Source organism: Corynebacterium urealyticum DSM 7109, from assembly GCF_000069945.1.
Taxonomy (GTDB): Bacteria; Actinomycetota; Actinomycetes; order Mycobacteriales; family Mycobacteriaceae; genus Corynebacterium; species Corynebacterium urealyticum.
The window spans coordinates 115,344-230,686 of the sequence record NC_010545.1; the positions used below are offsets into that span (position 1 = coordinate 115,344).

At 64.4% G+C, this 115,343-nt stretch carries 87 protein-coding genes, 3 rRNA genes and 1 pseudogene (2 of these 91 cut by a window edge); 47 read left to right on the forward strand and 44 right to left on the reverse strand.

What is annotated here, in order from left to right:
* Window positions 1–973, reverse strand: the 5' portion of a protein-coding gene (locus CU_RS00510) for a M13 family metallopeptidase (RefSeq protein WP_012359366.1). 1,064 nt of this gene lie to the left of the window's left edge; only the first 973 of its 2,037 coding nucleotides appear in the window; it begins with the start codon at window positions 971–973; the stop codon falls past the left edge of the window.
* Between the two features lie 140 nt (window positions 974–1,113).
* Here CU_RS00510 and CU_RS00515 point away from each other — a divergent pair, with 140 nt between their 5' ends.
* From CU_RS00515 to CU_RS00525, 3 genes are all read left to right on the forward strand, one after another.
* Window positions 1,114–1,842: a hypothetical protein gene (locus tag CU_RS00515; protein WP_231837694.1), complete on the forward strand. Its 729-nt coding sequence runs from the start codon at window positions 1,114–1,116 to the stop codon at window positions 1,840–1,842.
* Window positions 1,842–2,837: a PrsW family intramembrane metalloprotease gene (locus tag CU_RS00520; protein WP_407919464.1), complete on the forward strand. Its 996-nt coding sequence runs from the start codon at window positions 1,842–1,844 to the stop codon at window positions 2,835–2,837. Before CU_RS00515 ends, CU_RS00520 begins: the two co-directional genes overlap by 1 nt.
* A gap of 149 nt (window positions 2,838–2,986) precedes the next feature.
* Complete coding sequence (locus tag CU_RS00525) at window positions 2,987–4,309, forward strand: glycoside hydrolase family 25 protein (RefSeq protein ID WP_012359369.1); 1,323 nt, start codon at window positions 2,987–2,989, stop codon at window positions 4,307–4,309.
* 165 nt (window positions 4,310–4,474) lie between these two features.
* Here the strand turns inward: CU_RS00525 and CU_RS00530 are convergent, their stop codons facing one another.
* From CU_RS00530 to CU_RS00540, 3 genes are read right to left on the reverse strand one after another with little or no spacing between them, the layout of a single operon-like run.
* On the reverse strand, window positions 4,475–8,110 hold the full coding sequence (locus CU_RS00530; protein ID WP_012359370.1) for an arabinosyltransferase domain-containing protein: 3,636 nt from the start codon (window positions 8,108–8,110) through the stop codon (window positions 4,475–4,477).
* 54 nt (window positions 8,111–8,164) lie between these two features.
* Window positions 8,165–10,165 (reverse strand): galactan 5-O-arabinofuranosyltransferase, encoded by a 2,001-nt coding sequence (locus CU_RS00535; RefSeq protein WP_231837697.1) that lies wholly within the window; start codon window positions 10,163–10,165, stop codon window positions 8,165–8,167.
* Window positions 10,166–10,201: 36 nt separating this feature from the next.
* Window positions 10,202–11,743 carry an NYN domain-containing protein gene (locus CU_RS00540; RefSeq protein ID WP_012359372.1) on the reverse strand — a complete coding sequence of 514 codons (1,542 nt, stop codon included), beginning with the start codon at window positions 11,741–11,743 and terminating at the stop codon, window positions 10,202–10,204.
* Between the two features lie 247 nt (window positions 11,744–11,990).
* On the opposite strand from CU_RS00540, the gene CU_RS00545 reads away from it, so the two are divergent.
* From CU_RS00545 to CU_RS00575, 7 genes are all read left to right on the forward strand, one after another.
* Window positions 11,991–12,365 (forward strand): GntR family transcriptional regulator, encoded by a 375-nt coding sequence (locus tag CU_RS00545; protein WP_012359373.1) that lies wholly within the window; start codon window positions 11,991–11,993, stop codon window positions 12,363–12,365.
* 167 nt (window positions 12,366–12,532) lie between these two features.
* A complete protein-coding gene (locus CU_RS00550) occupies window positions 12,533–13,504 on the forward strand; it encodes an ABC transporter ATP-binding protein (protein WP_012359374.1) in 972 nt (323 codons plus the stop codon).
* Complete coding sequence (locus tag CU_RS00555; protein ID WP_012359375.1) at window positions 13,497–14,882, forward strand: hypothetical protein; 1,386 nt, start codon at window positions 13,497–13,499, stop codon at window positions 14,880–14,882. Before CU_RS00550 ends, CU_RS00555 begins: the two co-directional genes overlap by 8 nt.
* A 907-nt stretch (window positions 14,883–15,789) precedes the next feature.
* Window positions 15,790–17,310, forward strand: a 16S ribosomal RNA gene (locus CU_RS00560).
* 354 nt (window positions 17,311–17,664) lie between these two features.
* A 23S ribosomal RNA gene (locus CU_RS00565) occupies window positions 17,665–20,743 on the forward strand.
* Between the two features lie 151 nt (window positions 20,744–20,894).
* A 5S ribosomal RNA gene (rrf, locus tag CU_RS00570) occupies window positions 20,895–21,011 on the forward strand.
* The 16S, 23S and 5S rRNA genes sit together here, the layout of an rRNA operon.
* Window positions 21,012–21,200: 189 nt before the next feature.
* The gene (locus CU_RS00575; RefSeq protein ID WP_012359376.1) at window positions 21,201–22,736 is read left to right on the forward strand and encodes an MFS transporter; all 1,536 of its coding nucleotides are present in this window, start codon (window positions 21,201–21,203) and stop codon (window positions 22,734–22,736) included.
* An 84-nt stretch (window positions 22,737–22,820) separates the two neighbouring features.
* On the opposite strand, the gene CU_RS00580 is transcribed toward CU_RS00575, so the two are convergent.
* Window positions 22,821–23,942, reverse strand: coding sequence for a pseudouridine synthase (locus CU_RS00580; RefSeq protein WP_231837698.1), 1,122 nt, complete (start codon window positions 23,940–23,942; stop codon window positions 22,821–22,823).
* A 21-nt stretch (window positions 23,943–23,963) separates the two neighbouring features.
* Between CU_RS00580 and CU_RS10855 the strand changes: the two genes are divergently transcribed.
* The 3 genes from CU_RS10855 to CU_RS00590 all read left to right on the forward strand — a co-directional run bounded on the left by CU_RS10855 (window position 23,964) and on the right by CU_RS00590 (window position 25,940).
* Window positions 23,964–24,122: a hypothetical protein gene (locus tag CU_RS10855; RefSeq protein WP_231837699.1), complete on the forward strand. Its 159-nt coding sequence runs from the start codon at window positions 23,964–23,966 to the stop codon at window positions 24,120–24,122.
* A gap of 143 nt (window positions 24,123–24,265) precedes the next feature.
* Window positions 24,266–25,171, forward strand: coding sequence for a universal stress protein (locus tag CU_RS00585; RefSeq protein WP_012359378.1), 906 nt, complete (start codon window positions 24,266–24,268; stop codon window positions 25,169–25,171).
* Between the two features lie 91 nt (window positions 25,172–25,262).
* Window positions 25,263–25,940 (forward strand): TetR/AcrR family transcriptional regulator, encoded by a 678-nt coding sequence (locus CU_RS00590; RefSeq protein WP_012359379.1) that lies wholly within the window; start codon window positions 25,263–25,265, stop codon window positions 25,938–25,940.
* 82 nt (window positions 25,941–26,022) lie between these two features.
* On the opposite strand, the gene yidC is transcribed toward CU_RS00590, so the two are convergent.
* Window positions 26,023–26,970 (reverse strand): membrane protein insertase YidC, encoded by a 948-nt coding sequence (gene yidC / locus CU_RS00595; protein WP_012359381.1) that lies wholly within the window; start codon window positions 26,968–26,970, stop codon window positions 26,023–26,025.
* Between yidC and CU_RS00600 the strand changes: the two genes are divergently transcribed.
* Both CU_RS00600 and CU_RS10755 read left to right on the forward strand, forming a co-directional pair.
* Entirely contained in the window at window positions 26,969–27,790 is an 822-nt protein-coding gene (locus tag CU_RS00600) for a class E sortase (protein WP_012359380.1), read from the forward strand. The two genes, yidC and CU_RS00600, sit on opposite strands and share 2 nt — an antisense overlap.
* A gap of 3 nt (window positions 27,791–27,793) precedes the next feature.
* The gene (locus CU_RS10755) at window positions 27,794–27,949 is read left to right on the forward strand and encodes a hypothetical protein (RefSeq protein WP_012359382.1); all 156 of its coding nucleotides are present in this window, start codon (window positions 27,794–27,796) and stop codon (window positions 27,947–27,949) included.
* 79 nt (window positions 27,950–28,028) lie between these two features.
* Here CU_RS10755 and CU_RS00610 read toward each other — a convergent pair whose 3' ends face one another.
* The 3 genes from CU_RS00610 to CU_RS00620 all read right to left on the reverse strand — a co-directional run bounded on the left by CU_RS00610 (window position 28,029) and on the right by CU_RS00620 (window position 29,800).
* Window positions 28,029–28,661, reverse strand: coding sequence for a DUF2020 domain-containing protein (locus tag CU_RS00610; RefSeq protein WP_012359383.1), 633 nt, complete (start codon window positions 28,659–28,661; stop codon window positions 28,029–28,031).
* A gap of 44 nt (window positions 28,662–28,705) precedes the next feature.
* Window positions 28,706–29,044, reverse strand: a complete 339-nt coding sequence (locus CU_RS00615; RefSeq protein WP_012359384.1) for a histone-like nucleoid-structuring protein Lsr2 — start codon at window positions 29,042–29,044, stop codon at window positions 28,706–28,708.
* 132 nt (window positions 29,045–29,176) lie between these two features.
* Window positions 29,177–29,800, reverse strand: a complete 624-nt coding sequence (locus tag CU_RS00620; RefSeq protein ID WP_012359385.1) for a DUF6474 family protein — start codon at window positions 29,798–29,800, stop codon at window positions 29,177–29,179.
* Window positions 29,801–30,002: 202 nt separating this feature from the next.
* On the opposite strand from CU_RS00620, the gene CU_RS00625 reads away from it, so the two are divergent.
* On the forward strand, window positions 30,003–31,634 hold the full coding sequence (locus CU_RS00625; protein ID WP_012359386.1) for a TM0106 family RecB-like putative nuclease: 1,632 nt from the start codon (window positions 30,003–30,005) through the stop codon (window positions 31,632–31,634).
* A gap of 40 nt (window positions 31,635–31,674) precedes the next feature.
* On the forward strand, window positions 31,675–32,370 hold the full coding sequence (msrA, locus tag CU_RS00630; protein WP_012359387.1) for a peptide-methionine (S)-S-oxide reductase MsrA: 696 nt from the start codon (window positions 31,675–31,677) through the stop codon (window positions 32,368–32,370).
* Window positions 32,371–32,510: 140 nt separating this feature from the next.
* Here msrA and CU_RS00635 read toward each other — a convergent pair whose 3' ends face one another.
* Window positions 32,511–33,113 (reverse strand): superoxide dismutase, encoded by a 603-nt coding sequence (locus tag CU_RS00635; protein ID WP_012359388.1) that lies wholly within the window; start codon window positions 33,111–33,113, stop codon window positions 32,511–32,513.
* 175 nt (window positions 33,114–33,288) lie between these two features.
* On the reverse strand, window positions 33,289–34,242 hold the full coding sequence (locus CU_RS00640; protein WP_012359389.1) for a patatin-like phospholipase family protein: 954 nt from the start codon (window positions 34,240–34,242) through the stop codon (window positions 33,289–33,291).
* Between the two features lie 110 nt (window positions 34,243–34,352).
* On the opposite strand from CU_RS00640, the gene CU_RS00645 reads away from it, so the two are divergent.
* Both CU_RS00645 and CU_RS00650 read left to right on the forward strand, forming a co-directional pair.
* On the forward strand, window positions 34,353–35,126 hold the full coding sequence (locus CU_RS00645; RefSeq protein ID WP_231837700.1) for a glycerophosphodiester phosphodiesterase: 774 nt from the start codon (window positions 34,353–34,355) through the stop codon (window positions 35,124–35,126).
* Between the two features lie 50 nt (window positions 35,127–35,176).
* Window positions 35,177–36,094, forward strand: a complete 918-nt coding sequence (locus tag CU_RS00650) for a DUF5926 family protein (protein ID WP_041628437.1) — start codon at window positions 35,177–35,179, stop codon at window positions 36,092–36,094.
* Window positions 36,095–36,198: 104 nt separating this feature from the next.
* On the opposite strand, the gene CU_RS10250 is transcribed toward CU_RS00650, so the two are convergent.
* The 5 genes and pseudogenes from CU_RS10250 to nrdI all read right to left on the reverse strand — a co-directional run bounded on the left by CU_RS10250 (window position 36,199) and on the right by nrdI (window position 40,148).
* Window positions 36,199–37,725 carry an LCP family protein gene (locus CU_RS10250; protein ID WP_012359392.1) on the reverse strand — a complete coding sequence of 509 codons (1,527 nt, stop codon included), beginning with the start codon at window positions 37,723–37,725 and terminating at the stop codon, window positions 36,199–36,201.
* A gap of 60 nt (window positions 37,726–37,785) precedes the next feature.
* Window positions 37,786–37,896: pseudogene (locus CU_RS11105) on the reverse strand (CPBP family intramembrane glutamate endopeptidase); the annotation flags it as partial.
* Window positions 37,897–37,914: 18 nt separating this feature from the next.
* On the reverse strand, window positions 37,915–38,490 hold the full coding sequence (locus CU_RS00660; protein WP_012359393.1) for an NADPH-dependent FMN reductase: 576 nt from the start codon (window positions 38,488–38,490) through the stop codon (window positions 37,915–37,917).
* A 132-nt stretch (window positions 38,491–38,622) separates the two neighbouring features.
* Window positions 38,623–39,627, reverse strand: a complete 1,005-nt coding sequence (nrdF, locus tag CU_RS00665; protein ID WP_012359394.1) for a class 1b ribonucleoside-diphosphate reductase subunit beta — start codon at window positions 39,625–39,627, stop codon at window positions 38,623–38,625.
* 65 nt (window positions 39,628–39,692) lie between these two features.
* Window positions 39,693–40,148, reverse strand: a complete 456-nt coding sequence (gene nrdI / locus CU_RS00670) for a class Ib ribonucleoside-diphosphate reductase assembly flavoprotein NrdI (RefSeq protein ID WP_317209580.1) — start codon at window positions 40,146–40,148, stop codon at window positions 39,693–39,695.
* 205 nt (window positions 40,149–40,353) lie between these two features.
* On the opposite strand from nrdI, the gene CU_RS00675 reads away from it, so the two are divergent.
* A complete protein-coding gene (locus tag CU_RS00675; protein WP_012359396.1) occupies window positions 40,354–40,626 on the forward strand; it encodes a hypothetical protein in 273 nt (90 codons plus the stop codon).
* Window positions 40,627–40,642: 16 nt separating this feature from the next.
* Here CU_RS00675 and CU_RS00680 read toward each other — a convergent pair whose 3' ends face one another.
* From CU_RS00680 to CU_RS00690, 3 genes are read right to left on the reverse strand one after another with little or no spacing between them, the layout of a single operon-like run.
* Window positions 40,643–41,425 carry a metal-dependent transcriptional regulator gene (locus tag CU_RS00680; protein ID WP_012359397.1) on the reverse strand — a complete coding sequence of 261 codons (783 nt, stop codon included), beginning with the start codon at window positions 41,423–41,425 and terminating at the stop codon, window positions 40,643–40,645.
* Window positions 41,426–41,455: 30 nt separating this feature from the next.
* Entirely contained in the window at window positions 41,456–42,238 is a 783-nt protein-coding gene (locus CU_RS00685) for a CPBP family intramembrane glutamic endopeptidase (RefSeq protein ID WP_012359398.1), read from the reverse strand.
* Window positions 42,235–43,617, reverse strand: coding sequence for an amidase family protein (locus tag CU_RS00690; protein ID WP_012359400.1), 1,383 nt, complete (start codon window positions 43,615–43,617; stop codon window positions 42,235–42,237). Before CU_RS00690 ends, CU_RS00685 begins: the two co-directional genes overlap by 4 nt.
* Window positions 43,618–43,679: 62 nt before the next feature.
* Here CU_RS00690 and pheA point away from each other — a divergent pair, with 62 nt between their 5' ends.
* Window positions 43,680–44,729, forward strand: a complete 1,050-nt coding sequence (gene pheA, locus CU_RS00695) for a prephenate dehydratase (RefSeq protein ID WP_231837701.1) — start codon at window positions 43,680–43,682, stop codon at window positions 44,727–44,729.
* A gap of 17 nt (window positions 44,730–44,746) precedes the next feature.
* A complete protein-coding gene (locus tag CU_RS00700; protein ID WP_012359401.1) occupies window positions 44,747–45,565 on the forward strand; it encodes a histidine phosphatase family protein in 819 nt (272 codons plus the stop codon).
* 28 nt (window positions 45,566–45,593) lie between these two features.
* Here the strand turns inward: CU_RS00700 and CU_RS00705 are convergent, their stop codons facing one another.
* Window positions 45,594–45,944, reverse strand: a complete 351-nt coding sequence (locus CU_RS00705) for a metallopeptidase family protein (protein ID WP_012359402.1) — start codon at window positions 45,942–45,944, stop codon at window positions 45,594–45,596.
* Between the two features lie 30 nt (window positions 45,945–45,974).
* Window positions 45,975–47,015 (reverse strand): septum formation family protein, encoded by a 1,041-nt coding sequence (locus CU_RS00710; protein WP_041628438.1) that lies wholly within the window; start codon window positions 47,013–47,015, stop codon window positions 45,975–45,977.
* A gap of 70 nt (window positions 47,016–47,085) precedes the next feature.
* Between CU_RS00710 and serS the strand changes: the two genes are divergently transcribed.
* The 6 genes from serS (at window position 47,086) to glf (ending at window position 54,719) form a co-directional block, all read left to right on the forward strand.
* Window positions 47,086–48,354 carry a serine--tRNA ligase gene (gene serS, locus CU_RS00715; RefSeq protein WP_041628439.1) on the forward strand — a complete coding sequence of 423 codons (1,269 nt, stop codon included), beginning with the start codon at window positions 47,086–47,088 and terminating at the stop codon, window positions 48,352–48,354.
* 136 nt (window positions 48,355–48,490) lie between these two features.
* Entirely contained in the window at window positions 48,491–49,399 is a 909-nt protein-coding gene (locus CU_RS00720) for a lysophospholipid acyltransferase family protein (protein ID WP_012359405.1), read from the forward strand.
* Window positions 49,399–50,310 carry an HAD family hydrolase gene (locus tag CU_RS00725; RefSeq protein WP_012359406.1) on the forward strand — a complete coding sequence of 304 codons (912 nt, stop codon included), beginning with the start codon at window positions 49,399–49,401 and terminating at the stop codon, window positions 50,308–50,310. The genes CU_RS00720 and CU_RS00725 overlap by 1 nt, the downstream gene beginning before the upstream one ends.
* Window positions 50,311–50,466: 156 nt before the next feature.
* Complete coding sequence (locus CU_RS00730) at window positions 50,467–52,005, forward strand: FAD-binding oxidoreductase (protein ID WP_407919453.1); 1,539 nt, start codon at window positions 50,467–50,469, stop codon at window positions 52,003–52,005.
* 124 nt (window positions 52,006–52,129) lie between these two features.
* Window positions 52,130–53,464: an SAM-dependent methyltransferase gene (locus CU_RS00735; RefSeq protein ID WP_012359408.1), complete on the forward strand. Its 1,335-nt coding sequence runs from the start codon at window positions 52,130–52,132 to the stop codon at window positions 53,462–53,464.
* Between the two features lie 49 nt (window positions 53,465–53,513).
* Window positions 53,514–54,719: a UDP-galactopyranose mutase gene (gene glf, locus CU_RS00740; RefSeq protein WP_012359409.1), complete on the forward strand. Its 1,206-nt coding sequence runs from the start codon at window positions 53,514–53,516 to the stop codon at window positions 54,717–54,719.
* A gap of 111 nt (window positions 54,720–54,830) precedes the next feature.
* Here the strand turns inward: glf and CU_RS00745 are convergent, their stop codons facing one another.
* The 8 genes from CU_RS00745 to CU_RS00775 all read right to left on the reverse strand — a co-directional run bounded on the left by CU_RS00745 (window position 54,831) and on the right by CU_RS00775 (window position 64,454).
* Window positions 54,831–55,841 carry an abortive infection family protein gene (locus CU_RS00745; protein ID WP_012359410.1) on the reverse strand — a complete coding sequence of 337 codons (1,011 nt, stop codon included), beginning with the start codon at window positions 55,839–55,841 and terminating at the stop codon, window positions 54,831–54,833.
* The gene (locus CU_RS00750) at window positions 55,841–59,017 is read right to left on the reverse strand and encodes a type I restriction endonuclease subunit R (RefSeq protein ID WP_012359411.1); all 3,177 of its coding nucleotides are present in this window, start codon (window positions 59,015–59,017) and stop codon (window positions 55,841–55,843) included. The genes CU_RS00745 and CU_RS00750 overlap by 1 nt, the downstream gene beginning before the upstream one ends.
* A 2-nt stretch (window positions 59,018–59,019) precedes the next feature.
* A complete protein-coding gene (locus CU_RS10580; protein WP_158307919.1) occupies window positions 59,020–59,175 on the reverse strand; it encodes a hypothetical protein in 156 nt (51 codons plus the stop codon).
* Window positions 59,176–59,305: 130 nt separating this feature from the next.
* Complete coding sequence (locus tag CU_RS10135) at window positions 59,306–60,268, reverse strand: restriction endonuclease subunit S (RefSeq protein ID WP_012359412.1); 963 nt, start codon at window positions 60,266–60,268, stop codon at window positions 59,306–59,308.
* Window positions 60,268–61,854 carry a class I SAM-dependent DNA methyltransferase gene (locus tag CU_RS00760; RefSeq protein ID WP_012359413.1) on the reverse strand — a complete coding sequence of 529 codons (1,587 nt, stop codon included), beginning with the start codon at window positions 61,852–61,854 and terminating at the stop codon, window positions 60,268–60,270. Before CU_RS00760 ends, CU_RS10135 begins: the two co-directional genes overlap by 1 nt.
* A gap of 198 nt (window positions 61,855–62,052) precedes the next feature.
* On the reverse strand, window positions 62,053–62,613 hold the full coding sequence (locus tag CU_RS00765) for a TetR/AcrR family transcriptional regulator (protein WP_012359414.1): 561 nt from the start codon (window positions 62,611–62,613) through the stop codon (window positions 62,053–62,055).
* A gap of 21 nt (window positions 62,614–62,634) precedes the next feature.
* Complete coding sequence (locus CU_RS00770) at window positions 62,635–63,309, reverse strand: ABC transporter ATP-binding protein (RefSeq protein ID WP_012359415.1); 675 nt, start codon at window positions 63,307–63,309, stop codon at window positions 62,635–62,637.
* Window positions 63,306–64,454, reverse strand: a complete 1,149-nt coding sequence (locus tag CU_RS00775; protein WP_012359416.1) for an ABC transporter permease — start codon at window positions 64,452–64,454, stop codon at window positions 63,306–63,308. Before CU_RS00775 ends, CU_RS00770 begins: the two co-directional genes overlap by 4 nt.
* A 357-nt stretch (window positions 64,455–64,811) precedes the next feature.
* Between CU_RS00775 and CU_RS00780 the strand changes: the two genes are divergently transcribed.
* From CU_RS00780 to CU_RS00835, 12 genes are all read left to right on the forward strand, one after another.
* Window positions 64,812–65,678, forward strand: a complete 867-nt coding sequence (locus tag CU_RS00780) for a GDSL-type esterase/lipase family protein (protein ID WP_012359417.1) — start codon at window positions 64,812–64,814, stop codon at window positions 65,676–65,678.
* A 219-nt stretch (window positions 65,679–65,897) separates the two neighbouring features.
* On the forward strand, window positions 65,898–67,982 hold the full coding sequence (locus CU_RS00785; protein ID WP_012359418.1) for a glycosyltransferase: 2,085 nt from the start codon (window positions 65,898–65,900) through the stop codon (window positions 67,980–67,982).
* Window positions 67,982–68,575, forward strand: a complete 594-nt coding sequence (locus CU_RS00790) for a phosphatase PAP2 family protein (RefSeq protein ID WP_012359419.1) — start codon at window positions 67,982–67,984, stop codon at window positions 68,573–68,575. The genes CU_RS00785 and CU_RS00790 overlap by 1 nt, the downstream gene beginning before the upstream one ends.
* A gap of 45 nt (window positions 68,576–68,620) precedes the next feature.
* Complete coding sequence (locus CU_RS00795; protein ID WP_012359420.1) at window positions 68,621–69,673, forward strand: decaprenyl-phosphate phosphoribosyltransferase; 1,053 nt, start codon at window positions 68,621–68,623, stop codon at window positions 69,671–69,673.
* 129 nt (window positions 69,674–69,802) lie between these two features.
* On the forward strand, window positions 69,803–70,798 hold the full coding sequence (locus CU_RS00800; RefSeq protein WP_231837702.1) for an alpha/beta hydrolase: 996 nt from the start codon (window positions 69,803–69,805) through the stop codon (window positions 70,796–70,798).
* A gap of 328 nt (window positions 70,799–71,126) precedes the next feature.
* Window positions 71,127–73,067: an alpha/beta hydrolase-fold protein gene (locus tag CU_RS00805; protein ID WP_012359422.1), complete on the forward strand. Its 1,941-nt coding sequence runs from the start codon at window positions 71,127–71,129 to the stop codon at window positions 73,065–73,067.
* Window positions 73,068–73,276: 209 nt separating this feature from the next.
* On the forward strand, window positions 73,277–73,858 hold the full coding sequence (locus tag CU_RS00810) for a hypothetical protein (RefSeq protein ID WP_012359423.1): 582 nt from the start codon (window positions 73,277–73,279) through the stop codon (window positions 73,856–73,858).
* Window positions 73,859–73,883: 25 nt separating this feature from the next.
* The gene (locus CU_RS00815) at window positions 73,884–74,834 is read left to right on the forward strand and encodes a cutinase family protein (protein WP_012359424.1); all 951 of its coding nucleotides are present in this window, start codon (window positions 73,884–73,886) and stop codon (window positions 74,832–74,834) included.
* A gap of 102 nt (window positions 74,835–74,936) precedes the next feature.
* Window positions 74,937–76,814 carry a FadD32-like long-chain-fatty-acid--AMP ligase gene (locus tag CU_RS00820; protein WP_012359425.1) on the forward strand — a complete coding sequence of 626 codons (1,878 nt, stop codon included), beginning with the start codon at window positions 74,937–74,939 and terminating at the stop codon, window positions 76,812–76,814.
* 78 nt (window positions 76,815–76,892) lie between these two features.
* Window positions 76,893–81,884, forward strand: a complete 4,992-nt coding sequence (gene pks13, locus CU_RS00825) for a polyketide synthase Pks13 (RefSeq protein ID WP_012359426.1) — start codon at window positions 76,893–76,895, stop codon at window positions 81,882–81,884.
* A gap of 7 nt (window positions 81,885–81,891) precedes the next feature.
* Entirely contained in the window at window positions 81,892–83,493 is a 1,602-nt protein-coding gene (locus CU_RS00830) for an acyl-CoA carboxylase subunit beta (protein WP_012359427.1), read from the forward strand.
* Window positions 83,494–83,618: 125 nt separating this feature from the next.
* Complete coding sequence (locus CU_RS00835; protein ID WP_012359428.1) at window positions 83,619–85,346, forward strand: acyl-CoA synthetase; 1,728 nt, start codon at window positions 83,619–83,621, stop codon at window positions 85,344–85,346.
* Between the two features lie 72 nt (window positions 85,347–85,418).
* Here CU_RS00835 and CU_RS00840 read toward each other — a convergent pair whose 3' ends face one another.
* The 8 genes from CU_RS00840 to trmB all read right to left on the reverse strand — a co-directional run bounded on the left by CU_RS00840 (window position 85,419) and on the right by trmB (window position 94,663).
* Complete coding sequence (locus CU_RS00840) at window positions 85,419–86,696, reverse strand: MFS transporter (RefSeq protein ID WP_012359429.1); 1,278 nt, start codon at window positions 86,694–86,696, stop codon at window positions 85,419–85,421.
* A gap of 16 nt (window positions 86,697–86,712) precedes the next feature.
* Window positions 86,713–88,137 carry a DUF6114 domain-containing protein gene (locus CU_RS00845; RefSeq protein WP_012359430.1) on the reverse strand — a complete coding sequence of 475 codons (1,425 nt, stop codon included), beginning with the start codon at window positions 88,135–88,137 and terminating at the stop codon, window positions 86,713–86,715.
* Window positions 88,121–88,690, reverse strand: coding sequence for a DUF6230 family protein (locus CU_RS00850; protein ID WP_012359431.1), 570 nt, complete (start codon window positions 88,688–88,690; stop codon window positions 88,121–88,123). The genes CU_RS00845 and CU_RS00850 overlap by 17 nt, the downstream gene beginning before the upstream one ends.
* Window positions 88,691–88,777: 87 nt before the next feature.
* Window positions 88,778–89,194, reverse strand: a complete 417-nt coding sequence (locus tag CU_RS00855) for a DUF3054 domain-containing protein (RefSeq protein WP_012359432.1) — start codon at window positions 89,192–89,194, stop codon at window positions 88,778–88,780.
* 9 nt (window positions 89,195–89,203) lie between these two features.
* A complete protein-coding gene (locus tag CU_RS00860) occupies window positions 89,204–90,277 on the reverse strand; it encodes a lysylphosphatidylglycerol synthase transmembrane domain-containing protein (RefSeq protein WP_012359433.1) in 1,074 nt (357 codons plus the stop codon).
* Window positions 90,277–92,937, reverse strand: coding sequence for an MMPL family transporter (locus tag CU_RS00865; RefSeq protein ID WP_012359434.1), 2,661 nt, complete (start codon window positions 92,935–92,937; stop codon window positions 90,277–90,279). The genes CU_RS00860 and CU_RS00865 overlap by 1 nt, the downstream gene beginning before the upstream one ends.
* Window positions 92,930–93,676: an NYN domain-containing protein gene (locus CU_RS00870; RefSeq protein ID WP_407919454.1), complete on the reverse strand. Its 747-nt coding sequence runs from the start codon at window positions 93,674–93,676 to the stop codon at window positions 92,930–92,932. Before CU_RS00870 ends, CU_RS00865 begins: the two co-directional genes overlap by 8 nt.
* Before the next feature lie 138 nt (window positions 93,677–93,814).
* Window positions 93,815–94,663, reverse strand: coding sequence for a tRNA (guanosine(46)-N7)-methyltransferase TrmB (gene trmB, locus CU_RS00875; RefSeq protein WP_012359436.1), 849 nt, complete (start codon window positions 94,661–94,663; stop codon window positions 93,815–93,817).
* 115 nt (window positions 94,664–94,778) lie between these two features.
* Between trmB and CU_RS00880 the strand changes: the two genes are divergently transcribed.
* From CU_RS00880 to CU_RS00890, 3 genes are all read left to right on the forward strand, one after another.
* Window positions 94,779–95,633, forward strand: a complete 855-nt coding sequence (locus CU_RS00880) for a hypothetical protein (protein WP_012359437.1) — start codon at window positions 94,779–94,781, stop codon at window positions 95,631–95,633.
* A 3-nt stretch (window positions 95,634–95,636) separates the two neighbouring features.
* Window positions 95,637–96,017 carry a DUF6802 family protein gene (locus CU_RS00885; protein WP_012359438.1) on the forward strand — a complete coding sequence of 127 codons (381 nt, stop codon included), beginning with the start codon at window positions 95,637–95,639 and terminating at the stop codon, window positions 96,015–96,017.
* 226 nt (window positions 96,018–96,243) lie between these two features.
* Window positions 96,244–98,067 (forward strand): phosphoenolpyruvate carboxykinase (GTP), encoded by a 1,824-nt coding sequence (locus CU_RS00890; protein ID WP_012359439.1) that lies wholly within the window; start codon window positions 96,244–96,246, stop codon window positions 98,065–98,067.
* Window positions 98,068–98,321: 254 nt separating this feature from the next.
* On the opposite strand, the gene ahpF is transcribed toward CU_RS00890, so the two are convergent.
* Together ahpF and ahpC are read right to left on the reverse strand one after the other, a co-directional pair.
* Window positions 98,322–99,890 carry an alkyl hydroperoxide reductase subunit F gene (gene ahpF / locus CU_RS00895; RefSeq protein ID WP_012359440.1) on the reverse strand — a complete coding sequence of 523 codons (1,569 nt, stop codon included), beginning with the start codon at window positions 99,888–99,890 and terminating at the stop codon, window positions 98,322–98,324.
* 189 nt (window positions 99,891–100,079) lie between these two features.
* Window positions 100,080–100,643, reverse strand: coding sequence for an alkyl hydroperoxide reductase subunit C (gene ahpC / locus CU_RS00900; protein ID WP_012359441.1), 564 nt, complete (start codon window positions 100,641–100,643; stop codon window positions 100,080–100,082).
* Window positions 100,644–101,691: 1,048 nt separating this feature from the next.
* On the opposite strand from ahpC, the gene CU_RS00905 reads away from it, so the two are divergent.
* Together CU_RS00905 and CU_RS00910 are read left to right on the forward strand one after the other, a co-directional pair.
* Window positions 101,692–103,173 carry a YeeE/YedE thiosulfate transporter family protein gene (locus CU_RS00905; RefSeq protein WP_012359442.1) on the forward strand — a complete coding sequence of 494 codons (1,482 nt, stop codon included), beginning with the start codon at window positions 101,692–101,694 and terminating at the stop codon, window positions 103,171–103,173.
* Between the two features lie 97 nt (window positions 103,174–103,270).
* Window positions 103,271–105,298, forward strand: coding sequence for a vWA domain-containing protein (locus CU_RS00910; RefSeq protein ID WP_012359443.1), 2,028 nt, complete (start codon window positions 103,271–103,273; stop codon window positions 105,296–105,298).
* A gap of 169 nt (window positions 105,299–105,467) precedes the next feature.
* Here CU_RS00910 and CU_RS00915 read toward each other — a convergent pair whose 3' ends face one another.
* The 3 genes from CU_RS00915 to CU_RS00925 form a co-directional block, all read right to left on the reverse strand.
* Window positions 105,468–107,738: a 3-hydroxyacyl-CoA dehydrogenase NAD-binding domain-containing protein gene (locus tag CU_RS00915; protein ID WP_012359444.1), complete on the reverse strand. Its 2,271-nt coding sequence runs from the start codon at window positions 107,736–107,738 to the stop codon at window positions 105,468–105,470.
* 88 nt (window positions 107,739–107,826) lie between these two features.
* On the reverse strand, window positions 107,827–109,056 hold the full coding sequence (locus CU_RS00920) for an acetyl-CoA C-acetyltransferase (protein ID WP_012359445.1): 1,230 nt from the start codon (window positions 109,054–109,056) through the stop codon (window positions 107,827–107,829).
* A gap of 129 nt (window positions 109,057–109,185) precedes the next feature.
* A complete protein-coding gene (locus tag CU_RS00925; protein WP_012359446.1) occupies window positions 109,186–110,091 on the reverse strand; it encodes a class I SAM-dependent methyltransferase in 906 nt (301 codons plus the stop codon).
* Between CU_RS00925 and CU_RS00930 the strand changes: the two genes are divergently transcribed.
* Window positions 110,091–111,278, forward strand: coding sequence for a glycosyltransferase family 4 protein (locus CU_RS00930; protein ID WP_012359447.1), 1,188 nt, complete (start codon window positions 110,091–110,093; stop codon window positions 111,276–111,278). The two genes, CU_RS00925 and CU_RS00930, sit on opposite strands and share 1 nt — an antisense overlap.
* Here CU_RS00930 and CU_RS00935 read toward each other — a convergent pair.
* Both CU_RS00935 and CU_RS00940 read right to left on the reverse strand, forming a co-directional pair.
* Window positions 111,275–113,068: a hypothetical protein gene (locus CU_RS00935; RefSeq protein ID WP_231837703.1), complete on the reverse strand. Its 1,794-nt coding sequence runs from the start codon at window positions 113,066–113,068 to the stop codon at window positions 111,275–111,277. The two genes, CU_RS00930 and CU_RS00935, sit on opposite strands and share 4 nt — an antisense overlap.
* Window positions 113,069–113,149: 81 nt before the next feature.
* Window positions 113,150–114,355, reverse strand: a complete 1,206-nt coding sequence (locus tag CU_RS00940; protein ID WP_012359449.1) for a PorA family protein — start codon at window positions 114,353–114,355, stop codon at window positions 113,150–113,152.
* Window positions 114,356–114,608: 253 nt separating this feature from the next.
* On the opposite strand from CU_RS00940, the gene CU_RS00945 reads away from it, so the two are divergent.
* On the forward strand, window positions 114,609–115,343 hold the 5' portion of the coding sequence (locus CU_RS00945) for an acyltransferase family protein (protein WP_012359450.1). It continues 558 nt past the right edge of the window; the window shows 735 of its 1,293 coding nt (coding positions 1–735); its start codon is at window positions 114,609–114,611; its stop codon lies beyond the right edge, outside the window.

Genomic DNA, 115,343 nt, shown 5'->3' on the forward strand with positions numbered 1-115,343 from the left:
TCGAACCGCTCAGGGTGCGGCCGTAGAACTCGAAACGCCGGTCGGTGAACTTCGCAGGCAGGTAAGGCGCACGGGAGTTCAGCACGCGCCAGGTCGCCCAGAGCTTCCAATCGTCCAGTGGCACGCTCCCGGCAAGCTTCGCGACGTGCTCAATGAAGCTCGGCTGGCTCACGATCACACGCTCGGCAGCCGCGCTACCAGCGGCAATGCCGGTGGCCTCGAACCACTCCGCGAAGGGGAAGCCTGTCGGCAGATCCGCCACCGCCATCGGGTTGTGGGTCTTATCCGCATCGCGGCTGGTCACGTTATCCCAGTGACCCTCGGCAAGCGTGGTTTCGAAGCGCAGGATTGCCTCGGCGGCCTCCGCGGCACCCTCACCCGCGTGGCTCCCCGGCAGAGCCCGCCCCTCAGCGAGGTACAGCTCCAGCATGTCCGTCACATACTCGCGGTAAGCAGCCAGCGTCTCCTGGTGCTGTTCCTGCCGGTAGTAGGCCTCGTCCGGCAGGCCCAGCCCGGATTGCACCAGGTAGGCGCGCTCGGCATCGCCCTCGGCGTCCTTGGCGACAAAGTAGCCCGCCACGCCACCGACGCCAGCGCGGTCCAGCTCACCCAGCTCGATGGCCAGCTCGCGAATGTCCGCGGCGGCGTTGATTCCGGCCAGGTCGGCGTCCAGCGGTGCGAGCCCGGCCGCCTCGATGCCCTCCTCGTCCATAAAGGAGGAGTACAGCGCCCCGATCTGGGAATCGGCGGGCTGTGTCTCGACGATGGCGCGGACGTCCTTCTCAGACTGGTCACGCAGCTGGTGGAAGGTGCCGTCGACGGCCCGGTCTGCGGGAATCTCGTGGCTGGCCAGCCACTGCCCGTTGACGTGGCGGTACAGGTCCTGAGCAGGCGAAATAGTCTCGCCCGCGGCGGCCTCGGTGATGTTATCCGGCAGTTCCGGCTGGCTGGATGTTGTCTTCTTTTCGCTCATGTTCCCCCACTGTAGTGCGCGCTGCAGACACGGCGTCGTCTTCTCTTTTTAGGACGTCACCCCGGTCGACGACCGTGCCGCCCGCCGGACCAGTGTTGGTGGACATGGGGTGTGTCTGGGGCGGGGGCTACGATGAAAAAATGGATCGGAGACAGTTGACGGCCCCGAGCGTGCCGTTCGGAAAGGCGCGACGAAACCGCTACGTCGCCGCGGTGGGAGCAGCGGCCGTGGTGGGGCTCGCGGGGCCGGTGGCGGTCAACGCCGCGCTCACGGCCGAGGCGCCGGCGCATTACGCGAACCCGGCGGAGGCCTTCGATGAAAACCTGATGAGTTTCGCCGACTGGCCCCTGGACTTCGGGGTGCTGCGCGATTGCGCGGCACCGATCACGGAGGACGCGATGGTCGCGCCGGAGTTTATTTGCCCCTCCGCCCAAGTCGAGGTTGTGAGCATGCTCTCGGTAAAGGACCAGGCGCTGGCGGTGGACCGGGCGATCCGGGCGATTAACTTCGCGGATCTGCAAGGCATGCGACCCGTCCGGTACACGGAGACCGCACTCGAGATCGCCCCGGAGCTGAAGGAGCGCACCGGGGTGACTGACGTCTGGGTGACCGACTACTACGAGGTAGCCGCCGCCAACGACGAGGGCGAGGACGTCGACCCGTTTTCCGATGCCGACCTCAGCCGAACGGTCGGGTTCTTCCGCGAGGATGAGGGCGGGGACGGCGAGGGCACGCTCGTCAGCCTGCAGGTCACGGCCCGGGGAGTGGATAGCACGAAGGCGATGGTCAACGAGCTGCTGAAGACCGCCGAGCTGCGACCTGAGGCTGCCACCGAGGCGTCCCCACAGCAGCGGGAGGGAGGCCGATGATGCTGCCGGAACAGCAACCCCGGGGGCGCAATAGCCCTGCCGAATCGACCCCACACAGGAGCTCCTTGCCATTGCCGGCCTCACAGGGACGCACCGAATCTACGGGTGAGCTGGGTCTAGCCTTCGGCATCGCGCCGGGCAGCGCCACGGGGCCGCGTATTCGGCGTGGCGGGGTTTATATCTGCTTCATTCTGCTGGCGGTGCTCTGCTCGGTCCTGGCTATCTTCGCGCTGTTGCTTGCGACGCCGTCGCCCCCAGGGTTGCCGCTGCTGGTCGTCCTCGGCATCTCCATTGCTCTGGTTGCCGTGGCCTGGTGGGGGCTTAGCCGCCTGCGCTGCTACCAGGGCACGCCTCGGCGCTTGGTGGCCATGGCCCTGTGGTGGGGTGCCAGTGTCAGCAGCGTGCTCGCGGTATTCACCGCCGCGGATGCGGCGAGCGAGATTCCGGAGAAGCTTGGCCTGCCCATCTTCTCGACGGCTTTCGGCGGGGCCTGGCCGGAGGAGATCACGAAGGCGCTGGGCATTTGGATGCTGCTATGGATTGCCCGAGATTGGTGGAACCGGCCGCACCATGGCCTGCTGGCCGGGGTGTTCGTGGGCCTCGGCATGGAGGTCTACGAGAACTCGCTCTACGCACTATTCCTTGGCGTGCTGCATCCTGCCTCGGATGTGACGGGGGCTGCTTCTGTGTACGGCATGCGGCTGCTTTTCGGCATCGGTCTGCACGCGGTATTCAGCGGGCTTGTTGGATACGGCATCGGACGGGCGCTGTGGGGGCCACGGGAACGGAGCCGAGCATGGCGTTGTGGGCAGGTTTTCGGGTGGGGTTTTGCCGGTTTTGCGTTGCATTTCTTGTGGAATATCAGCTGGCCGGACCCGGTGGCGCCGTTCGTATTGGCGGCCGTATGGGTCACCGGGGTTGCCGCCTTAGTCACGTGCTTCTACCGAGAAGAGAAGGGATTACGGCAGGTCGAGGGCACTTCCGACGACCCCTAGCTAGCGTCGAGCCCCTGGCCGGGGCGGCGACGGAATGCGCGAAAACATAGCCCAGCAATGGGGTGAATGTTAATTACAGTGGTGTAAGGTGCTTGGGATTACGTGCGATACGGATGTGAAAAGAGTGAAAGTTGGGTACTCTATTCCACATGCGTTCACTGCCTTGGCGCCGCACGCGCCGTACCTCGACCCCTGCACGCCTCACGGCAACTGCTCTTTTGGGCACGTCTGCCACCGTCGCCGCGCTGATGGCGAGCCACGTGATCCCGGTGCCTTCCTGGGCCATCCCGGGCATCGACGTCGCCTCCCACCAGCACCCGGGCGGCGCGGCCATCGATTGGAACACCGTCGCTGCCAGCGGCCAGAAGTTCGCCTTCGTGAAGGCCACTGAGGGCACCAGCTACACCAACCCCTACTACGCCTCGGACTCGGTGAAGGCCCAGCAGGCCGGCATCATTCCGGGCAGCTACCACTACGCTCGCCCAGGTTGGAATGATCCGCGCGCCGAGGCCCGGTTCTACGCCTCCGTGATCGCGACCGGCCCGCAGCCTTCCCTGCCCCCGGTTCTCGACCTCGAGGAAGATCAGGGCCTTAGCCCCCAGCAGCTGCAGCACTGGGTGCGTGAATGGATCGACGAGATCAAGATCCAGACCGGTCGCCAGCCGATCATCTACACCTACTACTCCTTCTGGAAGCAGAAGATGGCGAATACGACGGAGTTCTCCGAGTACCCGCTGTGGCTGGCCTACTACTCCAGCAGCCTGCCGAATGATATCCCGGGCGGCTGGGACAAGGTCACCTTCTGGCAGTACAGCGGCAACGGTTCCGTCGACGGCGTGATCACCGACGTCGACTTGAACGAGTACTACGGCGACGACTCCCAGCTCCAGGCACTGGCCGGAGACATGGGAGCTAACACTCCGGCCGGCGAGACCTCCAACCAGCTGGCACCGTCCCAGCCGATCGTCGAGAAGGAAGCTCAGATCGTCAACGAGATCGAGCACCAGACCGGCGTCAACATGCCGATCACCTCGGACTTCGTGGTTCAGCTGCTCGGCGTCGTCGGCGGCCGTGTGTCCCCGGAGACTTTCATCAACAGCGCACTGCCGCAGCTCACCGCTCCGGTCGCTGCAGCGATCTCCCAGCAGCTCGGCGTGCCGCAGGACCAGGTTGCGGAGAAGATCCAGCAGGGCCAGGAGCTCTTGCCTGCGCTCACCGCGCTGGCTGGCGCCCTGGGCGAGGCTCGCCAGAACGGTGGCGTGCCCACCGAGGCGATCCAACAGCTGCTCAACATGGCCGGCCAGTCGGGTGCCCTGGGCAGCGCCGGCAGCAGCTCCAGTGTTGACCTGGGCCAGCTGCTCCGCGTGATCCAGACGGTGGCAGGCACCCGGGACTGGGCAGGCCAGCTGCAGAACGGTCAGCTCAACGTCGACCCGAACGCGCTCCAGGGGCTCCTGCGCGCCCTGAGCTAAACACTGGACATACCCGCTCGCGCACGATAAAGCCCGCGGCTCCTCTCGAGGTACGAGGAGCCGCGGGCTTTGGCGTTGCCGCAGGCGGTTAGTGCTTGAGGCAGCTAGTACAGCCCACCCACGTGCGCTGCCAGCCTGCCGTTCTACCGGCAGGCCAGCCGCTAACTATTCATCGTTGTACTTCATCGGGCCGTTGTACCAGAAGCCCGAGCGGGTCTTCTCTTCGACGTCCACCTCAACCGGACGCGGCTTCTCGCCCGTGGCATCCGGGAAGGTACGCAGGCGGTCCAGCACGCCCCAGTCCCGCAGCCAGTCGTCCTTAAGGTAGGTCGGCAGCTCCGTGGCCTGTGTGCTCATCTGCACCAGCCCCACGGAACCGCCACCGGCGTAGTCCATCACCGGGGTGAGGATGCGGCGCGCGGAGTGATCCGGCGAGATGCGGAACTCCGGCACCTCAGCCACGCCAACGGTGTGGTCGAATGGCCGCTGGCACGGGAACTGGAAGGCCGTGGCCCAGTCCAGCAGTGCCGGAGCCTCGGAACCCACGTAGTCATTCAGCGGCTCCAGCTGCGGGGCGCGTGGCGGGGTCAGCGCCAGCCACTCGGATGGGGTGAGGTTGGTATCCACCGCGACGATGCGGATCTGATCCGCCTCCTCCGGGATCCAGTCCATCGGAATGCGCAGGTTACGCCACTGCGGGGCGGTGCCGATGTCCAGTGGCAGGTCCTCGCCCAGCGGCTCGAAGTCCTCCTGGCCCTTGCCAGTCGACTTGCCGTACTCAACCTTGACCAGCTGCCCGTACTGGAAGACATTGTCGGAATCGAAGTGACCAATGGTGCCCGCAGCGCTCAGCGTGATCAGGGGGTAGTCCTCACGGTTCTCCGGCAGGGAGTACCACTTGGTCGTCGTCGAGGCAGAGAACTGCGATCCCTCCTGGAAGGAGCCGACCACCGGCACGCGCTGGGGATCCAGCTCGAAAGGCAGGCGCGCATGCGAACCGTTCACGCCCGGCTTCGACAGCAGGCCACCGGCGGTGCCGGAATCCTGACCACCGTCCGCGGCCTCGGCGCCACCGCTGCGGTCACCGGAGGCCGCGGCGTCGTCGTTCCGGTCGTTGGACGCCGCGCCGGCGGTACCGTCCGTGCCCTCGTTGGTGGCCTGGGTGGCTTCTTCGTTCAGGCCCGTGCCGGTGCTCCGCTGATCGCCATCCAGCTTCATCGCGGTTTCCACGGAGTTCTGGCTCACGGCATCCTCGCCACGGCCATCCGGGTCGATGTGCGCCGGGATGCGGTTCGGTAGGAAGCCCGTGGAGTCCTCGGTGGTCAGGGAGTCGCCGATCGGGGAACCGTCGGCAACCTTCAGCAGCGAATCATTCGTATTCGTCTCCACAAGGACGTCCTCGGCCAGCTGGCAGGTGTGCCCGGCCAACGAGACGGCGTTGCCCTTGCCGATCGAATATGCCGGCCACTGCGAGATGAAGCCCTTGCCCATTGACGCGATCGAGAAGACCAGCGCCAGCATGGTCAGCGCGCCGATCGGTGCCGCGGTCACCATCGTGACGCGGTACTTACGCTTCCGTTTCTTCGTGTCCGTTGCCGCACGGTCAGCGTCGTCATTGTCGACGTCAGCAACCTCGCCTGCGGACTGGGCGCGCGCCTTCTGGGCGTCCGTGCGGTAGCCCAGCAGCACACCCCACAGCAGTGTGAGCAGGGCGATGGCCAGCATCACCGTGGAGGCCTCAATGCCGCCGACCTGGATCGTCTTATCCCACCACGGCACGCCGAAGCTGGAGACGTACCACCAGCCATTCGTGCCGGAGAGCGCCAGCGCGAAGAGCATGAACGTGGTGCCCAGGAAGAGCACGCGGTTGCGTGCGGAGCTCGCCGAGAAGTGCGAAGCGGCGACCGCCGCCAGCCCGATGAGTGCAGCGCCGATGCCCGCGTAGACGCCGAAGTGGTGCGTCCACTTTGTCGGCGTGAAGACCATGAAGAAGGCCGTGCCGAGGATGACCAGAATCAGGCGCACAGTCGGGCTCTTCGCCGCGCCCGGAACACGCCCATTGCGCAGGATAGACGCCACAACCACGCCGAGGCTGAAGATCATCATCAGCACGATGAAACGGCGCGCGAAGGAGCCGTCGGTGGACTGCTCCAGCAGGGAGGTATAGCGCACGTACTCCTGGTACCAGGACAGCGACGGGCCCCGGTCGGAGCGCACGGCGATGGCCTCACGCACGGTGCTGAACGTCTGGTCGCCGAACACGCCGACGAGGATCGCGGTACCCGCGGCGAGGAACGGTGCGATCTGCGCGAGCATCCCGCGGATCACCTTCCCGCGGCTCGCGCCCTTCTCCGCACCCAACCAGGGCAGACGACGCACCGCGATGCGGATCAGGGCGCTCAGGGAAACCAGCACCGCCGCCACGGCCATCAGGCCGGTCGGGCCAGCACCCAATGCCAGGGTGGCCAGCAACGTACCGAGCGCCGCCGGCAGCAGCCGGTGGGTAGCGATGGCACGCTCGAAGGAGACCCAGGTCAGCAGCGAGAAGACTGCGATGATCGGCTCCGGGCGGGTGCCGTTATTGAAGGCGATGAAGAACATCAGGAAGGCCACCGCGGTGGTCCAGTGCGCCACGGCGCGCTGATTGATCTTCACTCCCAGTCGCGGCAGCACCTCGCGGGAGAGCACCAGCCAGGTCACCGCGGAGGCCAGCAGAGCGGGAAGTCGCATCCACAGGGAGGTGGAGGAGACGTTGACCATCAGTGACAGCAGGTCGTAGAACGGCCAGCCGAAGGGGGACTCCGGTACGCCGAACCAGCGGTAGTAGTTGGCCATGTAGCCGGACTCGTGGCTGGCCCGGGCCATCGTCAGCAGGTAACCATCGTCGGCGGTATTCGCGCCGATGAAATACCAGATCAGCAGCACGGCGCCCACGAAGCCGTCCACCCAGCGCGGCTTCCACCAATCCTTCTGCATCAGGCGACCGGAGCCGGTGCGGCCGTCCAGCTTGTCGATCTGGTGCAGCGCCCACAGCGAGACGACCATCAAGGCCAGGCCGAGCCACATGACGATGTTCTTCAGCAGCGTCGGGGCGCTCGAGAAGCGCGAATCCACCTTGACGTCGGCCTTAAGTCCCGCGTCGGCAGCGGCCTTCGCGTTCTCTGGGGTGTTCTCGAACTCGGTGTAGATGCCGGTCAGCATGGGGCGAGTGTCCCGGTCGATATCGCCGGAGTACACCGCAGGGTCCAGCTCTTCGCCGTCGGTGGTGGTGCCGTCCACCCAGACCCGGGTGGCCTCGGCATCCGAGGTGATGCGCAGCAGTGCATCATCGGAGAGCTCCTTGAGGTCCTTCTCCTTGAGGGAGAGGGGCACCACGTTGCGGATGATGACGTCCAGTCCGGAGTCGGTGTTGCGGACGAAGAGCCCGCGCAGCGTCTCCTCCTTCGAGCCCTCCGGCACGGTGGATAGGACGTTGCTCTGGCCGTCGTTGAGCTTGTCGACCTCGGAAAGCGGGATGGAAAGGTCCAGGCTCTCCGGGGAGTAGCTGATCAGTGGTGCGGTGACGCTGCTCAGGTCCCCATTCTGCGGCCAGGAAAAGGAAGACTGCTGCTGGTTCACCGGCAAAAATGGGGTGGCGATGAAAAGCAAGAAGCCCAGCAAGCCGGACACGATCGCGAGGGTCGTGATCCGACTGCTGGCGCCACTCTTCGGGGCCGAGCTCGCCTGTGGCGGCGGCGCGGAGTTTACCGCGTTTCGGGGCCCTCGATCTGGCTGTTTATTATTCTGCTGCACCGTAGACACGGCTAATAACTGTACGTTACCGCCGGTCAAATGTGGACTAGTACGCGCGTGGCCTTAGTTACGCACCGCGACAGCGAAAGGCCCGATCTGCGTGACATCCCAGTGCTTCTGGAACGCGCTCGCCGGGAAGTGGACGGTGCGGAACCGGACGTTCGGCTGGTTCGGGTAGATGTCATCCGCGATGAGGTAGGAGAACTCCGCTTCCTCCATTGGGGTGGCGTCGCTTCCCGCCGGGCCGCCCTCCTCGGCCGGTACCTCGCCGCGGAGGACGAGGGCGTCCGGTGCGGTCCAGCCTTCTTCCTCCGCTGCCCGATCCATCGCGGCGATCAACTCATCGGGGTCGGTGATCTGGGTCCAGGACTCGATCTCCTCGTTGCGCCGCTCGAACTCCCCCAGCGGGTTGGCGTAGTGGGCGGTCATCGCCTGGTACGCGTGATAGGGGTAGAAGCTCATGAAGTGCTGCTCATCGGTGAGGATGGTCGATCCGGAGCGCTTGCCCAGTTTTTCGACGAGGTGCTCGTCAACCTGCGCGTAGTAGACGGTGGCGTCCGCAGGCATGCGATCGCCACGCCTGGCGTTGCCGTCGGCGTCCGTGTAGGCGGTATCGATCTTCTTCTCGTGGTTCATCGGAATATCGATCGCGTAGTAGAGAGTTCCGAATGCCAGGATTGCCGCAAACACACGCGTCACACCCCTCGACTTCGCGGGGTCCACGGTCGCCGGGTAGAACTTCGGCATTCCCACGCCCCGCAGATCGATGATCGCCAGGGCACCGGCTACGGCGAAGAGAAGCGCGATCGGCAGAGCCACGCGGAATCCCAGCAGGGTCGTGCCGAGCACCGGCATGGCCATGGAGGCAACCGCCCAACCGTAGGCGGTGAGGATGCCGACCAGAAGGGCGCGGGCGTCGTCCTGACGGTGGCGGGCGACCAGCCAGACCAGGCCGATCAGAGCGAGAACACCGAGGGCGGAAACATTGAAGAAGGGCATCATCAGCTCGGTGCCATCTTTGGGGAGGTAGTGCTGCGCCTTGCCGGTCGGGCCGTGAGGCTGGGTCAGCAGCGCATGCAGGTAGGGTAGCCAGCCGAGCAGGGCGATGAGGATCGAACCGATGCCCATGGCCAGCAGCTTCAGCAGTGGACGGATCCCCTTCTCTCGGATCGCAGCGGCGATGGCCATGACCACCACCGAGAGCGCAGACAGAGCGGTGAATAGCGTGTAGAGATTCGCCGAAAGCCCCAGGTAGACCATGACGCCAAACAGTGCCCAGCGGGAGCCCAGCAGCGCGTGGCGGGTCATCACCATCGCGGCCGGCATTCCCACCGCGACGATGGCGGCATAGGGTTCCTCCGGCGCCACGTGGAGGGTTGCCACCGCCGTGACCAGCGCGACCGTCGCGCCCGAGGCCAGTGAGCCGGTGAGGTGGCGCCACAGGGGAACGAGCATGGAAAAAGCCGCAGCCAGGGTCATCAAAGCCCACGGCTGGTACGCGGCCCAGCCCGCCAACCCGGTCATGCGGGCGAAGAGGCCGCCGGTGAAGAACCACAGGCCAGGGTAGAAGCTCGGCATGTCCGGGTAGGCCATGTCCACCCAGCCCGGGGTGTCCGTCAGGCGGGACAGGAACTGGGTTCGGAAAGCCTGGTCGACGCTCACGCCATCCAGGTACAGGCTGGTAGCGGCCAGTGGAATACCGATGCTGGTAATCACCAGGCCGGCCGGAGCCAGGTAGAGCAGCACGCCGAGAACGCGGCGTTGCCAGTTCGACCAGCTGGGTCGAGGGTGGAGCACGTAGTACACCGACACCGCGGCGAAGAGGATCACGAGTACGGAGCCGACGCTGCTCAGTGCCTTGAGCACGTAGCTGGTGTTATACGCCGGAAGGCTCGGCCTGGACATGATGAACCAGGCCACGACCGTCGCCACTGCCGCGACCGCGCCGGTGACCAGCATGTGCACGATTGTGCGCAGCGGGCTCAGGGCATCGGGCTGCGTTTCCGCAGTGCTGAATCCAGTGACGGATGCTTGGTTGTGCTCGACGGTCGTTCCGGTGTGCATGCGTATATCAAAACACATGCACACCGAAGGGCGGATTTAACCGCGCGGGCCGCGGAGCATGATGCCGCGGATACCGCTGTGGAAACCATCGCGCAGGCCGACGCGCTGGGCCTCTGTCAGGGTGTACTCGTGGAGGGTATCGCAGGCGAACTGCAGGAGGGGGCGGTCGATCTCCGGGGGAAGGCCGCCGCCGGAGAGCAGGTGGGCATTGTCCTTCTGGGCCTCGCTCGCGGCGTTATCGAACCACCAGACGGCGTACTGCTGGCCGATGTCGTAGGGGTTCTGCTCGCCCGCGGATGCCCAGACTTCGTTGGGGAGCGGGACGTAGCGGGAGCGCAGCTTGCGGTGGCGGGCCATCATGGACGGGTTCGGCTTCGGCTTCGGCGCTGCTTCCGGGGTGTCCTCGGTGGGCGTGGCTGGTTCCTGTGCCTGGGACTGTGCTGCCCCGCTCTGCTCAGCCGCGTTGTCCGGCGTCTTGTTGTCCGGCGCCGCGTCGTTCGGTGCCGCAGCACCCTGAGCTGCGACGGTGTTGGGGGTCGGTTGTGCCGTCGTTTCGGCGGCCGACTCGGACGTCGCTGGTTCGGCGGAGGCAGTAGGTGCCGGACCCGGCTTGGGTCCGGGCTTCGGCGCCGACTTTGGTGCAGCAGGGTGCGCCGCGGGGCTTGGGGCGGCCGACGGGGACTCTGCCTGCTCATCCGTCGTGGTGGTTGCCGCAGCAGCGTTGGTCTGTACAGTGCCTGCCGGTGCGTCCTCGGATCCTGCGGCCGTGGCCGAAGCCTGTTCGGGTGCTGCCGCGGAGGTCGGCTCCGTGGCGGTTTCGGCCGGCGCGTTGTCCCCGGCCGCGTTGTTGTTGCCCGCTTCTGCCGTGGGCTTGGCGGCCTGCTTGTTGTGCTCCATATCCGGAATGACGCTCGGTCCGGACTCTTCGGGCTCTTCCGCATCGCCGAGGGGCTTGAACTCCGGGCTGGGGCTGTCCTCGCCCTGCGTTTCCCCAGGGATTGGGGTGGTGCTGGCGTTGGCGGGCAGCGGCCCCTCCAGAATCTGCAGTCGCATCGTGTCCCGGAAATCCTCGCGAGGGTCGAGGATCGTGGTCGTATCGCAGGCAAAGCGCAGCTGGGAGGACATGGAGTCCCAGCCGAAGCCATAGAGGTGCACGCGAATGCCCGCATCCACGGCCTCTTCCACGCCGGGCAGCATGTCCGCGTCGCCGGAGACGAGGACGATATCCGAGACGTTGCCACGGACGGCGGCGAGCACCATATCCGCGACCAGGCGGGTGTCCACCGCCTTCTGCGTGCGGCGGTCTCCCCATTCAATGAGTTGGCCACTGCGTAGCTGCACCCCAGGTTCGCTGCGCAGGGAACGCTGGTAGCGGTGTGGTCCGGACTCCGGGATGCCGTCGTACCAAAATTGTCGGTGAATGGGCTGTTTGAGCTGGTCCTGGGCGATACGGCCCAAGGTACAGACGACCTCCGGAAGGTCGATTTCTAATTGCGCGCGGGCGCCGGTTTCCCAGGAGTTATAGAAGCTAGCTAGGAGATAAGAGGTATCGACGAAGATCTGTGTTCGTTCGAGCATGATGGGTCGGTTGTCCGTTTCTTTAGTTTCACAATTTTCAGTGCATTATCCATTGCGCACTGTACTTCTTGAGAGCCTGTGCGCGTGGCGCTTTCCCCTCTAGTGTGCATCAAAGAGTTGTTGTATGGTTGGTTACACAAGTAACTAACCGACTAGGTAGGGCGCGGTGCTGAACCGCAACCTGGTCGCACAGTGAACGCCAACCAAGCCCCATCGAGGGGATCGAACACGAATACAGGGAGGTGCCATGGAGGAAGCCACCACGCCGCTGTTTCAGCAAGTGGCTGAGCTCGTAGCGGATGCCATTGTGGACGGCTCCCTGCCAGAGGGGGAGCGGGCACCGTCGACGAACGAGCTCGCGGCCTTCCACGCAATCAACCCGGCCACCGCCCGCAAGGGCTTGAGCCTGCTGGTGGATGCCGGGGTGCTTCAGAAACAGCGAGGTATCGGCATGTTCGTTACTGAGGGCGCGCGGGAGAAGGTCATCGCGCAGCGCAAGGAGGCCTTCGCCGGCCGTTACCTGGTGCCGCTGGTCGACGAGGCCGCGAAGCTGGACATGACCGCCAGCGAGCTCCGCGAGCTGCTGGGCAGCGTCGCTGAAAGCCGGGGGCTCTATGACTGACCCCAACAACGCACCGAGGCCCGCACCCCGCGGGTTACTCCAGCCGCCCATGCAGAGCACCGGAGAGCAGGCAAAACACTGCCCTTCGAGCGGCAACCAGCCCAGAGCATCACGCTAGACCGCTAAGTCGACGCACCACGCGTCCCGCCACACAGGAAGGCACAACAATGAACCACCTGAAAGAAAGCGTTGGAACGGGCGTCCCGCAGGGGCCTGCGCCCAGCATCGAGCTATCGGGGCTGACGGTCAGCTTCGGCAAGAAAACCCACCCGGCCGTCGACGGCATCAGCCTGCAGATCCCGGGCGGTCAGGTCTACGGACTGATCGGACGGAATGGAGCGGGGAAGACCACCCTGCTACGGGCTATCGCGCAGCAGCTGAACAGCTCCGGCACGGTGACCCTGGACGGTCAGCCCATCCGCGATAACGAGTGGGCGCTGGAGCGCATCATTCTCGCCGGCCCTGACGCCACGTGGCCACAGGACCTCCCGGTGCGTAGCGTGCTGCGGGTCGCGGAACTTCGCTGGCCAACCTGGGATCAGGCCTTCGCGGAGGAGATGATCCAGGCCTTCCGCATCGATACCAGCAAGCGGTTGCGCGCGATGTCCCGCGGACAGCGTTCGGCGGTGAGCATCATCCTTGGCCTGGCAGCGCAGTGCCCGATCACCCTGCTGGACGAGCCCTATCTTGGCCTCGACGTGCAGAGTCGCGAGGCCTTCTACCAATTCCTCATGTCCGACCTGGAGCGCAATCCCCGCACGGTGATCCTCTCCACCCACCACCTCGGGGACGTCGCCCGACTGCTGGATCAGGTGATCATCATCGACGAGGGCAAGCTCCTGGAATCCGGCCCCCTCGAGACCGTCTCCGGCCGCATCCACCTGGTCTCCGGTCCCAGCCAGGCAGTGTCCGCCTTCCTCGAGCAGTGGTCTGCTTCCTTGCCCGTCGCCCCTTCTTCCTTCCTTATTAAGGACGTCACCAGCACCGGTTTGCGCAGGTTGACCCTCAGCTATGATCCCGAATCGCCGGAAGCCGTGGCGGCAGAGTCGGCAGCGCAACGCGCCGGTGTCCAGCTGAAGGCCGCGGACTTGGAGCAGGAGGTGCTCGCGCTCACCGGAGAGGTGGCCGGCGATGAGTAGTAAGACGAGTGATCGGCATGCCCAGCCATTGGACGGTGGGATGAAGGTGGCGGAAAGCAAGGGGGTAGCGGGCGAGGCTTCGGCCCAGGTCCAGCGAGTGAACACCCGAGTGATGGGCCAGGTCTTCCTCTTCGCGTCGTGGCGGAGCGTGCTGTGGAGGGTGCTCCTCGTAGTTCTCATGAGCTTCCTCGCGATCGTTGGCGAGGCGGAACACCGGCCAATGAACTTCTTTTATGCCATCTTCCTGGGCGGTGCTGTGGGAAGCGTGCACTTGGTATTCCAGCCGAAGGGCGAAGAACTGCGGGCGTTCGGGCTGACCACGGCGCAGATCCGCCGACTAGCGGCAGCTATGTGGGGGATGGCGCTGCCGGCCTCGGCGCTTTATCTCCTCATTGTCGTGGTGATTTCTCGGACCGCTAACGGCATGCTGACCTCGGGAAAGCTTCTGCTCTCCTGCCTTGTGGGCTATTTGCTTCTTCTCGCTTACGCCGTCTATCGGGGCTGGAGTTGGCAAGTGGACATCCGCAATGACGCGGTGGGCGAGCAGAACATCCTGGTCCGAGCGGAGAAGGCGAAAACGCGGAAGGTGGCGTCGAGCTCTGAAGGTGGAGCCGTTACCCCGGCAGGCTCGAATGCGGAGGACTTGAGCCGCGAAGAGCGGGCGGCTTTCGAAGCAGACACGGCACTCGACGCGGCGGTGATCCAACCACTGCGCCTGCTGGGGCGCACCCTGGCGAAATGGGAGTGCGGTATCGCCTTGGCTCTTGGCCTCGTGTTGGCATTCTGGCCCTGGGCGGCGGATACGATCGGCGCCTACCTAGGGACCGCACTTGTTGGCGCCCTCATCGGGAGCAGGTGGCTGCTCACTGCGTACGGGCTGCCAAAAAACTATGTTCAATGGTTGGCCTTTGGCGGAAGCCGCCGGACATGGCGGCGAGCAGCCCTGGAGGGGACGGTCAAAACCAGCTGGTCGGTGCCCCTGGCCCTCCTGTTGATCGGCTATCCCTCCTTGCTGAATAGCGGGAGCGCGCTCCGGGAGCAGTTCAGCGGAACAGAGATTCTGGCAGGCGCGCCGATGCTGGGCCTGATCGTGCTCTTCCTCATTCTGGGCACCACGTTGTTAACTGCACTCGCCACGCTGCGGTGGCCCAAGGCTGGTGCGGTAACGCTCGGGGGTTTCCTCGCCTATGGCATGGCAATGGTGACGGTGCTCTGCTTCCAGTTGTTCTTCACTGGGGACGTTGATCCGTTACCGAGAGCGGCCATCGGTGTCCTTATCTCTGCGTTCTATGCGGCGATAGCGGTGTGGGTCTTCTACGCCCGCATCATCAAGCAGGATGCTCGGAACGCCGGCCACATCCAGACTTTGGTTGAATAGCGCCCGCAGCAGGGGTTAAACCCCAGTTCAAAAACAACTCTGACCTGGGGTTTTGTGTTTGTTGTGGGGTGTGTGTAGATTATTGATCTGCAAGCGAGGCCGACAGGCCCGGTGCACACGGGGGAATCAAGATCCTTAAGAAGGGTTTTGCTTCTGTGTTTGCATCTGGTTCTTGGATGGTGTAGCTTAGCAATCCTGCAAGATCGCCGGTTATTACCGGGTGGTTGGATTTCCCTTTCGGTCTTGTTTCTTGTCACCGAGTGTGTGAACGCCAAGTGATCGTGAGTTTTTCTCCGGTTTGCTTCTGGTTCATGTGGGTGATAGGGTTGGAATCCGCCTCAACGTGAAGCTCCACAGTGTTGTGGTTGTGGATTGTTGTGTGCATATGTTGTTTGAGAACTCAATAGCGTGATGAACCAAGCAGATCAACGGTTCTGACACACAGTTTTTGTGTGGTTGGGATTTGTTTGATTTTTTATACATGACTTGGAACATGATGATGCAGTCTGCTCTGACGCGCCACCGTTGTTGGTGGTGGGGAGTGGTTGATACGTGGGTGTTGTTCATGCCACCGACTGTCGCTTGATGCACTGTTTAGTGTGTTTCGGGGGCTTTGCGAAAAAGTCCTTGATGCAGGTGTCTACACAATTGTTTGTTGTGTAGTGATGGTCGTTAAATTGTGGCATAACCAGCTCGACGCACTATTTTTTGTGGTGTGTGGTGATTGGTTGTGAATACGCCTGAAGCTGCGCCAAAACGTTGTGTTTGGTGTGGTTTTCGTGTCTACTTATCAAGGATTGTTGTCATTTGTTTCTGAGTGACGATGTTAATTTCTTGTCAGTAGTTCTTTTATTATTTTTGTTTAGCCAGTTGATGTTGGCTCTTCATTGTTTTGGGCCTCATGGCTTTTATGGAGAGTTTGATCCTGGCTCAGGACGAACGCTGGCGGCGTGCTTAACACATGCAAGTCGAACGGAAAGGCCCCTGCTTGCAGGGGTACTCGAGTGGCGAACGGGTGAGTAACACGTGGGTGATCTGCCCTTCACTTCGGGATAAGCCTGGGAAACTGGGTCTAATACCGGATAGGACCAATCTTTAGTGTGGTTGGTGGAAAGTTTTTTCGGTGGAGGATGAGCCCGCGGCCTATCAGCTTGTTGGTGGGGTAATGGCCTACCAAGGCGACGACGGGTAGCCGGCCTGAGAGGGTGGACGGCCACATTGGGACTGAGACACGGCCCAGACTCCTACGGGAGGCAGCAGTGGGGAATATTGCACAATGGGCGGAAGCCTGATGCAGCGACGCCGCGTGAGGGATGACGGCCTTCGGGTTGTAAACCTCTTTCGCTAGGGAAGAAGCCTTCGGGTGACGGTACCTGGATAAGAAGCACCGGCTAACTACGTGCCAGCAGCCGCGGTAATACGTAGGGTGCGAGCGTTGTCCGGAATTACTGGGCGTAAAGAGCTCGTAGGTGGTTTGTCGCGTCGTCTGTGAAATTCCGGGGCTTAACTCCGGGCGTGCAGGCGATACGGGCAAACTGGAGTGCTGTAGGGGAGACTGGAATTCCTGGTGTAGCGGTGGAATGCGCAGATATCAGGAGGAACACCGATGGCGAAGGCAGGTCTCTGGGCAGTTACTGACACTGAGGAGCGAAAGCATGGGTAGCGAACAGGATTAGATACCCTGGTAGTCCATGCCGTAAACGGTGGGCGCTAGGTGTGGGGATTTTTCACGATTTCCGTGCCGTAGCTAACGCATTAAGCGCCCCGCCTGGGGAGTACGGCCGCAAGGCTAAAACTCAAAGGAATTGACGGGGGCCCGCACAAGCGGCGGAGCATGTGGATTAATTCGATGCAACGCGAAGAACCTTACCTGGGCTTGACATACACCGGATCGCTGCAGAGATGTAGTTTCCCTTCGGGGCTGGTGTACAGGTGGTGCATGGTTGTCGTCAGCTCGTGTCGTGAGATGTTGGGTTAAGTCCCGTAACGAGCGCAACCCTTGTCTTGTGTTGCCAGCACGTTGTGGTGGGGACTCACAAGAGACTGCCGGGGTTAACTCGGAGGAAGGTGGGGATGACGTCAAATCATCATGCCCCTTATGTCCAGGGCTTCACACATGCTACAATGGTCGATACAGTGGGTTGCGATGCCGTGAGGTGGAGCTAATCCCTGAAAGTCGGCCTCAGTTCGGATTGGAGTCTGCAACTCGACTCCATGAAGTCGGAGTCGCTAGTAATCGCAGATCAGCAACGCTGCGGTGAATACGTTCCCGGGCCTTGTACACACCGCCCGTCGCGTCATGAAAGTTGGTAACACCCGAAGCCAGTGGCCTAAACTTGTTAGGGAGCTGTCGAAGGTGGGATCGGCGATTGGGACGAAGTCGTAACAAGGTAGCCGTACCGGAAGGTGCGGCTGGATCACCTCCTTTCTAAGGAGTTTTTGTTTATTTGTTTGTGGGTGAATCGTGGGCATTAGAAACCCTGTAGTGGGGGTTTGCTTGCGTGTCCGCCAGTGACCGTTTGTTGGTTGTTGGTGTGTGTTGTTGTGTTCACGAGTTGTGTGTGTTTGGTTTGTTGCGTTGTTGGGTGTCTGGAATGGCATGTGTTGTTGTTCCTGTTGGGATGCTGTCCTGTGTGACTGACCGTGGTGGTTGGTTGTGTGGGTGGTGTTCGTGTTGTTTGAGAACTGTATAGTGGACGCGAGTATCTAATTTCTTGTGATTTTGTTGTTCACCTGATGCGCACCGTTTGTGGTGTGTGTTTGTGTGTGTCTTAGTGTTTGATTTGTTACTTTTAAGGGCGCACGGTGGATGCCTTGGCACAATGAGCCGATGAAGGACGTGTAAGGCCACGATAGGCCTCGGGGAGTTGCCAATAGAGCGTTGATCCGAGGGTGTCCGAATGGGGAAACCTGGCCACGGTTATGTGTGGTCGCCCATCACTGAATGCATAGGTGGTGTGGTGGTAACGCGGGGAAGTGAAACATCTCAGTACCCGCAGGAGAAGAAAATAATAATGATTCTGCTAGTAGCGGCGAGCGAACGTGGATGATGGCTAAACCATATGCGTGTGATACCTGGCAGGGGTTGCGTGTATGGGGTTGTGGGATTTTGTTGTGGGCTGCTGCCATGGCCCGCGTGCGTGTTGTGTGTTAGCGGAAGTGGTTTGGAATGGCCTGCCGTAGACGGTGAGAGTCCGGTACGTGAAAGCATGCAATGTGTGCGTTGACATTTTTCCCGAGTAGCAGCGGGCTCGTGGAATCTGCTGTGAATCTGCCGGGACCACTCGGTAAGCCTGAATACTTGTTGTGACCGATAGTGTATTGAGTACCGTGAGGGAATGGTGAAAAGTACCCCGTGAGGGGAGTGAAATAGTACCTGAAACCGTGTGCTTACAATCCGTCAGAGCCCTTTTTGTGGGGTGATGGCGTGCCTTTTGCAGAATGAGCCTGCGAGTCAGCGGCATGTCGCGAGGTTAACCCTGGTGGGGTAGCCGTAGCGAAAGCGAATACTAACTAGTGTGATGTTTAGTGGCATGTCCTGGACCCGAAGCGGAGTGATCTACCCATGACCAGTGTGAAGCGATGGTAAGACGTCGTGGAGGCGCGAACCCACTTAGGTTGAAAACTGAGGGGATGAGTTGTGGGTAGGGGTGAAAGGCCAATCAAACTTCGTGATAGCTGGTTCTCCCCGAAATGCATTTAGGTGCAGCGTCGTGTGTTTCTTCATGGAGGTAGAGCTACTGGTTGGTTTAGCGGGACTACTATCTTAGCGACATCAGCCAAACTCCGAATACCGTGAAGTGAGAGCGCGGCAGTGAGACAGCGGGGGATAAGCTTCGTTGTCGAGAGGGAAACAGCCCAGATCGCCGGTTAAGGCCCCTAAGAGTGTACTAAGTGGAAAAGGATGTGGGATCGCATAGACAGCCAGGAGGTTGGCTTAGAAGCAGCCATCCTTGAAAGAGTGCGTAATAGCTCACTGGTCGAGTGGTTTTGCGCCGACAATGTAGTGGGGCTCAAGTACACCGCCGAAGCCGCGGAACTCAACATTGTGTGTTGGGTTGGTAGGGGAGCGTCGTGTGATCCGTTGAAGGTGCGGGGTAACCCAGTGCTGGAGGTTATGCGAGTGAGAATGCAGGCATGAGTAGCGAATGATGAGTGGGAAACTCATCCGCCGGATGACTAAGGGTTCCTGGGTCAAGTTAATCTTCCCAGGGTGAGTCGGGGCCTAAGGCGAGGCCGACAGGCGTAGTCGATGGTTAACGGGTTGATATTCCCGTACCCGTATGTGTGCGACCAATGGTGAAGCAGTGATACTAACCGCCCTGAACGATGCTTCATGCACTTTGTGTGTGTTGTGTTGGGATGCGTGGGACCTGATCTGTTGTAGTCAAGCGATGGGGTGACGCAGGAAGGTAGCCGAGCCACTGATTGGATTGTGGTGTAAGCGTGTGGCCCGCTGTATTGGTAAATCCGTACAGCTTTGTGGGTGAGGCGTGATGCGTACCCGTTTGTGGGGATGTTGGTGATCCTATGCTGTCGAGAAAAGCCTCTAGTGAGTGCATGTATGGCCCGTACCGTAAACCGACACAGGTGGTCAGGTAGAGAATACTAAGGCGATCGGGTGAACTGTGGTTAAGGAATTCGGCAAAATGCCCCCGTAACTTCGGGAGAAGGGGGGCCACTGCTGGTGAACGACGTGTTGAGCTGGTGGTGGTCGCAGAGAGTAGAGGGAAGCGACTGTTTACTAAAAACACAGGTCCGTGCGAAGACGGGTAAGTCGATGTATACGGACTGACGCCTGCCCGGTGCTGGAAGGTTAAGAGGACCCGTTAGCAACATTTTTTGTTGCGAAGCGGAGAATTTAAGCCCCAGTAAACGGCGGTGGTAACTATAACCATCCTAAGGTAGCGAAATTCCTTGTCGGGTAAGTTCCGACCTGCACGAATGGCGTAACGACTTCTCTGCTGTCTCAACCACAGGCCCGGCGAAATTGCAGTACGAGTAAAGATGCTCGTTACGCGCGGCAGGACGAAAAGACCCCGGGACCTTCACTATAGCTTGGTATTGGTGTTCGGTTCGGTTTGTGTAGGATAGGTGGGAGACTGTGAAGCGCTCACGCTAGTGGGTGTGGAGTCGTTGTTGAAATACCACTCTGATCGTATTGAATATCTTAACCTCGGCCCATGATCTGGGTTAGGGACAGTGCCTGGTGGGTAGTTTAACTGGGGCGGTTGCCTCCTAAAGTGTAACGGAGGCGCCCAAAGGTTCCCTCAGCCTGGTTGGTAATCAGGTGTTGAGTGTAAGTGCACAAGGGAGCTTGACTGTGAGACTGACAGGTCGAGCAGGGACGAAAGTCGGGACTAGTGATCCGGCACCTACTTGTGGAAGTGGTGTCGCTCAACGGATAAAAGGTACCCCGGGGATAACAGGCTGATCTTCCCCAAGAGTCCATATCGACGGGATGGTTTGGCACCTCGATGTCGGCTCGTCGCATCCTGGGGCTGGAGTCGGTCCCAAGGGTTGGGCTGTTCGCCCATTAAAGCGGCACGCGAGCTGGGTTTAGAACGTCGTGAGACAGTTCGGTCTCTATCCGCCGCGCGCGTTGAAACTTGAGAAAGGCTGACCCTAGTACGAGAGGACCGGGTTGGACATACCTCTGGTGCGCCAGTTGTCACGCCCGTGGCATGGCTGGTTGGCTACGTATGGGAGGGATAACCGCTGAAAGCATCTAAGCGGGAAGCCTGTTTCGAGATGAGGTTTCTTTTGAGGTTCCCTAGAGATGATGGGGTTGATAGGCCAGATCTGGAAGCACTGTGAGGTGTGGAGGTGACTGGTACTAATTGGCCGAAGTGTAACAAACCACACAACCCGGTTGGTTGTGTGAAGCACACACGTAATAGGTGAATGTTGTCATGAGTGTGGTATTCGCGTCTGTTATGCAGTGTCTGGAATGACACGGCACACCACACGCCTGTTGTGTGGTGTTTGGGTGTGTGTTGTTCTGTTGTGTTTGTCGGTGGTTTTTGCGGTGGGGTCACGCCCGGTCCCTTTCCGAACCCGGAAGCTAAGCCTACCTGCGCTGATGGTACTGCACCTGGGAGGGTGTGGGAGAGTAAGACGCCGCCGGCATTAAACTTTCATAGTGGTGGTGCGACGTGTTGTTGGTTGTTCCCGTTTATTAGCGGGTGATGATCGACAGTACGTCGCACCACCACTTTTTTTATTTCCCTATAGCCCCCAAACCAACGGGGGCTTTTGGTGTCTCAACCCTATATACCCGAACCGGAGTGAATTCGAAGAAGCTGGACGGCGCACAAAATGAACGAAATCGCCAAGGACCCACGGCGCTGGTTCCTCCTCGCCACCGTCGGCATGGGAGTGTTCCTTGTCTGCTTGGATAACACCGTCCTCTACACCGCCCTTCCCACGATCGTGGCGGAATTGGACGCCACCGCTCCGCAGATGCTGTGGATTATCAACGCCTATCCCATTGTCATCTGCGGGCTACTCCTGGGCACAGGCACCCTCGGTGACAAAGTCGGCCACCGGCGCCTATTCATCATCGGCCTCATCATCTTTGGCCTCGCGTCCCTGCTCGGCGGTTATAGCACCAATGTCGCTACCCTTATCACCGCTCGGGGTCTTCTCGCTATCGGCGCGGCCACGATGATGCCCGCCACCCTGGCCCTCATTAGGCATACCTTTGAAGAGCCAGCCGAGATGAACCTCGCGATCGGCATCTGGTCAGCTCTCGCCACCCTTGCTGCCGCATTCGGTCCTGTGGTCGGCGGGCTCCTCCTCGAATACTTCCGGTGGGGCTCCGTCTTCCTCATGAACGTCCCCATCGTTCTCGCCGCGCTGATCGCGCTCCCTTTCGTCTCGAAGCGTGACGAACCCAACCCACATCAGGCCTGGGATTTCCGTTCCGTTCTGCAGGCAATGCTCCTGCTGGTCTCCTTTGTGCTCTTCATCAAGCAGCTCGCGCACCGGCCCGTCGACTGGATGGTCGTCGCCATCGCAATTGTGGTGTCGGTGACCTTCGGCTTTCGCTTCGCCAAGCGTCAGGGAAGGTTGCAGGAGCCGCTCCTGGACTTCGCTATCTTCCGCTCGCCACCATTTCTGTCCGGCGTGTTCGGTGCAGGCCTAGCGATGTTTGCGGTCGCCGGCTTCGACTTCCTCACGACCCAGCGCCTCCAGCTGATTGATGGCTTTAGCCCGCTGCACGCAGGCGTATACGTCACCATCGTTGCCGTTGGCTCCCTGATCAGCTCGCTCATTGCGAGCCGACTGTTCACCGTCCACGGCGCCCGCCCGTTCATCGCAGGGGGCATGGCAGTGGGCGCCTTCGGTGCACTCATCGTTGCCTTTGGCTCCAACGCTCACTCCAACGCTGTGATCCTCACAGGACTGGCGATCCTCGGCATCGGCCTCGGTGCCGCCATGGCCGTGTCATCGATCGCGATGATTGGTGGGGCGCCACCGAACCGAGCAGGTATGGCCTCCTCCATCGAAGAGGTCTCCTACGAGCTCGGTGCGCTGATGTCCGTCGCCATCCTCGGCAGCGCGATTACCCTCGTGTACTCCATTTTTTACGACGCCAACGCTCCCGCGCTCGCAGGCGCCCACGGATCTGCCGGGCACGAGCCGAATGTGAGCCTCCAGGACGCCGTCCAGTTCGCCGCCGGTCTTCCCGACGGATCCGTGAAAGCAACGGTTCTCCAGCATGCCCAGGACTCTTATCTCAGTGCATACACTTTGACATCTGTGCTCGTGCTGCTCGTCTTGGCCGCAGGCGCGCTGTACACCAACCGACTGCTGCGCCGCCGCGAGCCCGGGGAATCGGAGAAGGTCTAGAAGCGGCGCCCACAAAGCGTGGCCTGCGGACGGTAGCCCTCCACAGGCGATTGCAGTCCCAGGACGCGTGGGGACAGCGATCGGCTAGTAGGTCGAGAATTCGCGCAACTCACCCGTTAGTGGATCATGGAAGCGCAACCTCTGGGCCGTGAGCTCCATTGGACGGCCGAAATCCTCCTCACCCGCGAAGGGCGGGCTCGGCAACGCCGCGGTTGGGTCGCGCAGTGCTTCGTCCGAAAGCTCCTCGTAGAGAGGATCATTGAGGATAGGCAGCCCCAGAGTTCGCAGGGCGACGCGCAGCTGGTGGGTCTTGCCCGTCTCCGGCACCAGTTCCCAGACCAGCACCCGCCGCTCCCTTGGGGTGGGACCCCCGGCAATAGCCAGAGCCCGGCGCTCTGAACGCACACCCACCACCTTGGTCAGCGCATTCGGTGGTGCCAGGAACATATCGTGGCTAGGGGAAGCAGCTGCCGCACCGGAATCTGTCGGGGCGGTCGCATCGATTGCCGGAGCCTCCGGCTCGACAAGATAGGTCGCCAAGCGGCCCCGCTCCTTCACCATGTGGTGGCGCAGCAGCCACGGCTGCTCCGGCGTCGGCGCGGGCCACTCCTGCCATCCCCGGAAGCGTGGGATCGGCGGGAAGGGCGCCTCATCGGCGGGCAGAGTCACAGCCTCGTAGGTCTTCTCCGGGACCCGCTCATCGAAGAGCCGCTGGTACGGGCCCCGAACCTCAGGCCGCACCGTAAACATCAACACGCCCCGGGTCAACCGGTCCAGCCGGTGGGCCGGGCTCAGCTCGGGGATTCCGAACTGGCGACGAGCTCGCACCAGTGCGGTCTCCACGATGTGCTGGCCTCGCGGCAAGGTCGCCATGAAAGGCGGTTTATCAACCACCAGCAGGTTGGCGTCCTGAAAGAGAAGGCGCAACTGGCCAGGAACCGGGCGCTCGGGGGCGGGACGGCGGTAGAAGTTGATGTAACGGCCGGGACGGATGACGTCGCTGGGGGAGAGGGGGCGACCAGCATCGTCGACGACCTCCCCGGCGGCAAAGCGTTCCAGCAGGGCGGCCTCGTCGTCCTCAGGGTGGCGGTGGCGCTGGGCGGAGATCAGCTCCCGGAGGAAGTTGAGGGCGGTCGTTGGCTCCGCTGTATGTGGCAAGGCCACCCGGGAGGGATTGAGGCCATCCTTAATTGTGAGAGGAACCATTTGGGTGCTAAAACTTTCTTTATGGATCTCAACGTTATTATGAACTCGCTCGCCAGCTTCTTCGCCACCGATTTCGGCCGTGTGGTCAAGGGCTTCCTGCAGGTGATCTGGGAGCTGATCTCCCCATCCAACGCTCCGGGTGCCCACGACGTCCCACTGCCGGAACCTAAGAAGCCTTAAAACAACAGACCCCTCCAAAAAAGGGGTCTTTTTCGTCTAATCCCTCCGGTTATTGGAAATCAATTCAGTGCGGTAGCGAGCGCGATGAAAAGCCAGGATAATGGGGGTAGGACAGAAGTTCTATTGGGAAGGACACAGTCGTGATGAGCGATCAGCCACAGAATACCAACTCCGGACGCGAGATTATCGTCGCAGTGGACGGCTCCGAGGCCAGCAATACCGCTGTTCTCTGGGCGGCCAACGCAGCGCTGAAGCGTAACCAGCCGCTGAAGCTCGTCTCCGCGTACACCATGCCGCAGTTCATGTACGCCGACGGCATGGTCCCACCGCAGGAGCTGTATGACGACCTCGAGGGCGAGGCCAACGATCGCATCGAGACCGCCCACGAGCTGGTCCGCAACTTCAACGCAGACATCAAGGTCTCCCACGCGGTGAAGGAGGGCTCCCCAGTGGACATCCTCCTGAACTTCTCCCGCGACGCCGAGATGATCGTCATGGGTTCCCGCGGCCTCGGCGGGCTCTCCGGCCTGGTCATGGGTTCCGTCTCCTCCGCTGTCGTCTCCCACGCCGACTGCCCAGTCGTGGTCGTGCGCAAGGATAGCGACGTCAGCGAGGAGTCCAAGTACGGCCCGGTCGTCGTCGGCGTCGACGGTTCCGAGGTGTCCCGCCAGGCCATGGAGCAGGCATTCCGCGAGGCAGCTGCCCGTGGTGCAAGCCTCACCGCCGTGCACGCCTGGAATGATTCCCAGTTCTATGCCTCCTACGCGGGCCTCAACGCCGGCGAGCAGGAGAAGGCCGAGCACATCGCCCTGCTGAAGCAGGAGATCGCCCCGTTCGCGGAGCGCTACCCAGATGTGAAGGTCACCGAAGTTATCGCCCGTGACCGCCCGGTTGGCGCCCTGCAGGACGAGGCTGAGGGCGCGCAGCTGCTGGTCCTGGGCTCCCACGGTCGCGGTGGTTTCCGCGGCATGCTGCTGGGCTCCACCTCCCGCGCGCTGCTGCAGTACGCGCCGTGCCCAATGATGGTCGTGCGTCCACGCAACAAGTAGGATGCTTGACTGAGTTCTTTTCCCCTGGCCTGACTACCCATGGCCGGGGGAGAACTTTATTTGATCGAAAAGAAGAGGAAGTGACCGAGGGATGGGGCCCGCCAAAAAGGCCACGGCAAAGAAAGCTGCGGTGAAAAAGACCACCGCCAAGAAGGCCACGAAGAAGGCCACCTCCAGGCGGCGTAACCGCCCGGGCCCTCGGCAGCGTCTGCTGGCCAGCGCCACGAACCTCTTCACCACCGAAGGCATCCGCGTGATCGGCATCGACCGCATCCTCCGGGATGCGGACGTCGCCAAGGCCAGCCTCTACTCCCTCTTCGGCTCCAAGGACAACCTCGTGGTTGCCTACCTCGAGGCGCTCGACCAGAAGTGGCGCGAGGACTGGGAGGCGCTCGCCAAGGATCGCGAGAAGCCGGAAGAGCGCATCATTGCCTTCTTCGACCTCTGCATCAAGACCGAGCCGGAGAATAACTACCGAGGCTCCCACTTCCAGAACGCAGCCAGCGAATACCCACGTCCCGAGGTGGAATCCGAGGTGCGCATCCGTCAGGCCGCAATGGCTCACCGCACCTGGGTCCGCGAGACCATGGCCGACCTACTCACCGAACGCTTCGGCTACACCTCCCGCTCGCTGGCAGACCAGCTGATGATCTTCCTCGACGGTGGCCTCGTGGGCTCGAAGATGAGCCGTCACGTCGGCCCGCTGGAGACCGCCCGGGACATGGCCAAACAGCTGCTGCTCACCGTCCCGATGAGCTACCACATCTAGTCTGGCTAGGAGCCTGAGCCCGCCCGTGCGGTTGCGTCGACTCTAACTCTCCGCAGCGCGGGGGATTGGGCGCTCGCTGTGGCTAGCGGCGGTGCCGGCCGGTCCGCCGCTTCTGTCTCTTAGCGACTCTCTTCTCTTCTTTCTTCTCCATGCGGCGTTGTCGCTGCAGCTCATTGTGGGCGTGGAACTCCTCCGTATACGGGTGGGTCTTATCGCTCCACACGTGAATGCCCTGCGTGATCGTCAGGGTGCACAGGTTATTCGTCAGCCAATACACGAAGACCATCACCGGCAGCGGTCCGAGCAGCCCAAACAGGATCGGCATGAAGAAGACGATCGGCAGCATCACCTTCAGCAGACCCAGAGCGAAATAGCTGAAACCCTGGTCCGGGTCCATCGTCGCCTTCGTCCGCCGGATCGAGAAGAACAGGTTCGTCGCCGTGAAGGTGCTGGCCAGCAACACCATCGGCAATGCCACCCGAAACACGCTCGCTTGGTCTGTGCCCAGGTTTGCCAGGGACTGCGCCGGCATCTGGACGTAGGTGATCAGGGGAACGCCGAAGATGCGGGCATGCATGAAGGTGTAGACGTCCTGGTCGGAAAGAGGCCCGAAACCCTGCAAATTATCCGGATCCACCACGCCGTTCGGACGCGCCACCCGCAGCAGCATGCGGTACAGGCCGACGAACACGGGGATCTGGATCAGCGCCGGCAGGCAGCCGTCCCGCATCCGGTAGCCACCCTCGAGCTGCATCTGCTTACGCCGCTGGTTGAGCTCTTTTCGCGACTCCGCGTCCGTACGCCCGACATACTCCTGGCTCAGCTGGTACAACTGCGGCCGTAGATTGGAGAGGTTACGGGAGGACCGGATCTGGCGCAGCGTGAGCGGCGCGAGCAGGCTGCGCACCGTCAGCACGAGGAAAATCACCGCGACGATCCAGGCGACGCTGGGGGCAATGCCGAAGACCTTGGTGAAAAGCACGTGCCAGAGCTTGAGCACCAGCGCAACCGGGTATTCGACGATAATCATGAAAAGAACCTTAGCGTGTAACGTAATGCGCATGAGCGACGGTAAGCACCGCCGGAAGCTGGACCCGATCAGCGTCCTTGGCGAAATCTTCGTAACCTTCGGGGTGATCGCCCTGCTCTTCGCATTCTACGAGGTGTACTGGACTGATATCTCCTCGGGACGCGAGCAGGCCATCGTGGCAGGAGACCTCGATAGCCAGTGGGATTCCCGAAACCCGCGACCACTCACGGAGCTCACCGAAGGCGCGGCTTTTGCGCGACTGCACATCCCCGCCTTCGGCAGCGACTTTAACTTCGCGGTGGTCAAGGGCACGAACGATGGTGACCTGACGAAGGGGCCGGGCCACTACCTCGATAGCCAGGGGCCCGGCGAGCGGGGCAACTTCGCGATGGCCGGCCACCGCGTCGGCCGCGGTTCCCCGTTCAACGACCTGGGCCTGCTGAAGGCCTGCGACGCCGTCGTCGTCGAGACCGCCGGATCGTGGAACATCTATCGGGTGCTGCCGATCGACGTCCCCGCCGATCAGCGCAAGGCCGCAGCGGCGAAGTGCTTGCCCGAGAAGGTTGCGGAACAGATGTCCAGCGGGCCGTATGCGGGCGTCCAGGGGCGCCACATCACCCTGCCCAGCGACATCAACGTTATCAACCCGATCCCCGGAGCCCCCGGGGTGGAGGTTGGGCCTGAGGACGCAGCCCTGCTGACGATGACCACCTGCCACCCGCAGTTCTCTGATGCGGAGCGCATGATCGTCCACGCTGTTCTCGAGAAGAAGGAACCCAAGTCCCCCGGCTTCGTGCCGGCAGAGCTCACGGAGGTCTAGACCATGTACGCCGCACTCTGGAGAATGCTGCCTGGCCCGTGGTGGGTGAAGCTAATCATCACGATCGTGGTGCTGGTCGCTATCTTCCTCCTGCTGATGGAGGTAGTTTTCCCGTATATCGGCCCAATGATGCCGTGGACGAGCGTGGCCGTGGACTAAGCCGACCGCTGGCCGAAAAGCGCATGGCCGCCCGCGGGCCCAGCCGGGGCCGGGGTTCGAGGATGGTGGGCGCGCCGGCTTAGAGCTTGAGGTTCTTGATCGTCTCCGTGGCGATCTGCTCCGCCTTGAGGGACTGTTCCTGGGCGGTGAAGACGACGACCGCGGTCTGGTCCTTCCACACAGCGTAGACGGCCCCCTCGCCGTCCTTGCCACCGCTGCGGCCACCGCTCCAGCCCTCGGGCTTCAGCGCTTTCAGGGTGGAGTCCACGGGGGCGGCGTGGTCCACGACGGCGACGGCGTCCTTGTTCGTGGTCATGTGGCGCACCATGACTTGTGCCTGGGGGACGTCCTCGTAGGACCAGAAGACGCACGCCGGCGGATCGAAGCGCCCGTCGAGGCCCGTGGCGGTCCACCGCTGGCCCGTAGTCGTCTGCAGCCACTCCCCGTCGAGATACGGGCAGCGGGTTTCGGAGTCGCCCTGCCCCACTGGTGCGGGCAGCGTATCGACGGGCAGCTCGGTGCCCTTCACGCCCTGGACCGGTTCGCCGGGCAGGAGGCCGTCCTTCGACTGCTGGGCTTCCGTGTTCTGCTCCGGCTTATCGCCACCAATTGCGGAGCAGCCCGCCATCGCAAGGGAGCCGATGAGCAGAACAGCTGCGCTGGCTCGCGCGACGGGGCGGGCTGGAGAAAAGCGAAAGGTAGAAAGCGCCATGGTCGAAATTCTAGTGTGCACAGCGCATTTTCACGAAGTGTGCTTTAGGAGTGGGCTTCGTCGTACTGATCGACAATATTCTGCGGAATGCGGCCGCGATCGGAAACCTGAAGACCGTTAGCCTGTGCCCATTCGCGGATAGCGCGGTTGCGCTCTGGGCTATTGGTGCTCTGTGGCGCGCGGCGGGCGCTGGTGCGCTGAACGCGGCGAGCGACTGCGATATAGGGAGCGAGAGCTTCCTCGAACTTCTCCCGGTTAGCGGTCGAAACGTCCATAGAGTAGGTCACGCCATCGACGGCGAACTCCACGACGTTAACGCCCTCCGCGGCGAGCGGCGCGTTGTCGATATCGTCGAAATATTGGGTGATTTCTTTGCGTGCCATTGTGTGCAGCAACTCCTGAATCGATGATTTAGGGATTTGAGAGAAATGCTACCCAATATTCGATTAGAAAGAAATGGCCATAAAAGAATGGCCGAAGATAGCGGCTAATAAGTAGCCAAGATCACGTGGTTGCTAACCACGCTTGGTAGCGATCTGCGCCTCGACGAGATCGAGCTCCTTAGATACGGATTCCAAAACTCGCTTGCGCTGATCTTCGCCCATCGAGCCAGCATTATCAATAGCCTCGATCAGAACATCCATGCGGTCATTGACGTCCTTAGCGAAGCCGGAAGGCACGCCCTTGTCCACGGACTTCTGGATCTGCTTAATGCGGGCACGCTGTGGGGCGCCGTCCGCCGGGAAGGAGCGCAGCGCAGACGCAGCAGCACCGCGATCCTGCGTGGTGACGGTGCCCTTGCTCTGCAGCTGGGTTAGCGCGCGATAAACCAGCGGAACCACCACCGGGGCGGCGACCCGCGAGGCGCCAATGAAACGCAGCACGTTGCGGGAGTTGAATCGGCCAGCCTTGAGCTGCTCGATGGAGGCCTTTGCCATCTGCTCTTCGTGCTTGCGGCGGTTCTTCAGCTCCTTAGCGTCGAGCTTGCGGACCTGCTTGGCGGTCTTGCGGAGGTACTTCTCCTTAGCCTTCTCCAGCTTCGCAGCCTCCTTGGCATCCACCTTGGCCCGAGTCTTTGCAGCCTTAAACGCAGCCTTGCGTTCGATACGGCGCTTCCGCAGATTCTTGAATAGACCCATGATTCTCCTCATTAATGCGATTAGTCGCGGTACACACACGCCAAGCCTTCGGCAGGCTTGGAAAAAATGGCTAACTCCCCACCACTTTAGCGAACGCGGGGTGGCCCGCGGGGCAATACCGGGGTGGGGCGGCTGCTGCCGGATACTGGGGGCTTTCCACGCTTCGGCCGCCGGGGTGCTCCCCGGCTAAGCTAGGGCACTTGTGAGTTACTTCGTGTCCAATCAGGCGGGGCTCAGCCCCTCCGACGTGGTTGGTTGCCGCCACCGTGCGCTGCTGCGCCGGGCGTTGGGCGGCCAGACCGCCCGCCTGTACTTGGATAGCGATTGGGAGCACCTTGCCGAGCGCGTCGCGAGTCGGATTTCAGCGTGGCGCCGGCGCTCCTTCGTCTTTGCCCAGCTACCCACCGCGCCACGGATCGGCGATAAGCTTCGCCCCACCCGCAGCGAGATCGCCGATGGAGACAACGCGGTCGAGGAAACCCTGGAGGCGCTAGCGCGCGGGGATCGTTTGATCCTCAACCCCGTCCTCGAGCACGACGGGCTCGAAGTGCAAGTGGACCTGCTCGTGCGCATGGACCCCGGGGTGGCGCTCGAGACTGCGGCCTACGCGCCGGTCATCATCACCGGGCACAACGCGACCCGCCCTGCGAAGAACCGCCACCGAGCGGATTGTCGCGTTGTCTCCGTCGACGCACTTGGATTGGGTCGCCCTGCCGCAACGATGCTGCGCCACCGCACCGTGGCTAGCGACGCCCAGCGCCTAGGGATGGCGAATATGATCCTGCTGAGCTGGGGTTTTGCCAGCTCCGACGTTGGCATCATCGGTCGCAGTCCGGGCGCGGAACCCGACGGTTCCCGCTGCTACTTCTTCGACGCCCAGCGCCTATACCCCGGGCTATTGGCTGCCTTTTCCGAGCCTGTCCCGACAGTGCCCTCCCGGGTCAAGGAGTGCCAGACCTGCGAGTTCCATAATCATTGCCGCGCTCAGTTGCTCCAGACGCAGGACATTTCGCTGCTGCTGCCAGGGGACCGAAACCGGCCGTGGCGGGATAAGGGCATCAATACGCTGCCTGCGCTCGCTGCCGCCGACGTGGGGGAGGCCAGCGCTCTGGCTGCGGCCTGGATGCGAGCTGAGGTGGCCATCCGACGGCCGGTGCAGCAGTGGTACCGCGGGCCACTGGTCCTCCCACAGGGCGAGGACGCAGTGGAGATCGACGTGGATATGGAGGCCCACCCGAGCCGTGGAACCTTCCTCTGGGGCACCTTCGACGGCCACCAATACGTGGCCTTCTCCGATTTCAGCCCCACCGGGGATGAGGGCCGCCATGTCGCGGAGTTGTGGGACTGGCTGATGTGGCGCCGGGAACGCGCACACGCCGAGGGCCGGAAATTCCTGATGTGGGTCTATGCCAAGCAGGGTGAACTCTACTGGCTGCGCCACTACGCCCGGCTCTACGGCGGCCAGGAGTACGGTAGCCCTAGCGCCGACGGCGGGCAGCGCCAGGTACGGATGCCGGCCCTGGCGGAGGTCAACGAGTTCATCCAGTCCCCGGAATTCGGCGATGTCTTCGAGTACGTCTCCCGTGGGCTGCTGGGGACCGGTTCGCTGGGGCTGAAGACGATCGCCCCGCTGGCAGGTTTCCATTTCAGCCAGGAAGGCGTGGATGGAAAGGCCGCGGTGGACCTCTTCGAGGTGGCCGTCGCCACCGGCGGGCGTACCGCCGACATTTCCCGGCGGACCCTGGAACGCTATAACGCGGACGATTGCGTGGCCACCCGCACAGTGCGCGGCTGGTTGCGCCGTGGCGCGCCGGGCATCAGCCTGGTGGAATAGGCAGTAACCAAGCCCCAAGAGCACGAAGGAGCACGCTTCAGTGGATCTTTTCGAAAGAATGAAGGCCCTCAACACAGCAGGCGCATACCGGGCACCGCGGGTCACCGCGGAGACGGCACTGGCGGGCGGCCGGCACCCGGTGCTGCCGAATCCGAAGCCACACATGGTGCTCGGCACGCCGCTCACCGGTCCCTGGCGGGAGGGCCAGGCGGAGCTCGTGGTCGGTATGGGCTGCTACTGGGGCGCCGAACGCATCTTCTGGGAAACGCAGGGCGTGGAATCCACTGCTGTCGGCTTCGCCGGCGGATTTACCCCGAACCCGACCTACCGGGAAACCTGCACCGGGCGCACCGGCCATACCGAGGCGGTGCGCATCGTCTACGACCCGCAGCGGGTGAGCACCGCCGAGCTGCTACGGATCATGTTCGAGAACCACGACCCCACCCAGGGCGACCGGCAGGGCAATGACGTCGGCTCGCAGTACCGCGGTGCGGTCTACGCCCTGGACGCCGAGCAGCTTGCCCAGGCGGAGAAGGCCGTCGAGGCGTGGCAGCCCGCTTTCACCGAGCGCGGTTTTGGTCCCATCACCACGGAAGTCGCGCTGCTGGCGGATACCCCGGCGGGCGAGTTCTACCTCGCTGAGGATGAGCACCAGCAGTACCTGGCGAAGAACCCGGACGGCTACTGCAATCACGGGCCGAATGGCGTGAGCTGCCAGACGGGTGTGCTCGGCTAGTCCCTCGGGGAGATAGTCGGGATCGCAGGGGGCTTAGCCTCCACCTGCCCGGTGACAAGAAAAACCGGGTGGGCCACGGTCTCCCGTGAACCCACCCGGTCAAAGCCCGCAGGCTTTAAAGGTAAGTCTGTGATCCAGACTTAGTTCTTCGCTGCAGCGAAACGCTCGGCGACGTCCTCCCAGTTGAAGACGTTCCAGACTGCCTTGACGTAGTCAGCCTTAACGTTCTTGTACTGCAGGTAGAAGGCGTGCTCCCACATGTCCAGCATCAGCAGCGGGGTCAGGTTGATGGAGGTCTGGCCCTGCTGGTCGGTCAGCTGCTGGATGACCAGCTGCTCGCCGATGTGGTCGTAACCCAGGACAGCCCAGCCGGAGCCCTGCAGGCCCAGCGCTGCGGAGGAGAACTGGTCCTTGAACTTCTCGAAGGAGCCGAAGTCGCGGTTGATAGCCTCAGCCAGCTCGCCGGTCGGCTCGCCGCCACCGTTCGGGGAGAGGTTCTTCCAGAAGATGGAGTGGTTGGTGTGGCCACCAAGGTTGAACGCGAGGTTCTTGGACAGCGCGCGGATCTGATCCGGGTTGGTGCCCTCCTCACGGGCCTTCTCCATAGCCTCGAGAGCAGCGTTAGCACCCTGCACGTAGGTGTTGTGGTGCTTGGAGTGGTGCAGCTCCATGATCTCGGCCGAGATGTGCGGCTCCAGTGCGTCGTATGCGTATGGGAGCTCAGGCAGCGTGTACTTAGCCATTGTTCAATCAGTCCTTCCGAATTCTTTGAAAAGGTTCTAATTATTACGAACGGCCGAACCAGTACTTTTATTCCCGCCTGGCCGTTAGTAACCAATTGTGGCGAAAAACCTGGGGCCCCGCAAGGGTGAGACGTCATTAAAGAAACACGCAAACAGCGGTGCCACGGCGAGAACGCTAGGAAAGACCGAGGAATTCCTTGATGGCCGGCATCTCGCGTCGTGCCTGCTCAAGGCCTTCTTGGTAGGCCAGGGAAAGCTTCACTGGATTGCGGTCCTGATTGCTGATATTCATGATTTCAGGAATAAAAAGATACGCCTTACCCTGCTTTTCTAGCTCGAAGAGGTAATCGCGGGTCTCGTTATAACGCACGTGCCGGTCGGCGATGGAGTCCAGCAGTGCCGGGTACTGCCCGTGCGTGCGGCGCAGCAGCCACAGTGCGCGCCCCGCCGCGGACTTCCGGTACATCCGGGTGCGGGTCATGATCACGAGGAAGCGGTCGTAGTCGTCCTGCATCGCGGCATCGATGGGGATGCCGCCGGTGGGACCGAACGCGCCGTCGAACCACGGCTGCCCGTCGACGACGGTGGCCGGCATGAAGACCGGGAGGGAGGAGGACGCGCGGGCTCGGATTAGGAAGTCCTCCGGGCTGTGGATGGACTCCCGGCCCCAGTGCTTCGTCTCGCCCGTCAGCGCGTTGAAGCCGGAGATTCGGTACTGCACTGGTGAGTTATTAAAGATCTCCCAGTCCATGCCCATCGGCTGGCCCGGCATGCCGGCCTCGCCGTAGATATAGCCCGCGTTGAAGAAGCCATCCCCGCGCAGCCAGGCCCGCCAACCGCCGAAATTCGGATCGGAAGGGAAGGTGGTGAAGGTTTTGCGCATCCGGTCGGTGGTGCGGGAGACGTAATTGGCTACGTGAGAGGTCGCCGCGGAATTGCCCGTGACGTGGGCGAAGTTCACATTTGATTCCAGCAAGGCCTCCACGAGCGCGGCGGAAAAGACCACGCGCATGGCTCCGCCTTCGAACACCAGCGAGGTGTCCGTGACATTCGGGGTTGGGGCTGCTTCGTGCACGTATCCAAGATTACCCGGCGGCTTCGTGGGGTTGAGCGCGTGGGTGCGGTGCATGCGGTGGGAAGTCGAGGGTGGGGCGTGGCGTGAGTGTGGGGTGGGATGCGGAACACGCGTGGAGCAAGCGCGGCATAAGGTGCGGTGGAAAATCCGGTAGAAAAGGGGGCGTGCAGCACGAGGTGAAAATCATTGCCCACCGTGGTGCGTCCAAGCACCGCCCGGAACACACGATCGGTGCCTACGAACTCGCGGCCGCCCAGGGCGCGGATGGCTACGAGTGCGATATCCGGCTCACCCGCGACGGCCATGCAGTCTGCATTCATGACCGCACCGTCGACCGCGTGTCTGACGGAATGGGGGCGGTGTCCCGCATGACGTTGGCGGAACTCAAGGCCCTTAATTTTGGGACGTCAACCCGGCCGGCTGGCGTGCTGGAACTGCGAGAGTTGCTGGAATTTCTGCAGGATATTCGGCACAGCGCGGGCGCTGGCCAACCCGAATTATTCATCGAGACCAAGCACCCGCATGTCCGGAGCTTGCAGGTGGAGGTGGAAATGCACCGCCAATTGGCGGCGGCGGGGCTGGCTGGCGGGGAGGGGATCTACCTGATCAGCTTCGATAGCTGGTCTTTGTGGCGCTCCCGGCGGATCAACCCGCAGGTAGAGCGCATCCAGCTGCGCCGGAAGTACCACCCGCCCACACGGCCGCTGCTGCGGGGATCGGGGATCGCAAGGCGCGCGGGGTGGTCCATCGAGCAGGCGATGGCGAGTATTCGGGGCGATCGGCGAGGTGCTCCAGCGGACTACATCTGGACGGTCGACCAGGCGGAGCAGCTGCGGTGGATCGCCCAGCGCGGGGCACGATGGGTGGCGACAAACTACCCCGGGGAGGCTGCGGGCTGGCTGCAAAACTCGGCCGGCGGAGGGGCGGGTCAGGCCTAGTTTTGCGGTGGGGTAGGGGCTTGTCTGTGAGGCAGGTTAGAATCAGCAGCGTGGCTAAGAAAAATAAGAAGAATCAGGATCTGCCCGAAGGCATGAGCCGTCGCCAGGCGAAGCTCGCTGCCCGCGCCGCGGAGCGCGCGAAGCTGCAGAGGGACGCCCGTCCGTACGCGGACTTCGCGATGGAGTCCGACCTCGTTGCGCTGCAGGAGTTCGTGCCTTCCGCCCGCGTGAAGGTTGAGGTCGAGGGTATCGACTTCCCGGTATCTCTCGTGACCGTCTTGCCGGGCGCGGTGGCGGCGATGCGCCGCGCTGCCGAGGACGGTGGCGAGGGCTTCGTCGCGCTGCAGACGCAGCGCCCGGGTGATAACCCGAACCGTGACCTCGCGTACGCGCTGAACTGGATGAAGACCGCCCAGCCGGGTGCGGCCCTCGAGGTTGGCGTGGCTGACGGCAACGAGCCGGAGCTCACCGACCTGCTGGACCCGAAGGCCGACGCAGAGATCGTCGTGGAGCAGGACTTCAACTGGTGGCTCACCGAGGAGCACCAGGACAACCCGCAGGTCGCGGCGACGCTGCAGCGCGCCAACGACTCCGTCCTGCCTTCCGAAAAGGTGCGGGGCGAGTTCAAGGGTGCCGCCTGGTGGATTGATCCGGGCGAGCGCGCCCACATCCGCTGGGTTCGCCCGGAGGATGAGAATGAGCTGCTCAATGCGCTGGCTCGCGTCCACGCTGCTGGCGAGCTGCACCTCGGTGAGGGCTCCAAGTTCGCCGGCGTGTTCCGCACCCACGGTGTGATGGTTCCGGTCTGGGACCTCGATAACTCCTGGGAGCCGCAGACCTGGCAGAAGGGCCTGGAGGCGCTCGATAAGAAGATCGCCGAGGCTTTGGCTAATGACTCGGGCCGCTTCTCCCCGGAGGAGCAGAAGGCGAAGCAGACGATCGTGTCCCGCGAGGTCACGATTCGCTAAGCCCCGGCTGGGGCCAGTAGTCCGCTGGTGGGGGGTACTCGGCCGGCGGGGCGCGCTGGCCCCGCCGCAGTAGCACGCTGAGTGGCGCGGGGACTCAGCGCGCTTTAACGCAAGCTGCTGAACAGCTGTTCGGCGGCGGCCTGATCCCAGAGCAGGACGCTGCCCGCGTAGTTATCCGCGCTGCCCGAGGTCGGTACGACCTCCTGCTTCGCGCCGCGCATCTTCACCCCGAGGCGGGCGAGGTGCCACATGTGATCGCCCTTGTCCACGGTGAGGGATTTGGCGACGCCACCGACCGTGGGGAAGAGGCGGAAGGGGTTGAAAAGCGTGCCGGGGGAGAGCATCTTCTTGCTCAGCGCGGCGAGCAGCTGACGCTGGCGGCCCGCGCGATCGAGGTCGCCGCCCGCCGAGGTATAGCGGGAGCGCACATAGCCCAGGGCATTCGGCCCATCTAGTTTCTGGCAGCCCGCGGGCAGGTTAATGCCTGCCATCGGGTCCTCGAGGGGCTCCTCGAGGCACATCTCGACACCACCGACGCCGTCTACGGCGTTGGCGAAGCCGCCGAAGCCGACCTCTGCGTAGTGGTCGATCCGCAGGCCCGTGGCCTCCTCGACCGTGCGCTGCAGCAGCGCGGGACCCCCGAGAGCGAAGGCCGCGTTGATCTTATTTTCCCCGTAGCCGGGGATGTTGACGAAGCTATCGCGCGGCAGGCTGATCATCGTCGCCTTCCCGACGAGCGGCAGGTGCACCAGGATGATCGAGTCCGTGCGGCCCTCCGATTCATCGAGCATGCCCGCGGAGAGCCGGTCGGCGGTCTCCTGGTCCAGTCCGGCGCGGGAGTCTGAGCCGACGAGCAGCCAGTTGGTGCCCGCGGTTCCGCCCACGCGGCCCTCGTAGTTTTGGAGCGCTTCTGTGCGCTGCAGCTGGGAATCTGCCCACAGCAGCGTGCCGCTGCCAATCACCAGGAAGAGCGCGAGCAGGAGCAGCAGGGCCCGGCGGATGCCGAGGCGGCGCCGTGGTCGGCGGGGGCTGCCCGCGCGACGGGGGCGACCGCGGCCCGGGTCCATGCGTTGCGGTTGGCGGCCGGGGCCACCCCAGTCTGCGCCCCGGCCCGCCCCGCCCGCGGGCTGCGGGTACTGGCGGTAACCCTCGGGTCGGGCTGTGGCCGGGCGTGGGGGCTGCTGATATGCACCACGCGGCTGTGCCTCTGGGCGCGCCGGACGGTACGCGCCTTGCTGGGGGGCTGCGGCCGGGCGCGGGGCGTAGCCCTCCCGGCGATGGCCTGGCTGCGGCGTTTCAGCCGATGGGGCCTGTCGATAGCGCGGTGGCTCGGGACGCTGGGTTCTCTCTGGACGATGGAGCCCCTCTGCGCGCTCGCTCCTCTCTGGGCGCTGGAGCCTTTCGTGGCGCCCGCGTTCGGGTCCCGGCGCCGGGGACGGGCGCTGGCCGGCGGCGTCCGGAATATTCGAGCGGACATAGCGCGGCGGGGCAGGTGTCGGCCCTGGTCCGGGAGTGCTGGACGTCGCGTTCGACGCGGGACCAGGCGCGGGGCGACGACGCACCGGGCGGCCGAAACGGTCGGTCAGGATCCTGCCATCCCGGTCGCGGGCGTATTCATCGCGTGAGTTCATGGGGACATCTTAGCGGGAGCGGTGCCACGCGGTCACGCGCACCGTCAGTAACACTGGTAACTACAGCCCCAGCCATTCCAGGTTGAGGTGGCCGTCGGCGAGGGCATAGCCCGCGAAGGCCACCGTGTCGATGAGCCCGTGGGCGACAACCAGCGGCCAGATCCGGCCAGATCCGGGCAGTGCGGCGAGTTACGCCGCAGTCTCCGACACCAGCTGCGCGAAGCGCTGCACGTAGCCTGCCACGAAATCACGGGTGGCTTCGTTATTGAAGCTTCCGTCTTCGTTGAGCAGGGTGGGGGACTGGCCAAGGAAGACTTCCGGTTGCCCCGGGGTCGGCATGTCGAAATAGGAGAGCGCGAGGCGTAAGTTCTTCTGAGAGCTATAGCCACCCATGCGTCCCACGGAGTGGCTGATGATGCCGGCAGGCTTGTTCTTCCATGCGACGTCCCCATTTGGCTTGGAGCCGATGTCTACCGCATTCTTCAGACAGGCGGGGATGGTGCGGTTGTTCTCCGGGGTGACGAAGAGGATGCCGTCGGAGTTCTTGATGATTTCTCGGAACTCGCGGTATGCCTCGGGAACGGGCAGGTCGGTGACGGCGGGGTCGTCGTAGTCGAAGTTATAGAGTGGCAGGTGGCCGATTTCTACGATCTTGACGTCCCAGCTTTTGGGGAAGAAGGTGATGGCTTGCTTCGCGATTTTTCGAGCGAAGGAGCCTGCGCGCAAGCTCCCGACCAGGACACTGACGGTGTGCTGAGAGGACATTTGTGTCTCCCTTTCTGTTCGTGGGGTGTTCTTTTTTTGGGAACCTCTGTGGGTACGTTCGCCGCTTGGGTGGCGGAAGCGGCGGCGAGTGTTGTTTGGCGGGTTCCAGGCAGTGCAGGTTGGCGACTGTGTCTAGAACTGCCAGTCGGCATCCTCGGTCTCCTCGGCGATGCCGATGATGTAGGAGGATCCGGAGCCGGAGAAGAAATCGTGGTTCTCATCCGCGCCCGGGGTCAGCGCCGAGAGGATTTCTGGGCTGACGCTCGTTTCCGAGCCGGGATAGATTGGGGTGTAGCCCAGGTTCATCAGAGCTTTATTCGCGTTGTATTTCACGAAGCGTTCTACATCCGCCATGAGGCCGAAGGGTTCGTAGAGCTCCGTGGAGTACTCCAACTCCAGCTGGTAGAGCTCCTCCAGGAGCTCGTGGGTGAAATCGGAGAGTTCCGCCGCCCGCTCCGGGTGGCGTTCGATGCCGCGCTGGAATTTATAGCCGGAGTAGTAGCCGTGGACGGCCTTGTCTCGCAGGATGAGGCGGATCATATCCGCGGTATTGCTCAGCACCCCGCGGGTGGAGAAGTGCAGCGGCAGGTAAAAGCCGGCGTAGAGCAGCACGGAGGACAGCAGCGTGGCCGAGACTTTCCGCTTCAGCGGATCCTCGCCGAAGTAGTGCACCAGCACCTTGCGGCAGCGGGTCTGCAGAACCTCGTTCTTGACCGCCCAGTCGTAGGCGTCGTTAATTGCGGGCGTGCTGGACAGGGTGGAGAAAACGCTGGAGTAGGAGCGGGCGTGGACTGCCTGCATGAAGGCGATATTGGTGTAGACGGCCTCCTCGTGTTCGGTGAGGGCATCCTGAATCTGGCTGATTTCGCCGACCGTGGCCTGCATGGTGTCCAGCAGGGTCAATCCGGTGAAGACCCGCATAGTGAGGGTTCGTTCCAGGTCAGAGAGTCTGTTCCAATCCGGCAGATCATTGGAGAGGGGTACCTTTTCAGGCAGCCAAAAGTTCGCGGTGAGTCGGAGCCAGACTTCGAGGTCTTTTTCGTCCTGCACTCGGTTCCAGTTGATGGGGCGGATAGGGGTGTGCAGGTCGGTTTTACTCTTGGGCGGGGTGATTGAGCTTTCTAGGATTTTCTTCATTGAACTCCTTGTAGCTGGTCGGGGTGGGTTTAATCGTTTCTGTCGTTTCTGGGGGGTTGCATGTATTAGGCGTTTTCTTTGCCCTGCTGTGCCCAGAAGGCGTCCAGTCCATTGCGAACCTTCTCGACGTCCTCGTCGGTGCCGAGGAGCTCGAAACGGTAGAGCTCCGGTACTCCGCATTTGCGGGAAATTACAGGACCAGCGATGCAGTAATGCTCCCCAAAGTTCGTATTCCCACTGGTGATTACTCCCCTGATTAGGGCACGGTTTTCTGGGATGTTGAGGAACTGGATCACCTGCTTGGGTACGGCCCCATTGAGCGCTCCGCCGCCATAGGAGGGCAGCAGAAGAACGTAGGGGGCGTTGACTCGGATCATGCCTTCGAGCCTGGGTCTCAAGGGGATGCGCAGTGCGGGGCGTTCCAGGCGTTGAATGAAGCGGTGGGTGTTTTCGGAAGCGCTGGAAAAGTACAGAAGATCTGGGGTTTCTTCTTCTGCTCCAGGTGTGGACGTCGATGTCATGGCGCCATAATACATGACGACGTAACAAATAGATACCACGCGACCAAGTTGTAACTACGGTGCGTCGAACTTATGCTTGTGGCGTGGAGATACCCCGTCGAAGGGGAGCACTTCGTTCAATCCTCACCCGGGGATTGCGGCACTCTGGAGTGGGGTTTCTACCGCATTTTCAGTGCCAGCACCGCCGAAAAAGAAGGTGAAACTAATGAGAGAACATCCATCTGTACAACGCCACGGTTCCTGGATTGAGAGCATCGCCGTCACAGAACTTCTTCACGACGGCAATCACGCTGAGGCCAAGGAGTTGATTGATAGCTCTGCCTCTCCCGATGAGGTGGTGGGAGATGTTCTGCATTTGTTCTCTCTCTTTTTAAGGCTGCAGAGTGGGGCTCACCCCGAGGAAGTTTCCAGCTTCTTCGAGGCCAGCATGGCTGTTGGTCCGCCACCGATCTTCGGTACCCGCCCCCGCCTGACCTAAGATCCCCGCGCGGTCGTTAGTTCCTGGTTGGGCGCAACACCCAAATTGCCCCCAGAGCGTCTTCGCTGAGGGGAAAGCTTTTTTTACCCGTCACCTGGACCAACACTGAGCCGCTAAAGGGGGCGCCCTGATCCCAGCTGACCTGCATTCCCACCCCCAGGTCCTGGGACTCAAAGAACCGCAGCAGTTCCGAGTTATCGTCGGCAATCCGCACCACCTGGCCCAGCTCGCCCGGAGCTAAGGCGGTCAACGGGGTGGCGTCCGGCATCGCGACCTGACCATCGGCGGAAGGAATCGGATCCCCGTGCGGATCGGTAGCTGGATTGCCCAGCACGTCAGCGAGGCGTTCCACCAGGAAATCGGAGACCGCGTGCTCGAGGTTCTCCGCCTCCGCGTGGACCTGATCCCAGCGGTAACCGAGCGTGTTGAACAGGAAGGTTTCCAGCAGGCGGTGGCGTCGCACCATTGTGAGAGCGACCCGGCGCCCCACGTCGGTGAGGGTAACCTCCCCGTAGGGGGCATGATCCACGAATCCCTGCTCGCGGAGCTTCTTGATCGCATCCGAGGCCGTGGACAGGCGCACCCCGACTTGGGAGGACAGGGCTTTGGCGGTCACGGGGTTCGCACTCCACTCCCGGAGATTCCAAATAGCTTTCAGATAGTCCTGGCTGCTCGTGGAGAGTGAGGCGATGATGGAGGCAAGTGCCTCCGGGTTTAGCGACTGGTTCTGAGTGAAGGGGTCAGCCTGATCAGGAAGGGGATTTTCGGCCTTCTGGCCTGCAGTATTCTCCGGGTGCATGGCCCTTAAGCCTAGCAGCCCGGTTCCAACCTAGCCGACGCCCACGAGGCCACCGCCGCCCAGGGCATAGCCCGCGAAAGCCACCGTGTCGATGAGCCCATGGGCGATGACGAGAGGCCAGACCCGGCCGGTGCGGCGGAAGTACTCGATGAAGATGAGCCCCATCACCGCATTACCCAGGCCCGCGGATAGGCCCTGATAGAGGTGGTAGCTGGCCCGCAGCAGGGCCGAGGCCGCGAAGATGGCGGGCCAGCGCACGTTCAGCTGCCGCAGCCGGGTTGCCAGCCAGGCGACGACGATCAGCTCCTCGGCGACTCCGTTGGCCCAGGCGTTGAGCAGCAGGGAGGGCAGCGTCCACCAGTGCTCGCCCAACCCGGAGGGCACCACGACCTTTGAGGCGCCCAGGTGCACCGCCAGCGCATAGAACGCCAGGCCCGGCAGTCCGATGAGTGCGGCCAGCCCCGCCCCGTGGGGCCAATCTTTGGCGCGGATCCGCAGGCGCAGGGCAGGTCGGGACGTCAGGTGTTCAGCCGGTTGGGGCGGCAGGTGCCTCAGCAGGAGGAAAGCCGCCAGCCCGCCCCATGCCAGGAGCACACCGGAGGTGATCAGCTGAAAAGCCGGATCCAGCCACGCAAGGTGGGACTGGGACTGGTTGAGCAAAGCCTCCTGCTCATTGAGCGGGGTGGGATCCGTGAGGGCCTCGACCAGCCGTAGCGTCGCGCGCAGACCGGAGGCGCCGAAGGTGACCGCCAGCAGGAGGGCGAGCTCGACGCGCAGGGCTCGCCGGTCGCGGGGGAGGAGCTCGGCACTCATGGCTGCCGTTGCTCGCAGGGCTCGTGGCTGTGCTCCGCTGTGCAGTCGCACCCAGCGCTGTGGTTGCCCGCGCCGGGGCGGGGCTCGTAGTTCAGGGAACCCAGGTCACCGGGCTCGGCCAGTGAAAGGCCCTCCACCGGAAGCACCGCCGCGGCGGCCTGCACCTGCTCGCCCAAAGCCAAAAGGTCTGACGCGCTCACACGGTCGCCCACCGCGCCGAGTTGCAGCGCGATCGGCCACCGGCCCGGCACTCGAGACGGGTCAACCAGCGGTACCGTCACCGAGGCCCAACCGCAGAGATTCCACAGTGTGCCCCACGGCGTCCAGGCCGTCTGCGCCCAGAAGTTCAGTCGCGGGCTCAGCCGCGAGAACGCGCCCGGTGCCGGGGGAGCGCACGCCAGCATCGGGGTGGCGACGACATCCAAGCCCGCTGCCGACCAACGGTGAAGCGCTGTCTCCTGCATCCGGTGGATGCTGCGCTCCATTTCCACACGGCGCCAGCGGGGCACACCCGCGCCCTGCCGCTTGAGCCAGCTCGTGAGCTCCGAGAGTGGCTCTGGCAGCTCCGCGCAGCGGGTGGAGAGCACGGTCGCGAAAAGCTCGAAATTCGCCGGGTCATAAGGCTGTGGTGCTTGGCGGACCTCCGCCACGGATTCCCCGTTGGTCAACAGCGCCGTGGCCCCTGCGGTGGCCGCGGCGATCGCCGGATCGACCCGGGAGTGGTGGTGGAAAGGCTGATTCGTATAGCCCACCCGCAGGCCCCACGGTCGGGTATCGGTCAGCCGATAGGCCCTGCGCGTGTTCGCGAAGGAGTCCGCAAGGTAGCCGTGGGCGGAAGGACTGAAGCCACCCACTGAGGTATCGTGCGCCGGCTTGAGTCCCACCAGCCCACAGCAGGCCGCGGGTACTCGGATGGAGCCACCGCCGTCTGTTGCGTGCGCGATCCGCGCCACCCCGTGGCCCACCGCCGCCGCAGCCCCGCCCGAGGAACCGCCAGTCATCATCGACGCGCTGATCGGGTTGACTGGCTGCTCCTGCCCGACGGGTTCGGTATAGGCGCTGGTCCCGTACTCTGCGCTCGCGCTCGCCCCAACCAGTTGCGCGCCCGTCGCGAGCAGCTTCTCCACCGCGGTATCGCTGTGGGTGGCGCGGAAGCCCTGACCCGCGTTGCCCATCGTTACCCACTCGCCCGCGACCTGCTGGGTGTCCTTCACCAGCAGCTCTTCCCCGGCGAGATGGGAGGTACGACGCGCGGGATCGACGTGCGGCCGGTCATAGACCCGCGCCACCCCCAGCTGCGCAGGTGAAAGTCCGGTCTTTCGGCTCACCGCTGCGAGCCGCTGGGCGAAAGTATCGGGGGCGGGGCTGAGCTGTGTCACACCGGCTAGGTTACCCGCCGGCCCTGCCCACTCCCGTGATGCAGCCCACTAGTATCGGGGCCATGAGCAACACTCCCACCATCGCTTTCCTGGGCCCGCGGGGCACGTTCACCGAGCAAGCTGCGCTCGAGTTCCTGCGCGCAGGCCAGGTGCCCGGCGTGCCCGCCAGCTCGGTCGGCACCGACCCCGAGAGCGCCGCCACACTGGAGCCTCGCACCAGCCCGGCCGAGGCGCTCGGTGCGCTACGTGAAGGCCAAGCCGACTACGCCGTCATCGCGTTGGAAAGCTCCGTGGATGGTCCCGTCGCCCAGGCCGAGGACGCGCTGGTCACCGGCGATCGCGTGCAGATCCTCGCTGAACTGTTGGTTCCCATCCGCTTCGCCATCGGGGTGCGCGCCGGGGAAGCTGAACGGCTCCAGGGCTCGGGCGCCGCTGCAGTCGGTGCGGAGGCCCCAGTGTTCAGCACCCACCCCGTCGCCGAGGCACAGGTGCGCGGTTGGGTGGCCGAGAACCTGCCCGAGGTGCAGTTCAGCCCAGCGCCCTCCAACGCCGCTGCGGCCCAGGCCGTCGCCGAGGGGCGCGCCGATATCTGCGCGGCCCCGCTGCGCGCCCTCGAGATCTACGGGCTGGAAGCGATAGCCACGGACGTCGCCGACGTCGCCGAGGCCTTCACACGATTCGCCCTGGTCTCCCGTCCCGTCCCACCTGCCCCGCGCACCGGCCACGACCGCACCGGTGTGGCCTTCACCGCCCAGCACGACCGCCCCGGCAGCCTGATCTACGCGCTGCAGCAGCTCTCCCTGCGCGGGGTGAACCTCACCCGAATCAGCTCCCGGCCCACCCGCGAACTGCTGGGAACCTACGTCTTCCACATCGAGATGATCGGCCATATCGAGGACTCTGCCGTCGCCGCTGCTCTGCAGGGGCTGCAGCGGGAGAGCTCCTGGATCCGCTACCTCGGCTCCTGGCCGCTAGCCACCGCCCCGCGCGGCGTGGACGAGGAACATCTGGTGAAGATCCTGGGCAACGTCACGTCCGAAACCCCGGATGAAGGCCCCTCCGAGCGGTGGCTGGCCGATATGATGAACCCCGCAGAAGACCACCGGGCTTGAGGGAAGGAAGCGAGAACATGACCCGCTTGTTTCTGGTCCGCCACGGCCAGACCACGTCCAACGAGATCCACGCGCTAGATACCGCGCTGCCAGGCGCGAGCCTGACGATGCTCGGCCGGGAGCAGGCCGGCGCCGCGGGCCGCTACCTGCGCAACGCCAGCGACCGCGTGCACGTCCTGTCCTCCCAGGCGGCACGTGCCCAGCAGACCGCCGCGGGCCTGGCCACCGCCTTCGCTGCCGAGGGGGGATCCATCGCTACGGCCGCGCCGGGCAGCAGCTTCGCAGATGGCTTCCAGCGCTTCCGGGGCCGCGAACTTGCCGGGCTGGTCGACACGGCCGCCGTCGAGCTGGCGGGCGAGCACGCAGGCTCCCTGGCTTCCATCTTCGGCGTGGCCGAGATTCCGGCCGGGGACATGGAGATGAAGAATGACGAGGACTCGCACGAGCTTTACCACCGACTGCTGGGGGACTGGCTGCATGGTCGGATCGACAAGATCGTCCCCGGTGGCTCTTCCGGCGCCCAGGTTCTGAGCAGCTACCTGCCGCAGGCGCTCGCCGTGGTCGCGGCGGCACAGGCCGAAGGCGCGGACGCTGTGCTGGTCAGTCACGGCGCTGTGATCCGCCTCGTCGCGACCTGGCTGGGTGCGGTCGACCCGGAGTTCGCTTATCGCGCATACCTGCCGAACGGGCAGGTGGTCTCCATCGCCCTGCCAGAGGACTTCGGCGAGCTGCTGGACCAGGTCGCGGACTTCGCGGGCGAGCAGCTCCGGGATGGGGTGCGTGGCCGTTTCCGCGTCACTGAATGGGGCCCGTTCGGCGTCCCGGAGCTGGCTTAATGCCACCTGCCCCCTCAGCTAATTCCAGCTAGCCCCAGCCGAGCTCGTGGAGCCGGTCGTCGTCGATGCCGAAGTGGTGGCCGAGCTCGTGGATGACGGTGATAGCGACCTGCTCAACGAGCTCCTCACGGGTGTCGACGACGTCCTGCAGCGCCATCCGGTAGATCGTGATCTTATCCGGCAGCGCGCTGGTGTATTCGCTGGTCCGCTCGGTGAGCGCGACCCCCTCGTAAAGCCCCAGGATGCTGGGGGAATCGAGGTTATAGTCCTCGGTGACAATCGCGACGTTATCGACGTTGTCCAGTAGTTCCCGTGGAATTCGACGCAGCCCCTGGTCGACGAGTTCCTCGAACTCCTCTTCGCTGACCTCGATGCTCAATGCTCAATCACTTCCGCTCGTGGCGCCCGCTTAAGGAGTCGGGTTGCCCTCGGAGTTAGCGCCCTCCGGGGCCGGGGAGTCGCCGCGCTTCGGCAGTCGCTTCGGCGGGGTCTTCGGCGGCTTGCCGTTGACCGTGAACTGCTGCCGGGCATCGCCCTTCAGGGTGGCGAAACCGTCGCCCTCCGTCGCGATCAGCGCGCAGTTCGCCTGGCGGGAGCCGGTGGCCCAGGACTCCTCCGGCTGGGTGGTCCAGAACGGGGTCAGGGTGGACTGGTAGAGATTCTCCTCGCCACCCATGTAGTTCTCCGCCTGCTCGGTACAGATCTTGTTCAGAGCGTCGTTTTGGCGCTTGATATCGGGCCATTCATCGCCCTTGAAGATCTTGCCCAGATCAACCTGGTGCGTGACTTGCCAGGTGTGGTCCTCGGTGCACGGCACCACGCGGGTAGAGCGGCCCTGCACTTGTACGCAGGTATCCGGTTCGTAGACGCGCGACTGGTCCTGCTCGGCGGCCAGGCCGGTGGTTTCGACGGACTTACCCTCGGCGTCCTGCACCATCACGCCGCACAGCATGGTGCGGTCGCCCTCTGCCCAGGAGGACGCCGGCGGCAGGATCGGGGAGATGGCGTAGCGCCCATTCGGGTCCAGCTTGCCCTCCAGGTAGCGCATGGTGGGGCCGACGCAGAGCTCCTGGCTGAGCTCGGCCTGGCGCTTGACGTCCGGTAGGTCGCCCTTCGCGCCGAACTCGCTGGAGGGGTAGGCACGCAGGTCCTCGCGGGCGGAGACTTCGAAGCGATGTGGCTTCTTGCAGTCCACGGTGAGGAAGTCGGTGTTTTGTCCGCTCGGGGTGCGGGTCCAGTTGACGCACTGGCCGGTGTCCGCGTTCGTGAACGCGGCGGCGCGAACCTCGGGGGCCTCGGCCTCGTTGGTTGGTTGCGCGATGGTCGGTCCGGCGTTGCTATCGGCGACGTAAGTGTAGGCGCCGGTGGCGACGCCACCGCACAGTGCTGCCAGGGTCATGACTGTCACGCTGCGCATCCGGCGAGTCCAGGTGGCGTGACTAATACTCATGTTTCACTTTCTTCGGCGACGGCGGTGCGGGAGGAAACTTTATCCCACCACTATAGCTAAGCTAGAAGCCATGATTGATCTCAAGCTCCTGCGCGAAAATCCAGACCTCGTTCGTGAATCCCAGCGTACCCGTGGGGAGGACCCAGCACTGGTTGACCAGCTGCTGGAGGCCGACCGCCAGCGCCGCGAGGCGATTTCCGCGGCCGATCAGGCCCGCGCGGAGCAGAAGGCGTTCTCCAAGGCGATGGGCCAGAAGATGGCCGCCGCCTCCGATGAGGAGAAGGCCCAGCTGCGCGAGGAAGGCAAGCAGAAGGCTCAGGCTGTTAAGGATCTGGAGGCCACCCAGAGCGCTGCGGAGCAGGCGCTGCACGATCTGCAGATGCAGATTTCCAACGTCGTTGAGGGCGCGCCCGCTGGTGGCGAGGAGGACTTCGTGGTCCTCGAGCACGTTGGTGAGCCCACCACCTTCGACTTCGAGCCGAAGGATCACCTGGAGCTCGGCGAATCCCTCGGCTTGATCGATATGAAGCGCGGCACGAAGGTCTCCGGTTCCCGCTTCTACTTCCTCACCGGTGACGGTGCGCTGCTGCAGCTCGGCATGATGCAGCTGGCCGCCCGCAAGGCCACCGAGAAGGGCTTCCAGCTGATGATCCCGCCGGTGCTCGTGCGCCCCGAGGTCATGGGCGGCACTGGCTTCCTCGGTGCCCACGCGGATGAGGTCTACCGCCTGGAGGAGGACGACCTGTACCTCGTCGGTACCTCCGAGGTCGCCCTGGCCGGCTACCACTCCGATGAGATCATCGACCTGGACGAGCCGAAGCGCTACGCCGGCTGGTCCTCCTGCTTCCGTCGTGAGGCCGGCTCCTATGGCAAGGACACCCGCGGCATCATCCGCGTGCACCAGTTCGACAAGCTCGAGATGTTCGTTTACTGCCGCCCGGAGCAGGCCACCGAGATCCACCAGGAACTGCTGCAGCTGGAGAAGGACATGCTCGCGGCGATCGACGTCCCGTACCGCGTGATCGACACCGCTGGCGGCGACCTGGGCTCCTCGGCAGCCCGCAAGTTCGACACCGAGGCCTGGGTCCCGACGCAGAACACCTACCGCGAGCTGACCTCCACCTCGAACTGCACGACCTTCCAGGCCCGCCGCCTGCAGACCCGTTACCGGGACGCCGACGGCAAGACGCAGGTCGCCGCAACCCTGAACGGCACCCTGGCGACCACCCGCTGGCTCGTCGCCATCCTGGAGAACCACCAGCAGGCCGATGGCTCCGTCGTCGTCCCGGAGGCACTGCGTCCGTTCGTGGGCAAGGACGTCCTGACCCCGAAGAGCTAGGCCACCAGGCCCTGACCCTGTACTTCAAGGGTCCTGTAGCGACAGGGCCCTGAACCACGGCGCCCACCACTTGAGCCCCACCACTTCAGCCCCGTCCTCGTGCGGCGGGGCTCCTACACAGCAGAGGATCACGACCATGGCTAAGCTCCCGGCATTCCTATCCCGCGTGGGATCCATCTTCTCCATTGATAGGTGGACCGACTCGGCCTTCATTTTGACCAGCAAGGGGGTGGAGACGCCGAAGCACCCGGAATCCCAGGAGCTCGTGTACGGCCGGATCATCATTCGGGCGGCGAAGCTGCTGATGCGCTACCTCCAGCGCGCTGAGGTGGTGGTCATGCACCACGAGCGGATCCCGGCCGAGGGCGGGGCCCTGCTTGCGGTGAACCACACGGGCTACTGGGACTTTGTCTATGGCGGTATCCCCGCGCACTTCCGCGGTGGGCGCCTCGTGCGCTTCATGGCGAAGAAGGAGATCTGGGATAACAAGTTCGCCAAGGCGCCGATGGAGGCATGCCGCCACATTCCGGTGGACCGTGCGGATGGCCAGGCCTCCGTCAATGAGTCCATCGAGCGGCTGAAGGCCGGCGAACTGGTGGGGATCTTCCCAGAGGCGACGATCTCCCGTTCCTTCGAGGTCAAGGAACTGCGCCAGGGGGCGGCGATCATTGCCCGCGACTCCGGCGCTCCGCTGATCCCGATCGCGATCTGGGGTTCCCAGCGAATCTGGACCAAGGGCAGCAAGAATAACCTCCGGCCCAAGGACGCGAAGCTGGTCATCAGCGTCGGCGAGCCCATCGAGGTCACCGAGGATTCCATCGAGACCACGGAGCGCCTCCACGAAGCTATGAAGGCTCAGCTGGACGAGGCTCAGCAGGAGTACGTGCGCCGCTACGGCCCCATGCCGAAGGGCGAGTCCTGGGTCCCGGCCCGTTTCGGCGGCACCGCCCCAACCCTGGAGGAGGCCACCGCCAAGGACCGTGCAGACCAGGCGGAACGCAAGCGCAAGCGCGAACAGCAGGCCCAGCAGGACCGGAAGAATTAATGAACCAGCCGCGGCTGATCGTCAGCGACATCGACGGCACCCTGCTCAATAGCAAGGAGCGCGTCTCCCCACGATTGCGAGACGCCGTCCGCCGGCTCACCGCCAGCGGGACGATCTTCACCCTGGCCTCCGGCCGACCCGCCCGCTGGATGCTGCCGGTGCTCGAGCAGCTGCCGATCCGCCCGCTGTGCATCTGCGCCAACGGTGCAGTGACCTACGATTCCGCCCGCGACGAGATCGTCCGCGCGAAAACCCTCTCGCCCGAGGACATGCGCAGCATCGTCGAGACTTCCCTGGAGCACACCCGGCACCTGCCGACCCACCTGCCGGAATACCTCTTCGGCCGCCAAGCCGGCCCACGGGTCCCGGCCGGCCCCGGCGTGGGCTTCGGCGTGGAGCGCGCGGGTGCCAGCGCCTTCGACCGCGCCGAGGAGCTTTACGTGGTGGAGCCGGACTTCACCCACGCCTGGGAGTCCGAGGAGCACCTCATCTGCCCCGTGGAGGAGGTCATCTCCCAGCCCGCGGTGAAGCTGCTGGGCCGCAACCCGAATGTCACCTCTCGCCAGATCTATGAAGCCCTCGTCGACCACATCGACCCCGCGCTGAGCCACATGTCCTACAGCTGGGGCGGTGGCCTGGTGGAGTTCTCCGCGCCGGGCGTGACCAAGCGCAGCGCCATCGTGGAGCTGATCGCGCACCTCAACGAGCAGGCGGCACCTGGGACGGAACCGATTCGCCGGGAGGACGTCGTCGTCTTCGGGGACATGCCCAATGACCTGGAGATGATCGAGTGGGCCGGGCTCGGGGTCGCGATGGGCAACGCGGAGGACCAGGTCAAGGTGGCTGCGGATGTGGTCACCACCAGCAATGACGACGACGGGGTCGCCGAGGTTCTGCAGCGCTGGCTCTAGGGCTTCGAGCTTTCTTTTCTCGCCGCCATGGCCGTGTGCCCGGTGTTATCACCGCCATTGCCCGGTGCCGCCACGGTCTTGTGTCAGCGCCGTCACCGCCGTGTGTGAGGTGCCGCCACGGCGCGGAAAAACCCGCGCGTGGTTATGGTGGGAGATATGACTGTCTTGGGTGCGCTGAAGAATATTGCCGTGGAGACCGTCGGGAAAACTACCGATGCGTTACGTATCGGCAACGGCCTCGATGCGCGCGAACTGCAACCGGTTGGCTGGTTCGCGCACGGGCAAGCAGTGGAGAAACTGCGAGCCAGCTACGAGGCCATCCCGCCGGGGGAGAACGTGCGCCTGGCGAAGAAGACCTCCAACCTCTTCCGTGGCCGCAACCAGTCGACCACACCGGGCCTCGACGTCTCCGGCCTGGGTGGGGTGATCGCCGTCGACCCGGTGGCAGGAACCGCGGACGTGCAAGGGATGTGCACCTACGAGGATCTCGTGGATACCGTCCTGCCCTATGGCTACAGCCCGACCGTCGTCCCGCAGCTGAAGACGATCACGCTGGGCGGGGCCGTCACTGGCCTGGGCGTGGAGTCCGCGTGCTTCCGCAATGGGCTGCCGCACGAGGCCCTCATCGAGATGGACGTCCTCACCGGCACCGGTGAGGTGGTGACCTGCTCGCCGACGCAGAACGTCGACCTCTTCCGGGGTTTCCCGAACACCTACGGCTCCCTGGGCTACGCGGTGCGCCTGAAGATCGAGCTGGAGAAGGTCAAGGACTACGTGGAGCTGCGCCACGTCCGCTTCCACGACGTCCACGCGCTCACCGAGACGATGGAGCAGATCATCGAGACCGGCGAGTACGACGGCGAGGCGGTGGACTACCTCGACGGCGCCGTATTCAGCCTGGAGGAGTGCTACCTCATGCTCGGCCGACAGACCGACGAACCCGGCCCCACCAGCGATTACACCCGCGACCGCATTTACTACCGCTCGATCCAGCACCCCGAGGGCGTGCTCCGCGACCGGCTGAGCATTCGCGACTACCTGTGGCGCTGGGACGTGGACTGGTTCTGGGCCAGCCGCGCCTTCGGCACCCAGAACCCGACGATCCGCCGCATGTGGCCCCGCGACCTGCTGCGCTCCAGCTTCTACTGGAAGATCATCGGCTGGGACCGCAAATACGACCTCGCCGACCGCATCGAGGCCGCCAACAATCGGCCTGCCCGCGAGCGCGTGGTCCAGGACATCGAGGTCACCCCGGAGCACCTGCCCGAGTTCCTCGAGTGGTTCTTCCATTCCTGCGAGATCGAGCCCGTGTGGCTCTGCCCAATCCGCATTCGGGGCACCGGAGCTGACGGCAACGAGCTGGTCGGTGAGGGCGAGACCCTGGGTGCAGACAAGGAGCACCCGTGGCCGCTCTACCCGCTGACGGTGGGGCAGACCTGGGTCAACGTCGGCTTCTGGTCCTCCGTCCCCGTCGACCTGCTGGGCAAGGACGCCCCCGCCGGCGCATTCAACAAGCTCGTCGAGGAGAAGGTCAGCGCCCTTGGCGGGCACAAGTCCCTCTACTCCGAGGCCTTCTACGACCGGGAGACCTTTGAGCAGCTCTACGGCGGCAGCTTCCCGGCCCAGCTCAAGGAAGTCTACGACCCGCAGGGGCGCTTCCCCGGGCTGTACGAAAAGACCGTGGACTGGGCCTAGCAGGGCGCCTGACATAGCGCTCGGCCAGGGCAAATGCGGGCGCGTTGACGTCAAAAATTAAAGGGACAACAGAAAAACAGCGAAGAAGAAAAGGCAAGAAAACATGAATTCGGGTTTCACTCCAATGACGGTGGCGGAGATCGTGGAGGCGATCACCGCGCCACCGCTGCCTTTCCACGTCACCGGCTTCGACGGCTCCGAGACCGGGCCGGCCGATGCGCGGCTCCGGTTGGATATCACCAGCTCCGATGCGCTGGCATATATCGTCACCGCGCCCGGCGATCTGGGGCTCGCGCGGGCCTATATCACCGGCGCACTGCAGGTGAGCGGCGAGAACCCCGGCCACCCTTATGGCATGTTCGACGCCCTGCAGACCTTCTACTACGAGTCCTTCCGCAAGCCATCGGCTGCCACCGGGGCGCGCATCGCTCGCTCCCTGAAGCACCTGGATGCGATCCGGCCAATGCCGATCCCGCCGCAGGAGGACCAGCCGGGATGGAAGAAGGCCCTGTTCGAGGGGCTCTCCCGGCACTCCCGGGAGCGGGATAAGGAGGTCGTGCAGCGCCACTACGACGTGGGCAATGACCTCTACGAGCTCTTCCTCGGCGACTCCATGACCTATACCTGCGCCTATTACCCCGCTGATGAGTCCGATACCCCGGAGGGCTGGGATAAGAGCCAGTGGGCCAAGGGTACGGCCGTGAAGGAGCCGCTCGACCGGGCGCAGGAGAATAAATACCGCCTGGTCTTCGACAAGCTGCGGCTTGCTGAGGGCGACCGCCTACTGGACGTCGGCTGCGGCTGGGGCGGGATGGTGCGCTACGCCGCCGCCCGTGGCGTGAAGGCCATCGGCGTGACGCTATCCGAGGAGCAGGTCGCGTGGGGCAATGAGAAGATCCGCGAGCAGGGCCTGGAGGAGTTCGCGGAGATCCGGTTGATGGACTACCGCGACGTCCCCGAGACCGGCTTCGACGCCATTTCCGCCATCGGTGTGCTCGAGCACGTGGGGCGCCGCCAGTACGAGGAGTTCTTCCAGCTGATGTACGGCCGGCTGCGCGAGGGCGGGCGGATGCTGAACCACTGCATCACCCGCCCCACCAACGAGCGCATCAACGCCGGAAAGTTCATCGGACGCTATATCTTCCCCGACGGCGAGCTCACCGGCTCCGGGACGATCGTGACCCGCATGCAGGACGTGGGCTTCGATGTCCACCACGAGGAGAACCTGCGCTTCCACTACCAGCGCACCCTGCATGATTGGTGCGAGCTGCTCGCCGAGAACTGGGAGGAGGCCGTCCGGATCGTTGGCGAGGGGACGGCCCGGCTCTTCGGCCTGTACATGGCCGGTTCCGAGTGGGGATTCGAGCACAATATCGTGCAGCTACACCAGGTGCTGGCCGTGAAGTCCTACGCGGATGGTTCCACCGGGCTGCCGGTTCGCCAATGGTGGGAAAGCTAACGGGTTTTGCTCAGCTAGTTTTCCCGGCCCACCCAGTACCCTGGGGCACATGAGCACAAACGGGAAATATGACCTCATTGTTGTTGGCTCCGGCTTCTTCGGCCTGACCGTTGCCGAGCGCGCTGCCTCGCAGAACGACGCGCGCGTCCTGATCGTCGAACGCCGCGACCACCTGGGTGGCAACGCCTACTCGGAGGCCGAGCCCACCACGGGCATCGAAGTCCACAAGTACGGCGCCCACCTCTTCCACACCTCCAACAAGCGGGTGTGGGACTACGTCAACCAGTTCACGGACTTCACCGACTACCAGCACCGCGTCTTCGCGATGCACAAGGGCACCGCCTACCAGTTCCCGATGGGCCTGGGCCTGATCAACCAGTTCTTCGGCAAGTACTACAGCCCGGACGAGGCCCGCCAGCTGATCAAGGACCAGACCGACGGCCTGGACCCGCGGGATGCCAAGAACCTCGAGGAGAAGGGCATCGCGCTGATCGGCCGCCCGCTCTACGAGGCCTTCGTCCGTGACTACACCGCCAAGCAGTGGCAGACCGACCCGAAGGAGCTGCCGGCGTCCAACATTTCCCGCCTGCCGGTGCGCTACACCTTCAACAACCGCTACTTCAACGACACCTACGAGGGCCTGCCGGTCGAGGGCTACGCCAAGTGGCTGGAGAACATGGCGGAGCACGAGAACATTGAGGTGCGCCTCAACACCGACTGGTTCGAGGTCCGTGACGAGCTGCGCGCCGAGTCCCCGGAGGCACCGGTGGTCTACACCGGCCCGCTGGACCGCTACTTCGACTACGCGGAAGGCCACCTGGGCTGGCGCACCCTCGACTTCGAGCAGGAGGTGCTGGACACCGGCGACTTCCAGGGCACCCCGGTGATGAACTACAACGATGCGGACGTCCCGTACACCCGCATCCACGAGTTCCGTCACTTCCACCCCGAGCGCGAGGACAAGTACCCGAAGGACAAGACGGTCATCGTCAAGGAGTACTCCCGCTTCGCGGAGGACAACGACGAGCCGTACTACCCGATCAACACCCCGGAGGACCGCGAGAAGCTGGAGGCTTACCGCAAGCTCGCGGCCGCGGAGTCCGAGAACAACAAGGTGCTCTTCGGCGGGCGCCTGGGCACCTACCAGTACCTGGACATGCACATGGCGATTGGTTCTGCGCTGTCCATGTACGACAACCAGTTGCAGCCCTTCTTCGAGTCGGGCACGCCGATGAGCCAGCCACGCGGGCACTAAGCCCCGGGTTTCGGGGGTCGGGCTGTGGTTCCTCTGGTTGGTTGGCTCTGGGGAACCCGGCTTCATTTAGGGGCAGCCGGATTGGCGCTTTAGGTCGAACGGGCAGGCGAGTCAGAAGGGCGGAACGCCGAGCGTTTCGCGGAGTGTTTGGATAGCTCGAAGATCGTCGCCCTTGTGAGACGCCTCAGCGAGGTTGAAGACTTCAGCCAGCTCAATATTTTCGCCCCGGTTGAGGAATGGTTCTGTTGGCGACCATGAGCGGAGAAGCAAACGATCGATTTCGCCAACTTCGCTCGCAATATTCTCAACTGGGTTCAGTACCAGTAGGGCATGCTCTACTCCCCATTTGTTCACCGTTAGCTCGCCGCTTTTGTCCCTGAATAGACCGGTGGCAACCCCGAGCCGGTATTGTTCGGTCCAGAATTTTAGCGAAACCGACCGAGCGCACGATTCGACGCCTTCCTGTTGGACGATGAAGGTTTCTTGCATCGCCCGTCTGGCCACAGCGACGCCAACTTCCCGTTGGTGTTTTGGATCCATTTTTGGGAGTTCCGCGTCTTGGATGCGTTCGATAAGGCTGTTGCGGTGGAAGGTGGCTCGTTCGAGGATGAGGTCGCGAATGAGAGCTTCAGGCCGGCCGTATGCGAACTTTCCAACTCGAGGTAGCGCCCAATGAACCCAAACAAGGGATGACACGGTAATCAGGCCGGCAGTGTCGTTGAGGATTTCCGGTATAAAGGCTCGTCCATGGCCCGAGCCCTTCGAGTTTCGGTAAGGCCCCAGAGAGCTAACTAGCTTCAGAATCTGTGTCGCCGCTGTTCGCCCCGCGCTATCAACTGAGTTTCCTTCAGTTCGTTGGTCGACTAGTAGATTGTGCGCATTTTTAACAATCTTGTCGAAAGAATCATCGCTGGCTGCGGGCCTTCCATCCAGCTCTAACGTCACACGGCTGATGCTTTCGACCAAGGCTTTGCACTGCCCAACGACCTCACCTAGGTCATTAGCTTCGTGAGCTCGTAGGAGCCGCTGATGTTCAAGGTCGATAGCGTTCCAGTATTCAGAGCCAAGATAGTTTGGTCTTTGCACGGGGACCCGGATATGAGCATTGAAAAGCTCCTTCACTACGCCGCCTCCGACCAGCGGGGCGCGAAGCGCTCCATCTGCTCCAGAACGAGAACCACGGCATCGCTGCGCTTCTCCGCCGGATACTTATGCTTGCGCAGCAGGGTCTTGATCGATCGGCGCAGCTTGGCGCGCACATCATCGCGCACGGTCCAGTCGGTCTTCGCGTCTCGGCGGAGAGTATCGACGAGGTCGCGTGCGATCTGGGCCAGCACGTCGTCTTCCAGGACCCCATTGGTGGAACCGTTATCCGCGATGACGTCGTAGAACGCTAGCTCATCGTTGCTGAGCGCAGGGTTGAAGGATTCCCCGCGCTTGCTTTCCGCGACGATCTCCTTCGATAGCTCGATGAGCTCGGCGATGACCTCGGCGGAGGTGAGCTGCTGGTTGGTGTAGCGGTTCATCAGTTCGCGGATGCGCTCGGAGAATTGCTTCGCCCGGACCTCGTTGTTGCCGGTGGCTACCCGGGATTCTTGGAGGAGGGAGCGCCGCAGCGCGTCGATCAGCAGCGCGGTTTCTGAGCCGGTCTTGTCCTTGACCTTCAGGGCGTCGATGTCTAGGTCCTGCAGGTTGGGCAGGTCGCGACCGATTTCCTCGTAGACGTCGATGACGGTGGACGAGGCACTGGAGTCGACGACGAGCTGGCTGAGCAGCGTGAGGACCTCGTCGCTCAGTGGCTCGCCGTTGGCCCGGCGGTCGGCGGCGTCCATCTTTACGAGCTGGTTGCGCACGTCGGAGTAGAAGCGGACGTCCTCGCGGTACTGGGCAGCGTCAGGACTACCGGAGGCCAGCGCCCACGCCCGGGCAAGCTTGCCGGCAGTTTCGACGAACTGCTTGGCGAGTGGGTAGCGGCCCTCCTCATCGGCGGTCTGTGGGTCGCGGAGCTTGGCCAGGACTTGCAGGCGGGCCTTACGCTGCTCACCATTGGCTTCCAGCGCGCGCCAGTCTTCGCCCACGAGTGTGTTGAGCTTGCCCAGGAAGCCGCGCACGATGCCGAGGGCTTCCTCGATATTTTGGCCGATCACCTTCTCATCTTCGTCGGGGGCGCTCTTGGTGAATTCGGCGATGGCCTCCTGCAGGTTGTCGATGAGCGGGGCGTAGGCAACCAGCAGGCCGCTTTCCTTGTGGCGGAACTTGCGGTTCACGCGGGCCAGCGTCTGCATGAGCAGGGCGCTCTTCAGTGGCCGGTCGAGGTAGAGGGTGTGCAGCGGGGGAGCGTCGAAACCGGTGAGCATCATGCCCTGCACGATCGCGATTTCGAGCTCATCGTCCGCGTCCTTCATGCGGTCCTTGATCGCGTCCATCCGGGCTTGGTTGCGGATGTGTTTCTGCAGGTGCGCGGGGTCGGAAGCTGCACCGGAGTAAATCACCCTGACCTTGCCGGCGAGGTCATCCTCACTGTGCCAGTCGGGGCGCAGTTCGATGATTTTCTCGTACAGGTTAGCTGCGATGTCGCGGGTCTGCACCACGATCATGGCCTTACCTGGCCCGCCGATGAACTGCCGCATGTTTTCACGGCGGTCCACCCAGTGGCGGATGAAGTCCTGGGCAAGGGTGCTGAGGCGCTGGTCGGAGCCGTACACGGTGTTTAGCACGGCGACGGAGCGCTGCGCCTTCTCCCGGTCTTCGCCCTCGAAGTCGGCGAGGATCTCCGCTGCCGCGTCGTCGATGTCCTCGTCGGTGATCCCCTGGATACGCTCCAGTGGGATGAGCCGAGGCTCGAAGTACACGGGTACCACCGCACCGTCGGCCACCGCGCGGTTCATGTCATAAACATCGATCTCCCCACCGAAGACCTCGCGGGTGTTGCGGTCCCACTCGTCGATCGGGGTGCCGGTGAAGGCGATCATCGTGGCGTTGGGCAGGGCGGTGCGGAGGTGGTGCGCGTAGCCTTCGGCGTTCGTGTCGCCGAAACCGTAGTGGGAACGGTGCGCCTCGTCGGAGATCACGATGATGTTGTCGCGCTCCGAAAGTACCGGGTGCTCCAGCTCGCGGTCGTCCTTGGTGCCCTGCAGGCCGAATTTCTGCAGGGTGGCGAAGTAGATCCCGCCGGATTGGCGCTGGCTGAGCTGTTCGCGCAGGTCCTCCCGGCTCGAAATGTGGGTCGGGGGTTCGGGCAGGAGGGTGGAGGCGGCGAAGGTGTCGTGGAGCTGTTTATCCAGCTCGTTGCGGTCGTTCAGGACGACCACGGTGGGGGAGTTCAGCCGCGCGTCGCGCATGATCTTCGCGGTGTACATCTCCATTTCCATGGACTTGCCGGACCCGGTGGTGTGCCACACCACGCCCGCCTTCTTGTCGCTGCGGGCGGCCTGAATGGTCCTGCCCGCGGCCTTGGAGACTGCGAAGTATTGGTGCGGTTTAGCTACGCGCATGCGCAGCCCGCCGTCGAACTCGTCAAATGCGGTGAAGTCGATGAAGATCTGGCCGAAGCGTTCGATGTTGAATAGGCCCCACATGAGCATGTCGAACTCGGTCATCTGCTCGCCGCCCACGACGACGAGTGGGCCCTGTGCGTAGGGTTCGCCATCGTCGTCGACGCGCCAGCTGCTCATGTGCTCCCGCGGGGTGAAGGGGGTGCTGTAGATCGCTTCGAGGCCATCGGAGGCGACGACGATGTTGGCGAAGCGGAAGGCCATCGGGAATTCTTCGACGTAGGTGCGCAGCTGGTTATAGCCGTCTTCCACTGTTGCGGTGGACCCGGATTGTTTCAGTTCCATGATGGCCAGGGGCATGCCGTTGACGTAGAGCACTACATCGAAGCGGCGTTCCTTGTCCAGGTTCCGGATGGTGATCTGGTTCGCCGCGATGTAGGAGTTCTTGTTCGGGTCGCGGGAGAGGAACGTGATGGTGGGGTTTCGGTGCTTGCCTTCGGCGTCGGTGTATTCGATGCCGCGGTAGCCTTCCACGAGGATTTGGTGGAGGCGGTGGTTCTCCGCGATCGCGCTTTGGGATTGCGGGGTGAGTACCTCTGCCATTGCCTGGCGGAGGTACTCGTCCGGCACTCCGGGGTTGAGGTTGCGCAGGGCGTTGAGGAGGCGACCTCGCAGCACGATGTCGCTCCAGTTCTCCCGCTCCCCGCTGCCGGGGGCGAGTTCTTTACCTTCGGTCGGCTTCCAGTCGAGCTCGCCGAGTAGCTCGAGCGCGTCGACTTCGAGCATCGCCTCGCTGTACGCCATGGTTATACCTCGTCCTCCTCACTCGGGGTCGGTGCCCCGGCAGCCGCTGCTTCTTGGCTTGCTTCCCTCACCGTGATCTTCCCACTCATGAGCAAGGGAAGCAGCTCATCGCGGGTTTTAGCGAGGGCGATGTTTTCTGCCTGCTTTGCCTTACTCATATCAAGAAGAGGCTTGGCTTTTTCATTGAATTCAGCGAGATCCTGAGGTTCAGCGCGGTAAAACGGCAGTTTCTTGAAGTTTCCACGCGAGATCTCGAGGAACGTAGCGCCGTTCGACCAGGCTTCGAATTCACGGACTCGATCCTGCAGTTGGCAAAAAAATCCAGGGGGTCAGTTTCTCGCTAGCTCGAATAACGATGAAACCTTGGTTGGTGGTTACCGGGGTAGCAGCAACTGCAACATGTCCAATCGTCGCTCTTGACGTCATGAGAATAGATCCGGGCGGGTGAAGAGTAGAAGACATGGACTCTAGCCCTGCTTCGGTGATCTTACGTTCGGTTTCGCTAAGCCACGGGCCTCGGAGGGCCGTGAGATCTGTTGGAGTGGCCCAGTTGATGTTGCCGCCCCAATACTCGCCAACCTTGGTCGAAGGTGTGGAGCCTCCGAAAACATCGCAGACCCGGCCGAAAGGCTCTGCAGAGTGCTTTTGTACTCTGCGGTACAGCGACATAAGCAATTCTGTACCAGTGTTCTCAGCGGTCTGGTTCGCGGCGATCTTGTCGTCGAGGGAACCGAGAATCGAAGCGATGGCCTGCTGAGTTGTGAGGCTGGGTAGCCAGAGGAACTCGTTATCCAAGAATTGCTCAAACTGGAAGTTGGCGATTCCCGTTGATTGGTTCTGATGTTTCCACGCGCGCCCCGATTTATGCATGAGCTGCAGCCAGTAATAAACAAATTTAGGATCAGCGATTTCTCGGGAGATCTGAACTTTACGGCAAAAACTGGCGGGAATGAGTGGGGAAACAGACTCGTCAACCATTTTTTGAGTCACCAAAACAGTGCGTCCCGTAGGGCGATCTTTTGTTCCGCCAGAAATCTCGAGAACAATATCGCCTGCAGCCAGAGCGCGTGTTTGAACCCTTGATTCCTTTTCCCAGCGCAAAGGTGCATTAGTGAGATTTTGCTCTGCGGCCTCAGGGAAATCAGCTCCGCGTATTACGCGCGTTAGGACTGATCCGTCCACCTCGGTTTCACTGCCCCAGCCGCCTCCAATCGCGAAGCGGACCACTTCTCGCATTGGTACGAAGTTCATTAGCCCAACCTCCCCAGCTGCTCGCGGACCACGGCGTTGAGGCGCGCGGACTCGTCCAGGGCTGCGGTGAGCTCCGCGGTGAGTCGTGCGATCTTCTCGTCGATCGGCTCGCCGTCCTCTTCCTCCTCCGCGAAACCGACATAGCGGCCAGGAGTGAGCGCGTAATCAGCCTCGCGGATCTCGTCCAGCGAGACGGACTTGCAGTAACCAGGGGCGTCCTCGTACTCGCCCTCAGCGGACGAGCGGCCACGCCAGGTGCGGAAGGTATTCGCGATTTTCTGGATGTCCTCGTCCGAGAAGGTGCGCTCCGTGCGGTCAACCATGTGGCCGAGTTCGCGGGCATCGATCAGCAGGAACTCCCCGCGACGATCCACGAAGCCCTTGGAACCAGCGCCCTTATCCTTGGCGAAGAACCAGACGCACACCGGGATCTGCGTGCCCCGGAACAGCTGAGCAGGCAGCGTAACCACGCAGGAGACGATGTCGTCCTCAAGCATGTTCTTGCGGATCTCACCCTCACCGGAGGTATTTGAGGTCATGGTGCCATTAGCCATCACCACACCAGCCTCGCCCTGAGCGCTGAGCTTGGAGATGATGTGCTGCATCCACCCGAAGTTCGCGTTCTTCGCCGGCGGCACACCGTAGCTCCACCGCTTGTCATCGGTGTTGCGCACCCAGTCCTTGATATTGAACGGTGGGTTGGCCAGCACGTAATCCATCTCCACACCGGGGTGGATGTCCCGGGCGAAAGTATCGCCCCAGCGCTCGCCCAGGCCCTTCGAATTCAACGCGTGAATAGCGAGGTTCATCCGCGCCAAGCGCCACGTGCGCTCGTTGAGCTCCTGGCCATAGATAGCAATCGCAGACGGGTCCTTATCGTGGGCGTCCAGGAACTTCTCCGCCTGGACGAACATGCCACCAGAACCACAGCACGGGTCGTAAACACGGCCCTCGGTCGGCTCGAGAATCTCCACCAGCGTGCGCACCACCGAGCGCGGGGTGTAGAACTCGCCGCCGCGCTTACCCTCCGCCGAAGCGAAGCGCGCGAGGAAGTATTCGTACACCTCACCCAGCAGGTCACGTGCCCGCTCCGGGCCTTCCGCGGTGAAGCGAGTGGTGCTGAACAAGTCCACCAGCTCGCCCAGGCGGCGCTGGTCCACGCTATCGCTGTTGTAATTGTGCGGCAGCGTGCCTTCCAGGGAGAGGTTATCGGTCATCAGGGCCTCCGCGGCCTCGTCAATGAGCTTGCCGATGGACTTGAACTCACCGCCGGCGTCATCTGTCTTGCCCTTGGAGTGGCGCTGCAGGTAGTCCCAGCGGGCCTCCTTAGCGACCCAGAAAACGTTCTTCTCCAGGTAGGCGTCGCGGTCCTCCAGCTCCTCCGCGATCTCTTCCGCGGTGGCGCCTTCCTCCTCCAGCTCCGCCAGGAGTTCGAGACGGCGAGCGTCGAAAGCATCGGTCACATACTTGAGGAACACCAGTCCGAGGACGATGTCCTTGTACTGAGAGGCATCCATGGAACCGCGCAGTTTATCGGCGGCCTTCCATAGAGTGTCCTCGAATTCCTTGATTGGGGTGGGAGTCATATCTGGGAGCCTACTTTCCTGCGAAGATGAGGCTTAACAGGGATCCATCAGCGTGTTCGATTCTGCAGGAGAGTTGACGGGTATCGTGTTGATCGCCGTCGCTGGCGCTCTCATCACCTGGTGTGGTGCCCAGGAGTCGAGAACGCTTGCCACAGTCCGACCAAGTATCGCAGCCGCGCCGGGGGGTGGATCGTGCTGCTAAACCAGCGCCTCGGCCATCGCATACAGCGTCTGCCGTGCATGCTCGAAGGCCTCCGGGCTGTCGACCATCTCCGCCGCCCGCCCGATCGCCGCATTCAGCAGAGCAATGTCCACCGGGGCCACGCCCGGGCAGAAGTCCGCGACGATGGTCTGGAAACCGGCGTGCGAGCGCTGCACCTCTTCATCGGCGAAGGCCGCCGGGAAGCTCTGCGCCGCGGCCACCAGCGGGCCGTGGGCGCCGTGGGCGAAGAGATCCAGTGTGGCGTCCACATAAGCGCGAATCCGCTGGTGAGCCTCTGGGGGAGCGTCCGCGATCTTGGCCTCCAGCTCCGCGTTCCACTCCTGGGTGGACTGGATCAACAGCTGCACCAGAAGATCGTGCTGGGAGGAGACGTAGCGGTACACGCTAGGGCGGGCGAGCCCGACCTCAGCGGCGACCTCCGCGAGGGTGGGGACCTTGCCGCGGTGCTCCACGATCAGCCTTTCGGCGGCTTCCAGCACCGCGCGGTGCTGGACCGCGCGGTGCTCGGCGACCGTCTCCTCCGTAATCTTGGGCATACTCCCGAGTCTACGTCGGACCTAGTCGGCCACACTCAGGCGACCGTCCACCATCTCGTAGACCTTGTCGCAGTGGTCGAGGACCTCGTAGTCGTGGGTGACCATCACGCCGGCCACGTTGAACTCGTGGCACTCGCGGGCGAGCAGCTCCACGATCTCCTGGGAGCGGCTGCGGTCCAGGGCTGCGGTCGGCTCGTCGACCAGCAGTACCTGCGGGTTTCCGACCAGTGCCCGGGCGATGCCCACCCGCTGGCGTTCGCCGCCGGAGAGGCTGCCCGGGCGGTGCTGGGCGCGCCGGGTCATCCCGACCTTCTCCAGCAGTTCAGCATTGGAGTAGCGGCCTCGCTTGCCGATCACGCGCGCGGCCACCTCCAGCTGCTCCTCCGCAGTCAGGGCAGAAGGCAAGCTGCCGGAGGACTGGAAGACGAAACCGATATTCTCGCGGCGCACCTTCGCCAGGCCCGCATCGTCGAGGCCGGTGATGTCCTGGCCCGCGACCTCCACCCGCCCAGAATCCGGGCTGGTCAGCGCGCCCGCCACGGCGAGCAGCGTGGACTTACCCGACCCCGAAGGCCCAACGATGGCCACGAACTCGCCCGGCGCCACGGCGAGGTTCACGTGGTCGAGTGCGGTGACCTGGGAATCGCCGTCGCTGTACTGGATGGTGACATCGCTGAGGTTCAGTGCGTGGCTCATCGGTTCTCTCCTAGGGCTGCGAGCGGGTTGGTGCGGGTGACGCGGTAGACGGCAACGACCGCGCCGATCAGGCCCGCGAAAAACAGGATGAGGCTGCCGCCGATGACGGACCCGAACTCGGTGGCATAAGGCATGGCGGTGCGCTCCAGCAGGCTGCCCAGCCCGACGGCGATGAGCGCGCCGGCAACGATTGCCAGTGCGAGGATGCTCACGGCCTGGCCCAGGCTGTCGCGCAGCAGGAAGCCCTTGGTGGCGCCCATGGCGCGCAGCGTGGCGATACTGCCCGCCCGCTGGATCGTCCAGACCAGGAAGAACGCTCCGGTGACCAGGGCCGCGATAACGAAGAGGAACCACTTGATCATCGTCAGCGTCATCATCTCTGCCGTGTAGCCGGGGGAGGAGTCGAAGCTTTCCTTCAAGGTATGGACGTCCAGCCCGGCGGCCTGCGACAGCGCGTCGGTGTCTGCCTTGTCCGCGGTCTTAGCGACGACGACGGAGGCCTCCTCGTAGGCTTCCGGCTTCACTGCCTCGCCGTGTCGAGCGCCCGCGTGGATCTCTTGCCACACGTCCAGCGGCAGGTAGGCGACGTCGACGTGGCCGAAGGTGCGCTGCCCGTCGGCGAAGCCGGTGACCTTGAGCGGGGTGTCCAGTCGGTCGATGGTGATCGTGTCCCCGACCTCGATGCCCTCCTCCGCCAGGGTGGCGGAGAGGATGACCTCGTGCGGGGTGCTGGTCTGGTCACCGCGGTCGGTGGCCGGGCTCATGGCGGGCAGGCCGGGTGGGGCGATGAAGGAGTCGGGCTGCACGCCGAGGAGGGTCAGGTCCACGGCGGTGCCGTCCTGGTTGTGGGCGTTGGCGATGGTCAGCCCGAGTGGGGCGGTGTCGGTGACGCCGTCGATCTCGGCCATCTTTTCGGCGTCGTCGACGTCGACGATGGAGCGGGTGAACGCGGAGTCCGTTTGGGTGCCGCGTTCGAAGGCGATGACGTCCGCGTCCAAGGCCTTGAGGCCGGAGACGCCGTCGTTGACGAGGCCGGCGGTGAGGCCGGAGATGATGACGACGAGCAGGGACATCAGCCCGAGGACGACGCCCATCAGTAGGAATCGGGTCCGCGCGAACAGCATTTCGCGCCAGGCTAGGAACATGGGAAAACCTTCTGCGTATTTGGGAACTAGTGCGCGGCGGTAAACCGCGAAGAAATTAAGCGGAAAAGCCGCTGGAAGCTAACTTAGCAACACCGTGTTGCCAACATGAAAACAAGGCGTTGCCAAGATGGGGAAAGGGGCAGGTCAGTGGCGATTTTGAAGGGACGGGGGCGTCGGCGAGGATGGTGCCAAAGTGACGGCAGTGACCCGCCGTGCCGTTGCTGTGTCTCAGCTAGGAGTTGGCTGGCAATTGGATCTGCGCGCCAGATGTACGACAATGAAAAACCGCGAAGCGGCACGAAGCTGCGAGAAGTGCAGAACAATAGAGTTTCCAACGCAAAACCAAGGGATGGGTAGATGCTGAAGAAGAAGAAGATGTCGAAAATGCTCGCGGGGCTCGCCGCAGTCGTGATGGCCGGCAGCGCAGTCACCGCAACGGCCCCAGCCGCCGACGCCGCGCCGCGCAACGTCGTCCTCTTCGGCGACTCCATGTGGTCCAACGGCACCGGCACCTTCCCATCCCAGATGGCGGAGTTCTGGCAGGGGCCGGGTAAGGTCACCGGCAACGCCCCGGCGGAGGGGCGCTGCAAGCGCGGCCAGGTCCGCGTCGCCGCGAGCCTGCAGCGCCAGACCGGCGTGAAGGTCGAGGACTACGCCTGCAACGGCGCGGTCGCCTACGCCCCATCCAACGGGGATAACAACCTCAAGCGCCAGGTGGACCAGGCCATCGGTCAGGGCAAGCTCAACGGCTCCACCCGCGCGGTCTTCATGAACATCGGCATCCTGGACAACATCAAGGCCCCGGGCCCCATCAACATCCAGACCCGCAATTTCGTCGATGGTGTGCGCCCGCAGGTCCAGCGCATCAAGCGCGCCGCCCCGAATGCCAAGATCGCCTTCGTGGGCTACCCGCACATCGTCGATAAGTACGGCACCGGCTGCTGGATCCAGACCCACGCCCTGCAGCGTGTTGCGCTGACCATCCCGCCGGTACGCATGGCCCAGGACGCCGCCCAGCACTGGCAGCGCGAAGCTGCGAAGGCCGCCGGCGTGGGCTGGATCGACATGGAGGGTCCGACCCGCGCCAACGGCACCTGCGCGCCAGCGAATCAGCGCTACGTCTCCGGCCTGGTCGACAACACCTCCACGCCCTACAACATGACCACCCACCTCACGCAGGTTGGTAACGAGGGCGTGGCACGCATCCTGTCCCGCCACATCTAAGGCGCAGCGGATAGCCCACCGGCGCTCACCGACAAGGGGCGCCCCGAAGCAGCTCACCCACCGCGCACGTCCGCGCACATACGCCACGGCCCGCACCGGATCTCCACAGCGAGAAAGCCGGTGCGGGCCGTGGCGTACTGCCATCAGGGGCGGGTCGTGGGGGATAATAGTGTCGATTACATATCACTATTGTCTGATCTGAAGGTTTGACCCACTCATATGACTGGACACTCCAGCAAAAATTTTGACGATACTCGCCTCGCCCGCATCATCCTGCCGAAGCGAGGCGAGCCGCGCGACGTCCGCAGCCTCTACATCGTGGAAAACGAGTCCACGACCACCGGTCGCGTCACCGCACTGTCCCGCACCGAGTGCCGCATCCCGGCCGGCGCGGAGATCTCCTTCGAGACATACTTCAACGCCTTCCCCGCCTCCTACTGGCGCCGCTGGTCCCAGCTGGACGAGGTTCAGCTGCGCATCGAGCTGACCGGCGAGGCCCGCGTGGACATCTACCGCTCCAAGATCGACGGTTCCCGCATCGCCGTGACCGGCGCGGACGTCGACGTCGACGAGAAGGGGCGCGGTACCGCGGAGTTCACCGTCTCCCTGGCACCCTTCGAAGACGGCGGCTGGATCTGGTTCGACCTGACCTGCGAGTCCGAGACCACCGTCCACTCCGCCGGCTGGTACGCCACCAAGCCTGCCGAAGGCCAGGTCCTGCAGTCCCCGGCCGTGGTGCGCGACGCCGACACTGCAGCCGAAACCCATCTCAACCCGGGCGATCAGCTGCCCGCCGCCGAGCCGCGCGTCACGATCGGCATCCCAACGTTCAACCGTCCGGCCGACGCCGTCGACGCACTCGAAGCGCTGGCCTCCGACCCGGAGGTCGGCAAGGTCATCGACGCGGTCATCATGCCCGACCAGGGTGATAAGCACCCGGCCGACGAGCCCGGCTTCCCGGCCGTCAGCGAGCACTTCGGTGACAAGCTGCGCATCGTCCAGCAGGGCAACCTCGGCGGCTCCGGCGGCTACTCCCGCATCATGTACGAGGCACGCCACGCCGAGCGAGGCACCACCAGCCCGTTCATCCTCTACATGGACGACGACATTCAGATCGAGCCGGACTCCGTCCTGCGCTCCCTGGCGGCTGCCCGCTACGCGCGTTCCCCGATGCTGATCGGCGGTCAGATGCTGAACCTGCAGGAGCGCAGCCACCTGCACACCATGGGTGAGGTCATCGACCGCGGCTCCTTCATGTGGACCGCCGCACCCCACACCCACTACGACCACGACTTCTACAAGCACCCGCTGCGCGACCGCGGCTCCTACGGCAAGAACGCCTCCGGCGAGGAGATCGACTCCCGGGACCTGCACCGCCGCATCGACGTCGACTACAACGGCTGGTGGATGTGCATGATCCCGCGCGTCGTCGCGGACACGATCGGCCAGCCGCTCCCACTGTTCATCAAGTGGGACGACGGCGAGTTCGGCCTGCGCGCAAAGGACGCCGGCTTCCCGACCGCCTCCTGGCCCGGTATCGCGATCTGGCACATGGCTTGGTCCGACAAGGACGACGCCATCGACTGGCAGGCCTACTTCCACCTGCGCAACCGCCTCATCGTCGCTGCCATTCAGCACGACGGCAGTCCGCGTGGCATCGTCGCCTCGATGGCGAAGGCGACGGCCAAGCATCTGCTGTGCCTGGAGTACTCCACCGTCGCGATCCAGAACGAGGCGATGAAGGACTTCCTGGCCGGACCGGAGCAGCTGTTCAGCATCTTGGACACCTCCCTGCCACGCATCAACGCGCTGCGCAAGAACTATCCGGACGCCGTGGTGATTCCGTCGGCGTCCGAGCTGCCTCACCCATCCGGTGGGCCGCGTAACCTTACCCGCATCCCGCTGAGCATCCCGGCGAAGGTCAAGACGCTGACTCAGGCTGTGCTCAACAACGCCAAGCCGGCGGATGAGCGACACCACGAGGTGCCGCAGGTCAGCTTGCCGCCGATCGAGGCGCGCTGGTTCAGTCTCTCCCGCGTGGACGGGGCGACCGTGACCACCGCTGACGGTCGGGGAGTGGTCTACCGCAAGCGCGACCGCGCCAAGATGCTGGAGCTGGCACGTGAGTCCATGCGCCTGCAGAAGCAGGTCGCGGAGCGCTTCGATGAGCTGCGCACCCGCTACCGCGAGGCCCACCCGTACCTGACGAGCCGCGAGGGCTGGGCCCAGATCTTCGAGCCGGAGTCCGAACTGGCCAAGGCCGGCCAAGATTCCGATCTGGCTCCGAAGAAGGAGCGTGCCTAATGGTCACGCAGGATTCTCAGGCCGCGGGCCTCGTTACAGGCGACCCGCTCGGCGAGACCCGCGCACTAGTCGCGATCCAGAACGCGATCGGCGAGCCGGGGAGCGGTTCCAGCCTGGCATCGGTGCAGCGCATCTCGCGCGGCATGAGCCACTTCGGGGAGCACGCGCTCGGCTGGTTCGCGGTGTCCGCCGCGGGCGCAGCGGCAGATAAGCCGCGCCGGGCCGAGTGGCTGGGCGTGGGTGTTTCCGCTTTTATCGCGCACGCCGCGAGTGTGATCATCAAGCGCATCGTGCGCCGACCCCGCCCGCACGACCCGGCGATCCGGATCGGCGTGGGGACCCCATCCAGGCTGAGTTTCCCCTCCTCGCACGCCACCAGCTCCACCGCAGCACTGGTGAGCATGGCAGACCTGAGCGGGAAGAAGGCGCCTCTAGCGGGCATTCCCGCGATGGGTTTTTCCCGCCTAGTCTTGGGCGTGCACTACCCGAGCGACGTGATCGTCGGTACGCTTATCGGGTTGACGACCAGTAAGGCGGTTCAGAAGACGATCGTCCCCCGCCTGAAGCAGCGGCTGAGCGGCCGCGACGCCTAGCGGATTAATAAGACACTTGTTTTCCACAGGGAGTGACGCGTAACAGTGAGCAATCGGGATCCAGAATCCGTCTTTGGCGGTGAGCCCCATACCTCCGGCATCGAGTCGGCGGATGCGACGGCGCGCCGCTACGAGGGCACGGAATATGACGCGTCGAAGACCAGCACGTCGGTGGCGGCGGAGAAGCCGCAGCCACCGAAGAACCTGATCGACGGGATGATCAAGGCGCTGCGTCCGAAGCAGTGGGTGAAGAACGTCCTGGTCGTCGCCGCGCCCGTCGCGGCCGGTGGGGACGTCATCTTCCAGGGCCGCGTGCTGCTGGACATCCTCATCGCCTTCGTGGCCTTCTGCCTCGCCGCGTCCTCCATCTACCTCATCAACGACGCCCGCGACGTCGAGGCCGACCGCCAGCACCCGACGAAGCGCTTCCGGCCGATCGCTGCTGGTGTGCTGCCGGTCTCGCTGGCCTACATCATGTCGGTGGTGCTCATCGCCCTCGCGGTGGGCGGGTCCTTCCTGGCTAGCTCCGGGCCTGGGCTGGCCATCGTCGTGGCCGTGTACATCGCGCTGCAGCTGGGCTACTGCTTCGGCTGGAAGCACCAGCCGGTGATCGATATCGCCCTGGTCAGCTCCGGCTTCATGCTGCGCGCGATGGCCGGTGGCGTGGCGGCCGGGGTGATCCTCTCCCAGTGGTTCCTGCTGGTCGCGGCCTTCGGTTCACTGTTCATGGCGGCAGGTAAGCGCTACGCGGAGCTGAAACTCTCCCTGCGCTCTGGCGCGAAGATCCGCAAGTCCCTGGAAAGCTACACCCCGACCTACCTGCGCTTCGTGTGGACGCTGGCCGCAACGGCCGTGGTGCTGAGCTACGCGCTCTGGGGCTTTGATCTCTCCCAGCAGGTCAGCGGTGCGGCCGCGGTGTGGTACCAGATCTCCATGGTTCCATTCACGGTGGCGATCCTGCGCTACGCGGCCGATGTGGATCGTGGCGACGGCGGAGCGCCGGATGAAATCGCGCTCAACGACCGCGCTTTGCAGGTGTTGGCGCTGGCCTGGCTGGTGACGATCGGCATCGCGGTCTACGTGGTCCCGGCCCTCTAACACCCAAGAGAGTTTTCAAAACAAAAGTTTTCATACGAACGGCATGGCGTGTCAGATAAAGATTTGATAACGTCATGCCGTTCACTATTCGTCGTTGAGGGATTTTTCATGAACCTTAAAATGAGCTCCATGGTTATGGGCAAGCGCCTCACAGCGGTGCTGGTGGCCATTGCTACTGCGCTCGGCATGGCGACCGTAGTTGCCCCGCAGGCTTCGGCCGATACCCGTGGCGTGCTGCGCCCGGGCTGCACCTGGTCTCCGTACAAGTACTACGTGCAGGACTGCTGGGTCAGTTCGCCGTCGATGGGCCAGAAGATCAAGGTCCAGATCCAGGCCGCCTCCCGTGGCGGCAGCGCCGGCATCTACTTCCTGGACGGCCTGCGTGCTCCTGAGCACTACAGCGACTGGGTGGAGCTGGGGCATGCTCCGCGCAAGTTCGTCAATGATAACGTCACCCTGGCTATGCCGGTCGGTGGCAAGGGTCAGTTCTACACCGACTGGCAGGGTCACTGGGGCGGCACTAATGGCCCGCGTACGCCGCGCTGGGAGACCTTCCTGACCCGTGAGCTGCCGAATTACCTGGCCCGCGAGTTTGGCGTCTCCCGCACCAATAACTCCGTGGTTGGCTTGTCCATGGGTGCGATGGCCGCGATGAACCTCGCCGCGTGGCACCGCAACCAGTTCAAGCAGGTGACCTCCATGTCTGGTTACCTGAACCCGACCTTCCCGGGCATGTACTTCGCGATGGACTACTCGATGAAGGATTCTTCCGGTCCGGGTGCTCGCGTTGAAAACATGTGGGGTCCGCCGGCGAGCCCGGGCCGCTTCCGTAACGACCCGACCCTGAATGTCGGCCGTCTGCAGGGGATGCCGATGTACCTCTCGGCTTCCCTTGGTGGCCCGACGCCGGATATCGACTTCGTGAACAACCCCGTTGTCGGAGCTAGCGCGGTCATGCTGGAGTTCTTCTCCCGCACCTCGACCGGAAAGTTTGAGCTGGCTGCGCGCGGCGCTGGCATCAATCCGGTCGTCAGCTACAGCCCCATTGGTGTTCACAACTGGAATAACTGGGGTAACGAGCTCAATAAGGCTCGCCCGCATATCCTCGGCGCACTGGGTGCTTAATCCAGTCAGAGTGTGATGGGCCTTTACCGACCTCTGAAGGGTTGGTCGTGCCCAGGCTCTTGAAAGAAGGGGCGCCTCCTCAATATTGAGGAGGCGCCCCTTCTTTCTGGCTTTCCGGAAACTTTTCTGCGAGTTGCTGCCAAGTGTGCTTTACAAGCCCTAACGAAACAGTAAGCTTAAGCCTTAAGTGAAGCTTTAGGCTTTGTGGCTACTGAGGCTGGCGAGAAACCCAGGCCGAAGCGGGAGGGGAACCCGCTTCGACCGGGAGATGTCAGCCTGGATCTCGGCCATTTTATTGACGTTCACAAGGACACAAGGAAGTACACATATGCGCATTGCTGCGAAACTCCCCCGCCCGTCCCGTATGGGGAAGGCGACGCTCGCCCTGCCGCTGGCTGCGGCTCTTGCCCTGCCGCTGATGCCAGCTGCCAACGCGCAGAGCGCCGGCAGCAGTCTGGCTGGCGCCAATGGCCCTGGCTCCGGCACTGGCTACCTTGAGCCCCACGACGTTCCGGCCCGCCAGCCCGAGCGTGTGACCGAGCAGGACCTCCCGGGCCTGCCTGAGGGTGTGTCCGTGGACAAGGTCGAGTGGATCACTGACCGCTGGGCAAACGTCTACATCAACTCCGCCGCCATGCCAGACAAGCCGGTGAAGGTCCAGATCCTGCTGGCTCGCGACTGGTACTCGAAGCCGAACCAGAAGTTCCCGACCGTCTGGGCCCTTGACGGCCTGCGCGCCCGCGAGGATGAGTCCGGCTGGACACTGTCCACGAATATTGCGAACTTCTACGCGGATAAGAACGTCAACGTCGTCCTCCCGGTTGGCGGCGAGTCCTCCTTCTACACGGACTGGCAGCAGCCGGATAAGGGCAAGCACTACAAGTGGGAGAGCTTCCTCGTCAACGAGCTCCCGGCTGTCCTGCGCGAGGGCTGGCGCAGCACCGAGGACCGCGCGATCGTTGGCCTGTCCATGGGTGGCACCGCGGCGATGAACCTCGCGCAGCGCTTCCCGAAGATGTGGAAGTTCGTTGGCTCCTTCTCCGGCTACCTGGACACCACCTCTCCGGGCATGCCGCAGGGCATCGGCTACGCCACTCAGGATGGCGGCGGCTACGACGCACAAAAGATGTGGGGTCCGTACGGCTCCAAGGACTGGTACGAGCACGACCCGAAGCTGGGTGTTGGCCTGCTGAAGGACATGTCCGTGTACGTCTCCGCCGGTAACGGCACCCCGGGCAGCCCGGAGGAGAACAGCCCGGCCGGAATCGGCCTGGAGGTCATGTCCCGTCTGACCACCCAGACCTTCCTCAAGGAGGCCAAGAAGAAGGGTGTGAAGGTCACCGCCCACTTCCGTAACTCCGGCATCCACAACTGGCCGTACTGGCAGTTCGAGATGACCCAGGCGTGGCCACAGATCGCTAACGCGCTCTCCCTGCCGGAAGGTGACCGTGGCGCGCAGTGCGCTGCCGGCGGTGCGATCGGCGATGCGCTGAAGGCTAATCCTAAGATCGGTGCCCAGATCGGCGCCTGCGTCTCGGGTGAATACGACGCTGCCCGCGGCGGCAAGGTCCAGGACTACCGTTCCGGCCGTGCCTACTGGCACCCGGACACCGGCGCTCACTTCCTGTGGGGGCGCATCGGTGCTCGCTATGTGGAGATGGGCGCAACCAACTCCTGGCTCGGCTACCCGAAGAGCGAGGAGTACACGATCTCCAACGGCCGCGGCCGCTTCGTTCAGTTCGAGCACGGCAACATCTACTGGACTCACGAGACCGGCGCCTACGCGGTGAAGCACGACATCCTGCGCACCTGGGGCGATAAGGGTTATGAAAACGGCCCGCTCGGCTACCCGGTGGCGAATGCCGAGAAGGTCGGCGACGGCTGGGTGCAGCGCTTCCAGAACGGCGTCATCACCCGTGACAAGGACGGCAAGACGCAGTACGTCCAGGGTGAGATCGCCAAGAAGTACATGGCAGCCAAGGGCCCGGAGTCTAAGCTGGGCTTCCCGATCACCGGCGAGATGGACCTGCCGAACGGCAAGGGTAAGTTCTCCGAGTTCACCGGCGGCTTCATCTACTGGTCCCCGCAAACGGGTGCTCACATCATCTACAAGGGCGCGATCTTCGACGCCTGGGGCGAGGAGAAGTTCGAGCAGGGCAAGTACGGCCTGCCGGTCTCTGACCAGGTCGCGATCCCGGCCGGCGGCGAGGTCGTGCGCTTCCAGGGCGGCGAGATCCAGCAGGTCAACGGAAAGATCGTCAAGAAGTAACGCTCACCCATAGGGTGAGGTCGGGAGGCCAAAACCCGGCAGACCGGGCACCGGGAGGGGCGGCGCGTGCGCCAGCACTCTCCCCGGTGCCCGGTATCGTTTTAACTAGTCAATCCGTTTACTGTGCCTGGCTACTAGCTCCAGCCCCCGGCGGGGTCGTAATATGGCTGACCCGCCGACTCCCGGCACCAATGGAAAGGAAGCGCACTGTGCGAAAGACAAGCCTCCCAACGATGCGGCGGCCGCTGGCCATCCTGGCGAGCCTGACCCTCCTCGGCGCGGCCAGCGCATGTGGCACGGGCAGCACCGTCGACAACTCGGAGCAGGCCGATAACACTGCTGTGCCGAGCATATCTGCATCCGCGACGCCGGATAAGGGGGACGGTGAGAGTAAGGACAAGGACGACTCCAAGGGCGAGGGTGCGTCCTCCGGCGACCACGGTGCGACCGGCCAGGGCGCGCAGGACGGCGCCGTCGAGGAAGTTGACGACGTGCCCGAGGGTGACGACCGCAGCGAGGGGGAGGAGCACTTCCTGGCGGCCCTCGAGAAGTCCGGCGTGCACTTCGACAAGGTGGACGAGGCGAGCCGCAACGCCGTCGAGTCCCAGATCATCGCCGCCGGCTACCACCACTGCCGTGAATCGGATACCCCGCTGATCGGCGTCGCGGCCGGTCAGATGCTCGCCCAGGGGCTCATCGACACGCCCAAGGGGGACGACGCCCTCACCCAGAAGTTCGAATCCATGATGAAGGATCTGCGCACCGCCGCGGATGAAAACCTCTGCCGCTAAGCGTGGCCGGGAGGAAAGAAGAATAATGCGCAAGCCAATCGGCAAATCCGTGACGGTCATCGGCCTGGTGGTGCTCCTGGTACTCATCATCGCAGGCATCGGTTCCTGGCTGGGCACCGATGGGAAGGGTGGTTTCGGTGGACCCGGCTCCAACGAGGGCGTAGGGAGGCCAGGTCGCGAGGCGAGCCCGAACCCGCCGGGCTGCGTGGACTACGAAGTCATCGCCCTGCCCGGTACCTGGGAATCCAAGGCGGACGACGACCCGGTGAATCCGACGGCCAACCCCCGATCCCTGCTGCTGCACGTCACCCGACCGCTGCAGGAGCAGACTGACCCGGAGCGCGTGAAGATCCACACGGTGCCCTATACCGCGCAGTTTAGGAACTTCAACGCGCAGCACGAGATGAGCTACGACGACTCCCGCAAGCAGGGCCTGGGGCGTGCTGTCGGGGAGATTCAGGCGACGCACGAGAAGTGCCCGGCCACGAAGTTCGTCCTCGTCGGGTTCAGCCAGGGTGCGGTCATTGCCGGCGACCTGGCGTCGAATATCGGTAATCACCGCGGCCCGGTGGACCCGTCCCTGATCGCCGGCGTCGCGCTGATTGCGGATGGTCGACAGGAGCCGCAGCACGGCGAGCTCGTGGGAAATAAGAAGAACACCGGCATCGGCGCGGAGGTTGCGCTCCATGCTGTCAACGCCCTCGTGCAGCCCATCGTGCCAGGGGCGACGATGCGCGGCGGGCGCCCGGATGGCTTCGGCGAGCTCAACGACCGCGTGAAGAACTTCTGCGCTGCAGGCGACACTGTCTGCGACGCGCCGCCGACGATCGGCAACGCGGTGTCCCGGGCGAAGGAGCTGGTGGGATCCAACGGCATCCACGCGCACTACGACACGAACCGCGACGTCGTTGACGGGATGACTGCGCCGGAGTGGATCACCAATTGGGTGCGCGACCTCGTTCAACAGCCCATCTAAAACTTCAGACACGAACCCTGAAGTAGTGCATTCAGCACCTAAATAGTTTAGGGTACAAAACAGCAATTTCTGAGCTTTAGGAAGGGACTAGGTGGTCCACCGATGGATATCAACGCAGCCATGGGGCAGTTTTTCGATGAGAACGGCAATATCGCCGTGCCCGATGCACTGACGCTTTCCGGCATGAACGAGATGCTCTTCGCCGGGGCGAAGGCACAGGGAGAAGGCGACAAGGTCCTGTACCGCTACTGGGACTACAACGACTCCGCAGAAGGCGTGCTCCGCGAGTACACCCGCGAGGAGATCAACACCCGAATCAAGGCCGTGTGTGTGCGCCTGCAGCAGGTCACCAAGCGCGGTGACCGGGTGGCCATCCTCGCCAATAACTCGCCAGAGTACGTCTACAGCTTCCTTGGCATCATGTACGCGGGCCTGGTGCCGGTGCCGCTCTACGACCCGACCGAGCCGGGCCACGCTGACCACCTCACCGCCGTGCTGGATTCCTCCACCCCGGTGGCCGTCATGACCAACAAGCGCTCCGCCACTGCGGTCCGCGAGTTCTTCGCGGACCGCCCGGCCCCAGAGCGCCCACGCGTGCTCGTGGCCGACGCCCTGCCGGACAGCCTGGCTGAGCAGTGGCAGAACCCGGCCGAGCTGCTGGCCAAGCACCCGGAGCTCGCGCCGAAGAGCTCCGACGAGGCGTTCCTGCAGTACACCTCCGGCTCCACCCGCACCCCGGCGGGCGTGGTCCTGACGCACAAGTCCATCGTCACCAACGTGCTGCAGATCTTCATCGCCGTGAAGCTGCAGCCGCCGGTGCGCATCGTCAGCTGGCTGCCACTGCACCACGACATGGGCCTGATCCTCGCGGCTTTTGCCTCCATCTTGGGCATCCCGTTCGACCTCATGAGCCCGCGGGACTTCCTGCAGAACCCGGCGCGCTGGATCAAGCAACTGCACAAGCGTGACGACGAGGAGAACATCTACACCGTCGTCCCGAACTTCGCCCTGGAGCTGGCGACCCGCTACGCCAACCCCGCCGACGAGGCGAACGCGGAGCTGCTCGCGGGACTGGATCTCTCCCGCGTCGACGGCCTGGTCAACGGCTCCGAGCCGGTCACCCACGCCTCCGTGGAGCGCTTTCTCGACCTCTTCGCTAACTACCAGCTGCGCCGTGAGACGATGCGTCCGTCCTACGGACTGGCCGAGGCCTCCCTGCTGGTTACCACCCCACAGACCGGAAAGCGGCCGTGGACCCAGTGGTTCGACCGCGAGCAGCTCGCGGGCGGTACCGCGGTGGCGCTGCCGGAGGGTGATGAGGCAGCCATGCCGCTGACCTCCGTGGGTCAGGTCTGCCCCTGGCAGAGCCTCTGCATCGTGGACCCGGAGACCGGCAAGGAGCTCGCGGACGGCCAGGTCGGTGAGCTGTGGACTAACGGTGAGAACACCGCCGCCGGCTACCTCAACCGCGAGGAAGAGACCACCTACACCTTCCGCAACCACCTCCCCGCGGACCACCGCCTGCCGGAGAACTCCCGGGCGGGTAACGCGCCGGAGGATAACTGGATGCGCACCGGCGACCTCGGCGTCATCGTTGACGATCAGGTCTTCATCACCGGCCGCCTGAAGGACCTCGTCATCGTCGCGGGCCGCAACCACTACCCGCAGGACATTGAGGAGACCGCTGCCGCGGCGACGTCCCACGTCAGCCACGGCGCGATCGCGGCCTTCGCGGTGCCGGGTGCTGACCTGGGACAGGACGTCGAGGGTCTGGTCATCCTCGCGGAGCGCACTCCGGAGGCCTCCCCCGTGGAGGATGGCATTGCGGCCAACGACATCCGCGCGGCCGTGTCCAAGATCCACGGCCTGAAGCCGGCGGATATCCGCATCGTGGATGCCGGAAACATCCCGCGCTCCAGCGCAAACAAGATCGCCCGCCGTGTTGCGGCGAAGGCCTACTCGCAGGGCCAGTTCAACTAGAGTTAGGCGGCTCGTCCGTTAGGATGAAAGATTCACTAGGACGCGCCGCATTGCAACGAGAGGAATCACCCGGTCACCATGGCAGAAGATAACGTGGGTCGCGCTCAGCAGGACCACCCCCGGAGCGAAGCAGAGCTCCGGCAGTGGCTGCGTAACTGGGTATCGGAGACCACCGACACCCCGGAGGCGGAGATCCGCGACGATCAGCCACTGGAGGAATTCGGGCTTTCATCCCGCGACGTGGTGATCCTCTCGGGGGAGTTGCAGCGCATGACGGGCCTGTCGGTGGACGCCACCGTGGCCTATGAGCACAACTCCATCGGGGCGCTCGTCGACTACTTGAGTTCCCAAGGTCAGGCGAACGCCCCGGCGGCAACGTCCGCAAAGAGGCGCGCCGTGGGCGGCGAGCAGGCGCCGGGGGAGCGGGACATTGCCGTCGTCGGCATGGCCGGCAGCTACCCGGGTGCCCCGACCACCGACGAGTTCTGGGACCTGCTGATCAGCTACCAGGACGGTATCGGTGAGCTGCCGGAGGGCCGCTGGTCCGAGTGGGCAGAGAACCCGGAGATGGTTCGTCGCATGGCGGACGCGCAGCTCACGGGCGGTTACCTGCCGGACCTGGCGTCCTTCGATGCGGAATTCTTCGGGCTCTCCCCGCTGGAGGCCGCGAACATGGACCCGCAGCAGCGCATCCTGTTGAAGCTGACCTGGGAGGCCCTTGAGGACGCACTGATCCCAGCGAACTCGCTGCGAGGAGACAACGTTGGCGTGTTCATGGGAACCACGAACAACGACTACGCGAACCTCATCATCGCCGACCCGAAGGTCGCCCACCCCTATGCCCTGACCGGCAACTCCAGCTCCATCGTTGCCAACCGCATTTCTTATGCTTTTGACTTCCGGGGGCCGTCGGTTGCGATGGACACCGCCTGTTCCTCCTCGCTGGTGGCGATCCACCAGGCGGTTGGTTCCCTGCGCGACGGCAGCTCCGAGGTTGCGATCGCCGGTGGCGTGAATCTGCTGGCCAACCCCTTCGCTACCGTTGCCTTCTCCGAGACCGGGGTGCTGTCCCCGACCGGCAAGATCCACGCCTTCTCTGAGGACGCCGACGGCATCGTGCGCTCCGACGGCGCCGGCGTGATCGTGCTCAAGCGCCTCTCCGATGCAGTGGCAGCCGGGGATAACATCCTCGGCGTCATCAAGGGGTCGGCGGTGAACTCGGACGGCCGGTCCAACGGCATCACCGCGCCGAACCCGGAGGCACAGTCCGCAGTGCTGCGCGCCGCCTACGAGGACGCGGGAATCGACCCGACGACCGTGGACTACGTGGAGGCCCACGGCACCGGCACCATCCTCGGCGACCCGATCGAGGCCCGCGCGCTTGGCGAGGTGCTGGGCGCGGGGCGCGATGCGGATCACCCGACCCTGCTGGGGTCGGCCAAGACGAACTTCGGCCACACCGAGGCCGCGGCGGGCGTGGCCGGCGTGATGAAGGTCCTGATGGCGATGCGCGAGGGCGTGCTGCCACCGAGCCTGAACTACGTGGGCCCGAACCCGCACATCGACTTCGACGCCCAGCGCCTCGAGGTGGTTGAGGATCCGCGCGAATGGCCGGAGTACTCCGGCCGCCCGGTGGCCGGTGTGTCCGGTTTCGGCTTCGGCGGCACGAATGCGCACGTGGTGATCGCAGCACCGACCGAGGAAGAGCTGCGCGACGCTGCCGCACTGAATGAGGAACGGGCCGCTGGCAAGGCAGACGCCGGCTCGGACGCCGCCGCGGGCACGGACCCGGCCCACCCGCTGATCGACTGGGAGGCCTGCGAGACCCCGGCCGCTCTGCTGCCGGTCTCCGGGTTCCTGCCCTCCCGCCGCCGCCTGGCCGCAGGCGACCTGCGCGACTGGCTTGCCGAGCACGAGTCTGCCGATCTGCTGGACGTCGCCGGGGCGCTCGCCGGCCGCAACCACGGCCGCTCCCGTGGCATCGTCCGCGCTGCCAGCGCCGCCGAAGCCATCGACGGGCTGGAGCGCCTCGCCGAGGGCAAGAAGGGCGCTGCCGTCTTTACCGCGGACTCGCCGTCGGCCACCGGCCCGGTGTGGGTCTACTCCGGCTTCGGCTCCCAACACCGGAAGATGGGCAAGGAGCTCGCCAGCATCTCCAGCTTCTTCGCCGAGCGCCTCGCCACGATCGACGAGATCGTGCAGCGCGAATCCGGCTGGTCGCTCGTCGAGAAGATCAACGACGACGAGCAGAACTTCGACCTGGAATCCGCCCAGGTCGCCATCACCGCCGTCCAGATCGCGCTGACCGATCTGCTGCGGGAATTCGGGCTGCGCCCGGCCGCGGTCGTCGGCCAGTCCCTGGGCGAGATCGGTGCCGCCTACGGCTCCGGCGGGCTGTCCCTGGAAGACGCCATGACCGTGGCCTGCCACCGCTCCCGCCTCATGGGCGAGGGAGAGAGCCAGCTCACCGGCGACCAGGCCGGGGCGATGGCCGTTATCGAACTGGGGCCGGAGGCGCTGGAGGCCTTCCGCGCCGAGCACCCGGAGTTCGCCAAGGTGGAGCCAGCGGTCTACGCCGCGCCGGGCATGACCACCGTCGGAGGCCCGCAGGCGGCCGTCGCCGCGCTCGTTGAGCACCTGGACGGCGAGGGCAAATTCGCCCGCATGCTGGACGTCAAGGGCGCGGGGCATACCTCGATGCTCGACCCGATCCTCTCCGAGCTGCTTTACGAAATCGGCGGGATCACCGCCCGCCCGATTCACACGCCGCTGTACTCCACCGTCCACCGCGGTGAGGTCTACCAGCCGGGTGAGGCCGTGCACGACGCTGAGTACTTCGTGCACTGCACCCGCCACCCGGTCTGGTTCTCGGACGCCACCGGTCAGCAGTTCAAGGACGGCTACCGCACCTTCGTGGAGCTCTCCGCCCACCCGGTCGCGCTCATGCCGATCATGAACAATGCCTTCGCCCACGACGCGGGCGATGCCAAGACCCTCTACGCGCTCAAGCGCAAGGAGCCGGCCACGGAGACGCTGCTGAACCTGCTGGCGGAGCTCTACGCCGAGGGGGCCGAGCTGAACTTTGGCCGGCTGTACCCGCGTAACTTCACGCTGCAGCTGCCGGGCCAGCACTGGGTGGAGCAGCCGCACTGGACCGACGCGCACCCATCCGGCGGTGGCTCACATGGCCTGCCGGGCAGCCGAGTGAACCTCCCGGACGGTCGGGTGGCCTTCGCCACGCAGGCGGATCGCGTCGCCTCCCTGGAAGTGCTTGCCGAGGCGCTGGCCGACGAGCTCGCGCCGGGGCATGCCGTCAGCGCGGCACAGTCTCACGGGGTGCTGCCCGCAGCCGGCGAGATCACGACCATCGCCACCCGCACCTTGGGCGGCTGGTCCCTCCAGGTTTTCGACGTTGCTGGCACCGGCCAGGTGCTGGGCGAGGCCTTCGTCAGCACGCTGGATGGGGCCGCAAGCGCTGGCGCGGCAGCTGCTGCGCCAGCTGATGTGGCTGCCACAACCACCGAGGATGCAGGGTCGAAGCTGGGCGCGGTGACGCAGTCGGCGCACGCCCTCCCGGAGGTCCAGGACGGCGAGGCCCGCTGGACCCCAGATAGCGGGGTGAGCGTGGCGCAGCGGCTGCGGGAGATCGTCTCGGAGTCCATGGGCTACGACGTCGAGGACCTGCCGGGCGAGCTGCCGCTCATCGACCTGGGGCTGGACTCCCTGATGGGCATGCGCATCAAGAACCGCGTGGAGTACGAGTTCGACCTGCCGCCGCTGCAGGTCCAGCAGCTTCGCGACGGCTCCGTGGACACCGTGATCGCCATGGTCGAGGCGGAGATCGCCTCCCGCACCAGTGAATCGGGCGCTGCGGAGCAGGCGCCTGAGCAGGCCGACGCACAGTCGGAGGACGGCGCTGAGGGCGCTACCGACTACACCGTCAACACCGGGGGAGTAGCCCCACGCGACGCCTCCGAGCGCCTCGTCTTCGCCACCTGGGCGAAGATCAACGGCAAGGCGGCAGCTGGTGTCACCAGCCCGCTGCCTGAGATCACTGCTGAGACGGCCCAGCAGATCGCCGAGCGCCTGAGCGAACGCTCCGGTGCCGAGGTCACTGCCGAGCAGGTTTCTGAGGCCACGGACCTCGCCGCCCTGGCGGATACCGTCCGCGCCAGCCTCGAGACTGCCGTCGAAGGCAATATCCGTGTGCTGCGCGCCCGCCCGGCTGGTTCCGAAAAGCCAAGCCTGTTCCTCTTCCACCCTGCCGGTGGCTCCTCGGTGGTCTACCAGCCACTGACCCGCCGCCTGCCGGAGGACGTCCCCGTCTACGGCGTCGAACGCCTCGAGGGCAGCCTGAAGGAACGCGGCGCGGCCTACCTGGATGAGATCATCGCCCTGGCCGACGGCCGCCCGGTCGTGCTCGGCGGCTGGAGCTTCGGCGGTGCACTGGCCTACGAGGTCGCTTTCCAGCTTGCCCAGCGCGCCGCCGCAGGTGAGCCCAGCGCCGAGGTGCAGCGCATCGTCCTGCTGGATACCGTGCAGCCGGCCAACCCGGCGCCGGATACGAAGGAGGAGATGCACGCCCGCTGGGACCGCTACGCCGCCTTCGTTAACAAGACCTACGGCTTCGACATGGAAGTCCCGCACGAGCTGCTGGAACTGCAGGGCGAGGACGTCATGCTCGCGATGTTCCAGGAGATGCTGCAGTCCCCGGAGGCCGCGAGCCTCGGGCTGCCCGCGGGCGTGCTGGAACACCAACGTGCCAGCTTCGTGGACAACCGCATCCTCGAGTCCCTCGACTTCCACGCATGGGCGGCCGTCGAGGTACCGGTCACCCTCTTCCGCGCCGAGCGGATGCACGATGGTGCAATCGAGCTGGAACCGGCTTATCGTGATATTGCGCCGGACGGCGGCTGGGGCGAGATCGTCACCGAGTTGGATGTCATCCAGCTGCAGGGTGACCACCTCGCCATCGTCGACGAGCCCGAGATCTCGAAGGTGGGCCGCGCGCTCACCGAGGTGATCCAGGACACCCCGGCCACGGACGAAGAATCACAGGATGAGGAGTAGCCCCGACGTGTCTGAAGACTCTGCTGACCAGGCCAACCCGCAGGGTGAGGATACTGCTTCAGCGGATAGCAGTGTGTCCGCGAAGCTGAAGGACCTGCAACGCCGGCTCGAGCTGGCGCAGGACCCCGGCTCCGAGTCGGCGAAGGCCAAGCGCGACGCCGCCGGGCTGACTACCCCGCGCCAGCGCATCGACGCTCTCCTCGATGAGGGCTCCTTCACCGAGATCGGTGCCCTCGGCCAGGCCCCGGGCGACCCGACCGCCCCCTACGGCGACGGCGTGGTCACCGGCTATGGCCGCATTGGCGGCCGCCCCGTCGCGATCTACGCCCACGATAAGTCCGTCTTCGGCGGCTCCGTGGGTGAGACCTTCGGCAAGAAGGTCACTGAGGTCATGGACATGGCCACTCGCGTCGGCATCCCGGTCGTCGGCATCAACGACTCCGGCGGCGCCCGCATTCAGGACGCCGTGACCTCCCTGGCCATGTACTCCGAGATTGCGCGCCGCCAGGTTCCGCTCTCCGGTCAGAGCCCGCAGATCTCCATCCTGCTGGGCCCGTCCGCAGGTGGTGCGGTCTACGCCCCCGTGACGACGGACTTCCTTGTCGCCGTGGACGGTCGCACCCAGATGTTCGTCACTGGCCCGGCCGTCATCGAGTCCGTGACCGGCGAGAAGATCTCCATGGAGGAGCTCGGTGGGGCGCGCCAGCAGGCCCGCAACGGCAACATCAGCTACGTCGCCGCCAACGAGGATGAGGCCTTCAACTACGTCAAGGACCTGCTGGACTTCCTGCCCTCCTCGGCCTTCGACGAACTGCCCCAGTACTGGGCGCCGAATGACTCCCTGACGGAGCGGGACAAGGAACTGAACTCCATCATCCCGGACGACCCGAACGCCGGTTACGACATGATGGACGTGTTGACCCGCATCTTCGACGACGAAAACGTCCTTGAGGTGCAGGGTGACTACGGTTCCAACGTCATCACCGCCTACGCGCGTATCGACGGGCAGACGGTCGGCGTGATCGCAAACCAGCCGATGGTGCTAGCCGGCTGCCTGGACGCCGAGGCGGCGGATAAAGCCTCCCGCTTCATCCGCATCAACAACGCCTACAACATCCCGCTCGTCTTCGTGGTGGACACCCCCGGCTATCTGCCGGGAGCGGAGCAGGAGAAGGTCGGCCTGATCCACCGTGGCGCGCACCTGGGCTTCGCCCTGGCCGACGCGACGGTGCCGAAGGTCACCGTGGTGGTGCGCAAGGCCTTCGGCGGTGGTTATGCCGTCATGGGCTCGAAGAACCTCACGGCGGATGTGAACCTCGCGTGGCCGACCGCGCAGATCGCGGTGATGGGAGCGGAGGCCGCCGTCGTCATGATGAAGGGCAAGGAACTGGCCGCGATGCCCCCGGAGAAGCGGGTGGTGGCGAAGAAGATGTTCATGGACTTCTACAACGCCAACATGACCAGCCCCTATGTGTCCGCAGAGCGAGGCTACGTGGACGCGATCATCTCCCCGGAGGAGACCCGCGTGCAGCTGCGCCAGGCGCTGCGCCAGCTGGCGCACAAGCGCACACCGCGCGAGAAGAAGAAGCACACGATTTTGCCGATGTAGCCGCATCGGTGAGCGCACACAGCGTGGCGGAATCCCTCGAGTTCCGCCGCGCTCGTGTTGTTTTCGGCGTAGTATCCATAGTAATTTTTTGGGTCCAAACAATTGGCCAACTAGATGGGAAATATATGACGACGCAGTCTCCGCTGAGCCAGATCAAGAAGCTCGCGAATAACCTCAAGTACTCGGCAGAGGGCCTCGCCACCGAGGTCTCTGCCGTGGGGCGCGGGCTGATCCCGGTGCTGCGCTCCGACATCGTCGCCAAGGGAGGGGGCGTGCGTGGCCAGCTCGCCTTCCTGGAGGGCATCGCCCGCTACGGCTTCAGCACCGCCCGCCAGATGCGCTACGCGGCTTTCCACGCCCCGGATCAGCTGGCCTTCATCGACGACATGGGGCAGCGCACCTACCGTGAGATGCTGGACGACGTCCAGGCCCTGGCCCGCTCCCTGCAGAGCCGCGGAGTGGGCAAGGGCGACCGAGTCGGCGTGATGTGCCGCAATAGCCGCGCGATCATCTATGCCATCGGCGCCAAGGGCTTCGTTGGCACCAAGATCTTCCTGCTGAATATCGGCAGCTCCCCGGAGCAGCTGGCTAAGTCCATGGTGGAGCACGACCTGGACCTGCTGTACATCGACGAGGAGTTCGCCGAGCGCCTGCCGGAGGACCTCGGCGACTGCGAGATCATCATCGGGCACGCCGAGGACCTGGGCAACCCGAAGGTGCGGGACGCCTCCTGGCCGACCTTCCAGCAGCTCATTGATACCGCCCCGAGCGCGGAAGCTGAGAAGCTGCCCCTGTTCCCGAAGCGCGATCACATCATCATCATGTCCTCCGGTACTTCCGGGACGCCGAAGGGCGTGGCCATTCGGGAGCCGCTGATCCCAACCCCGCTGCGCGCGCTGGTCACCCGCGTGCCGTGGCGCGCGAAGATGATGGTGCAGATGTCCGCCTCGATGTTCCACTCCTGGGGCTGGGCGAATATCAACCTCATCATCGCCCACCGCGCGACCGTGGTGCTGCGCCGTATCTTCGACCCGAAGCAGGCGATGGAGGATCTTGTGAACTACCAGATCGAGGGCATCATCACCTCGCCGATCTTCCTCAAGGAGCAGCTGCGGGTCGCCGAGGAGGGGGACTATGACGTCTCCAGCGTGAAGATGATCATCTCCTCCGGCCACGCCATGACCCCGGACTTCATCCGCGCGGTCCAGGCGAAGTTCGGCCCGGTGCTGGCGAACTTCTACGGCTCCACCGAGGCTTCCTCCTGCGTGATGACCACCCCGGAGGAGCTGGCGGAGGATCCGAAGCTCGCGGGCCGCGCCGTCACCGGCGTGCGCATCAAGATTTTGGACGAGGACGGCAACGAGCTGCCCCCGGGCCAGGTCGGCCGCATCTTCTGCCGCGGCGCGATGACGATGAAGCAGTACACCAACGTCCGCGACAAGATGGTGATCGAAAAGGGCCTGCTGGAGATCGGCGACAAGGGTTATCTCACCGAGGACGGTCGCCTATACGTCCTGGGCCGCAACGACGACATGATCATCGTCGGCGGCGAGAACGTCTACCCGAAGTCCGTCACCGAGGTGCTGGAGCCCATGCCGGGCATCCGCGACCTCTTCGTCAAGGGCGTGGAGGACGAAGACACCTTCGCTCGCTTGGCCGTGTGGATTGTCCGGGAGGACGACGAGACCGGCCGGCGCCTCACGAAGAAGGCCGTTCAGGACTGGGTTCTGGAGAAGCTCGCCGAGCATTCCGTGCCCCGGGATGTCGTCTTCGTCGACGAGCTGCCGTACAACCCGACTGGCAAGGTCATGCCGCGTCAGCTTCCGGATTCCCGCATCCACGGCGAGCCCTAAGCCTGCGCTAGGGGAGGGGCAGGCTCCTCCCTGGGGGTGCGTTTCCTGGAGGGGCGTCGGGGCACCGCCAGGTTAAGCCTGTTGCTTGGCCTTGTGGTGAACGAAGAGGGTAATCAGCAGCGCCAGCACGTAGAGCCCGGTGAGCCAAGCGAGCAGCGCCGCCCAGCTGATATCGAAGAACTGACCGGAGAGCGCACCCAGCAGCGAGGAACCCAGGTAGTAGCTCAGCACATAGGTGCTGGAGGCCTCGGCGCGATCCTTCTTTGCAGCGGCACTCACCCAGCCGCTGGCCACGGAGTGGCAGGCGAAGAACGCGGCGGTGAACAGCAGCGCGCCGGTCACGGTGAGCCAGACCGTCGGGATGAACATCAGCAACAACCCGGCCAGCGCCAGCACCATCGAGACGGTGAGAACCCGCCCCTGCCCGTAGGCCTGCACGGCCCGACCCGCCCGGGCGGAGGACCAGGTGCCGGAAAGATAGATCACGAAGACCGCGGCGGCCAGGGACTCTGGTAGCCCGTACTCGCCGATCAGGTGGAAGCCCAGGTAGTTGTACAGGGAGACGAAGGCACCCATCAGCAGGAAGGGCAGCACGAACAGCCCGAGCAGCACCGGCGAGCGGAAGTGGCCCGCGAAAGCGGCGAGCTCGTGGGAGACCGTGATCTTCTTTGGCGTGAAGTTCCGCGAAGGTGGCAGCAGCACCAGCATCGCCAGGCCGATGAGGACGGAGACCCCGCCTGAGGTCAGCACCGCGACGCGCCAGTCTGCGAACTCCAATACCGCGCCGGGGATGAGGCGGCCGAAGAGCCCTCCGATGCTCGTGCCGGAAATATAGAAGCCCATTACCCGCGGCAGGTGTTTGGCGTCGATCTCCTCGGCGAGGTAGGTCATGATCACAGCGGGCACGCCGGCCACCGCCACGCCCTGCAGGGCGCGCATGAGCAGCAGCGGGCCGACCCCGGGCGCGATGGCCACCAGCAGGCTCAAGAAGGTGGCGGCCATGACGCTGATCTGCAGGATGCGGTAGCGTCCCAGCCGCTCGGAGAGGATCCCGACGGGGATGACGGATAGCGCCAGCGCCCCCGTCGTCGCTGAGACCGAGAGCGCAGCGACGGTGGGGCTGATGCCGAAGTCCGCCGTAATGCTCGGCAGGACCGCCTGGGTGACGTACATGGCGTTGAAGGACGCCAACCCCGCGAAAAGCGCGCCGATCAGTGCCCGCTTGTAGCCGGGATCGGTTGGTGTGAGCCCCCTCGATACGCCAGCGGCGCCGGCCGCCCCCTCCCGGGCGGCCGACGCCGTTGTCTCTGGATTCACGTCCTCCGTCGCGTGATTCTCTGTGTGGCTCATGCCACTAATTATGCACTTAGGGTGCTAGCGAGGTGCCCTTGGGTAGGTCGATGCGGTCCGAGGAGACCACGTAGGCATCCATGGTGCCGTCCAGCATCCGCAGCTTTTCGGAGAGCGCATCGGGCTGGCCGAGCCCCATCTTCGCGGCTTCCTTCTTGATCTCCTCCGGTGCCCAGGAAGCGTCGATGGTGATCGGGATTGTCTTCACCCCGGCGATCTCCGGGGTGATGGTCAACTTGCTCACGATGATGTGGAAGTTGCCGCTCAGCACGCTCGTCTTGCCGGGGCCGGTGCGCTGCCAGATTGGTCCCGCGGACTGGCCGGGCATCTCCATGGCCAGGTTTTGCAGGACGGCCTTGTCCGCGTCGATGCGCAATGCGGGCTTGGGTCCCTGCTGGGTCTCCAGCGTGATCAGGGAGAGCTTCATATTGCCCAGCAGCGCGGTGGAGTCGGTCGTGATCTGGAAGGTGTTGCCCGGAATTCCCCGCAAGCCCTCGATGGGGGTTGGGGGAGTGAGATCCATCTCGTACTCCTCCGGGATCTCCGGGAGCTTGAGTGTTTCCGGCAGCTTGGACGCTTCCGGGAGCTTCGGGAGGCCAGGCACCTTTGGTGGATCCGGAAGTTTCGGCGCTTCTGGCAGCTTGGGCGAGGCAGGTTGGTGCTGTGCTGGGGGCTTCGCCGTCCCAGGGGCCTTGGGGGCGCCCGGCAGCTCCGGGAACTTCGGCAGCTCAAGCTGCGCCTGCGCCGGTGGGGCTCCCGCCGTAGCGGTCAGACCCGCGGCCAGTCCGGTCGTGGTGACGGCGGCGAGAACCGCAACAGCGGTGGAATTGCTGGCCCCGGAGGTCGTGCCCGACTCGGTGGCAGCCCGATCCGCCTTCTGCTGCTTCTTGGCCTCCCGCCGCGCGGCGAGCTCCTCCTTGGAGGAATCCGTCCAAGACAGCGCCAGGGCGCCGCCCACCAGGGCCAGCAGGGTGCCGAGTATGAAGCCACCGAAGTTTGACGTCGGCAGCGCGACGATGCCCAGGATGATGCCAGCCACGCCGGTGAGGATGCGGCTCCCGCCCCCGAACCACGTCATCAGCCCGCAGGCGATCAGCAGGGCGCCGATGATGAAGGTGGACACCCCCGAGATCGTCGAGACCTGGATGATGATGTTCGAGACCTCCAGCGAGAGATACGCAGGGGTGAGGATCACGACCCCGCCCAGCAGCATCAGCAGCCCGGCGAAGAATGGACGGCTGCGCCGCCACTGGGTGAAACCGGAGCGGCGCTGGCTCGCCGTGGCCTCGTCTCCATTCTCGCCTGCTGTGGCGTCTACTCCCGTATCTGCTGTGGTCGGCAGCTCCTGGGTCTCCTTGTTCTCAGTCACGGGGGTGCCACCGGTGCTCGCCGCGTCGGTGGCTGCCGCCTCCGCCGCTGCACCGTTAGCACTCTGCGTCATCTGGATTCTCCAGCGTGATCTTGCTTCCCGCCGCGGTCAGCTGGTCCGCGGACAGTGAAGTCGCGTGCATGGTCTGCCCATCGGAGATGAGCTTCTCGGCCGCGATACCCCACGCACCGGGGGCAGCGTTTTTGTCGACCTGGTTCGCATCGATGCCGATCTGTGGCTTGACCAGAGTCATGCCACCGCTCAGATCAGGGGCGCCGATGATCATGTTCTCGGCTTCCATGTTCTGGCCCGGCACGAGCATCTGGAACTTTTTCTCCCCAATACCCGGCACCTTGATCGGTGCGGACATGCACACGTCGGACACGCGGGCCTTGGTCATCTTGATGCGGGAGACCGTCTCCTCGCCATTGGCCAGCTTGTCGGAATCGACGAAGAGGGAGAAGCCGTCCGCGTCCAGACCGCCGACGTCCATGTTGAAGATGGTGTTGGACAGCGCCAGGTTGGCGGAGATCCCGCCTTCGGCCATGGCGACGCCCATTCCCCCGGATGCCAGCAGGCCGACACCCAGAATTCCTGCGAATCGAAGTTTCCTTGTGTGTCCCATGTCCCAGCACACTAGGCGCGCAAAACTAAGTTTCGTGCAAACTTCGCGAAGATTTCCCCTAAAAAATTGAGAGAGGGCGGAAAGTTTTTAGCTCTTCCGCGTCCGGAGTCGGGCGATGCCACGCCAGCCGAAAAGCAGCAGGGCGGACATCAACGTGGCCACCAGGATGAAGGACCAGTGGGGGACCGCCGCGTTGCGGATACCCCAAATGCCGAGTCCAGCAACGAGGCTGCCCAGCCACACGAAGACCCCGGTGCGCAGCGAGAATCCAGCCGCACCCGCCCCCGTGGCGCGCAGGATAACCCAGACGATCGCCGCCCCCAGCATGAAGGGCCAGGCGGTGTCCAGCCAGCGCAGGACGCTGAAGCCCGAGCCGTCGTCGTGGGCCAAGCGCGCGAGCAGCGCGAAGATCAGCAGCGCCAGAAGATCCAGTACGGGCGCGAGAGCGCCGGAGGTTGGCGCGGTGGTGGTGGGGGCAGCAGCATTGTGCGGGGCAGTAGACATGCCCTCAGCTTAGCCGGAGGTGGGGCCGGGCTCGGATGCTGCCTTCTGGTCGTCGGCCGCGGCACCTGGTGCCAGCTCGCGGGGGTTGGGCAGTTTTGCCACGAGGAAGATGATCCAACCCAGCCCCACGAGACCGACGAAGCTGAACATGCGGAAGACAATGACGGCGGCGAAAGCCTGCCCGGAGGTCAGCCCTGCAACTGCCACGAGGGTACTGGTCAGCACGATGTCCACCGGGCCCAGCCCGCCCGGGGTGATCTGCGCCTGGCCGACCAACTTGGCGGAGATGAAGCTCAGCACCACTCCGGCGATCGGCGCCTTAGCGCCCACCGCGTAGGTGCAGGCCAATAGGCAGATGATCTCCAGGATCCAGTTCAGCAGAGACCAATTGATCGCCAGTGCGAGCTTCGGCAGCGGCAGCTCCACCGTCGCAAGCTGCTCGGAGAATCCCGCGAGCTGTTCCACGTGCCGATCTTCCGGCTTCTTACGCCAGCGGTTGAAGCCCCGCAGTCGGGCGATCAGCCAGTCCTCCACCTTCTTGGGGTTGCGCGCGGCCCAATTCGTTAAGGACGCCAACACCACCAACACCACAAGCGAAACAGCCAACGTGAGTGGATTGACCTTCAGCCCAAGAAAGAAGACCGAGCCGATGCCCAGCAATGCCATGCCCGCACCCGCGAGCAGGCCGGAGAAGACCATGTACCAGCTAGCGATCACCGGCGTGGCGCCCCACTTCAGCTGCTCCCGGAAAATCATCGCCACGGAGATGGCAGGCCCGCCGGGAAGGGATGCAGACCAAGCATTCGCGACCAGCCCCAGCACATTGGCTGAGAGGCGCCGGACCTTGATCCCCGCCGAGCGCAGCAGCACGACCATGACCTCCGCCTGCGCGAACATCGACAGCAGGACGGTCACTACGGCGAGCAGCAGCCAGCGGTTATCAGCAGCCTTGAGCTCCTCCCACCCGTTTTCCAGGAAGCCGAAGTGGCGGTGCGCCATGAACGCGATGGCGACGAGCACCGCCAGCGAGATGGCGATCCGGGTGAGGGGGGAGCGGAGGAAGGCGGAGGTCTTGGCGAGCACTAGTCCTGGCGACCCTCCCCGCGGCGCCCCTCCTCACGGCGCCCCTCCTCACGACGTCTCAGCTCCGCCATGAGTTGCTCGAAGGGCACGGTGCGCCCGCGCTGCCCGGAGTTCTCATCCTCCGGTGCAACAGTCGGCTCAGCAGCAGCCTCGTTGTCTGTGTCGACGTCGCCCTCGACGTCGGTCTCAACGTCTGCCTCGGATGCCACGTCGGCGGTGGTCATTGCGTCGACGTCGGCATCTGTGGCGGCCGCGTCCTCGTCGTCCGTGTCCTCCGCGTGGTCCTCGTCCGCAGCTTCGACGTCCTCCGCGAACTCGGCATCCTCGGTGCGCTCACCGTCGACGTCCACGTCCTCGTGCTCATCTTCGGCGTGCGCCTCGGGGAGCGGTTCCGGCAGGGGCTCCCGCTGGCCGGAGTGCTCCGGGGCGGTCTCGGTGGCGGCCCCACCGGCCGGGGCAGCAGCACCCGCCGCCGCAGGCGCGCCAGCACCCACCAGGGCCGGCTCGGCGGCACCCACGGCGACCGGGGAATCGGCGAGCTGCTCGTTGTGACCAACCTTCTCGGACAGCCGCTGTACCCAGCGGGGTGCCCACCAGTTGTCCTCGCGCAGCATGTGCATCACGGCCGGGACCAGCAACAGGCGGATGACGGTGGCGTCCAAAATGAGGGCCGTGATCATGCCGTAGGCGATGTACTTCATCATCACGATGTCCGAGAAGCCGAAGGCGCCCGCGACCACGATCATGATCAGGGCGGCGGCGGTGATGATGCCGCCGGTATTCGCCACGCCGAAGCGGATCGAACGGTCGGTGCTCTCCCCGTGGGAGCGGGCCTCCACCATGCGGGAGACCAGGAAGACCTCGTAGTCCGTGGACAAGCCAAAGAGGATTGCCACGATGAGCACCAGGATCGGGCTCATCAGTGGGCCCGGGGTGAAGTTGAACAGGTCCGCGCCCACACCGTCGACGAAGAGCAGGGTCAGCACGCCCAGGGTCGCGCCGATGCCCAGCACGTTCATGATCACGGCCTTCGCCGGGATGATCAGCGAGCCGAAGACCAGCGCCATGAGCACGAAACTGACCACCACGATGTAGAGCATCATCCACGGCAGCTTGTCGAACAGGGCCTGGATGGACTCCTGCTCCATGGCCGGGGTGCCGGCGACCAGCACCTCGGCGCCCTCGGCATTCAGGTCCTCCAGCTCCTCGACGATGCGCTTGTAGTCATCGCGGTCGGCGATGCCGGTGGACAGCACCGTCGTGTCGTCCTTCGTCGGCTGCGTGACGCGGAACGGACCAGTCAGCCCGGTGATGTCGTTGGCCTCCCGGTAGACCTGGGCCACCGCCTGCTGATCGCCCTGAATGACGAGCTTGATCGGGTCGGTGCGGAAGGCCGGGAACTTCTCGTCGAAGTTATTCTGCGCCACACGAGTGGTCTCGTTCGGCGGCAGGTAGGTCTCGTTGATTCCGCCGAACTTGATGCCAGCCATCGGGGCGGTCAGGGCCAGCAGCAGCGCGACCAGCAGGAAGGTCACGGCCTTGGAGTGGCGCATCGCGAAGGCCGGGATGCGACCCCAGATGGTGTTGATCTGCTCGTCGCGGGTGCGGGTCTTGTGCTTGCGCACCGCCCACTTATCGATGTTGTGGCCCAGCATGCCGAAGATGCTCGGCAGCACCATCACGGAGAGCAGCGCAGCCAGGCCGACCGCGCTCATCGCGCCGAAGGCCACGGACTTCAGGAAAGCCTGCGGGAAGATCAGCAGGCCGGAGAGCGCGACGGCCACCATCGCCGCGGAGAAGACCACCGTCTTGCCGGCCGTCGCGGTGGTGTTTCGCACCGCGGTGGGGACGTCGCTGCCCTCGGCGAGCTCCTCGCGGAAGCGGGAGACCATGAACAGGCCGTAGTCGATCGCCAGGCCCAGGCCCAGCAGGGTGACGACGGAGATCGCGAAGACGTTGATCTGCGTGGCCGCCGCCAGCAGGGAAAGCACGCCCAGGGAGCCGAGGATGGACAGCACGCCCACCAGCAGCGGCATCAGCGCGGCGATCACGCCACCGAAGACGATGAGCAGCAGCACGCCGACCGCCGGCAGGGCGTAGATCTCGGCGCGGGAAATGTCCCGGGACATGCCGGAATCCAGCGCGCCGGCCACCGCGGTCTGACCCGCGATCTCCGTCCTCAGTCCCGGCACCTCGATCTTGGCCAGGTCATCCTCGATGGCGCGCAGGTTGTTCAGGACGTCCTCGTCCTCACCCTTCATCGCCAGGGAAGCGAAGGCGGCGTCGCCCTCCGGGGTGGCCATTTGGCGTGGCCCGTTGGCCCAGTAGGAGTTGATCGTGCGGATGTTATCCGGGTACTTCTCCTCCAGGGCGGTCAGCTGCTTCGTTAGCGATTCCTTGACCTCCGGGGTGGTCACCGACTGCGGCTTGTCGCCCGTGACCAGCAGAATCACGTCGCCCGAGTCATCGCGACCGAAGATCTCCTCCTCGATCTCCTTCGCCCGGGTGGACTGCGAGCCGGGGTCGTCCCAACCCTCCTGGCTCAGCCGGTCGTCCAGCTGCGTGCCCACGGTCGCGAAGAGCGCGAGCACCGCCGCGATGATGACCAGCGGGATGACCCGGCGGAAACGGTAGGCGAAATTTCCCCAAGCGCTAAACATGGAAGTTGTTCTCCGAAGGGTTGTGGTGGTTGTTGTCCCTGCGCTCGGCAAGCGCAGTCAGCGGGCGGAAAGGCTGCAGCCAAGCGCCCTCGTCCGGCAGGTTGTCCAGGCTCACGCGCGGCAGCGGTTCGCGGAAGACTCCGGGGATATCCTCCAGGTCCACGAAACGCAGCTTCTCGTTGCCCAGCACCCAGGCGACATGCTCCCGGAAGCCGATGACGGTGACGGGGATGTCCTCGGAGAGCTCCTCCAGGGTCTCCCGGAAGTTCTGGCCGTCCGCGCTGGCGACGATCAGCCCGTCGAGAATGCCCTCCGAGTGACGGCGACGGATGAGGTCCAGCATGTCGGCGTCGACGTCCGATTCCTCGGTGATCTTGGGCTTGGCGAAGACCGCGAAGCCCACGTTGCGCAGGGCTTCCACCCAAGGGCGGACGACGTCAGCGCCACCGGGGGTGATGTTCGTGAAGACGGTCGCCTCGGGCTCGATGAGCTCCTCGCCACTGAGGCCGAAGTCCTCGTTGAGCTGCTGGGTTTCGTCGATGACCCAGCGGCCTACCGCGTCGAAGCGGGGACGGTGGGCGGCGGTGGGGCGAGCCCCCAGGATCGCGCCCAGCCCCATGTCGATATTCGGGGCATCCCACACCAACAGGAGGGTGGGGCGGGTCTCGGTGGCGGCACCGTAGGAGCGATGCTGCTCCCCGACGGTGGTGCCGGAACCGGAAGAAGAAGGACTAGTCATATGCGGGATAAATTGTGATGAAACGTTGTCAGCGGTGAGAAAACCACTTAAGAAAAATCTGGAATAGGGATCAATCCAAACTACCACCGGTTACCCCGCGTCCCTAGGAGCTATTTCCCAGGGAAGACTAACGAGCGGCTACTTCTTCGTCCACAGGTATTCCTTAATAGTGTGCTCCTTGCGCAGGCCCTTGTCCTCGAACTTCGTGAGCAGCTGGCGGTCCACCAACTGGCCGAGGTGGCCGCGCCCGTCGTCTGCTCCGCTGGCGAGCTCCTCGGGCCAACCGATGTATTCGAGCTGCGGCTCTGCGTTCACGAGCTCGTCGATCCACTCGGCGTACTCCGCGTGATCGGTGGCGATGTGCAGGATGCCGCCCGGGCGCAGCCGGCTGGCGATGAGGTGCAGCGTGCCGGTCTGCACGATGCGGCGCTTGTGGTGGCGGGCCTTGGGCCACGGGTCCGGGAAGAAGATACGCACCCCGGCCAGGGACTCGGGCCGGAACATGCGCTGCAGCACCTCCACGCCGTCGCCCTTGATCATGCGGATGTTCTCGATCCCTTCGCGGCTGACCGCACCGACGAGCTTGGCCAGGCCGGGGCGGTAGAGCTCGACGGCGACGATGTTCTTATCGGTCTCCAGCGGGGCCATCGCGGCGGTGGAGGTGCCGGTGCCGGAGCCGATCTCCACGATCGTGTCTGCATGGCGGCCGAACCATTCATCCAGGTCGATGTACTGCTCGTTGACCTGCTCGTCGAGCTCCTTGCCTAGGCGCGGCCAGTTGGCTTCCCAGGTGGCCTCCTGGTTATCGGTGAGCGTGCCGCGGCGGAAGGCGAAGCTGGATAGCCGTGGGTAGTCGCGGCCGTCGTTGAACACCGTCTGAAGTGGGCGCCTGCCGGTGCCTCCGGTAACTTCCGTCGCCGGTGCGGAGTTTTCTTCCGAAAGGGCTTGCTGGTGGTCGTCCTGTGGGGAATTATTGGAGCTAGTCATCGTCATCATTCTTGCAGATGGTCTGGTTTTCCGGGAGTTTCGGCGTGGGGTACGCCGCCCGGGGCCTAAGGCGATGGGGGAGAGCCCGGGACAAGCCCGGGGAAATGGGGGAAAGATGAAGACTATTGCCGTGATCGGCCCGGACGAGGCCGAGGCGAAGAAGGTCGCCGAGCAGCTCACCGGGGTGCGGGCGGTGCCGGGGGCGGGGCCTGGGAAGGACATCGACGGGGTCGTCGCTGTCGCGGGGGAGCCCACCGAGGATGCCGTGGAGATCGTCCAGGCTGTCGCCCGCAACATCGGGGTGGTCGCGGTGCTCAGCGATCACCGCTGGCCCAACATCCCGGGGGTTCATGTGCTTGGCTCCCAGGACGTCGCCGGTCTACAGCGGTTGATCGACCGGCTCTACGTGGACGCTAAACAGTGGGAGCTGGCGGCGCGCCGGGCGGATCAGCAGCGCCTCGAGCAGGTCCGCGTCGCGATCCGGCTGCGGATGCAACGTTTCATCAGGGAGGGGTGCTCCGCTGCGGATCTGGGGGAGCCTGGCTCAGGTGGCCGCGAGCTGGTCCACCGGCGCTTCCTTGCGGAGCTGCGGGTTGCGGTCTTAAGCCAAGGGGTTCTGTGCCCGCCGGTGGATACCGCGCTGCCGCCGGCCGCCAAGCCGGTGGAAGTGCCCGGCCGTGCCGCGCAACTGGCCACTCTGGCAGCTGGAGTACTGGGGGCGGTCGGCCTGCTGTTCGCGGTGGGTCGGCTGGCAGGGTACCCGTGGTTGGGGCTCAGCCTGGGGCTGCTCGCGGCGGTGGCGCTGGGATGGTTCCGGCTCAGCGCGCAGCAGCGGGCTATCGACCAGGCCCAACGAGAAGCGGATTTCCGCATGCTGCAGGAAGCCTGGGGCGCACAAGTAACAGAGACGATCACCCGCATGAACATTCCGCGGGTGGCTGAGCAGCTGGCGCTGCGAACGGGGGCATAAAGCATGGATTTTCTGGGCGATATTTTTTCCCATCTACCGGCGGAACCGGGTGCCGCGGGGAGGCAGGACATGGTCTTCTCCGTGGCTGGTTCGGAATACGCCATCCCCAACCCGCAGGGCTTAGACTCTGCGACATTCACCGGCGAAGATGGGGTCACCACCGTCTCTGACCTGGACGGCGACGGGCACGTGGACTACGTCAGCAACGTCTCCTATGACGGCACGTGGACGGCCTGGCGTCCTGACGGGGTGGCGGATGAGACGGAAAACAGACATCACATGGGTGAGCCCGTGGAGGGGGCGGCTGAATCTACCCCCAATGAGGTGAGCAAAACCTGGAATGCTGGGCGGTGGGAGTGTGTGGACCGGGGGGAGTGGGGCTAGTGTGGGGGTGAAGAAAAACTCTGCGCATCAGCGCTCATCAGTATGAATGAGCACCTCAGCGGCCGCGGCGCGATTCAGCGCGCCGGGGCAGGGGATGCAGGCTCGGCTGGAGTAGCCCACGCAAAGGTGGATAATTCCGGCTGACCCGTGAGTCTGGTCCCCACATCCGCGCTCAGAACCGATAGTGTTGAGCCAGAGAATTAGCCGAGCGTAAGGAAAATATTCGATGACCATCCGAGGGCTTGTCGGCGAGGCACCCACCAAGAACCAGGAGCTGCTGGACTGGATCGAAGAATCCGTAGAGCTGTTCCAGCCGGACTCCGTCGTATTTTGTGACGGCTCCGACGAGGAGTGGAACCGGCTAGCCGAGCAGCTGGTCGAGGGAGGCACCCTCATCAAGCTGGACGAGGAGGCACAGCCGAATAGCTTCCTCGCGCGCTCCAACCCGGCCGACGTGGCTCGCGTCGAATCCCGCACCTTCATCTGCTCCGAGAAGGAGGAGGACGCCGGCCCGACCAATAACTGGGTCGAGCCAGAGAAGATGCGCGAGGAGATGCGCCAGCACTTCTCCGGCTCCATGCGCGGCCGCACGATGTACGTCGTCCCGTTCTGCATGGGCCCGATCTCTGACCCGGAGCCGAAGCTGGGCATCGAGCTCACCGACTCCGCCTACGTCGTGATGTCCATGCGCATCATGACCCGCATGGGTGCAGAGGCTCTGGCGAAGATCGACGAGACCGGTCAGTTCGTCAAGGGCTGGCACAGTGTCGGCGCTCCGCTGGAGCCGGGCGAGAAGGACGTCCCGTGGCCGTGCAATGACACGAAGTACATCACCCACTTCCCGGAGGACCGCGAGATCTGGTCCTACGGCTCCGGCTACGGCGGCAACGCCATCCTGGCCAAGAAGTGCTACGCCCTGCGCATCGCGACCGTCATGGGCCGCGACGAGGGGTGGATGGCCGAGCACATGCTGATCCTGAAGCTGATCAGCCCGGAGGATAAGGCGTACTACATCTGTGCCGCCTTCCCGTCTGCCTGCGGTAAGACCAACCTGGCGATGCTGCAGCCGACGATCCCGGGCTGGCGAGCGGAGGTCGTCGGTGACGACATCGCGTGGCTGCGCTTCGGCGAGGACGGCCGCCTGTACGCCGTGAACCCGGAGAACGGCTTCTTCGGCGTGGCACCGGGCACCAACTACGCCTCCAACCCGGTCGCGATGAAGACCATGGAGCCGGGCAACACCCTGTACACCAACGTCGGCCTGACCGACGACAAGAACGTCTGGTGGGAGGGCCTGGAGAACAAGCCGGAGCACCTCATCGACTGGCTGGGCAACGAGTGGACCCCGGAGTCCGAGGACAAGGCCGCTCACCCGAACTCCCGCTACTGCTCGCCGATCTCCCAGTGCCCGACCGCGGCACCGGAGTACGACGACCACCGCGGCGTGCCGGTCTCCGCGATCCTGTTCGGTGGCCGCCGCGCGGACACCGTCCCGCTGGTGACCCAGGCCCGCGACTGGAACCACGCCACCTTCATCGGCGCGACGATGGCTTCCGGCCAGACCGCCGCTGCAGCCGAGGCAGCGGTGGGCTCCCTGCGTCACGACCCGATGGCCATGCTGCCGTTCATCGGCTACAACGCCGGTGACTACCTGCAGCACTGGATCAACATGGGCGAAAAGGGCGGCGACAAGATGCCAGAGGTCTTCCTGGTCAACTGGTTCCGCCGCGGCGAGGATGGCCGCTTCCTGTGGCCGGGCTTCGGCGAGAACTCCCGCGTCCTGAAGTGGATTGTCGACCGCATCGAGGGCCGCGTCGAGGCCGACGAGACCGTGGTTGGCTACACCGCTCGTTTCGAGGACCTCGACACCGAGGGCCTCTCCGAGCCGGAGGAGGACATCCGCGAGGCGCTGAGCGTCCACCCAGAGGAGTGGGACCGCGACGTGGCCTCCAACGAGGAGTGGCTGAAGTTCCTGGGCCCGAAGGTTCCGGCCGAGGTCTGGGAGCAGCACGAGGCGCTGAAGCAGCGCATCGCAGCTGCCAAGAGCTAAGCGCTTAACGCCTTCAATACGACGGCCCCTGCCCGCTGGGTGGGGGCCGTTTTCGTGCTTAGGGGGCTTGCCGCGGGCGGGCTGGTAGCACGCGAGGCCAACCCTGGCAGCTGCATAGCTGGCAGGTGCCCGTCTGCGTAGACACCGAAGGCCCAGTCCACTAGAACCACCTGTAGAAAGAACAACACCCCGGCGCCACCATTGCGGCGGAGCCGGGGTGAGTGCTTAGTAACCCGGGGGCTTAGCAGCGGAGATTAGCCGATCGCGTTGTGCTCCCAGGCGGAAAGGCCGGCGGTCGCACCGGTACCCGTGGCGATCACGATCTGCTTGAACGGCACGGTGGCGCAGTCGCCAGCGCCGTAGACACCCGGCACGTTGGTCTTGCCCTTGGCGTCGATGACGATCTCGCCCATCTGGTTCAGCTCCACGCCGGAGCCCTCCAGCCACTTGGTGTTCGGTAGCAGGCCGATCTGGATGAACAGGCCGGAAAGCTCGAGGGTCTTCTCCTCACCGGTGGTGCGGTCCTCGTACTTCAGGCCGGTGACCTCCTTGCCATTGCCGATGATCTCCTTCGTCGCCGCGGAGGTGACGATGTCGACGTTCTTCAGGCTGCGCAGGGTGTCCATGAGGACGTCGTCAGCGCGGCAGGTGTCTGCGAACTCCAGGACGGTGAGGTGGTTGACCACGCCGGCGAGGTCGATGGCGGCCTCGATGCCGGAGTTACCGCCACCAATGACGGCGATGTCCTTGCCCTTGAACAGCGGGCCATCACAGTGCGGGCAGAAGGAGACACCCTTGTTGCGGTACTCGTCCTCGCCCGGCACACCCATGAGTCGCCAGTTCGCGCCGGTGGCGACGATGACCTCGCGGGCCTTGAGGGAGGCGTTCTCGCCGAAGTGGACGGTGCTGAGTTCGCCGTCCTTGCCCGGGGTCAGGCCGGTTGCGGACTGCGCCTTGATGACGTCGATCTCGTAGTCGTTGACGTGCGCCTCGAGGTTCGCCGCGAAGGACTGGCCATCGGTCTTCGGGACGGAGCTGTAGTTCTCGATGGACTGGGTATCCAGCACCTGGCCACCGAAGCGCTCACCGACGAGGCCGACGCGCAGGCCCTTACGGGCGACGTAGATCGCGGAGGTCGCGCCTGCCGGGCCCTGACCGACGACGAGGACGTCGTAGGGCTCCTTCTCATTGAGCTTCGCAGCCTCGCGCTCCGCGTGGCCGTCGTCGAGGCGGGCGACGAAGTCCTGGATGTCCATGCGGCCGGAGGCGAACTCCTCGCCGTTGAGGTAGACGGTCGGGACGGCCTGGATGCCCTTCTCGTTGACCTCGTCCTGGAAGAGGGAGCCTTCCACCGCGGTGTGCTTGATCCGCGGGTTGATGACGGACATCGCGTTCAGTGCCTGCACCACGGTCGGGCAGTTCTGGCAGGTCAGGGACATGTAGGTCGTGAACTCGAAGTCCCCGTCCAGGGCTGCGACCTGGTCGATGAGGTCCTGCTCTTCCTTGATCGGGTTACCGCCGACCTGGAGGAGTGCCAGCACCAGGGAGCTGAACTCGTGACCCATCGGGATGCCCGCGAAGCTGACGCCGACGTCGCTGCCTGCACGCTGAATGGTGAAGGAAGGCTTGCGCTCGTGCAGCTCGTCGTCCTGGCGGGCGGTGATGTTATCGGAGAGTGCCGCGATGTCCTCGAGCAGCTGCTTGAGGTCTGCGGACTGGCTGCGGTCGTCGAGGGAGTAAACGAGCTCGACCTTCTCGGTGATGCGGTCGACCAGCTGGCTGAGCTGGGCCTTCAGGTTGTCATCTAGGAGCTTCTTGGCCATGGTTAGCTGCCTCCTTCAAGGCGTTGTGTGTCATGCGGGCCGGTGTGGGCGTTGATTTATGAGGATTTTTGGGATGCCGCGAGGTGTGCGGCGAAGGGTAAAGGAAAGGGCGGGCGGGCGCACTGCCCGCCCGCCCTTAGCATTTGCGGCTGCGAGCTTGAGCCGCTTAAAAGATCTGGAAGCTAAAGGCTAGATCTTGCCAACCAGGTCGATGCCCGGGGTCAGGGTGTCCTGGCCCTCTTCCCACTTCGCCGGGCAGACCTCGCCTGGGTGCTCAGCGACGTACTGAGCAGCCTTGATCTTGCGGACCAGCTCGGAAGCGTCGCGGCCGATGCCCTCGGCGGTCTGCTCGATGTACTGGATGATGCCCTGCGGGTCGACCAGGAAGGTCGCGCGGTCGGCCTGGCCGACGCCCTCGCGCATGTTCTGGAAGTTGCGGGTCAGGTCGCCGTTGGAGTCGCCGATCATCGGGTAGTTGACCTTGCCGACCTCCTCGGAGGACTCGTGCCAAGCCTTGTGGACGAAGTGGGAGTCGGTGGAGACACCGTAAACCTCGACGCCCATCTTCTGCAGCTCCTCGTAGTGGTCTGCGAGGTCGCCGAGCTCGGTCGGGCAGACGAAGGTGAAGTCGCCTGGGTAGAAGAAGAAGACGGACCACTTGCCGAGGACGTCGTCCTTGCTGACCTCGGAGAACTCACCGTTGTGGAAAACCGGGTTCTTGAAATCCAGAATCTCAGTGTTGATCAGAGACATAGGAACTTCCTTCCTGCATTGTCGCTTGAATTGTCTGCCCTGTGGTGACCGGGCGCGCAGGCCGGTCGTGGCCTGCGGAATTCCCGGGGTGGGCATTCACTATTTAAGGGTACCTAGCTGCGGCGGGCTTCGCTGCCGTAGCTTCTGCTCATTAATATAGCACAACCTTTAAATACTGCAAGCCACAATAGGTGGGGATTATTAAAAAAGGCTTCCGTTATCTGGCTGCGGGCGGGCGGGGGCTCTGCCGCGAGGGAGGGGTTGACCGGCTCGGTGTGGCGCCGAGGCGACTGGCGGCCTTGTTGTGTCGCGCCAGCACCGCGCGCGTTCTGCAGATGGCGAATGCGTTTTGCGGATGACGTGTGCGTTTTGCGGGTGGCGTGTGCGTTTTGCGGGTGGCGTGTGTGTTTTGCAGAGTTTGATGCCGGAAATTGAGGGAAAAGCGACATCAAACTCTGCAAAACGGATCAGTGGGGTGGGGTGGCTGGGTTGATGCGGCGGGTGGAGGGGTGGCTGGGTTGATGCGGCGGGTGGAGGGGTGGCTGGGTTGTCGCGGCGCGCAGCGGGGGTGCGGCGGATGCTCCGCCAGTGTCGTGTGCCTGCCGCGCGAGCAGTGTGTGCGGCGCCGCCACGCGAGTCCCGTCATATGGCCGCCTTGTGTGTTTTGCAGAGTTTGATGCCGGAAATTGAGGGAAAAGCGACATCAAACTCTGCAAAACGCACAGGGTGGGGACTGGGCTTAGGCGCGCGGTGAGGGGTGTAGTGGGAGGTGGCGTTAGGGGAGGGCTGCGAGGGGTGGGGCTCTCGGTGGCGCCGGGTAGAGCTATCAGGTGGGTGTCGGGTGGCGCTTGATGGGGGCGAGGTATAGACCGCATGGTCTGCTGTTCTTGTTGCGATTTTATGGTTTCCTAGCTGCGTAGATAGGGGGATGTCGGGTGCAATGTAGACAGTTCGGTATGTTTTGCGCTTTACAAACTTCCGGTGGGGTACTAATGTTCTCGCTCATACATAGACAGATCGGTTCATTACTGACAGAAAAGAGAGACACATGATCATCACCGGCCTCGCGCTCGGCGTGGTACTCGGATGGGTTATGCAACGTGGCAGGTTCTGCGTCACCGGCATGATCCGCGATATCTTCCTCAACAAGACGTGGCGCGGATTCACCGCCCTCCTTATCGTCATCGCCGTCCACGCCGTGGGCCTGGCGGCACTGACCACCGCCGGGGTCATTACCCCGGATTACAAGGAATTCGCCCCGCTGGCCGTGACCCTCGGCGGTCTGCTCTTCGGCGCGGGCATCGTGCTCGCCGGCGGCTGCGCATCCGGTACCTGGTACCGCTCGGCGGAGGGCCTCATCGGCTCCTGGCTGGCGCTGATCTTTTACGCGGGTAGTGCTGCTGCCATGAAGGGTGGCGCGCTGAACTCCCTCAACGAGGGCCTGCGCAGCTGGACCCTCCCGCTGACCACCATTAACGCCTCCCTGGGCATCTCCGTCTGGTGGCTGGTGATCCCATTCGCCATCGGCGTGGCCTTCCTGACCCGCCACTTCCTCGCCGAAGAGGCAGCCGCCCCGAAGATGGCCACCCTGAAGCCGAAGAAGACCGGCCTGGCACACATCCTCGCGGAGAAGCCCTGGCACTTCTACCCAACCGCAGCAATCATCGGTGTGCTCGGCGTGATCGCGTGGCCGCTCTCCGCAGCCACCGGCCGCAACGACGGCCTCGGCATCACCAGCCCGTCCTCCAACCTCTCCAAGTTCCTCATCAGCGGTGAGGACACCGTGGACTGGGGCGTGCTGCTGGTCCTCGGCCTGCTGGTCGGCGCATTCTTTGCCGCCAAGGCCTCCGGTGAGTTCCGCCTGCGCCTGCCGTCCGCTAACCAGGCCGTGCGCTCCGTCGTCGGCGGCATCCTGATGGGCGTCGGCGCCTCCGCCGCCGGCGGCTGCACCGTCGGCAACGGCATGGTCCAGACTTCCCTGTTCAGCTACCAGGGTTGGGTCGCGCTGCTGTTCATCTCCATCGGTATCTGGGCGGCAGCCAAGCTGTGGCTCAAGCCCACCGACGCCGTCCCGGGCCAGAGCGCACAGCCGAAGCAGGACACCCCGAAGGCTGACGCTACCCCGACCGTCGCAGCTCCGGCCGCGCAGTCCGCAGAGGCTGCCGACCTGCAGTCCGCCGGCGCGCAGTACGGCTTCCAGACCGCCGGCGTGGCCCTCCTGGAGCGTCCGCAGGTTGCGACGGCCGCCGGGTCGACGTCCGTAAACACCGGCACCACGACCGGCCTGGAGCTGGTCGGGGACCGTACCTACAAGCTGGATTCCCTCGGCGCGGTCTGCCCCTTCCCGCTGATCGACGCCAAGGCTGCCATCGCGCAGCTGGAGGTCGGCGACTCCCTGCAGATCGACTTCGACTGCACCCAGGCCACCGACGCCATCCCGCGCTGGGCGGCCACCGACGGTCACGAGGTGACGAACTTCGAGCAGACTGACGAGGCTGGCTGGACGATCACCGTCAAGAAGGGTGAATAGTCCGCTAACGGGACCGAAAAACTAAATAAAAACCCCAGGGGTGGGTGGCTGCTTCCTGCTAACTTTGGAAACCAAAGTAAGGGAAGGAAGCAACCTCATGCGAGCGAGAAACCAGCATGCAACGCCACGGGAAGCCAGCTTGGCGCCCGCAGGAACGGCCCGCCCCGAGCACAGCACCGGTCTTTCCGGCCGGGTGCGCAGCAGCGTTAAGCACCGCAGCGCGATGGTCTTTGCCATCGCGCTGTTGCTGTCTCTGGCCGGGATCGTCGTCCCCTTCGGGCAGCCACAAGCCGCGGCGGAAGCCAAGGACATCCCGCCGACCATGCTGATCCTCGACGCCTCCGGCTCCATGATGGCCCGCGACGCGGGCGGCCAGACCCGCCTGGACGCCGCAAAGGAGGCCTCCAAGAACTTCTCCCGTTCCGTCTCCGAGGAATCCGAGCTGGGCTTCATGGTTTACGGCACCAAGGTCGGCAACTCCCCGGAGGAGCGAGAGGCCGGCTGTAAGGACGTCACCACCCTGCTGCCCGTGGGCAAGGGGAACGCGGGCAAGATCTCTGGTGAGGTGGACAAGGTCAACGCCTCCGGCCACACCCCCATGGGTCCGGCCCTGAAGCAGGCCGCCAAGGAGCTGCCTAACGAGGGCGAGCGTTCCATTGTGCTGGTCTCCGACGGCGAGGACACCTGCGCCCCGCCGCCGGTCTGCGACGTCGCCAAGGATCTGCACAAGCAGGGCATCGACCTGACCATCAACACCGTCGGCTTCCTGGTCGACCCGGCCGCCCGCAAGGAGCTGCAGTGCATCGCCGAGGCCGGCGGTGGCGAGTACCTGGACGCCCAGGACGCCGAGTCCCTCGCCGAGTCCATGAAGGTTCTGGCCACCCGCACCGCCCAGACCGCGGAGTCCAACGCCCCGGAGATTAAGGGCGGGGACGACGAGGCCTCGGCCGCCGAGGTGCCGGAGGACGTCGATCTCTTCTCCACCCCGCTGCGCGAGAAGTCCGGTGGTGCGAAGGAGGACGAGGACGGTGCCGAGTACTTCACCACCCCCATCGCGGAGGGGGAGCGCCTCGCGATCAGCGTGGCCACGATGCCGCCGCCGTCCCAGGGCAGCAAGCTCGGCGTCGGCAAGAACTTCGCCATCAAGGTCGACGTCGACGAGGCTCAGTGCTACCTCGACAACGACAACGCCACCGGAATCATCGACTCCAACGGCCCCTTCTTTGCCTCCTGGACCACGAAGCAGGCCGGCGAGGACTGCCCCGCCGGGGACTTCCGCTTCAAGGTGGTGCGCACCAGCGGCCCGTATAAGGGCCAGGAGATCCCTGCCGAGGTCACCATCAAGCGCCTGCAAAATGAAGATCTCTCGGACGTTCCAGAGCCCTTCGCTGAAGATGAGGACGCTAATCGTAAGGAGCCGAGCGCAGCCGGCGAGCCCCGCAAGGTGACCCCGGGCGCATGGTTCGACGACGCCACCGAGCTGAACGCGGATGCCAAGGAGACCGTAACTGCGGACATCGTCCCGGGCGAGGCGCACGTCTACAAGATCAAGACCGACTACGGCCAGCAGCTACGCGGCGGAATCAAGGTGACCAGCGAGCCGCCGAAGGACCACTACGCGGAGATCAAGCAGCTGGACGTCAACGTCCTGAACTCCGCCCGCCAGAAGGCGGCGAACCCGGAGTCCATTCCGGTCAACGAGGGTGATTCCATTGCCTTCGGTAACCCCGCCCGCGTGAACTACCGCAACATGGTGGGCGACGGGAAGGAACAACCGAGCGACGTTGGCGCCCGGAAGGCCTGGCTGGACGGGGAGCAGTACATCGTCATCTTCCTGAACAAGAGCCTGCACGCGGGTGATAACCGCGACATCAGCCAGGACAAGAACGCCACCGCCACCTACGAGCTCACCACCGAGCTGGTGGGGGAGAAGATCCCGGGCCCGAGCTTCGAGAAGGTCTCCAACGACACCGAGATCGAGGAGAGCGAGAAGGCCGAGGAGCCGAAGGAAACCGAGCAGGCTGCTGCCGAGGAGGGCAGCTCCATCAACTGGTTCCTGATCGGCGCGGGCGTGCTCGTGGTGCTCGCCGTGGCCCTGGTGGCTCTGACCCGACGCGGGCGCTAGAGCTCAACCGGCACCAGCCCAACCGGAGCCAAGCAAAACGCTAAGCACAACGAAGCCCCGGCCCTGCCACTGAATCAATCTCAGTGGCAGGGCCGGGGCTTTAACTGTGCCCTGGTAATGCCAGGGGGCTAGCCGCGGGAAGCCCTTGCGAGCTCCCCGCACGCACCTGCTAGCTCTTCAGGGAGTCCAGCGGGGTGAAGCGCTCGCCGTACTTCGCGGCCAGCTCCTCGGCGCGGGCAACGAAGCCAGCCACGCCGGTGGTCGGGTAGTCCCCGCCGTCCACATCAGCCTTCTTGCCCTCCGGCAGCGCAGCGGCAGCCGGGCGAGCGTAGTTCTTGATGTACTGGCGGGTGCCGCCGGTCCACGCCGGGAAACCGATGCCCATGATGGAGCCGATGTTGGCATCCGCGTCGGACATCAGCACGCCCTCGTCGATGCACTTCTGGGTCTCCAGAGCCTCGGCGAAGAGCATGCGCTCCACCAGGTCGACCAGGACCGGGCCCTCGGTGGAGATGGACTCCAGGCCGTGGCCGGCGGTCGCGGACTCGGCGTCCGGGACGGTGACGGACCCGCCGCCCAGCTCGTCCCATAGGCCACGCCACAGACCGGTGCGGCGGCCCTCCTCGTTGTACTCGTAGAAGCCCTTGCCCTCGAGCTTGCCCGGGCGGTCGTAGACGTCCAGCATCTTGTCCACGATCTCGGTGACGCCACCGTCGTCGACGGAGATGCCGGCAGCCTCCTGCGCGGCCTTGGTCTCGGCGCCGATCTTGCGGGCCAGCTTCAGGTTCAGCTCATCCTGCAGCTGCAGCGGCGGTGCCGGGTAGCCAGCCTGGCGGCCAGCTGCCTCGATGACGGCCGGGTCGATGCCCTCGGCCAGCATGCGCATGGCCTCGTTGAGGAAGAAGCTGATGACGCGGGAGGTGTAGAAACCGCGGGAGTCATTGACGACGATCGGGGTCTTGCGGATCTGGCCGGTGAAGTCCAGGGCCGCAGCCAGGGTTTCGTCGGAGGTCTCCTCGCCCTTGATGATCTCCACCAGCGGCATCTTGTCGACCGGGGAGAAGAAGTGGATACCGATGAAGTCCTTCGGGCGCTTCACACCGGTAGCCAGCTCGGTGATCGGCAGGGTGGAGGTGTTGGAACCCAGGACGCAGTCCTCCGGCACCGCTGCCTCGATCTCTGCCCAGACCTTGTGCTTGAGCTCGGTGTTCTCGAAGACCGCCTCGATGACGATGTCACAGTCAGAAAGGTCGGAGTAGTCCACGGACGGGGTGATCCGGTCCAGCAGAGCCTTCGACTTCTCTTCGGTGGTCTTGCCACGCTTCAGCGCCTTGGCCTCCAGGCCCTCGGAGTAGGCCTTGCCCTTCTCCGCTGCCTCCAGCTTGATGTCCTTGAGGACGACCTCCATGCCGGCCTTCGCAGCAACGTAGGCGATGGCAGCGCCCATCATGCCGGCGCCGACCATGCCCAGCTTCTTGAACTGCTTACGCGGCACGTCCTTCGGGCGGGAGCCACCGCCGTTGCAGTACTGCAGGTCGAAGAAGAAGGCCTGCATCATGTTCTTCGAGGTGGAACCGGTGACGAGGTCCACGAAGTAGCGGGTCTCGACGCGGGTGGCCTCCTCGATGTTCTTCAGCTGCAGACCTTCAACGGCTGCGGCGAGGATCGCCTTCGGCGCCGGCATCGGCGCGCCCTTGATCTGCTTGGTGACATTCGCCGGGAAGGACGGCAGGAATGCGGCCAGCTTCGGGTTGGTCGGGGTGCCACCCGGGACCTTGTAGCCCTCGGTGTCCCACGGCTGCTTCGCGTCTGGGTTTTCCTTGACCCACTTCTTCGCGGCATCGAGCAGCTGATCGGCCGGGACGACCTCGTCGATCAGGCCGGTCTTCAGCGCGTCCTGGGCGCCGAACTGGCGGCCGGTGGTCAGGACCTTCATCAGCGCGTCCTGCAGGCCCAGCATGCGGGTCACGCGGGTCACGCCGCCGCCACCCGGCAGCAGGCCGAGGGTGACCTCCGGCAGGCCGACCTTCAGGCCCTTGGCGTCGGAGGCGACGCGGTGGTGGGTGGCCAAAGCCAGCTCGAGGCCGCCGCCGAGGGCGGTGCCGTTGATGGCTGCCGCGACCGGCACGCCCAGGGTCTCCAGGGCACGCAGGTCGGCCTTCATCTGGTCGATCTGCTGCGTCAGCTCGGCGGCATCCGCCGGGGTGGCCTTGATCATGGACTTGATATCGCCGCCGGCGAAGAAGGTCTTCTTCGCGGAAGCGATCACCACGCCCTTGACCTCGCCGGCCTCGACGGCCTCCTTGACCTTCGCCACGGTGGCGGTGAGGTCGTCCTGGAAGGTGGTGTTCATGGTGTTGACCGGCGCGTTCGGGTCATCCATCGTCAGGGTGAGGATGCCATCGGCGTCGACATCCCACGCGAACATGTTGTTGCTCATTGATTCTCCTGTATTCGAATCTTGCAGTTAGGCAGTGTCTTCAGTGCTTAAAGCGACTGCAGTGCTTGAACTGTCGGGTGTCGATCGCTTAGACGCGCTCGATGATGGTGGCCACGCCCATGCCGGCTGCGACGCACAGGGTGATCAGTGCGTAGCGGCCGCCGGTGCGGTGCAGCTCGTCGATTGCATTACCGGTGATGATCGCGCCGGTCGCGCCCAGCGGGTGGCCCATGGCGATGGCGCCACCGCTGATGTTGAGCTTCTCATCCGGGATGTTCAGCTCGCGCTGTGCGCGCAGGACGACGGAGGAGAATGCCTCGTTGATCTCCCAGACGTCGATGTCCTCCGGCTTCAGGCCGGCCTTGGCCAGTGCGGCGCGGGACGCCGGTGCCGGTGCGGTGAGCATGATGGTCGGCTCCACGCCGGTGGTGGCGACGGAGACGACGCGGGCGCGCGGCTCGAGATCCATCTCCTGACCCGCCTTCTCGGAGCCGATGGCCAGCAGGGCTGCGCCGTCGACGATGCCGGAGGAGTTACCGGCGTGGTGCAGGTGGTTGATGCGCTCGAGCTGCGGGTACTTCGTCTGCGCGACGGCGTCGAAGCCGCCCTGGTCGCCGATCATGGCGAAGGCTGGGCGCAGGCCGGAGAGGGACTCCACGGTGGTGCCCTGACGGATGGTCTCGTCGCGGTCCAGCAGCACCTGGCCGTTCTGGTCCTTGACCGGGACGACGGTGCGGTCGAAGCGGCCCTCCTCCCAGGCCTTGGCGGCGCGCTCGTGGGAGCGAGCGGCGAAGGCGTCGAGGTCCTCGCGGGTCATCCCGTCGAGGCTGGCGATGATGTCCGCGGAGATGCCCTGCGGGATGAAGTCGTTGTAGAAGTTGGACTCCGGGTCGAGGGCGAGGGCACCACCATCGGAACCCATCGGCACGCGGGACATGGACTCCACGCCACCAGCGAAGACGAGCTCATCCCAGCCGGAACGCACCTTCTGCGCGGCGAGGTTGAGGGCGGTCAGGCCGGATGCGCAGTAGCGGTTGACCTGCAGTCCGGTCGCGGAGTACGGCAGGCCGGCGTTGAGGGCCGCGGTGCGGGCGATGTCCATGCCCTGGTCGCCGACGGGGGTCACGCAGCCCGCGATGACATCGTTGATGCGCGCCGGGTCCAGGCCCGGGTTGCGCTCCAGGATGGCCTCGATCAGCCCGCTGAGCAGGCTGACCGGCTTGACGGTGTGCAGGGATCCGCCGGGCTTGCCCTTTCCGCGGGGCGTCCGGACGGCGTCGTAGATGAAGGCCTCAGGGGCGCCAGAGTTACTCGTCATGACAGTCCTTTGGTTCCTATCGTTCGAGAAATGTGTCCTGCATCACTCTAATCTATTTCGAGCCGATAGTTGTACTTTTATTCTCTTCTTTTTAGGACGTCAGTTCCCGCCTCCCCGGGGTGCTGCCACTTAGGACTTCCGGAACACCAGAACCAGGTTGGATACCGCGAACTCCCGCAGCAGCGGAACCCGCACCATCCACCATGCCCACCAGGGGTGATAGCGCGGGAACGCCGCTACCAACTCCGCGCCGCCTGCGGCGGCAACCCGCTGGCCGTATCGCAGGCCATCGGCCGCGGAGACGTTGAACAGCGACTCGCCCCAGCGATTCTTTGGCGGCTTGCCCATCTTCTTCTCGTAACGCCGGGCCGCGAACTCCCCACCCACGTAGTGCTCCCACAACCCGGTCTCGTGCCCACCGAAGGGGCCGAGCCACACCGTGTAGCTGTAGATCATCACCCCGCCCGGTTTCGTGACGCGCAGCATCTCGTCGGCCATCACCCAGGGCTCCGGCACATGCTCGGCAACGTTGGAGGAATAGGTGATATCGAAGGCCTCATCAATAAACGGCAGCTCCATCCCGGAGCCTCGCACCGAGGAGGCCAGGGTGATGCCCGCGGCCGCCATTTCGCCCACATCCGGTTCGCAGGTCACGTACTCCGCTCCCGCGTCGCCGAAGGCGACACCGAAGTAACCAGGCCCGCCACCGACGTCCAAAATCTTGGAGCCAGCGAGCTCCCGGCCCGTCGCTCCGCGCCACAGGGCCTCGATGAGTCCCACCGTGTCCTCGGCGAGGTGACCGTAGAAGATATCGGGGCGGGTCTGCTCGTAGCGGAAGTCCGACAGCAGGCCCACCGCGCGCCGCAGGCTGGCTTTCGGGCGCCAAAAACGCAGGGCAGAATTACCTGCGGGGGTGAAGAGGGCAGTGCTGATGCGCCGGAAGAAACGCCGGGCGGGGTGCGCGGAAGTCATGGAAGGAATTGTGACATAACGAGGCGTGCTTGGGGTCGAATCCGGGTAGGGTGTGATGCACAATGAGTCGTTCCCTAAAAGTAATATTGCTGTGCTGGCGCGACACCAACCACCCGGAGGGCGGTGGGTCGGAGCGCTACCTCGAACAGGTGGGGCAGTACCTCGCCTCCCAAGGTCACGAGGTGATTTACCGCACCGCGTACTACCCGGGAGCGAAGAAAATCGAGCACGTCCAGCGTGGCGGTTATTGGCTGAAGTTCTCCCGCGCCGGGGGAAACTTGAGCGTCTACCCTCGCGCGCTGTTGGCGCTGCTGGCGGCCCGGCTCGGCCTGCGGGTCGGCGTGATTGGGAAGATGGGCACCCCGGACGTGGTCGTCGATACCCAAAACGGTGTGCCCTTCTTTGCCTCCCTCGTCTCCGGCGCCCCCACCGTGGTGCTCACTCACCACTGCCACCGCGAGCAGTGGTCGGTTGCCGGCCCGGTGCTCTCCCGGATCGGCTGGCTCGTGGAATCCAAGATCTCCCCGCTGATCCACCGTCGCAACCGCTGGGTCACGGTCTCGCAGCCCTCGGCGGAGGAATTCGCCGCGCTGGGCGTGCCGGCTGAGAACTTCACGATCATCCGCAATGGCATCGAACCCGTGCCCGAGGCCGCACGGGGGCACAGCGCCCAGGAAGGGGAGGATAAGCCCGTTTACCTGGTCGCGCTGTCCCGACTGGTGCCGCACAAGCAGATCGAACACGCTCTCGACTGCCTCGCTGCTCTGCAGCGGAGCCACCCCAACCTTCGCCTGGACGTCATTGGAGATGGCTGGTGGGCGGAAAATCTACGCCGGTATGCCCAGGAGCTCGGGGTGGACGGCAAGGTGGTCTTCCACGGCTACGTCAGCGAGGAACTCAAGCACCGCATCCTGCAGCGCGCCAGCATCCACGTCATGCCCTCCCGAAAGGAAGGATGGGGGCTGGCCGTGATCGAGGCAGCCCAGCACGGGGTGCCCACCGTGGGTTACGAATCTTCCGCAGGTCTGCGGGACTCCATCGTGGACGAGGAGACCGGCCTGCTGGCCACCTCCCCGGGTGGGCTGATTAACGCTGTGGAGCACCTGCTGGACGACCCCGAACGCTGCCGGCGCATGGGGCAGGCTGCCGAGCGGCGGGCCGCCCAGTACTCCTGGGAAAATACCGGCCGGGCCTGGGAGGAACTGCTGCACCAGGTAGCGGGGCCCCGGAAGGCCGAAGGGCAGCACTAGCTGGAGATCTCGGCGGCCAGGGCGCGCCGGCGCCCGTCTCGCCACGCCCGGCCCAGTGACCATAAGCCCGCGCCCAGCGCGCCCAGCTGGGTGATCCAGTACAAGACCATGCCCGCCACCGCGGGCGTGGAGGGCTGCTTGCTGCCAGCCCCGTGCGGCTGCGGGATGCGGTAGAGCTGCATGCCCTCGACTTCGTCGACCATCGGATACGCCTCCAGCAGCTCGTCGAGCTGTTGGTATTTCTCGTCGCCGCGCATCAGCGGCCGGTCGGCGATCACCCAGCCCACACCGCTGGCTGCCAGCGTGTCCCGGCCCGCCATCGTGTCTTTGATAAGCCGGATCGTATCCCGATCGCCGTCGACGATCTTGCCATCCACGATGAGGAACTGCGGATCCAGCGGCTGACCAGGCAGCATCTTCAACGCCGGGGTGAGGGTCGGTTCGCCGTCCTCACGCAGGCGGTAATTGCCGGGAGGGAAGAGCAGAATCTTGGTCCGTGGCACCCCAGAGATCGTCTCCGCGAAGCTCGCCCATGCCGGCGAAATACGCTGCGGGGCGGTGGGGGCGACGTCCGCGGGATAACCAGGCACGGTAGCGATGACCAGTGTGCCGACGGCTAGGGGTGCGACCCCGCCCATCAGTCGGGCGCCGGCGGGGGAGAGCCCCTTGCTGGTGGATACCGCGCGCTGTCGCAACCGCTCCAGACCTACGGCCAGCAGCAGGATCAGGCCCGGCAAAGCCAGCCCCACGAGCTTGTGAGTATCGCGGAATAGTGCCGCCCCCGGGACATGCGCCACCAGAAAGCGCATCAGGGCCAGCCCAACCGGTGTTGCGAGCAGCAGGGGGACCGAGAAGGCCGCAGCGGTGAGCACCGCAACGCCCCGGTACACGCGCCACAGCTCCGCGATGCCCCACGCCGCGAAAAGGAAGAGCGCGAGCCCCGCCAGCGCGCCAAGCAGGCCCCGGGAGGGAGGGATCGCGCCGGCGTTCCAGATACCACCCAGCCCCAGCACCGAGACCACCGTGCCCAGCGGGCCATCCGGGCCCACCGCGAATGCCTCCGCGCTGCTGGCCGAAGACCGAGAGGGCGTGCCGTTGAGCAGGGTCACCAGCAGCCAGGGGCTTGCCAGGGCGAGGCTGGTGAGCAGCACCAGGGCGCGGGAACGCGCCGTCGGGCTAAAGACCAGGGCGACGAGCGCGCCCAACACCAGCCCGGCCGGGGTCAGCCCCGCGAGGCTGATCAGCAGCACCTGCGGGCCCCGGAATCCCGTCGCCGCACAGTAGGAGATCGCGGGTAGCAGCATTACCGCCAGTGCTAGCGACCACTGACCCTGCAGCAGCCGCTCGATGACATACGGGTTCCACACCACGAACAGCCCGCACACCAGCTGGGTGGCCCGGTGGGCGCCCGCCATGTCGCGGGCCATCTTCACCGCGCCAAGGATTCCGCAGGCTGCCGCGATCAGCACCAAAGCCGCCGCCAACGTGGTCGAGGGGATGATGGGCGAGAAGACCGCGAGGATCGCGTCCTGCGGCAGCGCCCGCGGCGCATAGTCCGCCTTGCCGAGTACTAGGTCATTGGCAGTGAGGCTGAAGGGCACCATCATGTCGCGGAGCATGAAGGCCCGATCCCGGGACGGGATGAGGCCCCACCAGAAGGGCCACAGCGTGCTGGCGGTGACCGTGAGGATGAACAGTCCCAGCCCCCACGCCGGAACGCGCGGGGTGGACTGGCCGGACTCACCTGTGGCCAGTCCCCGCGTCGGCGTCGAATTCATGGAAAAGCTCACAATAGAAGTTTAAGCCCGCCCCGTTGCTGCGAAAGCAGAAACGGAAAGCGGGCTTAAAACGTCAGGCGACTAGATTGCGATCTAGCTCTTACGCGGTGCGCGCTGCAGCCACAGGCCGACGAAGAGCAGGAACAGACCCAGCAGGCCAGCGATGATCGGAACCGTGGTCCCCATCGTCTTGATGGTGCTCAGGCCTTCCTTGGCGGTCACCATCTGGCCTTCCTTGGACTTCTCGTCCCACTGTGCCGGCAGGTACATTGCGGTGCGCTTCGGGTTGGCCAGCTCGCGCTCCCGGTTCTCCGGCTTCGCGATCTCCTTGGCTTCCTCTTCGTCCTGCGCGTAGAACATCCAGATCTCTTCGGCACCGTTGACGATCACGCCAGTCTCCGGCTCGATGCTGATCTTGCGGTTAACGGTGTAGTAGCGCTGCATCTCGACGTCCGGGCCAGCGTCGGACTCCTCGTCCTTGTCCTTACCCTTCTTCGGGTTACGGATCTCGTCGTCCTTCAGGCCCCAGACCTTCGCCGGGAAGGTCAGCTTCAGCGAGGCGAGGACGCCCTCCTCCGCGGCGGTCAGGGAGCCGTCGGACTCGAGGTACTTCTTCTGTGCGTCGTACAGCGGGGTCGGGTCGATCGTCTGCTCGAAGGTGTAGATCTTCTCGCCGCCCTGCTCGCCTTCGTCGACGAAGTCGATCGGGTTGGTGGTCAGGGTCTGGGCGTCGAAGTAGGGGTAGGACTTCCGGTCAGCGCCCATCGGGAACTGGTACTGCAGGCCCTTACGGACGAACTCCGGCGGGGTGTAGCCCTCCGCGTCCTTGCCCTTCGGCGGAGCCAGGTTGAGGGAGGAGATCGGGTCGGTCACCGGCATCTGGGTCTTGCGGTCCAGGGTGACGCGGTCGATGGTGGCGGAGAGCAGGTTATCCGGCTCGCTCTTGTCCGTGCGGAAGACGGTTTGGCCAGCCTCCAGGGTGACCTGCTTCTTGTCGCTCGGCTCCTGCGCGGTGGTGAACTTCTGGGTCTGGATTTCGACGTCCTTCCAGATGAAGCACGAGACTTCCTTGTTGTCCCCCTTGCACTCCGGGCGGTTCTTGTTATCCCCCACGGGCTTGCCCTTCGCCAGCGCTCCCGAGTCGAGGAGGCGAGCCTCTACCGGCTCGGTGCTCGTCGTCGACACGACGTCCAGTGGCAGAACCTTGCCCTTAGGGACGACGTAGGTCGGAAGGGCGATCGCGAAGACCAGCAGAGCTGCTCCCAAAACGATCGAGATTAGGGAGATGGTTTTTCTCATATGGCAATTCCGTTCAGTGTCCTTGAGGCCTCTCTGCCCAGAGATCCCTCTTACAACAACGTGTTCGCCATACTTTAGCCAAAAATGAAAGTATGTAAGGGGAAAGAAACAAAAAATTCTCTGGTTTTATTGCTATACACCGACTTCAGTCCTCAAGTACGCGTCGGGTGCCTACAATGAACGGCCAGGAACCCGCCCGCCACGGTGGTTGTGACCCACTGGCGCGCCCATCACTGCACCGAGGAGGGTGAGTATGCGCTCTGCGTCCGCGTCGGAGAAGGCTTCACAGACGGGGCCGTCCGCACCGTCCACGACGTCGTCCAACGCAGCCTCCGGGACCGCCACGACGTCGTCCTCGGGAACCGCGGCGCCGTCGGGAACCGCTTCAGCGCCGACGACGACCCACCCCAAGACCCCCTTCCTGCCCTCCCTGGAGGGACTTCGCGCGATCGCGTGCTCGGGGATCATCATCACCCACGTGGCCTTCCAAACCGGCACGGACACCGGCTCGCTGATCAACCAGATCATGGCGCGCACGGACTTCTTCGTGCCCGTGTTCTTCGCCCTCTCCGGCTTCTTGCTGTGGCGCCGCCAGCACGTGCAATTCCGCAACCGGCGGGGGGTGGCCAGCTACTACGTCAAGCGCCTGGGGCGCATCATGCCGGCGGCTTGGGTGATGATGCTCTTCGTCTTCCTCTTCCTGCCGGTCGCCGATAACCCCTCAGCCAAGCAGATCGTGGAGAACCTGCTCATGGCGCAGGTCTACTTCGCCGACGGCCTGGTCGGCGGCATGACGCACCTGTGGTCGCTGTCCGTCGAGCTGAGCTTCTACCTCGTGCTCCCGCTGATCGCCCTCCTGATTGGGAAACAGCCCCGCTGGCGCCGGGTGCTCGTCATCGCCGCGCTCGGGCTCATCAGCTACTACTGGGCCTTCCTGCCGCCCTTCACCGGGGAGCTGGAGCCGGGGCGGGTGAACCCGCACACGATG

Bases quoted from the DNA above. Each gene is read 5' to 3' on its own strand.
- CU_RS00780 (WP_012359417.1), top strand. From the start codon at position 64,812: ATGCTGAAGAAGAAGAAGATGTCGAAAATGCTCGCGGGGCTCGCCGCA.
- CU_RS00700 (WP_012359401.1), top strand. From the start codon at position 44,747: ATGACCCGCTTGTTTCTGGTCCGCCACGGCCAGACCACGTCCAACGAG.
- CU_RS00555 (WP_012359375.1), top strand. From the start codon at position 13,497: ATGAGTAGTAAGACGAGTGATCGGCATGCCCAGCCATTGGACGGTGGG.
- CU_RS00770 (WP_012359415.1), bottom strand. From the start codon at position 63,309: ATGAGCCACGCACTGAACCTCAGCGATGTCACCATCCAGTACAGCGAC.
- CU_RS00880 (WP_012359437.1), top strand. From the start codon at position 94,779: ATGAAGACTATTGCCGTGATCGGCCCGGACGAGGCCGAGGCGAAGAAG.
- CU_RS10755 (WP_012359382.1), top strand. From the start codon at position 27,794: ATGTACGCCGCACTCTGGAGAATGCTGCCTGGCCCGTGGTGGGTGAAG.
- CU_RS10250 (WP_012359392.1), bottom strand. From the start codon at position 37,725: ATGAACTCACGCGATGAATACGCCCGCGACCGGGATGGCAGGATCCTG.
- CU_RS00905 (WP_012359442.1), top strand. From the start codon at position 101,692: ATGATCATCACCGGCCTCGCGCTCGGCGTGGTACTCGGATGGGTTATG.
- CU_RS00805 (WP_012359422.1), top strand. From the start codon at position 71,127: ATGCGCATTGCTGCGAAACTCCCCCGCCCGTCCCGTATGGGGAAGGCG.
- CU_RS00685 (WP_012359398.1), bottom strand. From the start codon at position 42,238: ATGAGTGCCGAGCTCCTCCCCCGCGACCGGCGAGCCCTGCGCGTCGAG.
- CU_RS00920 (WP_012359445.1), bottom strand. From the start codon at position 109,056: ATGACGAGTAACTCTGGCGCCCCTGAGGCCTTCATCTACGACGCCGTC.
- pheA (WP_231837701.1), top strand. From the start codon at position 43,680: ATGAGCAACACTCCCACCATCGCTTTCCTGGGCCCGCGGGGCACGTTC.
- ahpC (WP_012359441.1), bottom strand. From the start codon at position 100,643: ATGTCTCTGATCAACACTGAGATTCTGGATTTCAAGAACCCGGTTTTC.
- nrdF (WP_012359394.1), bottom strand. From the start codon at position 39,627: ATGAAGAAAATCCTAGAAAGCTCAATCACCCCGCCCAAGAGTAAAACC.
- CU_RS00840 (WP_012359429.1), bottom strand. From the start codon at position 86,696: ATGAGCCACACAGAGAATCACGCGACGGAGGACGTGAATCCAGAGACA.
- CU_RS00765 (WP_012359414.1), bottom strand. From the start codon at position 62,613: ATGCCCAAGATTACGGAGGAGACGGTCGCCGAGCACCGCGCGGTCCAG.
- CU_RS00930 (WP_012359447.1), top strand. From the start codon at position 110,091: ATGAGTCGTTCCCTAAAAGTAATATTGCTGTGCTGGCGCGACACCAAC.
- nrdI (WP_317209580.1), bottom strand. From the start codon at position 40,148: ATGACATCGACGTCCACACCTGGAGCAGAAGAAGAAACCCCAGATCTT.
- CU_RS00785 (WP_012359418.1), top strand. From the start codon at position 65,898: ATGACTGGACACTCCAGCAAAAATTTTGACGATACTCGCCTCGCCCGC.
- serS (WP_041628439.1), top strand. From the start codon at position 47,086: ATGATTGATCTCAAGCTCCTGCGCGAAAATCCAGACCTCGTTCGTGAA.
- trmB (WP_012359436.1), bottom strand. From the start codon at position 94,663: ATGACTAGCTCCAATAATTCCCCACAGGACGACCACCAGCAAGCCCTT.
- yidC (WP_012359381.1), bottom strand. From the start codon at position 26,970: ATGATTATCGTCGAATACCCGGTTGCGCTGGTGCTCAAGCTCTGGCAC.
- CU_RS00640 (WP_012359389.1), bottom strand. From the start codon at position 34,242: ATGCACCGCACCCACGCGCTCAACCCCACGAAGCCGCCGGGTAATCTT.
- CU_RS00585 (WP_012359378.1), top strand. From the start codon at position 24,266: ATGAGCGATCAGCCACAGAATACCAACTCCGGACGCGAGATTATCGTC.
- CU_RS00535 (WP_231837697.1), bottom strand. From the start codon at position 10,165: ATGCACACCGGAACGACCGTCGAGCACAACCAAGCATCCGTCACTGGA.
- glf (WP_012359409.1), top strand. From the start codon at position 53,514: ATGAGCACAAACGGGAAATATGACCTCATTGTTGTTGGCTCCGGCTTC.
- CU_RS10580 (WP_158307919.1), bottom strand. From the start codon at position 59,175: ATGAGTAAGGCAAAGCAGGCAGAAAACATCGCCCTCGCTAAAACCCGC.
- CU_RS00580 (WP_231837698.1), bottom strand. From the start codon at position 23,942: ATGGTTCCTCTCACAATTAAGGATGGCCTCAATCCCTCCCGGGTGGCC.
- CU_RS00890 (WP_012359439.1), top strand. From the start codon at position 96,244: ATGACCATCCGAGGGCTTGTCGGCGAGGCACCCACCAAGAACCAGGAG.
- CU_RS00590 (WP_012359379.1), top strand. From the start codon at position 25,263: ATGGGGCCCGCCAAAAAGGCCACGGCAAAGAAAGCTGCGGTGAAAAAG.
- CU_RS00855 (WP_012359432.1), bottom strand. From the start codon at position 89,194: ATGTCTACTGCCCCGCACAATGCTGCTGCCCCCACCACCACCGCGCCA.
- CU_RS10135 (WP_012359412.1), bottom strand. From the start codon at position 60,268: ATGAACTTCGTACCAATGCGAGAAGTGGTCCGCTTCGCGATTGGAGGC.
- CU_RS00775 (WP_012359416.1), bottom strand. From the start codon at position 64,454: ATGTTCCTAGCCTGGCGCGAAATGCTGTTCGCGCGGACCCGATTCCTA.
- CU_RS00540 (WP_012359372.1), bottom strand. From the start codon at position 11,743: ATGCTCGAACGAACACAGATCTTCGTCGATACCTCTTATCTCCTAGCT.
- CU_RS00850 (WP_012359431.1), bottom strand. From the start codon at position 88,690: ATGGGACACACAAGGAAACTTCGATTCGCAGGAATTCTGGGTGTCGGC.
- CU_RS00835 (WP_012359428.1), top strand. From the start codon at position 83,619: ATGACGACGCAGTCTCCGCTGAGCCAGATCAAGAAGCTCGCGAATAAC.
- CU_RS00515 (WP_231837694.1), top strand. From the start codon at position 1,114: ATGGATCGGAGACAGTTGACGGCCCCGAGCGTGCCGTTCGGAAAGGCG.
- CU_RS00760 (WP_012359413.1), bottom strand. From the start codon at position 61,854: ATGACTCCCACCCCAATCAAGGAATTCGAGGACACTCTATGGAAGGCC.
- CU_RS00735 (WP_012359408.1), top strand. From the start codon at position 52,130: ATGACGGTGGCGGAGATCGTGGAGGCGATCACCGCGCCACCGCTGCCT.
- CU_RS00940 (WP_012359449.1), bottom strand. From the start codon at position 114,355: ATGAGAAAAACCATCTCCCTAATCTCGATCGTTTTGGGAGCAGCTCTG.
- CU_RS00545 (WP_012359373.1), top strand. From the start codon at position 11,991: ATGGAGGAAGCCACCACGCCGCTGTTTCAGCAAGTGGCTGAGCTCGTA.
- CU_RS00620 (WP_012359385.1), bottom strand. From the start codon at position 29,800: ATGGGTCTATTCAAGAATCTGCGGAAGCGCCGTATCGAACGCAAGGCT.
- CU_RS00550 (WP_012359374.1), top strand. From the start codon at position 12,533: ATGAACCACCTGAAAGAAAGCGTTGGAACGGGCGTCCCGCAGGGGCCT.
- CU_RS00820 (WP_012359425.1), top strand. From the start codon at position 74,937: ATGGATATCAACGCAGCCATGGGGCAGTTTTTCGATGAGAACGGCAAT.
- CU_RS00575 (WP_012359376.1), top strand. From the start codon at position 21,201: ATGAACGAAATCGCCAAGGACCCACGGCGCTGGTTCCTCCTCGCCACC.
- CU_RS00680 (WP_012359397.1), bottom strand. From the start codon at position 41,425: ATGCACCCGGAGAATACTGCAGGCCAGAAGGCCGAAAATCCCCTTCCT.
- CU_RS00800 (WP_231837702.1), top strand. From the start codon at position 69,803: ATGGTTATGGGCAAGCGCCTCACAGCGGTGCTGGTGGCCATTGCTACT.
- CU_RS00790 (WP_012359419.1), top strand. From the start codon at position 67,982: ATGGTCACGCAGGATTCTCAGGCCGCGGGCCTCGTTACAGGCGACCCG.
- CU_RS00525 (WP_012359369.1), top strand. From the start codon at position 2,987: ATGCGTTCACTGCCTTGGCGCCGCACGCGCCGTACCTCGACCCCTGCA.
- CU_RS10855 (WP_231837699.1), top strand. From the start codon at position 23,964: ATGGATCTCAACGTTATTATGAACTCGCTCGCCAGCTTCTTCGCCACC.
- CU_RS00635 (WP_012359388.1), bottom strand. From the start codon at position 33,113: ATGGCTAAGTACACGCTGCCTGAGCTCCCATACGCATACGACGCACTG.
- CU_RS00610 (WP_012359383.1), bottom strand. From the start codon at position 28,661: ATGGCGCTTTCTACCTTTCGCTTTTCTCCAGCCCGCCCCGTCGCGCGA.
- CU_RS00660 (WP_012359393.1), bottom strand. From the start codon at position 38,490: ATGTCCTCTCAGCACACCGTCAGTGTCCTGGTCGGGAGCTTGCGCGCA.
- CU_RS00915 (WP_012359444.1), bottom strand. From the start codon at position 107,738: ATGAGCAACAACATGTTCGCGTGGGATGTCGACGCCGATGGCATCCTC.
- CU_RS00600 (WP_012359380.1), top strand. From the start codon at position 26,969: ATGAAAAGAACCTTAGCGTGTAACGTAATGCGCATGAGCGACGGTAAG.
- CU_RS00710 (WP_041628438.1), bottom strand. From the start codon at position 47,015: ATGAGTATTAGTCACGCCACCTGGACTCGCCGGATGCGCAGCGTGACA.
- CU_RS00910 (WP_012359443.1), top strand. From the start codon at position 103,271: ATGCGAGCGAGAAACCAGCATGCAACGCCACGGGAAGCCAGCTTGGCG.
- CU_RS00870 (WP_407919454.1), bottom strand. From the start codon at position 93,676: ATGACTAGTCCTTCTTCTTCCGGTTCCGGCACCACCGTCGGGGAGCAG.
- CU_RS00865 (WP_012359434.1), bottom strand. From the start codon at position 92,937: ATGTTTAGCGCTTGGGGAAATTTCGCCTACCGTTTCCGCCGGGTCATC.
- CU_RS00725 (WP_012359406.1), top strand. From the start codon at position 49,399: ATGAACCAGCCGCGGCTGATCGTCAGCGACATCGACGGCACCCTGCTC.
- CU_RS00730 (WP_407919453.1), top strand. From the start codon at position 50,467: ATGACTGTCTTGGGTGCGCTGAAGAATATTGCCGTGGAGACCGTCGGG.
- CU_RS00750 (WP_012359411.1), bottom strand. From the start codon at position 59,017: ATGGCGTACAGCGAGGCGATGCTCGAAGTCGACGCGCTCGAGCTACTC.
- CU_RS00845 (WP_012359430.1), bottom strand. From the start codon at position 88,137: ATGACGCAGAGTGCTAACGGTGCAGCGGCGGAGGCGGCAGCCACCGAC.
- ahpF (WP_012359440.1), bottom strand. From the start codon at position 99,890: ATGGCCAAGAAGCTCCTAGATGACAACCTGAAGGCCCAGCTCAGCCAG.
- CU_RS00720 (WP_012359405.1), top strand. From the start codon at position 48,491: ATGGCTAAGCTCCCGGCATTCCTATCCCGCGTGGGATCCATCTTCTCC.
- CU_RS00615 (WP_012359384.1), bottom strand. From the start codon at position 29,044: ATGGCACGCAAAGAAATCACCCAATATTTCGACGATATCGACAACGCG.
- pks13 (WP_012359426.1), top strand. From the start codon at position 76,893: ATGGCAGAAGATAACGTGGGTCGCGCTCAGCAGGACCACCCCCGGAGC.
- CU_RS00815 (WP_012359424.1), top strand. From the start codon at position 73,884: ATGCGCAAGCCAATCGGCAAATCCGTGACGGTCATCGGCCTGGTGGTG.
- CU_RS00520 (WP_407919464.1), top strand. From the start codon at position 1,842: ATGCTGCCGGAACAGCAACCCCGGGGGCGCAATAGCCCTGCCGAATCG.
- CU_RS00675 (WP_012359396.1), top strand. From the start codon at position 40,354: ATGAGAGAACATCCATCTGTACAACGCCACGGTTCCTGGATTGAGAGC.
- CU_RS00885 (WP_012359438.1), top strand. From the start codon at position 95,637: ATGGATTTTCTGGGCGATATTTTTTCCCATCTACCGGCGGAACCGGGT.